The 113,982-nt window shown below is 72.5% G+C and carries 96 protein-coding genes and 2 pseudogenes (2 of these 98 running past the window's edge); 39 read left to right on the top strand and 59 right to left on the bottom strand.

The annotated features are described in order from the left end of the window. Positions 1-372 carry the 3' end of an NADP-specific glutamate dehydrogenase gene (gene gdhA / locus MID12_RS01845; protein ID WP_263164443.1) on the top strand. Its footprint begins 975 nt before the window's first position, so 372 of the gene's 1,347 nt are visible here — the last part of the coding sequence; the start codon falls outside the window, past its left edge; its stop codon occupies positions 370-372. Between the two features lie 91 nt (positions 373-463). Continuing rightward, positions 464-778, top strand: a complete 315-nt coding sequence (locus MID12_RS01840) for a hypothetical protein (RefSeq protein ID WP_263164441.1) — start codon at positions 464-466, stop codon at positions 776-778. Positions 779-925: 147 nt separating this feature from the next. Here MID12_RS01840 and MID12_RS01835 read toward each other — a convergent pair whose 3' ends face one another. The 4 genes from MID12_RS01835 to MID12_RS01820 all read right to left on the bottom strand — a co-directional run bounded on the left by MID12_RS01835 (position 926) and on the right by MID12_RS01820 (position 6,253). Next, on the bottom strand, positions 926-2,599 hold the full coding sequence (locus tag MID12_RS01835) for an FAD-dependent oxidoreductase (RefSeq protein ID WP_263164439.1): 1,674 nt from the start codon (positions 2,597-2,599) through the stop codon (positions 926-928). Positions 2,600-2,715: 116 nt separating this feature from the next. Continuing rightward, positions 2,716-3,675 carry an AurF N-oxygenase family protein gene (locus MID12_RS01830; RefSeq protein WP_040246293.1) on the bottom strand — a complete coding sequence of 320 codons (960 nt, stop codon included), beginning with the start codon at positions 3,673-3,675 and terminating at the stop codon, positions 2,716-2,718. 47 nt (positions 3,676-3,722) lie between these two features. Further along, a complete protein-coding gene (locus MID12_RS01825) occupies positions 3,723-5,252 on the bottom strand; it encodes a flavin-containing monooxygenase (RefSeq protein WP_040246290.1) in 1,530 nt (509 codons plus the stop codon). A gap of 308 nt (positions 5,253-5,560) precedes the next feature. Continuing rightward, on the bottom strand, positions 5,561-6,253 hold the full coding sequence (locus MID12_RS01820; RefSeq protein WP_040246288.1) for a TetR/AcrR family transcriptional regulator: 693 nt from the start codon (positions 6,251-6,253) through the stop codon (positions 5,561-5,563). A gap of 171 nt (positions 6,254-6,424) precedes the next feature. Between MID12_RS01820 and MID12_RS01815 the strand changes: the two genes are divergently transcribed. From MID12_RS01815 to MID12_RS01800, 4 genes are all read left to right on the top strand, one after another. After that, complete coding sequence (locus MID12_RS01815) at positions 6,425-7,777, top strand: ABC transporter substrate-binding protein (protein WP_263164435.1); 1,353 nt, start codon at positions 6,425-6,427, stop codon at positions 7,775-7,777. Further along, positions 7,774-8,718 carry a carbohydrate ABC transporter permease gene (locus MID12_RS01810; protein WP_263164434.1) on the top strand — a complete coding sequence of 315 codons (945 nt, stop codon included), beginning with the start codon at positions 7,774-7,776 and terminating at the stop codon, positions 8,716-8,718. The genes MID12_RS01815 and MID12_RS01810 overlap by 4 nt, the downstream gene beginning before the upstream one ends. Beyond that, positions 8,715-9,617: a carbohydrate ABC transporter permease gene (locus MID12_RS01805; RefSeq protein WP_263164432.1), complete on the top strand. Its 903-nt coding sequence runs from the start codon at positions 8,715-8,717 to the stop codon at positions 9,615-9,617. Before MID12_RS01810 ends, MID12_RS01805 begins: the two co-directional genes overlap by 4 nt. 110 nt (positions 9,618-9,727) lie before the next feature. Further along, the gene (locus MID12_RS01800; protein WP_040256026.1) at positions 9,728-10,708 is read left to right on the top strand and encodes a hydroxyacid dehydrogenase; all 981 of its coding nucleotides are present in this window, start codon (positions 9,728-9,730) and stop codon (positions 10,706-10,708) included. 61 nt (positions 10,709-10,769) lie between these two features. Here the strand turns inward: MID12_RS01800 and MID12_RS01795 are convergent, their stop codons facing one another. The 19 genes from MID12_RS01795 to MID12_RS01705 form a co-directional block, all read right to left on the bottom strand. Further along, complete coding sequence (locus tag MID12_RS01795) at positions 10,770-11,942, bottom strand: pyridoxal phosphate-dependent aminotransferase (protein ID WP_263164428.1); 1,173 nt, start codon at positions 11,940-11,942, stop codon at positions 10,770-10,772. Between the two features lie 69 nt (positions 11,943-12,011). Next, the gene (locus tag MID12_RS01790) at positions 12,012-13,811 is read right to left on the bottom strand and encodes an ABC transporter ATP-binding protein (protein ID WP_263164426.1); all 1,800 of its coding nucleotides are present in this window, start codon (positions 13,809-13,811) and stop codon (positions 12,012-12,014) included. Then, positions 13,808-15,730, bottom strand: a complete 1,923-nt coding sequence (locus MID12_RS01785) for an ABC transporter ATP-binding protein (RefSeq protein ID WP_263164424.1) — start codon at positions 15,728-15,730, stop codon at positions 13,808-13,810. Before MID12_RS01785 ends, MID12_RS01790 begins: the two co-directional genes overlap by 4 nt. 31 nt (positions 15,731-15,761) lie before the next feature. Beyond that, positions 15,762-16,163, bottom strand: coding sequence for a VOC family protein (locus MID12_RS01780; RefSeq protein WP_263164422.1), 402 nt, complete (start codon positions 16,161-16,163; stop codon positions 15,762-15,764). Then, the gene (locus MID12_RS01775) at positions 16,150-16,953 is read right to left on the bottom strand and encodes a phosphosulfolactate synthase (RefSeq protein ID WP_263164419.1); all 804 of its coding nucleotides are present in this window, start codon (positions 16,951-16,953) and stop codon (positions 16,150-16,152) included. Before MID12_RS01775 ends, MID12_RS01780 begins: the two co-directional genes overlap by 14 nt. A 26-nt stretch (positions 16,954-16,979) precedes the next feature. Beyond that, entirely contained in the window at positions 16,980-18,350 is a 1,371-nt protein-coding gene (locus MID12_RS01770; protein WP_263164417.1) for an AMP-binding protein, read from the bottom strand. A gap of 49 nt (positions 18,351-18,399) precedes the next feature. Beyond that, on the bottom strand, positions 18,400-19,431 hold the full coding sequence (locus tag MID12_RS01765) for a tetratricopeptide repeat protein (RefSeq protein ID WP_263164415.1): 1,032 nt from the start codon (positions 19,429-19,431) through the stop codon (positions 18,400-18,402). 31 nt (positions 19,432-19,462) lie between these two features. Then, on the bottom strand, positions 19,463-20,653 hold the full coding sequence (locus tag MID12_RS01760) for a DapH/DapD/GlmU-related protein (RefSeq protein WP_263164413.1): 1,191 nt from the start codon (positions 20,651-20,653) through the stop codon (positions 19,463-19,465). Between the two features lie 23 nt (positions 20,654-20,676). Next, a complete protein-coding gene (locus MID12_RS01755) occupies positions 20,677-21,861 on the bottom strand; it encodes a class I SAM-dependent methyltransferase (protein WP_263164410.1) in 1,185 nt (394 codons plus the stop codon). Further along, positions 21,858-22,592: a class I SAM-dependent methyltransferase gene (locus MID12_RS01750; RefSeq protein WP_263164408.1), complete on the bottom strand. Its 735-nt coding sequence runs from the start codon at positions 22,590-22,592 to the stop codon at positions 21,858-21,860. The genes MID12_RS01755 and MID12_RS01750 overlap by 4 nt, the downstream gene beginning before the upstream one ends. Then, positions 22,585-23,655 carry a phosphopantetheine-binding protein gene (locus MID12_RS01745; RefSeq protein ID WP_263164406.1) on the bottom strand — a complete coding sequence of 357 codons (1,071 nt, stop codon included), beginning with the start codon at positions 23,653-23,655 and terminating at the stop codon, positions 22,585-22,587. Before MID12_RS01745 ends, MID12_RS01750 begins: the two co-directional genes overlap by 8 nt. Then, the gene (locus tag MID12_RS01740) at positions 23,652-24,659 is read right to left on the bottom strand and encodes a hypothetical protein (RefSeq protein ID WP_263164405.1); all 1,008 of its coding nucleotides are present in this window, start codon (positions 24,657-24,659) and stop codon (positions 23,652-23,654) included. The genes MID12_RS01745 and MID12_RS01740 overlap by 4 nt, the downstream gene beginning before the upstream one ends. A 41-nt stretch (positions 24,660-24,700) precedes the next feature. Beyond that, positions 24,701-25,939, bottom strand: a complete 1,239-nt coding sequence (locus tag MID12_RS01735; protein WP_263164403.1) for a nucleotidyltransferase family protein — start codon at positions 25,937-25,939, stop codon at positions 24,701-24,703. After that, the gene (locus MID12_RS01730) at positions 25,936-26,766 is read right to left on the bottom strand and encodes a hypothetical protein (protein ID WP_145945102.1); all 831 of its coding nucleotides are present in this window, start codon (positions 26,764-26,766) and stop codon (positions 25,936-25,938) included. The genes MID12_RS01735 and MID12_RS01730 overlap by 4 nt, the downstream gene beginning before the upstream one ends. Continuing rightward, positions 26,763-28,181 (bottom strand): UDP binding domain-containing protein, encoded by a 1,419-nt coding sequence (locus MID12_RS01725; RefSeq protein WP_263164400.1) that lies wholly within the window; start codon positions 28,179-28,181, stop codon positions 26,763-26,765. Before MID12_RS01725 ends, MID12_RS01730 begins: the two co-directional genes overlap by 4 nt. A gap of 58 nt (positions 28,182-28,239) precedes the next feature. Beyond that, entirely contained in the window at positions 28,240-28,896 is a 657-nt protein-coding gene (locus MID12_RS01720) for a PIG-L deacetylase family protein (protein WP_040246273.1), read from the bottom strand. Continuing rightward, positions 28,893-30,323, bottom strand: a complete 1,431-nt coding sequence (locus MID12_RS01715; RefSeq protein ID WP_263164397.1) for a pentapeptide repeat-containing protein — start codon at positions 30,321-30,323, stop codon at positions 28,893-28,895. The genes MID12_RS01720 and MID12_RS01715 overlap by 4 nt, the downstream gene beginning before the upstream one ends. Next, positions 30,314-31,207 (bottom strand): sugar phosphate isomerase/epimerase family protein, encoded by an 894-nt coding sequence (locus MID12_RS01710; protein ID WP_263164395.1) that lies wholly within the window; start codon positions 31,205-31,207, stop codon positions 30,314-30,316. The genes MID12_RS01715 and MID12_RS01710 overlap by 10 nt, the downstream gene beginning before the upstream one ends. Continuing rightward, on the bottom strand, positions 31,204-32,778 hold the full coding sequence (locus MID12_RS01705) for a class I adenylate-forming enzyme family protein (RefSeq protein WP_263164393.1): 1,575 nt from the start codon (positions 32,776-32,778) through the stop codon (positions 31,204-31,206). Before MID12_RS01705 ends, MID12_RS01710 begins: the two co-directional genes overlap by 4 nt. A gap of 1,089 nt (positions 32,779-33,867) precedes the next feature. Between MID12_RS01705 and MID12_RS01700 the strand changes: the two genes are divergently transcribed. Then, positions 33,868-34,629 carry an aspartate/glutamate racemase family protein gene (locus MID12_RS01700; protein WP_063778600.1) on the top strand — a complete coding sequence of 254 codons (762 nt, stop codon included), beginning with the start codon at positions 33,868-33,870 and terminating at the stop codon, positions 34,627-34,629. Next, on the top strand, positions 34,629-35,807 hold the full coding sequence (locus MID12_RS01695) for an acyl-CoA dehydrogenase family protein (RefSeq protein WP_263164390.1): 1,179 nt from the start codon (positions 34,629-34,631) through the stop codon (positions 35,805-35,807). Before MID12_RS01700 ends, MID12_RS01695 begins: the two co-directional genes overlap by 1 nt. 11 nt (positions 35,808-35,818) lie before the next feature. On the opposite strand, the gene MID12_RS01690 is transcribed toward MID12_RS01695, so the two are convergent. The 5 genes from MID12_RS01690 to MID12_RS01670 all read right to left on the bottom strand — a co-directional run bounded on the left by MID12_RS01690 (position 35,819) and on the right by MID12_RS01670 (position 39,925). Continuing rightward, positions 35,819-36,118 (bottom strand): hypothetical protein, encoded by a 300-nt coding sequence (locus tag MID12_RS01690; RefSeq protein ID WP_263164388.1) that lies wholly within the window; start codon positions 36,116-36,118, stop codon positions 35,819-35,821. Positions 36,119-36,660: 542 nt separating this feature from the next. Next, the gene (locus MID12_RS01685) at positions 36,661-37,320 is read right to left on the bottom strand and encodes an HAD family hydrolase (protein ID WP_263164386.1); all 660 of its coding nucleotides are present in this window, start codon (positions 37,318-37,320) and stop codon (positions 36,661-36,663) included. A gap of 33 nt (positions 37,321-37,353) precedes the next feature. Then, positions 37,354-38,082 carry an amino acid ABC transporter ATP-binding protein gene (locus MID12_RS01680; RefSeq protein WP_263172800.1) on the bottom strand — a complete coding sequence of 243 codons (729 nt, stop codon included), beginning with the start codon at positions 38,080-38,082 and terminating at the stop codon, positions 37,354-37,356. A 50-nt stretch (positions 38,083-38,132) separates the two neighbouring features. Further along, positions 38,133-39,038 carry an amino acid ABC transporter permease gene (locus MID12_RS01675; RefSeq protein WP_040246267.1) on the bottom strand — a complete coding sequence of 302 codons (906 nt, stop codon included), beginning with the start codon at positions 39,036-39,038 and terminating at the stop codon, positions 38,133-38,135. Further along, the gene (locus tag MID12_RS01670; protein WP_263164384.1) at positions 39,035-39,925 is read right to left on the bottom strand and encodes an ABC transporter substrate-binding protein; all 891 of its coding nucleotides are present in this window, start codon (positions 39,923-39,925) and stop codon (positions 39,035-39,037) included. The genes MID12_RS01675 and MID12_RS01670 overlap by 4 nt, the downstream gene beginning before the upstream one ends. A gap of 272 nt (positions 39,926-40,197) precedes the next feature. On the opposite strand from MID12_RS01670, the gene MID12_RS01665 reads away from it, so the two are divergent. Then, on the top strand, positions 40,198-41,220 hold the full coding sequence (locus MID12_RS01665; protein ID WP_263164382.1) for an LLM class flavin-dependent oxidoreductase: 1,023 nt from the start codon (positions 40,198-40,200) through the stop codon (positions 41,218-41,220). A gap of 183 nt (positions 41,221-41,403) precedes the next feature. Here the strand turns inward: MID12_RS01665 and MID12_RS01660 are convergent, their stop codons facing one another. Continuing rightward, positions 41,404-41,871 carry a winged helix-turn-helix transcriptional regulator gene (locus MID12_RS01660; RefSeq protein WP_263164380.1) on the bottom strand — a complete coding sequence of 156 codons (468 nt, stop codon included), beginning with the start codon at positions 41,869-41,871 and terminating at the stop codon, positions 41,404-41,406. 92 nt (positions 41,872-41,963) lie between these two features. On the opposite strand from MID12_RS01660, the gene MID12_RS01655 reads away from it, so the two are divergent. The 5 genes from MID12_RS01655 to MID12_RS01635 all read left to right on the top strand — a co-directional run bounded on the left by MID12_RS01655 (position 41,964) and on the right by MID12_RS01635 (position 46,289). Beyond that, positions 41,964-42,458 carry a PaaI family thioesterase gene (locus MID12_RS01655; RefSeq protein WP_263164378.1) on the top strand — a complete coding sequence of 165 codons (495 nt, stop codon included), beginning with the start codon at positions 41,964-41,966 and terminating at the stop codon, positions 42,456-42,458. A gap of 149 nt (positions 42,459-42,607) precedes the next feature. Then, positions 42,608-43,876 carry an alpha/beta fold hydrolase gene (locus tag MID12_RS01650; RefSeq protein WP_040246260.1) on the top strand — a complete coding sequence of 423 codons (1,269 nt, stop codon included), beginning with the start codon at positions 42,608-42,610 and terminating at the stop codon, positions 43,874-43,876. A gap of 103 nt (positions 43,877-43,979) precedes the next feature. Further along, positions 43,980-44,612, top strand: coding sequence for an MBL fold metallo-hydrolase (locus MID12_RS01645; protein WP_040246258.1), 633 nt, complete (start codon positions 43,980-43,982; stop codon positions 44,610-44,612). Positions 44,613-44,664: 52 nt separating this feature from the next. Next, complete coding sequence (locus tag MID12_RS01640) at positions 44,665-45,444, top strand: exodeoxyribonuclease III (RefSeq protein ID WP_263164375.1); 780 nt, start codon at positions 44,665-44,667, stop codon at positions 45,442-45,444. Further along, positions 45,441-46,289 carry a pentapeptide repeat-containing protein gene (locus MID12_RS01635; protein ID WP_263164373.1) on the top strand — a complete coding sequence of 283 codons (849 nt, stop codon included), beginning with the start codon at positions 45,441-45,443 and terminating at the stop codon, positions 46,287-46,289. The genes MID12_RS01640 and MID12_RS01635 overlap by 4 nt, the downstream gene beginning before the upstream one ends. A 26-nt stretch (positions 46,290-46,315) precedes the next feature. Here the strand turns inward: MID12_RS01635 and MID12_RS01630 are convergent, their stop codons facing one another. Continuing rightward, complete coding sequence (locus MID12_RS01630) at positions 46,316-48,085, bottom strand: SGNH/GDSL hydrolase family protein (protein ID WP_263164371.1); 1,770 nt, start codon at positions 48,083-48,085, stop codon at positions 46,316-46,318. A 165-nt stretch (positions 48,086-48,250) separates the two neighbouring features. On the opposite strand from MID12_RS01630, the gene MID12_RS01625 reads away from it, so the two are divergent. Next, positions 48,251-48,691: a DUF6278 family protein gene (locus MID12_RS01625; protein WP_263164369.1), complete on the top strand. Its 441-nt coding sequence runs from the start codon at positions 48,251-48,253 to the stop codon at positions 48,689-48,691. Positions 48,692-49,408: 717 nt separating this feature from the next. On the opposite strand, the gene MID12_RS01620 is transcribed toward MID12_RS01625, so the two are convergent. Continuing rightward, complete coding sequence (locus tag MID12_RS01620; RefSeq protein WP_263164367.1) at positions 49,409-50,215, bottom strand: hypothetical protein; 807 nt, start codon at positions 50,213-50,215, stop codon at positions 49,409-49,411. A 102-nt stretch (positions 50,216-50,317) separates the two neighbouring features. Between MID12_RS01620 and ggt the strand changes: the two genes are divergently transcribed. From ggt to MID12_RS01605, 3 genes are all read left to right on the top strand, one after another. Continuing rightward, a complete protein-coding gene (ggt, locus tag MID12_RS01615) occupies positions 50,318-52,126 on the top strand; it encodes a gamma-glutamyltransferase (protein WP_263172797.1) in 1,809 nt (602 codons plus the stop codon). Between the two features lie 225 nt (positions 52,127-52,351). Beyond that, positions 52,352-53,878 (top strand): hypothetical protein, encoded by a 1,527-nt coding sequence (locus MID12_RS01610; RefSeq protein WP_263164365.1) that lies wholly within the window; start codon positions 52,352-52,354, stop codon positions 53,876-53,878. Positions 53,879-54,342: 464 nt separating this feature from the next. Further along, a complete protein-coding gene (locus MID12_RS01605) occupies positions 54,343-56,769 on the top strand; it encodes a glycoside hydrolase family 95 protein (protein WP_263164363.1) in 2,427 nt (808 codons plus the stop codon). A 46-nt stretch (positions 56,770-56,815) separates the two neighbouring features. Here MID12_RS01605 and MID12_RS01600 read toward each other — a convergent pair whose 3' ends face one another. Continuing rightward, positions 56,816-57,841 (bottom strand): hypothetical protein, encoded by a 1,026-nt coding sequence (locus tag MID12_RS01600; protein WP_263164360.1) that lies wholly within the window; start codon positions 57,839-57,841, stop codon positions 56,816-56,818. Beyond that, entirely contained in the window at positions 57,838-58,167 is a 330-nt protein-coding gene (locus MID12_RS01595; RefSeq protein ID WP_040246244.1) for a PadR family transcriptional regulator, read from the bottom strand. The genes MID12_RS01600 and MID12_RS01595 overlap by 4 nt, the downstream gene beginning before the upstream one ends. A gap of 151 nt (positions 58,168-58,318) precedes the next feature. Between MID12_RS01595 and MID12_RS01590 the strand changes: the two genes are divergently transcribed. From MID12_RS01590 to MID12_RS01575, 4 genes are all read left to right on the top strand, one after another. Next, the gene (locus MID12_RS01590; protein ID WP_263164358.1) at positions 58,319-59,041 is read left to right on the top strand and encodes a DUF4232 domain-containing protein; all 723 of its coding nucleotides are present in this window, start codon (positions 58,319-58,321) and stop codon (positions 59,039-59,041) included. A gap of 62 nt (positions 59,042-59,103) precedes the next feature. Next, the gene (locus MID12_RS01585; protein ID WP_186095411.1) at positions 59,104-59,919 is read left to right on the top strand and encodes a hypothetical protein; all 816 of its coding nucleotides are present in this window, start codon (positions 59,104-59,106) and stop codon (positions 59,917-59,919) included. Between the two features lie 187 nt (positions 59,920-60,106). After that, positions 60,107-60,934 (top strand): inositol monophosphatase family protein, encoded by an 828-nt coding sequence (locus MID12_RS01580; protein WP_040246242.1) that lies wholly within the window; start codon positions 60,107-60,109, stop codon positions 60,932-60,934. 102 nt (positions 60,935-61,036) lie between these two features. Then, positions 61,037-62,452, top strand: a complete 1,416-nt coding sequence (locus MID12_RS01575; protein WP_263172795.1) for a phytoene desaturase family protein — start codon at positions 61,037-61,039, stop codon at positions 62,450-62,452. Positions 62,453-62,518: 66 nt separating this feature from the next. On the opposite strand, the gene MID12_RS01570 is transcribed toward MID12_RS01575, so the two are convergent. From MID12_RS01570 to MID12_RS01545, 7 genes and pseudogenes are all read right to left on the bottom strand, one after another. Beyond that, a complete protein-coding gene (locus MID12_RS01570; RefSeq protein ID WP_263164355.1) occupies positions 62,519-63,523 on the bottom strand; it encodes a TauD/TfdA dioxygenase family protein in 1,005 nt (334 codons plus the stop codon). A 152-nt stretch (positions 63,524-63,675) separates the two neighbouring features. Continuing rightward, positions 63,676-63,777: a putative leader peptide gene (locus MID12_RS32230; RefSeq protein ID WP_317633357.1), complete on the bottom strand. Its 102-nt coding sequence runs from the start codon at positions 63,775-63,777 to the stop codon at positions 63,676-63,678. A gap of 467 nt (positions 63,778-64,244) precedes the next feature. Continuing rightward, a pseudogene (locus tag MID12_RS01565) lies at positions 64,245-65,666 on the bottom strand (alpha-amylase); the annotation flags it as partial. 100 nt (positions 65,667-65,766) lie between these two features. Then, the gene (locus MID12_RS01560; RefSeq protein ID WP_263164353.1) at positions 65,767-67,470 is read right to left on the bottom strand and encodes a glycoside hydrolase family 13 protein; all 1,704 of its coding nucleotides are present in this window, start codon (positions 67,468-67,470) and stop codon (positions 65,767-65,769) included. 50 nt (positions 67,471-67,520) lie between these two features. Beyond that, positions 67,521-68,429, bottom strand: a complete 909-nt coding sequence (locus MID12_RS01555; RefSeq protein WP_263164351.1) for a sugar ABC transporter permease — start codon at positions 68,427-68,429, stop codon at positions 67,521-67,523. Positions 68,430-68,441: 12 nt separating this feature from the next. Then, positions 68,442-69,431: a carbohydrate ABC transporter permease gene (locus MID12_RS01550; protein WP_040246237.1), complete on the bottom strand. Its 990-nt coding sequence runs from the start codon at positions 69,429-69,431 to the stop codon at positions 68,442-68,444. Positions 69,432-69,498: 67 nt separating this feature from the next. After that, on the bottom strand, positions 69,499-70,770 hold the full coding sequence (locus MID12_RS01545; RefSeq protein ID WP_263164348.1) for an extracellular solute-binding protein: 1,272 nt from the start codon (positions 70,768-70,770) through the stop codon (positions 69,499-69,501). A 420-nt stretch (positions 70,771-71,190) separates the two neighbouring features. Here MID12_RS01545 and MID12_RS01540 point away from each other — a divergent pair, with 420 nt between their 5' ends. Further along, entirely contained in the window at positions 71,191-72,258 is a 1,068-nt protein-coding gene (locus MID12_RS01540) for a LacI family DNA-binding transcriptional regulator (RefSeq protein ID WP_052482022.1), read from the top strand. Positions 72,259-72,261: 3 nt separating this feature from the next. Continuing rightward, positions 72,262-72,489, top strand: coding sequence for a GIY-YIG nuclease family protein (locus MID12_RS01535; RefSeq protein ID WP_263164345.1), 228 nt, complete (start codon positions 72,262-72,264; stop codon positions 72,487-72,489). 428 nt (positions 72,490-72,917) lie between these two features. On the opposite strand, the gene MID12_RS01530 is transcribed toward MID12_RS01535, so the two are convergent. After that, the gene (locus tag MID12_RS01530) at positions 72,918-73,493 is read right to left on the bottom strand and encodes a CGNR zinc finger domain-containing protein (protein WP_263164343.1); all 576 of its coding nucleotides are present in this window, start codon (positions 73,491-73,493) and stop codon (positions 72,918-72,920) included. Between the two features lie 104 nt (positions 73,494-73,597). Between MID12_RS01530 and MID12_RS01525 the strand changes: the two genes are divergently transcribed. Both MID12_RS01525 and MID12_RS01520 read left to right on the top strand, forming a co-directional pair. Then, positions 73,598-74,788, top strand: a complete 1,191-nt coding sequence (locus tag MID12_RS01525; RefSeq protein ID WP_263164341.1) for an epoxide hydrolase family protein — start codon at positions 73,598-73,600, stop codon at positions 74,786-74,788. Positions 74,789-74,853: 65 nt separating this feature from the next. Continuing rightward, positions 74,854-75,069, top strand: a pseudogene (locus MID12_RS01520) (TetR-like C-terminal domain-containing protein); the annotation flags it as partial. 344 nt (positions 75,070-75,413) lie between these two features. On the opposite strand, the gene MID12_RS01515 reads toward MID12_RS01520, so the two are convergent. The 5 genes from MID12_RS01515 to MID12_RS01495 all read right to left on the bottom strand — a co-directional run bounded on the left by MID12_RS01515 (position 75,414) and on the right by MID12_RS01495 (position 81,756). Beyond that, positions 75,414-76,445: a LacI family DNA-binding transcriptional regulator gene (locus MID12_RS01515; RefSeq protein WP_040246228.1), complete on the bottom strand. Its 1,032-nt coding sequence runs from the start codon at positions 76,443-76,445 to the stop codon at positions 75,414-75,416. Between the two features lie 239 nt (positions 76,446-76,684). Beyond that, positions 76,685-78,151, bottom strand: coding sequence for a GH1 family beta-glucosidase (locus MID12_RS01510; protein WP_040246227.1), 1,467 nt, complete (start codon positions 78,149-78,151; stop codon positions 76,685-76,687). Positions 78,152-78,257: 106 nt separating this feature from the next. Further along, a complete protein-coding gene (locus tag MID12_RS01505) occupies positions 78,258-79,178 on the bottom strand; it encodes a carbohydrate ABC transporter permease (RefSeq protein ID WP_263164337.1) in 921 nt (306 codons plus the stop codon). A gap of 16 nt (positions 79,179-79,194) precedes the next feature. Next, positions 79,195-80,193 carry a carbohydrate ABC transporter permease gene (locus MID12_RS01500; protein ID WP_263164335.1) on the bottom strand — a complete coding sequence of 333 codons (999 nt, stop codon included), beginning with the start codon at positions 80,191-80,193 and terminating at the stop codon, positions 79,195-79,197. Positions 80,194-80,430: 237 nt separating this feature from the next. Next, positions 80,431-81,756: an ABC transporter substrate-binding protein gene (locus MID12_RS01495; protein WP_263164334.1), complete on the bottom strand. Its 1,326-nt coding sequence runs from the start codon at positions 81,754-81,756 to the stop codon at positions 80,431-80,433. A gap of 551 nt (positions 81,757-82,307) precedes the next feature. On the opposite strand from MID12_RS01495, the gene MID12_RS01490 reads away from it, so the two are divergent. The 4 genes from MID12_RS01490 to MID12_RS01475 all read left to right on the top strand — a co-directional run bounded on the left by MID12_RS01490 (position 82,308) and on the right by MID12_RS01475 (position 86,875). Beyond that, positions 82,308-82,433 (top strand): hypothetical protein, encoded by a 126-nt coding sequence (locus MID12_RS01490; RefSeq protein WP_263164332.1) that lies wholly within the window; start codon positions 82,308-82,310, stop codon positions 82,431-82,433. A 242-nt stretch (positions 82,434-82,675) separates the two neighbouring features. After that, positions 82,676-84,739, top strand: a complete 2,064-nt coding sequence (locus tag MID12_RS01485; protein WP_040246222.1) for a phosphocholine-specific phospholipase C — start codon at positions 82,676-82,678, stop codon at positions 84,737-84,739. A 121-nt stretch (positions 84,740-84,860) separates the two neighbouring features. After that, on the top strand, positions 84,861-86,324 hold the full coding sequence (locus MID12_RS01480; RefSeq protein WP_263164330.1) for an AlkA N-terminal domain-containing protein: 1,464 nt from the start codon (positions 84,861-84,863) through the stop codon (positions 86,322-86,324). Between the two features lie 62 nt (positions 86,325-86,386). Then, the gene (locus tag MID12_RS01475) at positions 86,387-86,875 is read left to right on the top strand and encodes a methylated-DNA--[protein]-cysteine S-methyltransferase (RefSeq protein ID WP_263164329.1); all 489 of its coding nucleotides are present in this window, start codon (positions 86,387-86,389) and stop codon (positions 86,873-86,875) included. Between the two features lie 279 nt (positions 86,876-87,154). Here the strand turns inward: MID12_RS01475 and MID12_RS01470 are convergent, their stop codons facing one another. Together MID12_RS01470 and MID12_RS01465 are read right to left on the bottom strand one after the other, a co-directional pair. After that, entirely contained in the window at positions 87,155-87,877 is a 723-nt protein-coding gene (locus MID12_RS01470) for a dienelactone hydrolase family protein (RefSeq protein ID WP_040246217.1), read from the bottom strand. A 268-nt stretch (positions 87,878-88,145) separates the two neighbouring features. After that, complete coding sequence (locus MID12_RS01465; RefSeq protein WP_263164326.1) at positions 88,146-88,931, bottom strand: SIR2 family NAD-dependent protein deacylase; 786 nt, start codon at positions 88,929-88,931, stop codon at positions 88,146-88,148. Positions 88,932-89,113: 182 nt separating this feature from the next. Here MID12_RS01465 and MID12_RS01460 point away from each other — a divergent pair, with 182 nt between their 5' ends. Continuing rightward, positions 89,114-90,340: a glycerate kinase gene (locus tag MID12_RS01460; RefSeq protein WP_263164323.1), complete on the top strand. Its 1,227-nt coding sequence runs from the start codon at positions 89,114-89,116 to the stop codon at positions 90,338-90,340. Between the two features lie 182 nt (positions 90,341-90,522). Here the strand turns inward: MID12_RS01460 and pssA are convergent, their stop codons facing one another. The 9 genes from pssA to MID12_RS01415 form a co-directional block, all read right to left on the bottom strand. Beyond that, positions 90,523-91,341, bottom strand: coding sequence for a CDP-diacylglycerol--serine O-phosphatidyltransferase (gene pssA / locus MID12_RS01455; protein ID WP_040256007.1), 819 nt, complete (start codon positions 91,339-91,341; stop codon positions 90,523-90,525). A 31-nt stretch (positions 91,342-91,372) separates the two neighbouring features. Beyond that, on the bottom strand, positions 91,373-92,029 hold the full coding sequence (locus MID12_RS01450) for a phosphatidylserine decarboxylase (protein WP_040246215.1): 657 nt from the start codon (positions 92,027-92,029) through the stop codon (positions 91,373-91,375). Positions 92,030-92,198: 169 nt separating this feature from the next. Continuing rightward, positions 92,199-93,404 carry an acyl-CoA dehydrogenase family protein gene (locus tag MID12_RS01445; protein WP_040246214.1) on the bottom strand — a complete coding sequence of 402 codons (1,206 nt, stop codon included), beginning with the start codon at positions 93,402-93,404 and terminating at the stop codon, positions 92,199-92,201. Next, entirely contained in the window at positions 93,401-93,916 is a 516-nt protein-coding gene (locus tag MID12_RS01440) for a MaoC family dehydratase (RefSeq protein ID WP_040246211.1), read from the bottom strand. The genes MID12_RS01445 and MID12_RS01440 overlap by 4 nt, the downstream gene beginning before the upstream one ends. A gap of 4 nt (positions 93,917-93,920) precedes the next feature. Beyond that, positions 93,921-94,880: an HpcH/HpaI aldolase/citrate lyase family protein gene (locus tag MID12_RS01435; protein WP_040246210.1), complete on the bottom strand. Its 960-nt coding sequence runs from the start codon at positions 94,878-94,880 to the stop codon at positions 93,921-93,923. After that, a complete protein-coding gene (locus MID12_RS01430) occupies positions 94,877-96,898 on the bottom strand; it encodes a protein meaA (protein WP_263164317.1) in 2,022 nt (673 codons plus the stop codon). The genes MID12_RS01435 and MID12_RS01430 overlap by 4 nt, the downstream gene beginning before the upstream one ends. 12 nt (positions 96,899-96,910) lie before the next feature. Then, positions 96,911-98,248 (bottom strand): crotonyl-CoA carboxylase/reductase, encoded by a 1,338-nt coding sequence (gene ccrA, locus MID12_RS01425; RefSeq protein WP_263164315.1) that lies wholly within the window; start codon positions 98,246-98,248, stop codon positions 96,911-96,913. 598 nt (positions 98,249-98,846) lie between these two features. Continuing rightward, positions 98,847-99,659, bottom strand: coding sequence for a TetR family transcriptional regulator (locus MID12_RS01420; RefSeq protein WP_040246205.1), 813 nt, complete (start codon positions 99,657-99,659; stop codon positions 98,847-98,849). 136 nt (positions 99,660-99,795) lie between these two features. After that, the gene (locus MID12_RS01415; RefSeq protein WP_040246204.1) at positions 99,796-101,601 is read right to left on the bottom strand and encodes a 3-hydroxyacyl-CoA dehydrogenase family protein; all 1,806 of its coding nucleotides are present in this window, start codon (positions 101,599-101,601) and stop codon (positions 99,796-99,798) included. A 325-nt stretch (positions 101,602-101,926) separates the two neighbouring features. Here MID12_RS01415 and MID12_RS01410 point away from each other — a divergent pair, with 325 nt between their 5' ends. The 3 genes from MID12_RS01410 (at position 101,927) to MID12_RS01400 (ending at position 104,490) form a co-directional block, all read left to right on the top strand. Then, positions 101,927-102,496, top strand: coding sequence for a HEAT repeat domain-containing protein (locus MID12_RS01410; RefSeq protein WP_040246201.1), 570 nt, complete (start codon positions 101,927-101,929; stop codon positions 102,494-102,496). 186 nt (positions 102,497-102,682) lie between these two features. Beyond that, positions 102,683-103,684 carry an ATP-binding cassette domain-containing protein gene (locus MID12_RS01405; RefSeq protein WP_263164312.1) on the top strand — a complete coding sequence of 334 codons (1,002 nt, stop codon included), beginning with the start codon at positions 102,683-102,685 and terminating at the stop codon, positions 103,682-103,684. After that, on the top strand, positions 103,681-104,490 hold the full coding sequence (locus tag MID12_RS01400; RefSeq protein WP_263164309.1) for an ABC transporter permease: 810 nt from the start codon (positions 103,681-103,683) through the stop codon (positions 104,488-104,490). Before MID12_RS01405 ends, MID12_RS01400 begins: the two co-directional genes overlap by 4 nt. Before the next feature lie 105 nt (positions 104,491-104,595). Here the strand turns inward: MID12_RS01400 and MID12_RS01395 are convergent, their stop codons facing one another. Both MID12_RS01395 and MID12_RS01390 read right to left on the bottom strand, forming a co-directional pair. After that, on the bottom strand, positions 104,596-106,155 hold the full coding sequence (locus tag MID12_RS01395) for an alpha/beta hydrolase (protein WP_263164308.1): 1,560 nt from the start codon (positions 106,153-106,155) through the stop codon (positions 104,596-104,598). A gap of 154 nt (positions 106,156-106,309) precedes the next feature. Next, on the bottom strand, positions 106,310-107,350 hold the full coding sequence (locus MID12_RS01390) for an Rv2578c family radical SAM protein (protein ID WP_263164306.1): 1,041 nt from the start codon (positions 107,348-107,350) through the stop codon (positions 106,310-106,312). A gap of 135 nt (positions 107,351-107,485) precedes the next feature. Here MID12_RS01390 and MID12_RS01385 point away from each other — a divergent pair, with 135 nt between their 5' ends. From MID12_RS01385 to MID12_RS01365, 5 genes are all read left to right on the top strand, one after another. Further along, the gene (locus MID12_RS01385) at positions 107,486-107,929 is read left to right on the top strand and encodes an SRPBCC family protein (protein ID WP_040246195.1); all 444 of its coding nucleotides are present in this window, start codon (positions 107,486-107,488) and stop codon (positions 107,927-107,929) included. A 251-nt stretch (positions 107,930-108,180) separates the two neighbouring features. Beyond that, entirely contained in the window at positions 108,181-110,571 is a 2,391-nt protein-coding gene (locus tag MID12_RS01380) for an MFS transporter (RefSeq protein ID WP_317633415.1), read from the top strand. Between the two features lie 206 nt (positions 110,572-110,777). After that, positions 110,778-111,611 carry a M55 family metallopeptidase gene (locus tag MID12_RS01375; RefSeq protein WP_263164301.1) on the top strand — a complete coding sequence of 278 codons (834 nt, stop codon included), beginning with the start codon at positions 110,778-110,780 and terminating at the stop codon, positions 111,609-111,611. Further along, positions 111,604-112,941: a M20/M25/M40 family metallo-hydrolase gene (locus MID12_RS01370; RefSeq protein ID WP_040246191.1), complete on the top strand. Its 1,338-nt coding sequence runs from the start codon at positions 111,604-111,606 to the stop codon at positions 112,939-112,941. The genes MID12_RS01375 and MID12_RS01370 overlap by 8 nt, the downstream gene beginning before the upstream one ends. A gap of 13 nt (positions 112,942-112,954) precedes the next feature. After that, on the top strand, positions 112,955-113,982 hold the 5' portion of the coding sequence (locus MID12_RS01365) for a prolyl oligopeptidase family serine peptidase (protein WP_411576891.1). Its footprint extends 949 nt past the window's final position; 1,028 of the gene's 1,977 nt are visible here — the first part of the coding sequence; the start codon lies at positions 112,955-112,957; the stop codon falls past the right edge of the window.

Here is a 113,982-nt window from a genome sequence, read left to right as displayed (position 1 = left end):
CTGCGCCGCGAGGACGCGGTGGCCCTGGTGAAGAAGGGCGTCCGCGCCGTCGCCGAGGGCGCCAACATGCCCTGTACCGCCGAGGCGGTCGACGTCTTCCAGGAGGCCGGGATCCTCTTCGGCCCCGGCAAGGCCGCCAACGCGGGCGGCGTGGCCACCTCCGCGCTGGAGATGCAGCAGAACGCCTCCCGCGACAGCTGGACCTTCGAGGAGACCGAGTCCCGCCTCGCCAAGGTGATGCGCGGCGTCCACACCCAGTGCCGCGAAACCGCCGAGGCCTACGGCGGCAGCCCGGACGACTATGTACGCGGCGCCAATGTCGCGGGGTTCCTGAAGGTGGCCGAGGCCATGACGGCCCAGGGGGTCATCTAGGGATCAGGCGGGGGCCGGACGGGCAGGGGCGCGACGAGACGCCGCGGGGTATCGTCGCATCCCCCCACCCGACCGGCCGGTCCCCGAGACGATGACCCAGCACCAGGAACCCGAACGCACCCCCGACGGCCACTTCGTGGTCATCCGCGGCCGCCGCTGGCGGGCCACGGACCCCGCCGTGCCCGAAGACGCCGCGGCCCGGCTGCGCTCGCACCTGATGTCCGCGCGGTCCGCCGTCGGGGTGGCGAAGCGCCGCGGTGACGAGGCGGCGGAGCGCTCGGCCCGCGCTCGGGTGCACAGGGCGAAGGTCGCGCTGGGGGAGCGGGGCACCCCGCCGTGGTGGGAGCAGAACGACGCCGAACGCAGGCGCCGTTGGGAGGAGGGGCTGCGGCGCCTGGACATCTGAGGGGCGCCTGCGGGGTGGCGGGGACGGGGCGCATGGGGCCGGGATCCGCGACGGGTCACCCCTCGGACGTGATCCGCTTCCCGCTCTCCGCGTCGTCGGCGCTGCCGGGTCGGCTGTCGTGCCTCGGGGTGGCAGGGGCCCCTTCTCTCACCCCCGCGCCCTCCGCCCCTCCCGAAGAGGGAGCAGCGGCAGTCGGCGCCGCGGAGCGCGCTCCTCGGTGGTGCGTTGCCGGGCGGCGGTGAGCAGGGCCGTGGTGTCGGTGAGTTTGACGCGGGGGCGGTCCTCGCGGTGGCCGTTCTCGCGTTCGGTGCGGTCGATGGCCCGCCAGTCGGCCAGGCCGAGGGCGCCGGGGGTGGCGCGGACCGGTGCGCGGGGCCCGGGGGCCTCGGGCAGGCGCCCGGCGGTGAAGTCGTCGAGGAGGGCGGCCACGGTCTCCTGGGCGCAGGTCTTGTTGGTGCCGATGAACCCGCTGGGGCCGCGTTTGACCCACCCGGCCACGTACACCCCGGGGGCCACCCGGCCGTCCTGGTGCGGGACCGTGCCGCTCGCCTCGTCGAAGGGGAGACCCGGCACCGGCAGGCCCCGGTAGCCGACCGCCCGGAGGACGAGACCGGCGTCGAGGACCTCCCGCTCGCCGGTGGGGACCGCGCGTACCGTGCCGTCCTCCTCGGTGTGCAGCCGGGTGCGGGCGATCTCCAGGCCCGTCACCCGGTCCTCGCCGAGGACACGGGCGGGGGCGGTGAGGAAGCGCAGGACGATGCGGCGGCGGCCCGGTACGGGCCTGCGGGCGGCGAGTCCGGCCAGGACGCGGGCCTTGGGGGAGTCCCCCGCGAGCGCTTCGTCGGGCGCGCCCTCGACCAGGACGTCGACCCCGTCCAGGGCGGCCAGCGCGAGGAGTTCGGGCAGGGTGAAGGAGGCCTGCGCGGGTCCCCGGCGGCCGAGGACCACCACCTCGCGGATCCGGCTCGCGCGCAGGGCGGCGAGCGCCTCGTCGGAGATGTCGGTACGGGCCAGTTCCGCGGGGTCGGCGGTCAGCACCCGGGCCACGTCCAGGGCCACATTGCCGTTGCCGACCACCACCGCGCGCTCGCCGGTCAGCCGGTGCCCGGCCCCGGCGCGGTCGGGGTGGCCGTTGTACCAGGCCACGAAGTCGGTGGCGCAGACGCTGCCGGGCAGGTCCTCGCCGGGGATGCCGAGCCGCCGGTCACCGGAGGCGCCGACCGCGTAGACCACGGCGTGGTAGTCGCCGACCAGGTCCTCGTGGTCCAGGTCCCGGCCGACCTCCACGTTGAGCCGGTAGCCGAAGCCGGGCTGGCCCTCGATGGCCCGGAACAGCTCGGTGACCTTCTTGGTGTCCTGGTGGTCGGGTGCCACCCCGGCGCGCACCAGACCGTACGGGGTGGGCAGCCGGTCGAGGACGTCCACCGACACCCCCTGGTTCTTGAGGAGTTCGTCGGCCGTGTAGAGGCCGGCCGGTCCCGCGCCGACCACCGCCACCCGCAGCCCGGTGCGCGGGAGTTCGGCCTGCGGGGCGACCAGGGCCATCGGGGTGCGCCGCGGTTCCGGATCGTCGGTGTAGAAGGCGGCGTTGAGGTCGAGGAAGGGCTGCTCGGCCTCGGTCAGCGCGGTGTGCGGCTTCAGCGCGTCCACCGGGCAGGCGGTGGCGCAGGCGCCGCAGTCGACGCAGGAGCGCGGGTCGACGTACAGCATCTCCGCCTCGGCGAAACCGGGTTCGCCGGGCGCCGGGTGGATGCAGTTGACCGGGCAGGCCAGGACGCAGGAGGCGTCGGCGCAGCAGGACCGGGTGACGACGTAGGGCATGGGGGTTCCCGGTGGCTCGGGCGAAGACGGGCGGAATCAGGCAGACGCTTCGGATGCGTTCGGACGAAGCCGGGCTCGGCCGGGCTCGGAGGAGTCGCGGGACTCGGTCGAGGGGATCAGGCGGACAGCGCGGGGGGTTCGCCGCGGAAGCGGGAGGGGCGGCCGTCGATGCGCAGCGCCTTCCAGATCCGGCGGGAGACCGGGTTCATCAAGCCGCTGTCCTCGGCGAGCATCCGTACGTCGCTGAAGAGGTCGCGCAGCATCTTGCGGCCCTCGGGGCTCTTCCAGAAGATCTCCCGGATCACCCAGCGGGGCACGCCCATCTGGAGGGTGACCCGCTTGTCCGGGATGGCGATGACATCGCCGAGGGCGCGCATCACGAGCGGGAAGGCGAGGGAGAGCAAACCCTTGCGGAAGGCGCTGAGTTGAGGGGTCTTGGTGCGCAGGAACTCGTGCGCGAAGGAGATGTGGCGGGCCTCCTCGGCGACATGGATCTGCATGATCCGCTGGAGCAGCGGGTGCGCGGGGCCGCCGGAGCGCAGGATCGCCTTCTGGATGTGGTCGATGGGCTCCTCACCGGCGAGGACCCCGGTGAAGAAGACCTCGGGCCACAGCGAACCGGCCAGCGGCAGGAAGCGGCTGACCACCCGGAAGGCGGGGCGCCCGCCGGGGACGTCGCAGCCGGAGCGGTTGACGAACTCCTGGAACATCTGGGTGTGATGGGTCTCCTCGGTGCACTCGTGGGTGAGGTACCGGAACTCCGCCCGCCCGTTGGGCAGGTTGAAGAGGTAGTCCATCGCGCCCCGGATGAGCACGTTCTCGAACTGCATGCCGACCCTGGCGACATTGGCCATCCGGATCAGGCCGATCTCGGCCTGCCGCTCCACGGGCAGATCGCGGTACCAGGGGTGGCGCCCCAGCGGGTCGGCGTCCGGCAGGACCCAGCGGGGGTCCTTCTTGTCCACGGCCCAGTCCGGGTTGTCCCAGTCGATGTCGGTGAAGGCGTCGAAGTGGGTGTGCACCGAGCCCTCGGACAGGGTCCTCAGCACATCCTCGTACGTCTGCTGCCTGGTCATCGGCGGTCCTCGGCTTCCTTCGCGGGTGGGCGGGCGGCGGGCCGTGCTCAGGCCACGCGGGCGGTGCTGTCCGCCTCCGCGGACCTCGGCTCCTCGCCCGAGGGGGCGGCTCCCGGCCGGGCGCCGAAGCGCAGGGCGGGGTCGGCGATCGGGGAGCGGCTCAGGGCCCGCCGGTCGCGGTAGTAGTTGTTGAGGATCTTCCACGGGGCGCGGGTGCCCTGCCGCGGCATCACGGCGTCCCCGCGCTGGATGTAGCCGGAGTTGAGCGAGTCGCCCATCGCGGACTCCGCGGCCCGGTCGGACTCGGTCGCGACCGCGGTGACCTGGTCGTGGCCCTGCTCGCGCATGTACGTGAGCAGCCGGGCCACATAGTCGGCCGCCATGTCCGCCTTCAGCGTCCAGGAGGCGTTGGTGTAGCCGAGGATGATCGCCAGGTTCGGGATGCCGTCGAGCAGCACCCCCTTGTAGATCACGTGGTCGCGGGTGGCGATGGGCCGCCCGTCCACCTCCAGCGCGGCGCCGCCCGCGAGCTGCACCCGCAGACCGGTGGCGGTGACGATGACGTCCGCCTCGATCTCCTCGCCGGACTTCAGGCGGATGCCCTTCTCGGTGAAGGTCTCGATGTGGTCGGTGGCCACCGAGGCGCGGCCGCTGCGCAGCGTCTTGAACAGGTCGCCGCTCGGCACCACGCACAGCCGCTGGTCCCAGGGCTTGTACGAGGGCGTGAAGTGCCGCATGTCGATGCCCGGGCCCAACTGCGCCCGCACACCGGCGAGCAGCACCTTGCGCATCAGCCGGGGCGCCTTGCGGCAGGCCGCGTACAGGCCGCGCTGCAGGGCGATGTTGCGCCGCCGCCCGAGGTCGTAGACCAGCTTGGCCGGGACGCGCAGCTTGCGCAGCACCACCGAGACCGGGTCGTGGGTGGGCAGCGTCATGATGTACGTGGGCGAGCGCTGGAGCATGGTGACGTGCGCGGCCTCCTCCGCCATCGCGGGCACCAGCGTGATGGCGGTGGCGCCGCTGCCGATGACGACCACGCGCTTGCCCCGGTAGTTGAGGTCCTCGGGCCAGTGCTGCGGGTGCACCACGGTCCCGGTGAAGCGCTCCTCGCCGGGGAACTCGGGCCGAAACCCCTGGTCGTAGTCGTAGTAGCCGGTGGCGTTCACCAGGAAGCGGCAGGTGTGCAGCTCGCTCTCACCGGTGGCCTCGTCGTGGGCCTCCACCGTCCACAGCCCGTCCTCGCTCGACCAGGACGCCCGTACGGCCCGCCGCCCGAAGCGGATGTGCTCGACGACGCCGTGCTCCCCGGCCGTCTCCTGGACGTACTCCCGGATGCCGGGGCCGTCGGCGAGGATCTTGGTGCCGTGCCAGGCGCGGAAGCGGTAGCCGAAGGTGTACATGTCCGAGTCCGAGCGGACCCCCGGGTAGCGGAAGAGGTCCCAGGTGCCGCCGATGCGGTCCCGGCGCTCCAGGATCGTGTAGGACAACCCCGGGTCGGCCTCGGCCAGATGGCAGGCCGCGCTGATGCCGGACAGCCCCGCGCCGAGGATCATCACGTCGACGTGCTGCTGCTTCATGTACTGCTCCTCTGGTCCTTCGTGCGATGCGGCCGGTACGGCACGGGTGTCCCGGCGGTGCTCGCCGGGCGGGGCCCACCGGGCCCTGACCGCGGCCGGGCCCCCGGTGTACGGCACCGGGCGGTGCTCCGGGGCGGTCTTCTGGATCGGCGGTCGGCCGACAAGTTAGTGTTACCCGAGGTAGCACTAAAGTACCTGCGACATCCTGTTTCAGATATCGCCCGGCTGTGTGAGCTGGGTCACGCGAGCGTGGGGGAGCGTCCGGGCGCCGAGGTGCCCGGACGGGGAGGGTGGAGAGGGGTGGCGGCTCAGTCGCCCAGGAGCGCGGACACCCGCTGATCCGGGGGCAGTTGGACGCCGAGCGCCCGCAGATTGCCGTCCAGCACCGCCCAGACGGAGCGGGTGAGGAACTCGGCGAGCGGCGCCGAGGCGGCCGCGTCCGGCCTGCCCGCCAGCCAGTTGTCGACGGTGGCGTCCACGAAGCCGACGAGGCCGGAGGCGAGCGGCACGGCGAGCCCCGCGTCCTCCTTGCCGAGGGCGCGCAGCACCGCCTTGAAGACCGTGCCCGCGCGGTGCGCGATCACCGCCTTGGTGCCCTCGGTGTCGGGCGACCTGCCGCCGTGCTCCCCGGCCGAGAGGAAGGCGTACCGCTGCGGATGCGCGGCGATCCAGCCCAGGTAGGCGTCCACCGAGCGGCGGATCGCGCACAGGACGGTGCCGTCGGGCTCCAGCGTCGGACCCAGTTCGGCGAGCAGTGAGTCGAGGGCGCGCCTGCGGATGCGGCCGTCGAGGTCGGCGCGGTCCCGGAAGTGCCGGTACACGGCGGAGCGCGGTGCGCCGATCCGCTCCGCGATGCGCCGGACCCCGACCTCGGGCCCCTCCTCGTCGATGACCGCGAGGGCCGCGTCGAGGATCTCGCCCTGCCGCCGGACCCGGTGCGCCTCCCACCGGGTCGACCGCCCGTCGGCCCCGCTCCGCGGCGTCTCCTCGGGCTCCTCCACCGGGGCAGCATATCCGCGTACGGGATGGGGGAAGGGGCTTCGTCCGCGGCCTCGGACCTCCCGCGTGATGTTCCTTCGCGATCGTTGTTGATCGAAGTATTTCGTTTTGATTGACCGAAAGTCCGGCACGGGCTGAAGTGTGCGAACACCCCCCCGCCTGAAAGGACATCCATGGTGTTCGGTACCCCATCCGGCGCCGGTGGCCGCGGCAGATCCCCGGCGCTCCGGTCGAGGCGGTCGCTGCTGCGGGCCGTACCCGGACTCGGCGCCGCGGCCCTCGCGGGCGGAGCGCTCACCGGCTGCTCCCGGCGCTCCTCCGGCGCCACCCGGGTACGCCTGTGGTCCTGGCTGACCGGCATGGACCAGTACGTCGCCGCCTTCAACGCCGCCCAGCGCACCGTGCGCGTCGAGCTGAGCGTCATCGCCGCCGGGACCTCCGGCGGCTACGCGCAGCAGACCAACGCCCTCCGCGCGCACAACGCCCCGGACATCCTGCACACCGAGTACCAGGCGCTGCCGCAGATCGTGACCACCGGCGGACTGCGGGAGCTGACCGGGGACGTGGACGACCTCGCCGACGGCTTCCTCCCCGCCGCCTGGCAGGGGGTCCGTCCCGGCGGCCGGACCTGGGCCCTGCCGATGGACTTCTGCCCGATGGCCTTCTTCTACCGCAAGGACCTCTTCGACCGGGCCGGGATACGGGTGCCGCGCACCTGGGAGGAGTTCCGGCGGGCCGCCTCGGCCGTCCGGAAGGCCGATCCGAAGGCGCGGATCACCACCTTCGCCCTGAACGACGGCGCCTTCTTCGCCGGGATGGCCTGGCAGGCGGGCGACCCCTGGTGGCGGGTCGACTCCGGCGCCTGGCGGGTCGGCGTCGACGGCGCGGGCACCCTCCGGGTGGCCGGGTACTGGCAGGACATGATCGCCTCCGGCCGGGCCGCCCACAGCGCGACCGGGACCCAGAGCTGGATCTCCGCGATGCACCACGGCAGGCTCTGGGGAATGCTCGGGTCCACCTGGGGCGTCGGGATGATGAAGAAGTCCCTGCCCGCGGACAAGGGCCGCTGGGCCGTCGCCCCCCTGCCCACCTGGGGGGACGACCCGTCCACCGGCGCCTGGGGCGGTTCCGCGTTCGCCGTCTCCGCCGAGAGCGCGGTCCCGGAGGCGGCGCTGACCTTCCTGCGCTGGCTGAGCACCGACCCGGCGGTCCCCGGGATCGGCGCGAAGATCACCTTCCCCTCGCCCGCCCACCTGGCCAACCGGCGGGTGGCCCGGGAGGTCTACGGCGACGACTACTTCGCGGGTGAGCCGATCTTCGACGTCCTGGACACCTCCGCGACCCGGGTGCCCGCCTGGACGTGGGGGCCCACCTCGCTGAGCGTGTTCTCCGCCGTGGCCGACGCGCTGGGCCCGGTCTCCACCGGCGCGACCACCCTCCCGAGGGCGATGCACCGGGTGCAGTCCTCGACCGTCGCCACCATGCGCGAGCGCGGCCTGGCCGTCACGGACGGGAGCCGCACATGAGCCCCGCCGTCACCGCCGCGAAGCCGCCCGCGCCCGCCGCCCCGCCCGAGCCCGCACCGGCACCCGCGCCGCGCCACAGGACCGGCCGCCGTCTCGCCGCCGCCGCGCTGGCCGCGCCCTTCGCCGTGCTGCTGCTGTGCACCGTCCTGGTGCCGATCGGATACGCCTGCTACCTCAGCCTGTTCACCGACCGCCTCTCCGGACTCGGCTTCGACGGCTACCGCCGGGACTTCACCGGCTTCGGCAACTACGCGGACGTGCTCGGCGACCCCGCCGCCCGGGACAGCGTGCTCCACATCGGCGGCTACGCCCTGATCCACATCCCGGTGATGTTCGCCGCCGCCCTGCTCATCGCTCTGCTGCTCGACTCGGCCGTCGTGCGGCTGCGCGCCCTCTGGTCGCTCGCGGTCTTCCTGCCCTACGCGGTGCCCGGGGTGATCGCCGGGCTGATCTGGGGCTACCTCTACAGCCCGGGCATCGGACCGCTCGACGCCCTCCTGCCCTTCGACCCCCTGGGCGCCGCCGGTGTCCTGCCCTCGATCGTGAACATGGCCACCTGGCAGTGGACCGGCTACAACGTGATCATCTTCTACGCGGCCCTGCAGACGGTGCCCCGCGAGGTGCTGGAGGCCGCCCGCGCGGACGGCGCCGGAGCCCTCCGTACCGCGCTGTCCGTCAAGCTCCCCATGATCCGGCCGACGGTCTTCGTCGCCCTCGTCTTCACCACCATCGGCTCGCTCCAGCTGTTCACCGAACCCATGGTGCTTCGCACCTTCACCGGGACGGTCAGCAGCACCTGGACACCCAGCCTCTACCTCTACGAAGCGGCCTTCGTCAGCAACGACTACGGACGCGCCGCCGCCGCGTCCCTCCTGCTCGCCGCCGCCTCGGCCCTGCTCTCGGCGCTGGTGATGCGACTGTCCTCCCGGAGGTCACGATGAGCGCTTCCCGCACCCCGCCAGGGTCCGTCCCCCGGCACGAGGGCCGAGCGGCCGGTGCCCGCGGCTCCCGCTGGACCTCGCGCGGCGCCGTTTACGGCGTCCTCGTCCTCGCGGCGCTCTACAGCGTGCTGCCGCTGGTGTGGCTGGTGACCTCGGCCACCAAATCGGTCGGCGACTTCTCCTCCACCGGCGCCTTCTCGCTCGCCGACTTCCATCTCCGGGACAATCTGCGCGACGTGTTCACCGCCGAGGACGGCGTCTTCCTCCGGTGGATCGTCAACTCCCTGCTCTACGCGGGCGTCGGCGCGGTGCTCGGGGCGCTGATCTGCACGGCCTGCGGCTACGCGATCGCCAAGCTGGACTTCCCCGGACGGCGCGCCCTCTTCGCGGTGACCCTGACCGGTGTCCTCGTGCCGCCCACGGCGCTCGCCCTGCCGCTGTACCTGCTGGCCTCCCAGCTGCACCTGGTCAACACCTTCTGGGCGGTGTTCCTCCCGCTGCTGACCAATCCCTTCGGCGTCTATCTCGCGCGGACCTTCGCCGACGCCTCGGTGCCCGACGAGGTGCTGGAGGCGGCGCGCCTGGACGGAGCGGGTGAGCTGCGCATCTTCCTGACCATCGCCCTGCCGATGATGATGCCCGGCTTCGTCACCATCCTGCTCTTCCAGTTCGTCGCCATCTGGAACAACTTCTTCCTGCCGCTGGTGATGCTCACCGACCCCGACCTCTTCCCCATGACCCTCGGGATCTACCAGTGGAGCACCCGCGCCCTGCAGTTCCCCGACTACAACCCCCTTGTCATCACCGGATCCCTGCTCGCCGTCGTGCCGCTGATCACCGCCTTCGTGGTGCTCCAGCGCCAGTGGCGCAGCGGCCTGGCCACCGGGAGCCTGAAGTGACCGACCCCGCGCCGACCGAGGCTGCCCCGACCGAGGCCGTGCCGTCCGAGGCCGAGCCGACCGCCACCGCGCCGCCCGACGCCGTGCGCCGGCCGGAGACCCTCCTGCTGATGAACGCCCGTACGCAGCACACCCAGTTCGGGCCGAGGGAACGGGACCGGCTGCGCGCCGCGGCCGCGCTCGGGCACCCGCTCGCCGCCTCGGACCTGGCGGCCGACGGCGTCCGGGACCGCCTCGCCGAGGTGGAGGTGCTGCTCACCTCCTGGGGCTGCCCGGTCCTCGACGAGGAGGTGCTGCGCGCCGCCCCGCGGCTGCGGGCCGTCCTGCACGCCGCCGGTTCGGTCCGCCACCATGTCTCACCGGCCGTCTTCCGGCGCGGGCTCCTCGTCACCACGGCGGCCGACGCCAACGCCGACCCGGTGGCCCACTTCACGCTCGGTGCGGTCCTCTGGGCGTTCAAGAAGGTGCCCTTCCTCGCCATGGACGCCCGCCGCTTCCGCGAGGACCTCGGCTACCGCGAAGGACGCGGCGAACTGAGCGGCCGGGACCGTACGGTCGTGCTCGTCGGCTTCTCCCGGATCGGGCGCCGCGTCACCCAGCTGCTGCGCCGCCTGGACCTCGCCAGGGTCCTCGTGGTCGATCCGGTGGCGGACCCCGCCGAGATCACCGCCGCCGGTGCCGAGCCGGTGCGCCTTGCGGAGGCCCTGCCGCAGGCCGACGTACTCAGCCTGCACGCGCCGTCCCTGCCGGAGACCCACCACCTCATCGGCGCCGCGGAGTTGGCCGCGCTGCCCCCCGGAGCCGTCCTGGTCAACACGGCCCGGGGCGCGCTTGTCGACACCGCCGCGCTGGAGGACGCCTGCCGCGCGGGGCTGCACGCCATCCTCGACGTCACCGATCCGGAACCGCTCCCGGCCTCCAGCCCCCTCTACGAGCTGCCCAATGTCGTCCTCACCCCGCACATCGCCGGATCACTCGGCTCGGAGACCCGGACGATGGCCGCCGCCGCGCTGACCGAACTGGAGCGCTATGCCGCGGGCCTGCCCCCGCTGGCGCCGGTGACGCCGGGGGCCTTCGCGGTCCAGGCGTAGGCGGCCCCGTTCAAGCCCCGTGCGTACGTGGCGCACCAGCTCGACGCGGGTCGACGCGGGGTCAGCGGGACCAGTCGCGCAGGGTTTTCAGCCGGTCGGTGGCCTCGCGCAGCACGTCGTCCTGTTTGCAGAACGCGAAGCGCACCAGGCCCCGACCGGCGTCGGGATCGTCGTAGAAGACGGAGTGCGGCACCGCCACCACCCCGCACCGCTCCGGCAGCCGCAGGCAGAAGGTGATGCCGTCCTCCTCGCCCAGGGGCCCGATGTCCGCGGTGACGAAGTAGGTGCCCTGGGGCCGGTACACCGTGAGGCCCGCCTCCTCCAGCCCGGCCGACAGGATCTCCTTCTTGCGGCGCAGGTCCTCGCGCAGGGAGGAGAAGTGGGTGTCGGGCAGGCGCAGGGCCTCGGCCACCGCGTGCTGGAAGGGCCCCGAACTGACGAAGGTCAGATACTGCTTCGCCGTCCGGACGGCGCTCACCAGTGCGGCGCTGCCTGTCACCCAGCCGACCTTCCAGCCGGTGAAGGAGAAGGTCTTGCCCGCGGAGGAGATCGAGACGGTCCGCTCCCGCATCCCGGGGAAGGAGATCAGCGGATGGTGGGCGCCCTCGAACACGAGGTGTTCGTAGACCTCGTCGGTGACCACCAGCAGGTCGTGGGCGACCGCCAGTTCGGCGACAGCGCTCGCTTCGGCGCGGGTGAGGACCGTGCCGGTCGGGTTGTGGGGCGAGTTCAGGAGCAGCAGCCGGGTGCGGGGCGTGAGGGCGTCCCGGAGGGCGTCGAGATCGGGGCGGAAGTCCGGCGCCCGGAGCGGAAGGGGGACATGGCGGGCCCCGGCCATGGCGATACAGGCCGTGTAGGAGTCGTAGTAGGGCTCGAAGGCGATGACCTCGTCCCCTGGTTCCAGGAGGGCGAGCATCGAGGCGGCGACCGCCTCGGTGGCCCCCGCGGTGACCAGGACCTCGGTGTCCGGGTCGAAACGCGTTCCGTAGAAGCGTGCTTGGTGCTCGGCGACCGCCTCGCGCAGCTCCGGTACGCCGGGGCCGGGCGGGTACTGGTTGCCGCGGCCGTCGCGCAGCGCGCGGACGGCCGCCTCGCGGATCTCTTCCGGTCCGTCGGTGTCGGGGAAGCCCTGGCCCAGATTGATCGCTCCCGTGCGCTGTGCCAGGGCGGACATCTCGGCGAAGACCGTGGTGCCGAGTCCGTCGAGCCTGCGGTTGAGCAAGGGCCTTCTCATGGTGACTTCCCGCTTCGTCGATACGTGCCGTGGGCCCTGCCGCGCGGCGGGCAGGGCCGGGTTCCGGGGTCATCGGCCGCCCTTCTCGCGGTAACCGGCTTCCTGCATCCGGTACATCGAGGCATAGGTGCCGTTCTTCGCCATGAGGTCCGCGTGGCTGCCCTGTTCGACGATCCGTCCCCGGGAGAGGACGACGATCAGATCGGCCATGCGCACCGTGGAGAAGCGATGGGTGACCATCAGGGTCACGGTGCCGTGCCGGGCGCCGGTGACCCGGGCCAGATGGGCCTGGCGCCGGTGGAGTTCGTACTCGCTGCGGGCGTCGAGCGAGGCCGTCGGTTCGTCCAGGACGCACAGCAGCGGGGCCCGCCGCATGCCCGCCCGGCTCAGCGCGACGCGCTGCCACTGGCCGCCGGACAGCTCCACCCCGCCGAACTCGCTGCCCAACTGGGTCTCCAGGCCCGCGGGCAGCGCGGACACGAACTCCCGGGCCCCGCCCGCGGTGAGCGCCTCGGCGATCCGCTCCCGGTCGTCCAGGGCCGACAGCTCACCCGCTCCCACCGCCTCGCGGGCGAGGAAGGCGAAGCGGGCGTGGTCCTGGAAACCCGCGGTGATCTTCGCCCACCAGGCCGGTGCCGGTATCCGCCCGAGCGGTACCGCGTCCACCAGGATGCTTCCCCCGGTGGGTTCGTACAGCCCGCACAGCAGCTTGACCAGACTCGTCTTGCCCGCTCCGTGCTCCCCGACGACCGCCACCGTGGCACCCGCGGGAAGCACGAGGTCGATCTCGTGCAGCACCGGGGTCCGGCCGCCCGGATACCCGAAGGAGAGACCGCGCAGGACGATCCCCTCCCGCAGGGTGGTGGGGGGCGGGACGTGGGAGTCACCGCTGCTGGGGCGCCTGCCGCTGCCGACGCGTGTCAAGTGGCAGTAGGACTCCAGCAGATGGACGCCGTCGGCCGCCTGGCGCAGCGTGGCCATGGTCCCCTCCGCCTGGGTGCGGAGCGTCGTGGTCAGGGTGAGCAGGACGAGTACGTCGGCGGGCGCCAGGTCGCCCGCGCCGACCGACCGCACGAGGAGGAGCAGCGCGAGGGTGTTTCCCGCGGCGAAGACCGCCCAGCCGGTGACCGACAGCCCGGCCGCGCGCCACTGGGCCCTCTCCTGGCCGGTCAGCAGCGCGGTCCACGCCCCATGGGCCCTGGCCCGCAGGGTCTCGTGGGCGCCCGCGATCCGGATCTCCATACCGGGCGCCGGCTCGGTGAGCAGGTGGTGGAGGTGCTCGGCGAGCCGGGCGTCGGGCGCGGTCCTCTTCAGGGCACCGCGTACGTGGCGCTGCCCCCGGCGGGAGAGCCACAGCGCGGGCACCAGCCCGGCGGCGACGGCGAGCAGCGGCGGGGCGATGAACGCCATGATGACGAGGACCGCCGCCAGCCGGGTGAGCGCGGAGAGGACCTCCACCGTGAGCCAGGCGGAACGGGCGATGACGTCGCCTCCGCCTCTGACCAGGTCGACGTGGTCGGCGTACTCGGGCTGTTCGAGCCGGGCCAGGTCCTCCAGGCCCGCGACGAGCGCGAGGACACGGCTGTTCAGCTCCAGTCCGGTGGCCTCGGCGAGCAGGTAGACGAGGTTGGTGCGGGCGCTGACTCCGGCGGTGCTCAACGACCAGCACACGGCCGCCCCCAGCGCGCTGTAGAGCACCCCCGGATACTGATGGGCAAGTGCCTGGTGGACGAACGACCGCAGTGCCAGGGCGAATCCGGCGACGGCGGCGATGTCGAGGGCGGTGACGCCGAGATAGGCCAGGACCAGCGCGCGGCGGGTCCGCCAGCCTTCCCGGAACAGCTCCGCGAGGACGGACAGGCGGTTCACGGGTGCGCCTTGGGAGTCAGGCCGGGTACGAAGGGAAGATCCCCCTGCGGGCCCGCCTCGTGGTCGGTGAACCTCCGCGCCTGCAGGGTGAACATCTCGGCGTAGCGACCGCCGAGCGCCATCAGCTCCTCATGGGTGCCCGATTCCGCGACCCTGCCCGCGTCGAGCAGGACGATCCGGTCCGCACGGCGGACGGTGGCCAGGCGGTGGGAGATGAGCAGGACGCTCGCGTCCCGCGCCCGGTCGCCGATCCGGGAGAAGAGGTCCAGCTCGGCGCGGATGTCCAGGTGGGCGGTCGGCTCGTCGAGGATGAGCAGGCGCGCCCCGTGCGAGACGGCGTAGAGGGCCCGGGCGAGGGCGATGCGCTGCCACTGCCCGCCGGAGAGATCGATCCCGTGGGGGTAGCCGCGGGCCAGGGGAGTCCGCCAGCCCAGCGGAGCCGCGGCCACCAGGTCCTCGGTTCCGGCCTCCCGGGCGGCCCGGTCCAGGGCCTCGGCGCTCGGCCGGTGCCCGGGCGCGCCGAGTGTCACGTTCTCGGACAGCGGCAGCTCGTAGTGCACGAATTCCTGGAGGACCACGGACACCCGCGCGCGCCAGGCGCTCGGTGCGATCTCGGCCAGGGGGACGCCGTCCACGGTGATCCGTCCGGTCGTCGGTGCCAGCAGGCCGGTCAGGAGCTTGGTGAAGGTGCTCTTCCCCGCCCCGTTGACGCCCACCAGCGCCACGGTGGACCCGGGTTCGATCTCCAGGTCGAGTCCGTCGAGGACCCGGCGCGCGGAGCCGGGGTAGGCGAAGCCGACCGACTCGAACCGGATCCGGGGGGCGCCCGCGGCGGGTGCGCCCGACGCGAGCCCGCCCGAGGGGTACGGGTCCGCGTCGGCGAGGAGGGCCTCCAGACGGTCCACCGCCCGCAGCGCCGGCAGGCCCGCGAACTGCACGTCGTAGGAGTCGGCGTCCCAGCGGCTGACGCTCAGCACCGCCCAGAACATCCCCAGGTAGAGGGCGAATTCACCCGGCGGCAGACGGGCGCCCGCGGCGCCGAGGACGCCGAGGCCGAGCCCCGCGACGGGCGCGAGGACCAGTACCGCGCCGCCGAGCCGGCGCAGGAGCCGGAGCCGTACCTGCGCGACCCGGTCCGTACGGGCGGTCAGTACCTCGCGGAACCGGCCGATCGCCCAGGCGGACAGCCCGAAGACGCGGACCTCCTTCGCCGACCAGGAGGAGGCGGCCACTTCGGCCCAGTACTCCGCCCGCCGGGTGGCGGGCGCGAAGCCGCGGATCACCGCGTGCTGCTCCATCCAGTCCCGGCCGGTGGCGGCGCGTACCCCCATGGCCGCGCCCAGCGCCAGCAGCGCCAGGGGCCAGGAGAAGCAGGCGAGTACGAGGGCGGCGCACCAGGCGCCGACGGTGCGGGTGGTGATCACGACCTGTCCCACGGCGCTGGTGCCGAAGGTGTAGGAGACCCAGCCGGGCAGCCCTTTCAGGGGGGCCGCCTGGTCGAGTTCCTGCCGGACCTCCGGGTCGTCCAGGTGCCCGATCCCGCTGGGCGCGCCCATCATGTCCGCCAGCCGCAGGCGGTGCCATCGGTCGATGCGGCGTGCGGCGCTGAACTTGACCGCACCGGCCAGGATTTCGGCGGTCTGCGACGCCAGCAGGGTGAGGCACAGGGCAAGAGTGAGGCGGGTCAGCCCGCCGGTGTCCCGCGGGGAGGTCACCAGGTGCTGCACCAGCAGCCCGGTGAACAGGCCCACCGCGAGGGGTAAGAGGGCCCGTGCGAGGTTCACCGCCCAGACCGCGGCCGACAGGGGCCGGCCGGCCGAGCGCACCGAGGCGGCAAGTCGCCGCCGGAGACGCATCTCCGACCGCCAGGCCGCCGCGGACTCCCGCATCGGCCGCAGGCGAGCGGCCACAGCGTTCATCTGCGCATCCCTACTCTTCGTGGGGGGCGGATCAGTACATCATCCTCGGGTCCCGGTAGTGCTTGAACTCCAGGAGGTTGTCCGTGGGATCGCGCAGGACCAGGGTGGTGTGCTCCTCGACCGTGCCCTCGAAGCGCGGCTGCGCCGCCTGGAAGACCGGGACCTTCCGTATCTCCACGAGGCGCAGCAGGTTGTCGAAGTCGGAGCGCTCGCGGAAGGTGATCCCGAAGTGCCGCGGATACAGGCGGGGTTCGGCGACCGGGGTCTCGGGTGCGAGATGGCAGACGACCTGGTCGCCGAAGAAGTCCAGGGTGATGCGGTCGTCGTAGCGGCGTGCGACAGGGCAGCCCAGCTGCTTCCAGTAGAAGTGGGCGGCCTCGTCCAGATCGCGGGCGGGGATGGCCAGATGGAATGCGTCCCTACCGGTCCTCATGCGTGTCCTCCGATGCGTGCCTGGGGAGCGGGTCGTCGAGCAGCGTGTCCGCGCGCAGTCCGAGGCGGAGCGTCTCCACCGCGGCGAGATCGCGGGGTGCGATGTTGCCGAGGTTCGCCTCCGGGCCCACCCGGCGGACGAAGTAGGTCTGCAGGGCCTTGTTCGGCGCCTCGAACACCAGCTTCTCCGTGTCGAATCCGGCCCGCAGGATGTCCTCGATCAGGCCGATGCGGAGCTGCCCGTCGGGTCGGCAGATGCCGCTCGACCCGCTCTCGCGCGCTTCGAGGATCACGCGTGAGGCGCCCGCCGAGAGGTCGTCGCGGATGGCGTCGATCCACTGGCTGGGGGAGAGCAGCTCGGAGCGGGGCTGGTCCTTGAAGCCCACCTCGGAGATCACGGTGAACTCGGCGGCCAGCTTCTCGATGAACCCCGCCTTGCGGGACGCGGAGAGGTCGATGGTGCCGTTGGACACCTCGACGTAGGGGCACTCGTGGCTGCGGCAGAGCGCGACATAGCCCTCGACCCGGTCCTGGGCCACGAACTTCTCGAACAGGGTTCCGCCGAACATGTACGGGATGCCGAGGTCGTTCAAGACGGCGGTCTTGCGGCTCAGCCGCGGGGTCACCAGGGCGGTGCCCCAGCCGAACTTGACGAGGTCCACGAGATGGCCGAAGTCGGCCATCGTGTCCGCGAACAGCCGCGAGGGCAGGCCGTTGTCGATGACCATCGTCAACCCGCGGGTGCGCGGCCTGTCCTGGCGGGGCGGGAGCTGAAGCGTGTGCGGGAACATCGTTGCGTGACCTCCAGGAGAACGGCTCACCGGACACCTCCGTCTTGGGTGCCCAGCAGCCGCTTCTGCACCTTGCCCAGCCCGTTGCGCGGCAGGGAGGCGACCAGCCGGATCTCGGACGGCCGCTTGTAGTCCGTGAGCAGCCCGGCGAGATGGCGGCGCAGGGCGCGCACCTCGGTGCTGCCCGGCTCGGTGAGGACGACCCAGGCGGCGACGCGTTCGCCGAGCACCTCGTCGGGGATCCCGGTCACCGCGGCCTCGGCGACCGCGGGGTGGGCGAGCAGCGCCGCCTCGACCTCTCCGGCCCCGACCCGGAAGCCGGAGGTCTTGATCAGGTCGGTGCTGCGGCGGCCGAGCAGCCGCAGCGAACCGCTGTCGTCGAAGCGCCCCAGGTCCCCGGTGGCGAACCAGCCCTCGGCGTCGAAGGCCGGGGGGCCGTCGAGGTAGCCGCTGAAGAGCTGCGGCCCCCGGACGTGGATCTCCTGGAACCCGCTGTCCTGCACCTCGCGCAGAGCGATCTGCACACCGGGCAGCGGCGGTCCGACGGCCTCGGCGCTGCGCCGCGCCCCGAGCGGGGGCGAGGTGACCACCAGGGTCTCCGTCATGGCGTAGCGGTTGAGCACCTGGTGGCCGCTGAGCGCCTCGATCCGGGCAAAGGCCTCCGCGGACAGCGCGGCGGCGCCCGACACAAGGAGCCGGGCGTCCTTCAGCGCCCGCAGGTGTTCGTCGGAGCTGAGCGTCCACATCGTCGGTACGGCGAAGTAGATGCTTCCGCCCTGCTGGGGCCGCAGTCCGCCGGGGCTGTAGTGCAGGGGCGAGCCGATCCGCAGCGGGCCGAGGCCGCCGAAGACGAGTCCGTGCACATGGAAGAAGGGGAGGGAGTGCACGAGCACGTCCGAGGGGTTCCACTCCCAGGCCTCGCCGAGCATGTCGAGATTGGCGGCGACGGCCCGCCGGGACAGCACCACTCCCTTGGGCGGGCCGGTCGATCCGGAGGTGTAGAGGATGAGGGCAGGGCTGTCGTCGGTGCCGGGCGCCGCGGGCAGCGGACCGCGGGCGGCCAGGTCGACCTGGCCGAGCACCAGGTCCGCCTTGCTGTCGGACAGCAGGTGCTTCCTCTCCTCCTCGCCTGCGTCCGGGTTCACCGGCACGGCTGCCGCCCCGGCGGCGAGGACCCCGGCGACCGCCACCAGAGTGGACAGTTCGGGCCGGGCCTCGACGGCGACCCGTCGGGCGCCGGTGACCTTCGCGGCCACGGCGCCGACGGCTCCGGCGAGTTCGTCTCCTCGCAGCGACTGCGTCCCGCAGCGCAGCGCGGCCCGGCCCTCGTGGAGCGCCGGGAGAAGGCTGTCTCGGGCGGATGCTGTCGCCGCGGCCCTGTTCGGGTCGGACATCATGTGCGGACTTCCGATCTGTGGCGTGGGCGGAACACGGTGCGGGGGCCGGTCACTTCGGGCCGGGTCTGCTCAGCCGGTCTCCGTCCCGGCCGAGCGCGTAGGCGACCGCCTCCTCGGTGGCGAGCGCGTGCCCCCACGCCCAGTGCGTACGGAACGGCTCGGCACCGAGGGCGGTGCGCGCCTGTGCGATGTCGTCGGCGACCCGTTCCCGTACGGCGGGGGGCACTTCGGCCCCGAGGCGGTCGCGGATGCCGGTGGCGGCCGCGAAGAGCCTCACCGCGTCGTCGGGGCGGCCCGCTCCCGCGAGCGCCAGGGCGACACCCTCCAACGACTCGGACACGCCGGGGAGTTCGTCCATCTCCAGGAGGACGGGCAGGGCGTCGGCGTGACGCGCCATCGCCTCCCGGTACTCGCCCGAGCTCTGGGCGATCTCCCCGATCCCCTGCAGCGCCTCGGTCAGTCCGTGTCCGTAGCCGCTGGCACGCCAGATGGCCACGCACCGCAGGAACAGTCCCCGCGCCCGCTCCAGGTCGCCGAGTTCCTGACGGGCGATCGCCAGGGAGTGCGCGGCCGCCGCGACGGCGTCCTCGTCGCCGAGTTCCTCGAAGAGGGCCAGGCAGCGTTCGAGGGGCGCGCACGCGGGCGGGTAGTCCCGCTGCGCCACCAGCGCGGCGCCGATGCCGTGCAGGCACTCCGCCTCCACGAGGGGTTCCCCCGCGGCGGCTGCCAGGTCCCTGCCCTCGCTGTCCAGGCGGTGGGCCCGGGCGAAGTCCTCCCGGGTGAGCGCCAGCAGGGCCAGGTTGTGGAGCACCGACGCGCGTGTGGCCGCGTCCTCCGGCTGCTCCAGCGCGGGCAGGGCCGCGAGGAACAGGGCTTCCGGGAGGTCCGTCTCCCCCTCGTACAGCGCGTCGACCGCCACCTGGAGCAGCGGTTGCACACAGGCCTGGGGAACGCCGCCGCCCTCGGCGAGACGGGCGGCCTGCCGGGCGAGGTCGAGGAAGCTGTCCGTGCGGTCGGCGGCGTGGGCGGCCGCCGCCCTGCCGAGCACCGTGGCGAGGCCGTCCGGTGGCGTGGTGGTCATGGGGTCTCCCATCGGGTCGGGGAAAGGCGGTTCAGCCGCCCGGCACGGCTGATGCCAGACGGGCGAAGGCCGAGGGCGTCACCGCGGTGAAACAGGTGCTGTCCCCGCAGGGCATCGCGTGCCGGCGCAGTTGGTCGCGCAGGTCCTGGACGAGTGCGGAATCCCGGCCCCGCAGGCGGCCCGAGCGCAGTTCGAAGACGGTGAGCGGCGAGCCGTCCCCGGTGCGGATGTCCGGACGGTCCTCCACCGTCACGAGCGCCAGCGGTTCCTCGCGCGGCAGCGGCGGGGGTGCGCCGTGGGGCAGCAGGGCGGCCCGGAGTTCCTCGGAACCGTCGGCGAGGGCGACGCGCAGCTCCGCCGCGTCCGGGTCCCCCGCGTCCTCGGTGACGGCGCAGCCCTTCCACCTCAGCTCGCGCAGCCAGGTCCGCAGCACCTCGCGCACCGCCCGGTCGGCCGCCTCCCCGGTGACCGCCGTGCCGTCCAACTGCTTCTTGACCTTGGCGGGCACCCCTCCCACCAGGACGTCGCCCGGTACCGGACCGGTGACGACGGAGCCCGCCGCGACCATGGTGTTGTCGCCGATGGTGACTCCGGGCAGCAGGGTGACCTGGAAGCCGAGCCATACGTTCCGTCCGACGTGGACCGGTGCGTAGGCCGGTGCGACGCCGATCAGCGGGCCGTGGCCGAAGTGGTATCCGTGCGTCCACACGGCCAGGTAGGAACCGGTGCCGACGTTGTCGCCCAGCACGATGCCGTGGTTGGCGTTGAGGATCGTGTGCTGCCCGACGGTGACCCGGTCTCCGATCCGCACGGTGGCCGTGGACGTGGTCGTGCCGCCGTAGCCCACGCTCGTGCCGTCTCCCAGGTAGAGGAGGTTCCCGGCGGTGAAGTCGCGGCACAGGATGTCCACGCCCTTGGAGACCCGGGCTGCCCGCCCCGTCCACAGCCGCTCGGCGACCAGGGCGCGCACCCCCGCCGCGACCTCCGAGCCGGTGCCGAGCACGAGAGACGAGGCGCGCAGGTCCGTGCCGGCTCCGATCCGGACGCCGTCGGCGAGTTCCACCTCGTCACCGACGAGGACGGCGTCGTCGCCGATGTGCACGCCGCTGCCGATCCTCAACCGACCGGCCCGTACGCGGACGTTGCGACCGACCACGCAGTCGGCGGGCACGGTGTCCAGGCTCTGTTCGGTGAGGTCGGAAACCGGCAAGGGGGTGTTCACAGCGTCTCCTTCGGGAGGGGGCGTCACAGCCAGCGGGGCGGGAGGTCGAGCAGGAGCCGTTCGCGTACGAGTGCTTCGAGCCGGGGGGAGGAGTCCATGGCGACGTCCGCGCCGATGCCCTCGGGGCGGCGCAGGCCGCGCAGGTAGGGCCACGGCTGGACGTACTCGTCCTCGAACTTGCCGTTCGGCCACCGGGGGACCGCGCCGTGCAGCAGGGGGTTCGCCCGCAGGGGCGTGCCCGGTGCCGGCAGGACGAGGCGGGCGGACGGGCTCGGTGGCGTCCCGGGACCGCGGGCGAAGGCGAACGCGTCGGCCTCGCGCAGGGCTTCGCGGTCCGCGGGGCGGGGAGGCAGGCCGGTGAGCGCGGCGGTGGTCAGCGCGGCGTCGTCGTAGCAGGTCCCGGGGCCGAGGAGGCCCTGGTACTCCTCGGCGGTGAGCGGCAGTCCGGGGGAGTGGTTGGGCCGGTCCGCGTTGTGCGCGTGGCCCACCAGCAGCGTCCCCGCCGCGCACAGGCGCCGCATCTGTGCCAGGACATGGGACTTGCCGCGGAAGTAGTGGAAGGAGTCGTGGCTGAGGACCACGTCCGCGGAGTCCTCGGCGAGGGGGAAGGGGTCCTCGGTGTCGAAGCAGATGAGCCGGGCCCGGGGGCACACGTACTGCCGGGCCAGCCACAGCATGGAGAAGACCAGGTCGGCCCCGGTGGTGCCGTCTCCGTCCCGCTCCCGGCTCCAGGCCCGCAGGAAGTGGCCCGCTCCGCAGCCGATCTCGCTGAGGCGGGCGCCCGCCGGGGCGTGCGCCTCCAGCAGCGCGAGTCCGCTGAGGTAGGTGGGCAGGGACCAGCGGTGGAGCAGATAGGGGGCCATGCCGCCGTAGTCGAGGAGTTCCATCGCCCGGCGCGCGGTGCCGGGGCGGACCACCGCGGCCCGCACGGCGTCCGGCCGCACCGGGGGGATCGACGCGTCCTTGCGGTCGCCGAGGAGCGCGACAAGCGCGGTGACGGGGTCCTCGCGCAGCAGCGCGGACACGGCCGCCTCGCGCACGGCCTCCCTGCCGGTGCGCAGATAGGGGATGGTGTCGAGGCACGGCCACAGGCGGTCCCCGTCGGTGAGCAGACCGGGCCGGTACGGGAGCAGCGGCCGCCTGTTGACGGGGCTGCGCAGACCGCTCAGCCAGGGGGCCTCCACCTCCAGGACCACCGGGGCGTTCACGGGCGGATCTCCAGCAGCGCGAAGGGCAGGGCGACTCCGGAGGCGTTCATCAGCACGGTCCTTCCGTCCAGGACGGCGGGCCTGGTGGCCAGCGGATCGGTGACCCCCTCGCCGGGGCCGCCCGCCTCGTCCGGGGGCGTGTAGTCGTGGAAGGCGAACCGGTGGCCGGCCGCGCGCAGGCGTGCGGCGAAGGAGTGCCGCGCGTGGACGTTCCAGCCGCAGGTCCAGTCCGAGGGCGTCCCGCCGGAGACCCGCAGCCGCACCAGGGCGTCCACCGGACTCGGGTTGAAGGGGCCGAAGACCAGGGCGCGGCCGCCCTCGGCGACGAGCGCGAGGAGGTTCTCCAGCCAGGGGTCGAGCGTGTCGAAGTGGCTGTGCAGCGTCAGCATCGTCACCACGGAGAAGCGCTCGCGCGGCAAGGACCCGGCATCGGTGATGTCACCCACCGAGAACGAGGCCTCCGGTACCTGCCGCCGCGCGTGGGCGACGAGTTCGGGCAGCACGTCCAGGCCCGAGCAGCGTACGGCCGGTCTGCGCGTGCTCAGGTAGTGGAGGAAGGCGCCGTTGGCGCTGCCGACGTCCAGGAGCCCGTGCTCGGCGGAGTCCGCCGCCCGGAAGGCGTGTGCCTCCACGAACGGGAAGTAGGGGCGGTGGTGCAGGTTCGCGGGCCGCTCCAGGTAGCGCAGATCCAGTGGGCGGGCACCGTTGGCCGCGCCGGGCAGGTCACGCACGATCGCGGCTCCCGTCGGCCGGTTCGCCGAGCCAGTCCGCGACGGCGTGCGCCAGGGCCTCGTCGGCGATGATCTCGTCGTGCGAGGCGTCGACGGTCAGGACGAGAGGAGGCCGGCCGCACACGGCCGACCAGTCGGCCACCGTCTGCGCCAGGTCCGGGCGGCTCTTCGAGAGCACGAGCCGGTGCCGCACCGGGGAGGGGCCGGGCCGGTAGCGGCACAGCGCCCATTCGCCCTTCGCGCTGATCCGGCAGAGCTGGGTGAGCCAGTCCTCGTACGACTCCTCGGGCAGGGCGCCCACCGGGGAGCGCCGGGCGAGGGCCGCGCGCCACCTCTCGGGGTGCGCCTGCGGTGCCTCGGCCACCTCAGGGGCGATGCCGAGCCGCCGCGCGAGCACCTGGGCGTAGGAGGGGCTGCTCACGGCGGGGTGCAGCGCCGGCGGGTCCACCAGCAGGGCGGGGGCCGTCGGCAGGCCCGCGCGCAGGCGCAGCAGTACCGTCTCGTGGGCCGCGAACGCTCCGGAGGAGTAGCCCGCGATGTGGGTCACGCCCTCCGGGGCCAGCAGCGCGTGGTGGTGTGCCGCCCTGGCCGTGAACTCCTGCGGTACCAGCGGGGCGTAGGGGGACAGATCCCAGTCGGTGTCGCGGACGCCGAGGAAGTGCGCGTACGGGACCAGGGCCGCCAGCGCGTGCAGGAACATCACCTCGCCCCCGGCGGCGTGTATCCACGCCGAGCCGGGCGCCGTCCCGGCGGGAGGGGCCTGTGTCGCGGAGAGCCGCACCAGCGGCACGGACCGCGCCGCGCCGCCTCTGACCGCCCGGACGAAGTCCGCGAACACCGGGTTCTCCATGAGCAGGCTGAGCGGATACTGCTGTGCCAGGCTGCGGCGCAGTCGGCTCATGACCTGGGCGGCGGCCACGGAGGTGCCGCCCGCCTCGAAGAAGTCGGTGCCGCGGGTGAGGTGTTCCGTGAGCAGCAGGGGGTGCCAGGCGTCGAGAACGGCGAGTTCCCAGCTGTCCACGGGGTCGAGGGTCTGCCCGGTGGCGGCAGTCGTGGGGTTCACCGGCTCGCCTCCCGCTGCCGGAGGGATCCGCTGCCGGGTGCGCTCAGGACCGTGCCGTGCCCCGCGAGCCATCCGCGGCGGCCCGAGTCGGGGATGACGGACGTACCGTCCGTGCTGTCGTAGGGAATGTGAGCGGCACCCGCCAGCAACTGGTCCCACAGCGGCAGCGCCACCCCCGAACGGGCCACCGCGTCGCGGAACGGCCCCCAGGCCAGGCGCCGCCCGTCGAGAACCTGGGCCAGCGTGGTGAGGAGCTGGGCGCGGGCCCGTTCGGCGTCCTCCCCGCGAAGGGGCGCCGCCTGCTCCAGCCTCGCGATGATCCGGGTCAGGGCCCGTCGCCCGTCGAGGTCGGGGGCCTCGGCCGCGGGAGGGGGCGGCAGCGGCGCCGTCCGCGTTCCGGCGCCGAGCGCGGAGAAGAGCGCGCGCCGCTGTTCGGCGGGGAGCAGGATCGCCGTCTCCCGCAGGATGTCGGCGGGTTCGTCCGCCACGTGCACGAAGGTGAGCACCCTGTTGGGGGAGTGCAGCGCGCTGCGCAGCTCATCTCCCCTGCGTTCGGCGGGATGCCCGGAGCCCTTGACCGCGGAAAGCCGCACCGGTGCGGGGAGTTCGATCGCCTGTGCCCGCTCGCGGAAGGCGATCAGCAGGGAGGGGCCGCTGGAGAGCAGGGTGGTCATCAAGGCGGTGCGGTCCGGGGAGGCGCCGCCCCACTGGTGCTGCCACATCAGGGCCGCGGTCCGCCCGGTGAAGCCGACCTCCGCGGCGAAGACGGGTTCGAGGCCGAGCTGGGCGATGTAGGCGAGGCCCGCCGCGACCCGCTGCGCGAAGAGGGCGTCGGGACGGAAGACGGTGAGGGCGCTGCGCTGCAGTGTCCAGGCGGCGCGGTCACCGAGGGCCTCGGTGGCGCTCTGCCAGCCCTGCCCGGTGCAGGGCTCGTCCGCGTACACCGCGCGTTTGACGGGTTGACTGGTCAGTTGCCGCCACTCGGCGGCGGAGGGGGAGAGCACGGGGTCACCTGTGGTGCGCACAGCGGGCCTTTCGTACGGGGTCAGTCGCCCTGGCCGGAGACGGGGGAGGGGGCGTGCAGCCATGACGGGTCGAAGTGCGGTACGTACAGCAGCAGATAGGTGCCGACCGGGGTGGTGGCGTAGGTGCGCCCCGAGCCGGTCCGGTAGGTGACCTCGGTGCCCTCGGCGCAGCGGTCGTCGACGCGCACCCCCCAGACGGGGAGCCCGGCGGCCAGCACGGACCGCCCGGGGAGATGATCGAGCACCCAGCGCTCGCCGACGGAGCCGAGCGGTCCGGCCTTCCGCCGCTGCAAGGTCTGCAGGACGCCCGCCGCGACGGCGGGCGGCCGGGAGGCCAGGCTCGCCGCCCGGCGCAGCCGCTGTGCCGAGGCCCGCCACGGCCGCCCGGCGGCGGGCAGCAGCGAGTCGTCGACCAGGCCGTAGCCGCGCAGGCGGCGGGTGAGGGTGTGCCACTGCCGGCCCAGGCCGAGCGCGTCCACCTCCCGCGCCAGCGCCGGGACGCCCTCCTCGGCGATCTCCACGAGCAGCAGGGAGGCGTCCAGCAGGTCGCGTGCCCGCCAGTCCCGCTCGAAGCCCTCCTCCAGCAGGGCCAGCAGCTGCCGGGCCGGTCCGGTGCGGCGCACCCCGGGTGGATCGGAGACCGGCCGGACCCGCCAGGGGCGGCCCGTGGTCTCCATGGAGACCAGCTCGACCGCCTGATGGTCGAGGAGCAGTTCGTCGTGCGAGGGCCGCACCATGTTCAGGGCGACATCGACACCGCGCTCGGTGCCCTGGAAGGCCAGGGAGTCCGGCTGCCACCCCTGGTCCCGCAGGTGCCCCGCGGCCTCCCAGACCTGCCGCGGTGTGCGGGCCACCAGATCCACGTCGGTGGAATCGCGAAGCCAGCCCGGCGGGTAGAGGCGGCCGATCTCCGGCCCCTTCATCCGGCGCAGTTCCGGCACGGCGCGGGTCAAATCGCCCACCAGGTCCCCGTAGCGCTGCTCCTGCTCCCGCCAGAAGGAGACCTCGTAGGCGAGCCCGGGGGTGAGCGGATAGCCCTCGGTGAGCAGGGCGCTGGCGAGGACGATCCGCAGCTTGTGACGCGAGGCGTACCGGAAGACCGCCATCCAGCTCGGCTCGTGGGAGCGCTCCACGGCACGCAGGAGGTCCGCCAGGTACTCGCTGCTCAGCTCGCGGAAGTCCGCGCCGTCCTCGGCCGCGGTGACCTCCTCGGCCGCGGCGCCCTGCTCCTCGGCCACCAGGTCCTCGTCCGCCGTCATGACGAGGTCACCCACAGGGCGAAGAGCGGCGCCCAGCCGGCCCGCAGCAGACCGTCGTGGAGCCGGTCGGCCTTCCCCTCCTCGTCCTCGATCACATTGCCGCGCACCCCTGCGGTGCTCCCGGCGATTCGGTCGAACATGGCATGGGTCAGCGCGGCCGTCATCGCGCGCTCCTCGAACTCGGGAAGGACATGGACATCGATCAGGTCGTGGAAGAGAGCGCCGGTCACCTCGTCCGGGATGGGGTCGGTCCAGGTGATGTGGCCGATCTCGCGCCCCGCCGCCTCGGCCACCAGACCGTGCAGCGCCTGTGGGCCGGTGAACCGCACCGTCTCCTCCAGATAGGCGTCGACGGCCCGGGGGTCGCGCACCGCGCCGTGGTAGCCGTCGAGCATGGCCCGCCGCATCATCGACTTCACGAAGGGCACGCTCCGCGCCTCCGCGCGGACGAGCCGGATTCCCCGCGGAGGCGCGGTGCCCGGGGGTCCCTCGGTGCGCGCCACGTAGCGCACCAGCCTGCGGAACGGCTTCTCCGGGACGGCGCCCGCCTGTGCCTCCACGCGCAGCAGGACCCGGTCCGCCTCACCGGCCGCGAGCAGGTCCTCGGCCAACTCGCCTCCCATGACGGTGAATTCGTGCGCGGGGACGTAGAGGTCCTGGGAGTCGAGCACCGGGTCGTAGGACGGGAAGGCGACGAACTGCTCCGCGCCCCGGGCGTACGCCGCCCCGTTGTCCGCGTAGTGGCGGGCCCGCTCCGCGCTGAGCGGACCGGACCGGAGCAGTCCGTCCGCCTCGGCCACCGCACGGATCTCTCGGCTCCCGCTCATCCGGGCCGCCCGGGCAGCGGGGAGGGTGCCGCTGTGCCGGTCTCCGCGCCGAGCGCCCTCGGCCGCAGCCAGGCGGGATGGCCCGCCTGCCGGTACACGACGTGTTCGGGCCACACCCGGCCGGCGAGCACGCCCTGGTTGTCCAGGACCACGAGCTCGCCCTCCCGGGGCTCGGTGAGCAGGCCGAGATACGCCTCCTCGCGGAACTCCGCGTGGTCCGTCACGATCAGCACCGCCCGGGCCGCCCGGATCGCCTCCGGCAGACGGGAGACGGCGACCTCGGCGCCCAGGAGCCGGTTGATCTCCTCAGCGCTGTAGAGAGGGTCGAAGACCCCGAAGGGAACGCCCAGTTGGGCCAGGCGGGCACTGATACCGACCGTGGGGCTGAGGGTGGACACCTTGATGTCGCCCTTGTACGCGAGTCCCAGGATGACGACCGGTCCGCGCAGGGCGACGGCGTCGGCCACCACGGAGCGCATGCGCATGTCGGTCTCCACGGCCTGGGAGAGCAGCGTCAGCTCCTCGGCGTGCTCGGTCCCGGCGAGGAGATAGCGGCTGCCGAGGGGGACGCAGTAGCCGCCGGTGCCGAAGGAGGGATGGAAGGTGCCGATGTTCCACTTCGTACCGGCCAGGCGCAGCACCTCCACCATGTCCACATCGGGATAGGCGAGGGTCAGCTGGTTGCCGAGGGTGATCTCCAGGTGCCGGTAGGCGTTCTCCACGCACTTCACCAGCTCCCCCTCGATATGGCTCGGGGCGCGGTGCAGCGTGTCGCACATCAGCGAGAGGACCGCGTACGCGGCTTCCGCCGACCGGCCGCCCACTCCGGAGTAGACGCGGTCCAGGTCGCGCAGACCGTAGCCCTCGGCGATGAACCAGTCGCGGCGCGGGGCCAGGGCGAGCAGCAGATCACGGTCCGCGGAGAGGCCGTTGGCCCGCAGCAGGGGCAGCAGCAGCGTCTCGACGGTGCCCGGGGTGAGCGTGGACTCGACGATCACCAGCGGGGGATGGGCCTTCGGGCGCGCGGCGGTGGCCTCGACGATCGCCTCGAGGACGTCCACCAGATCCCGGGAGTGCGGGCGGGCGCCGCGTTCGGTGGGGACGGCGACGAAGTGCACGGCCACATCCGGCGAGAGCGCCTCCGCGCGGTCGTCGGTGAGCGTCGCCGCGGGCGTACCGACGGGGCTCTCGGTGTCGGCGGCACCCGCGGCGCGCAGCGCGGCCACGCGCTCGCTGCTGATGTCGTATCCGACGACGCGCACCTTCTCCGCCCTCAGGGCCTCGAAGGTGGAGAAGCCGATGTAGCCCATTCCCCACACCGACACGGCGCAGCGGCCGCTGAGGAGGTCCGAGCGGTATTCCTCCGGGCTCCGGCCGGTCTGCGGAACCTGTTGGTCTGTGGAGGCAGCAGTCATGGGGGTCTTCTCTTCCGTGTGGTGGCAACCGGAGTACGTGTGGTCGTCGCCGACGACGTCAGCCGAGGAGGGGGAAGGGGCGGTCCGTGCGGGCCCGCCGCACCAGGAGGGCCTCGGCGGCGGGTGCCCCGACCGCGAGCCCGTGGTGGCGGGCCAGCAGTTCGACCGCGTCCTCGTCCAGCCCTCGAAAGCCCTGGCCGGCGTAGCTGTAGCAGCGCAGTGCCCGCTTCTTTCGGTCCAGTTGGTCCACCACGGGTACGTACAGGTTCGGAGTGAACTCGCTGTGCCGTACGGTGCGGAACTCGTTGGGCCCGAACTGGACGAGCCCGGTGTCCGGCCAGCGCCGGGAGGAGGAGACCACCGCGTCGGCCAGGCGTACGTGGTCCCGGTGGGAGTCGCCCTCCCAGTGCGTCAGGACCGCGGCGGGCCGCGTCTTCTCGACCAGGGTGTCGACCAGCCCCACCAGCCGGTACTCGGGGACGTCCTCGACCTGGTCGTACTGGCCGTCCGCGAGCCAGTGGACCCGGTGTCCGAGGATCTCGGCGGCCCGCTCGGCCGCGGCTCTGCGCAGCGGACGCAGCGCGGGGTCGTGCTCGGACACCGTCGCGAAGGCCACGGTCACCTCCGAGCCCCGGTCGCAGAGTTGGGCGACCGTCCCTCCCACCGCCAGCTCCGCGTCGTCGGGGTGGGCGGCGACGACGAGTACGGGGTTCATGTGGACCCCTTGCGGCTGGTCGCCAGCGTCTCGGCGAAGGCGTGGAGGAAGACGCGCAGTTCCTCGGCGTTCGGGCCGCCGGAGTCGGTGACCGCCTTGTCCAGACCGGGACAGCGGTCGGCGAAGAGGGGCGCCTTGACCCCGGCCAGGGAGACGCCGTGTGCGACGACCTTGACCCAGGTGGACTCGTAGAGCGCGGCCCCGTCCAGGACGGCTCCGGTGAGGTCGGACTGGCTGAAGCGGCTGTAGGCGCAGTTGGCGCCCGCCAGTTGGGCCTCGCGCAGGTCGGCGGCGACGATCGCCTGGACGAGGGTGCTGTTGCGCAGGTCCGCGCCCCGCAGCCGCATCCCGCGCGGCGGGTCGCCGGTGATGCAGGCGCGGTAGAGGTTGGCGTTGCGCAGCCGCACATTGCTGAGGTCGGTGTCACGGGCCGTCAGGCACCGGCCGATGAGCGCGGTGAGATCGGCACCGGAGAGGTCGCTCTCGACGAGGTGCAGGTTCTCCGCGGTGGCCTCGCGGAGGTCGGCGCCGCGCAGCGAGGTCGTCGAGATCTTGCCGTCGGAGAGCGCGGCGCCGGCGAGGTCGGCGCCGTTGAGCGCGGAGCGGCGCATGCGCACGCCGGTGAAGTCGGCCTGGCGCAGTACGGCTCCTTCCACGGAGACGTCGCAGAGGTCCGCTCCCACGGCGGCCAGGCCCGCGGCCGACCAGCCCCGCCCGCGGACCGTGTCCACCCGCAGACCGGGCAGGCTCGCCTCCGCCAGTACCAGCTCGTCGGCGCAGGTGAGGCGTTGCAGCACCAGCCCTTGCCCGGTCGCCGCCCGCAGCGAGGTGCCGCGCAGGCTCGACTTCGTCACCGTCGTCTGGTCCAGACGGGCCCTGTCCAGGCTGGCGTGGTCGAGGAGGCACTCGTTGAGGGTGGCGCCCTGCAGATGGGCTCCGGGCAGGGAGGCCCGGCTCAGATCGCACTGGTAGAAGCCCGCGCCCGCCAGCTGGGAACCGCCCAGCTGGACGTCCCGCATGCTGCACCCGTGGAAGAGGGTGCCGGTGGCGTCACGCAGCCCCGTGAGGTCGGCCCCGTCCAGTTTGCAGGTCTGCACCGCGAGCGCGTGGACGTAGGCGGCGCGCAGACTGGCCCCGGCGAGGTCGGTGCGCTCCATGCCCGGGCACACCATGGTGACCTCGCTGAGGTCGGCGCCCTGGAGGACGGTGCCGTGCAGGACCGCCCGGTTGAGCGTGGCGCGCCGCAGATCCGCCCCGCTCAGGTCGAGACCGGCGAGGTCCGCCTCCACGAGGTCCAGTCCGCGTCCGGTGGTGTCGAGGAGGGACTGGGTCATCTCCGACAGCTTCTTGAGCGCGGCGGAGCGCGCCTTGGGGCTCTCCGCACGGGCTACGGCAAGACAACATTCGGTGTGCGCGGTCACTGCCACGGGTGACGCCCTCTCCTGTCGAGGTCCTGGTCGTGCGCGGATGCGGTGCCACTGCCGACGCGGGCGTCGTGATCTGCGAGGAGTCCGCGCAGCCAGGCACCGGTGCGTGCGGCCGTCTCCTCGTCCCACCTGGGGCCGTGTTCGAGCACCAGGACCGCAGGTGACGCCCGGGCCAGGAGCTCGGGGAGCACCGCCGGCAGATCGAGGTACCCGTCGTGGGGCCGCTGTTCGGGACGAGCCAGCTCGTGCCCGTGGACGGGGTACCGGTCGGCGGTGGTGTTGTACACGTGCATGCTGCGGATCGAACGGCCGAGGTGCCGGGCGAACCGCACGGGACCGTGGGGCGGGCCGAGGAGGTGGGCGTGCCCGAGGTCGAGGCAGAACCCCAGCTCCGGGCGGCCGTCGAGGGCGGCGCGGTACTGCTCGGGCGTGCGCAGCAGGGGATTCGGCGAGAGGTTCTCGATGAGTACGGGGACCCCGTGTGTCCTGGCGAGTCCGGCCAGACTGTCCAGGAACCCGTCGCGGGCGGCGGCGAAGCCTTCCGGACGGAACGGCGGGTAGGGGCTGGGGAAGTGGACGACGACGTGGACGGCGTCGAGCCGTGCCGCGCAGCGGACCGTCTCGGTCACGAGGCGGAGCGCTTCCTCGGCGTCGCCGGGCTCCGGACCGGTGGGCGCGAACCGTCGCAGCGGCTGCGGTCCGTCGTAGGGGACCGGGGTGTGCAGCGCGGGGCGGACACCTGTCCGGCGGCAGAAGTCCGTGATCGCGGGCAGGGAGCCGGCCGGATAGTTGTAGAACTCGACCACGTCCGGTTCGAAGTGGCTGAGCCGGTCCAGGGCGTCCGGGTCGGCGAGCGCGCTCGTCGAGACACCGAGCAGGGTCATGGGGTACCACCCGCCAGGCGCAGGGCCAGCTGCCGGGCAGCGAGGCGGTCCGCCTTGCCGGTCCGCCCCAGCGGGAGTTCGTCGACGGTGTGCACCTGGTCCGGCAGCTTGTACGGCTCCAGGCGCTCGCGGCCCCAGGCCCGCAGCTCCCCGCGGGGCGGCACCGGCCGGGATCCGCGGACGACCAGGAGATGGGTGCGCTCGCCGAGATCCGGATCGGGCACCCCCACGGCGAGGCACTCGGTGCACGCGGGGTGGCTCGCATAGCAGTTCTCGATCTCCAAGGGGGAGATCTTGATGCCGCCGCGGGAGATCAACTGCTTGGTGCGTCCGCCGAGTTCGACCAGTCCGTCACCGGGCCGGAGCCGGGCGAGGTCGCCGGTACGGAGCCAGCCGTCCGTGAAGGCCTCCCGGGTCTCCCGCGGGTCGCCCAGATAGCCGGTCATCACATACGGCGTACGGATCCACAGGTCCCCGGTCTCCCCGGCGGGACACTCCTTGCCCTCTTCGTCCGCGATACGGAAGGAGACCTGGGGGCTCGGGCTGCCGATGGTCCCCGCGCCCTTGTCGTAGGCCTCCGGGGTGAGGATGAAGTCGGAGGTCGAGGTCTCGCTCAGGCCGTACACGTCCGCGAGGCGGGTGTGCGGCAGAAGCTCCCTCAACCGCCTGCCGAGTCCGGCCGACAGAGGCTCCCCACCGGCGATGATCAGGCCGGGCGAGCCCTGTTCGGCCGGCAGCTCACGAGGTGACGGGGAAGCGTCGAGGGCACGGGCGAGCAGGCGGAGCATGCTGGGGACCATGGCGATGCGGTCCGTCCGCGAGGAGGCGAGCACCTCCCGTACCCGCTCCGCGTCGAACCGCGGGAGCAGGCGCAGGGAGCCGCCGTGGGCGAGGGTCAGCAGTGCGGTCCACTGGGCGAAGCTGAAGTTGAGCTGCAGCACCTGGGTGGTACGCGACCCGGGGGAGAAGGGCAGCACCTCCTGTATCGCGGCGAGTTTGCCGGCGAAGGCCGCGTGGGAGAGCACCACCCCCTTGGGCTGTCCCGTGGAGCCCGAGGTGAAGACCACGAGGGCCTGGTCGCCGTCGAGTTCCTCCGGCGGGGCGGCGTCCTGAAGCGCCGCGGGGGAGGCGCCGCCCTGGGCACGCAGCCACGCGGCGGTCGGGCGGGCGGAGTCCGTACGTGCCGGTTCCGTACCCGCCGGTGCGGGCAAGGGCGTGAACTCCTCCCAGGCCGGGGGGTGATGCGAGGGTGCTCCCAGAAGCAGCCGGGCGCCCGTTCGGCGAGCGGTGGTGAGGACAGCCGAGACCGGTGAACTGCGGTGCACGGGGACGACCGCTGCCCGGGCCTTCCAGGCCGCGAAGTGGCAGACAAGGTCCTCTGCCCGATTGCTCACCGCCACGAGGACAGGCCGCCCCGGCTCGTGGCCGGCTGCTGTCAGCTCTGCATGGAGACGATCGGCGTCCTGCGCCAGTTCACGAAAGGTGAGCCTGCGGGTGCCGTCGTCCAGAGCTTCCTGGGAACCGAAGCGTGCGCAGGCGTCGGCAAGCATGTGGTCGAGGCGTACGGGCATGGTCGATCCTCCCTCCGCATGGGGTGGGCCATGGGAGTTCTACACCGAATTCGAGGGGTTTCCAGGAGGACTGCCGAACAGGAGATCGCTGTGAATGTGAATTCCGCAGGGCTGGGCACGGGAAACGAGAGACTTTCAGCAGGATTCTGCGGAGGCGAGGTTACGCGGTACTCGTCGACGGGTGCAGAGAAGTGAAATCCGGATGTCGGCCCTCTTGTTATTCCGTCGCACCGGACGACGACGGAAAGCAATCTACCCGGACTCCCTGGATCTGATACCACCCGAAACTCCCGGGGAAATCGCCGCAAGCGTTTCGGTCGGTTTTGGTCCACTTTGAGGTGGCCGGAAATACGCTTCGGGCACCAGGCCGGCAAGGCGCGGGGCGACTGCCATGCCCCTCCTGCCGGGTGAGGGCGGTGACGCTTTGCGTTCGGATGAGCGCGGTCGCGTCGGGTCGGCCCGAGGCGCGATCTCTACAGGTCGTGCGCCTTCCGGGACCCTTCCCCGAAACGGAGGGGCCCTGTCGAGATGCTGACTCCATGTGACGATGAAACGCCAAAGGTGAAGAAGGCTCAACTGAGGCGAGGGGTGCTCGTGCTCGGCGGTGCTTCCCCGTGTTGCCTGGCGAGGCGGCCAATTCCAGTCGCCGTGAGCAGGCAACTGGAAGTAGTCGAGTCCGATTGTGTCCTCTCCGTGACATGACGATGGGTCACCTTCGGGGAGCTTCCGCGCGGCCGCCCCGCCCCGTCCTTCCTGCGGCGAGGGGTGTCCGCGCTGCCGCGGTACGACCTGCGCTGTGTCCGGGCCGATCGCGCCGAGTCGGCACTTCAGGCCGCGACGCACCTCCGGGACTCCGGATTCCGGAATGCGGCCGCGGGCCGTGCGCGACGCCGCCCGCGGCCGCTCCGGCGCTGTCCTCGCACGGCGCCGTGAATTGAACACAAGGGGTGATATCCGGTGGCGATCAATCGTTCTCCCCGCGCCTTGCCGACCGCTCCGGCTGCCCGTTTCGGAAGATGCCCTGCCCGTTTGGCGAGAGATTTTCGGGAATGCTTGCCGCCGACCGCGGCGCGGGTACAGTTTCCTGCCATGACCCGCTCGCGATCGGTCGATCCGGATCACTCGAACCACACGGACGAGGCGCGATGTATCGGCCTCATCGGAGGCATGAGCTGGCCCTCCACGCTGACCTACTACCGCGAGATCAATGAGAGAGTGGGCCGCATTCTGGGCGGCTCGCATTCCGCGCGCCTTGTCATCTGCTCGGACGACTACGCCGAGATCGAGCGCATGCAGCTGCACGATGAGTGGGAAGCCGCGGGAAGCCGCCTGGCCCACTCCGCGCGGAGGCTGGAGGCCGCGGGCGCCGATCTCGTCGGAATCGCCTGCAACACGATGCACCGTGTCGCGGCCGAAGTGCGCGAGGCCACCGACCTCCCCCTGGTCGACCTCGTCGAGTCCGCGGCGGATGCCGCCCTCGCCCGCAACGTCAAGAGCGCCGTGGTGCTCGGCACGCGCTTCACGGCGGCGATGCCCTCGTACGCGCAGGCGCTGCGGAGCCGCGGCATGACCTCGCAGCCCGTCCCCGCCGACGTCCAGCGCGCCCTCGATCGGATGATCTACGACGAACTCTGCCTGGGCAGCGTCACCGAGGAATCACGCCGGCTGCTGACGGAGATCATCTCCTCCGCGGTGGCCGCGGGTGCGGACGGCGTCCTGCTCGCCTGCACCGAACTCGGTCTCCTGGTATCGGCGTCCGACCTCGACGAGGCGGTCCTCATCGACACGGCCGAGGTCCATATCGACGCACTCGTCTCGGCCTCCCTGGGGCGGCGGAGCGTGGCCGGCTGATGGCTTCGCTAGCGCTGCCGAAGGAGTGTCCCGACTGCGCGGCGGACCTCCGTGGCGCCGACTCCGCGACACCCTCGCCCACCTGTGAAGGCCTCCTGCGCAGGATCGCCGAAGCCGCCGAGCGGACCGAGAAGAGGGGGCGGCCGAGCGGGGATCTGCTGCGCGACCTGGTCGCGCACGGCTGCCTGCGTCTGACCCTGGCGCGGAAGTACGGCGGCTCCGAGACCGCTCTCCCGGAACTCCTGCGCACGCTGCGCGAAATCGCCGTCGCCGACGCCTCCGTGGCGTGGAACGTCATGGTCTGGGCGCAGTCGCAGATCACTCTGGCGCGACTCCCGCTCCCCGCCTTCGAGAAGGTGGTCCGATCCGGTCCCGACGTCGTGGTCTCCGCCACGTCCGCGGGCGACGGCAGCGTCACCGATGCCGGTGACGGCCCGCGCCTGTCCGGTTCCTGGCGGTTCACCAGCGGAGTCCACCATGCCGAGTGGGTGCTCCTGCACTGCCGCACCGCCCTGGGTGATGCCGAGGAGGCGCACGGCGTCCTCGTGCGAAAGCCGATGCTCCGCGTGGACTCCTCCTGGGACGTCCTCGGTCTGCGCGGCACCGGCAGCGAAACGGTCCGTGCCCGGGAGATCCCCGTCGCACGAGAGGACCTCTACCCCCTCCAGGGGCACCTCTCCGCGGCGGCCACCCCCCACAGCCTGCTGCCCGTGCGACCGGCCTTCGCCCTCCATACGGCGGCGGTGGCCCTCGGCACCGCGCAGGCCGCCCTGGCCTGCCTCGCCCCGCCCCCGCAGCAGACCGGCAGGCAACAGGAGGACGGCCGCGCTCTCCTACGGGAGTGGCAACTCGGCGACAGGAGAGCACGCCTGGATGCCGCACTGGCCGGACTGGAACACCAAGGGCGCGGGGCGTGGTCCCTGGCCGCCTCGGGCGGCGCGCTGACCGCCGGTGACGCCGCGTCCGTGGCCGCCGCCGCGGTGCACGGTGTGGGGACCGCGGTGGAGATCGCCCTGTGGTGCTTCCAGAACGCGGGAAGCGCCGCGCTCTTCAACGGCACCCCTGTCCAGAGGCGTCTTCGGGACCTTCTGGCCATCGCCCAGCACGCCAACGTCCGCCCCTCCCAACTCGGTGACTTCGGCAGGCAGTTGATGGCACCTCAGGGGGGTGGGGGATGAACACCCTTTCCTCACGGGGCCAGCAGGCCGAGGACCGCGGTCGCCGTGGACCCGACGTCCCCCTCGTTCGCCACACGCAGGGCCGGGACCCCCCATGAGGCACCCACGCGGTCCGTGTGCGCGATCAGCAGTCGCTGCCGACGCGCGATCAGGTCGACACGCTCCGACCGCGCCTCCGGCGACAGGTCGAGCCAGCGGCGCGTCCGTCCGGACAGGGCGTCCGCACGGAGCCGGGCGTCTATGCGCGCGGCCGAGGCGGTGAGCAGGACGATTCCTCGCAGCAGGGAGACCCAGGGGCCCCCGCAGTCCACGGGCTCGACTCTTTCGAACGTAAGAAGATGTGCGTCGAGGAGAAGAGGACCGGGAGTGCTGGTGATGGCCTCGGTGAGCAGCGCGTGACTCGCGGAGATCCGCTTCTGCAAGGGGAGGGAATCCAGCGCCGAATAATCCCCGGGTGCCAAACCGAAGTGGTCCATGAGAGCGGCGGAGGCGGAGAAGTACCGGCAGTCGGGCGTGGATCTCAGCACTTCCGCGACAACCGTCGATTTGCCGACCCCATTGACTCCGGTGACCAGAACGCACGGCATGGTGTCCCTCGTCTCGCCATTGACCTCTTCAATTGGCCTGCCTAGGCTGAAGAAGTTCTACCAGCTCCGTAATTCCCCTCGGAAGGAGAACACATGCGGCACAAGCAGATCATCGTCCTCCCGTCCGCTCCGCGGACCTGTCGTTCGGGTTTGAAGCTGGGATCCCGCAGGCCCGCCCCGGGTTCCGCTGCCAAGCCGAAGCCTCCGTCCCAGTAGGACGGTCGCTGCCGCCGCCCGACTCACGTCAGGCGGCGGTTGCCTGCCGTTCAGCGCGCGCCCTCGTTGAACTCGGCGATGAGTCCGGGGAGTTGGGCAAGCGAGTCGATCTGCATCGTGGCGGGTGCGGAGTCCGCCTGCGTGCTGGACGGAATCAACCCCCACGGCCCGCGCCGGATCCACGCGGCCATCAGGCCCGCTCGCAGGGCGGGGTGGACGTCATTGCGCAACTGGTCGCCGACGTACAGGATCTCGTGCGGTTCGGCGGGCGCCGCTTCGACGAGGTGCTGGAAAAAGGCGGGATCCGGCTTGGAAATGCCCCGGTCGCCACTCGCGGTGACCAGATCCGCCGGCAGGCGCAGTTCGCGCAACGACGCGGCGACATCACGGCTCTGATTTCCGGCGATGCCGACCCAGAGACCGTTCTCGCGCAGGGCGGAGAGCGTAGGGCGGACATCGGAATACAGATCCTCCTCACCACAGCACTCGGTCATGCCTGCGGCATCCCGCTGTGCCCGCTCCTCGGCCAGGTCGAAACCGGGCCGGAATATCTGGAAGGTCTCGCGGAAGTCGCGCCCCTGTGCGACGACCGCGCCGAACACGGCTGAAAAGGTGTGCCGCGGTACTCCTAACCAGTCGGCCCAGGCGCCGTACTCCCGAGTCCTGTCGAGCAGGCATTCCCCGATATCGAAAACCACCGCGCGAATCATGGTCGCATTGTAGGGAGAGCGGCCTCGCCGCGGTCAGAGTCGGCCGGATTCCGTGAAGCGCCGCAGGAAGCGGCGAGTGCGCTCCTCGCGAGGGGCGTGGAAGAGCTGCTCGGCGGATCCGCGTTCCAGGACCACGCCCGCGTCCAGGAAGCACACCTGGTCGGCGATGTCGCGGGCGAAGGCCATCTCGTGCGTGGCCAGCACCATGGTCATGCCCTGCTCCTTGAGGTCCCGTACGACCTCCAGGACCTCCGCCACCAGTTCGGGATCGAGGGCCGCGGTGATCTCGTCCAGGAGCAGCAGCCGGGGCCGCACGGCCAACGCGCGCACGATGGCGGCCCGTTGCTGCTGTCCGCCGCTCAACCGGTCGGGGTAGGCGTCGGCCTTGGCGCCGAGGCCGAGCCGTTCCAGGAGTTCCCGCCCGCGTTGCTCGGCCTCCGCCCGGGGCACGCCGTGCACCCGGCGCGGGGCGAGGGTGATGTTCTCCAGCACGCTCATATGGGGGAAGAGGTTGTACGCCTGGAAGACCACGCCGATGCGGCGGCGCACCGCGTCCTGGTCCACGCGGGGATCGGTGATCTCCTCGCCGTCCAGCCAGATCGCCCCGTCGTCTATCTCCTCCAGGAGGTTGGCACAGCGCAGCAGGGTCGACTTGCCCGAGCCGGAGGCGCCGATGAGCGCGGTGACGGTGTGCGGGGCGACCTCCAGGTCCACCTCGCGCAGGACGAGGCTCGCGCCGAAGGTCTTCCGTACGGACCGCATGCGCAGTACGGGCGCCGGGTCCGCGGAGTCCGGGCCGCCGGGTCGGTCGCTCACAGCAGGCCTCCTTGTGCGCGGCGCCGGTCCGTCCGGGCGGTGACCCAGTCGGTGAGGCGGGTCATGGGAATGGTCAGCGCGATGAAGAGCAGCCCGGCCACCAGGTACGGGGTGTAGTTGAGGCTGCGGCCCACGATGATGTCGGCCGCCCGCACCGCGTCGACCGCGCCGCCGATCGAGACGAGCCCGGTGTCCTTCTGCAGGGACACCAGGTCGTTGAGGAGCGGCGGCACCTGGCGGCGGACCGCCTGGGGCAGGACGACGTGCCGCAGCGCCTGCCGGTTGGTCAGCCCCAGCGAGCGGGCCGCGGCCCGCTGCGAGGGGTGGACGGACTCGATGCCCGCCCGGAACACCTCGGCGACGTAGGCGGAGTAGGTGAGGGTGAGCGCGGTGCCGCCGAGCAGCACGGGGTCGACGCTCACGCCCTGGAGGCGCAGCGCGGGCACCCCCAGGACGACGATCATCAGGTTGATGATGAGCGGCAGCCCGCGGAAGAAGTCGGTGTAGGCGGCGGCCAGCGCGCGCAGCGGGAAGAAGACCGGCCCCGGCAGGGTCCGGGCGACGGCGATGAGCATCCCGAGGACCAGGACCGCGGCGCCGCAGACCAGCAGCAGCCGGACGTTGAGCCAGAGCCCGTCCAGTACCAGCGGCAGCGCCTCGCGCGCGTAGCCCGCGTCGAAGAAGGTCTCCCGGGTGCGGGACCAGCCCGGCGCGTTGACGACGACCAGGACGAGCGCCGCCGCCGTCACCAGCGAGGAGAGCGCGGCGACGGCCACGGCACGGCGGGACCGGGCGCGCTGGTACCGCTCCCGGGCGAGACGGCGCGCGGAGGGTACGTAGGGGTCCTCGCCGCCCGGCGCGAGCGGTTCGCCGCGGTCCGGCTCCTCCTTCGCCAGGGTCACGTGAGCACCGGTACGTCGGCGGCCTCGGTGAGCCACCGCTTCTCGATCTTCGCGAGCGTTCCGTCCTCGCGCAGGGCGTCCACCGCCTTCGAGACGCAGGAGGTCAGCGCGCTGCCCTTGTCGAGGACGAGGCCGAACTGCTCGGGCGCGGTGCCCCGTTCGGCGAACTGGCCGACGATCTCCGCGTCCTCCACCTCGGCCGCGGTGATGTAGAAGGCCGTCGGCAGGTCCACCACGATGGCGTCGACCTGGCCGTTGCGCAGCGCGGACTTGGCCTGGTCGTTCTTGGCGAAGGCGGCGGCGTCCCGCTGGGGCCGCACCACGTCGTCGATGACGTCCAGGCTCGTGGTGCCGACCTGGGCGCCGAGCTTCACCTTCCTCAGCGCGGCGACGGTTCTCGCCTTCGCTGCCGGTGAGCCCTTCAGGGCGACGACGGCCTGCCGTACGTCGTAGTAGCCCGCGGAGAAGTCCACGGCCCTCTTGCGCTCCTCGCTGACGGAGACCTGGTTGATGTCGAAGTCGAAGCTCTTGCGGCCCGGGGCGAAGGCCTTGTTGAAGGGCACCGTCTGCCACACCACCTCGGCCTTGCCGTAGCCGAGTCGCTTCGCCACGGCGTAGGCGGTGGCCGACTCGAAGCCCTTGCCGTTCGCGGGGTCGTCGTCCTGGAACCAGGGCTCGTACGCGGGCTTGTCCGTGGCGACGGTCAGCTTGCCCGCGGTCTGCGTCTTCAGGGCTCCCCGGGCGCAGCGCTCCGTGCCGCCGCCGGAGTCCGGGGCGGCCTCGCCGTCCGGCTGCGGGGCGCAGCCGGCCACCGCGGCGAGCAGGGCGAGGGCCGCGAGGCTCCGGGGCAGACGAGGACCGTGAGAGTTCCCGAGGACGAGATTCATGCCGGGTTACTTACCGTGCGAAGCCCTGCCTGTCGAGGCCGGAGGGGGCCGGTCCCGCATGCTGGGAACGGGTGTTGCGATCTTGTGAACGCTCACGGGGACGCGGCCCCGCAAAGCCCCCGCGGCGCTCGTCCGCGGCGTGCTCTTCCCGCAGGCCACCGCCCTGCCCGGGCGTTCCGGCCGTACGTTCGCGCGGACATCCCCCGATGGCTGTGCTCGCTACTCTGGGCGCGCGGGGCTGGGTGGCCCCTGCTGGGCGGAATCGGGTGGGTATGGGTGACAGGCCGCTGAAGAAGCTGGGGTTCCTCACGATCGGGCTGTTCGACGAGGACGATCCGGCCCGGGGCCACGAGACCACGCTGCGCACGCTGGAGTTGGGCGAGGAACTCGGCTACGACAGCGCGTGGGTGCGCCATCGGCACCTCCAGTACGGCATCGCCTCACCGGTGGCGGTCCTCGCCGCCGCCACCCAGCGCACCAGCCGGATCGCCCTGGGCACCGCGGTCACCCCGCTGGGCTGGGAGAACCCGCTGCGCCTCGCCGAGGACTTGTCGACCGTGGACCTCCTCTCCGGCGGCCGCCTCAACCCGGGTGTCAGCACCGGTGCCCCGACGCACTACGAGCGGGTCAGGGAGGCGCTCTACCCGGACACCGCGGACACGGAGGACTTCGGCTACGCGCGGGTGCGGCGGCTCCTGGACCACCTCGCCGGAAAGCCGGTCACCGCCTTCCGGGGCACGGAGGGCATCGAGGCCTTCTCCGACCGGGTGCAGCCGCATTCCCCCGGTCTGCGGGAGCGCATGTGGTACGGCGGCGGCAGTGCGCGCTCGGCCCGCTGGGCGGGGGAGAACGCGATGAACCTCCTCACCAGCAGCGTCGTCAAGGCCGAGGAGCAGGAGGGGCCCTGGGACTTCGCCGCCCTCCAACTCGCCCAGATCCGCGCCTTCCGGGCGGCCCATCCCGCCGGAGAGGCTGCCCGGGTCTCCCAGGGGCTCGTGGTGATCCCCACCGACTCCGCCGACGCCACGCAGCGCGCCAGGTACGAGGAGTACGCGGCGGCGCGGCTGCCCCGTACCGTCCGGCCGCAGGGCCCGGCCCGGCTGCTGTTCGCCCCGGACCTGGTGGGCCCCTCCGACTGGATCGCGGAGCGCCTGCGGGCGCACGCGGCCTTCCGCGAGGTGGACGAGGTGGCCTTCGCGCTCCCGTTCACCTTCGGCGAGGAGGACTACGAGCAGATCCTCACCGACATCGCCGGCCGTCTCGGCCCCGCGCTCGGTTGGAAGCCGAGCGGCTGACGTCCGGTACCGGCCGACCCGGCTCCAGCCCGGGCGCACACCAGTCCCATCGCCGTCTGGGCCCGCGCAACACCGGGCCCGCCTTCGCGCTGCCGGTCGAGGAAGCGGAAAGAGGGAGAGGGAATCGGGCGCGCTCACGCGAGAGACGCGAGGACGGCGCGTATCGGCACCGCGCCGGGAGTCTCACTCCCGGCGGCGCGCTCCGGGGCCCGGCCGGGCGGTGACCTGCTGGGGAGTCAAGGCCTCATGTTCCTCGGCGCATTCGACGACCACGCGGACCGGTGCTCCGCACTCCGTGTGGCGCATGTCCAGGACCGGACCCTCGGGATCCGGGGCGTACCTCTCGCCCCACTCGCGCAGGGCGACGAGCACGGGCCACAGGTCCCAGCCCTTGCGGGTCAGCCGGTACGCGTTGCGGGAGCGGCTGCCCGGCTCCCGGTAGGCGACGGTGGCCAGGATGCCGGCCGCGGTCAGCTTCCGGAGCCGGTCGCTCAGGACGGCCTCGGAGACGCCGATGTGGCGGCGGAAGTCGTCGAAGCGGCGTACACCGTTGGCGGCGTCACGCAGGATCAGCAGCGTCCACTTCTCCCCGACCAGATCCAGTGAGCGCTGGACGGGGCAGTTCTCCGTGCTGACGTCGAGCCACTCCATGTCCCCATACTAGGCGCTGACTTCAGCTTTGACAGCCAGCGGTGGAGCGGGCTAACTTCGCTCGACAGAGTCAGCCGGGAGGATGCCGAAACATGGGACGGTCACGCACCTACGAGTGGGAGGACCCCTCGATCACCGCCGCCGTCGTGGGGCGCGTCTCCGGCCTGGAGTTCCTGCGCGAGATCCAGGCGGGCCGCCTGCCCGGGCCGCCCGTCTCGGCGACCCTCGACTTCACCCTCGCCGAGGTGGACGAGGGCAGGGTGACGTTCACGATCATGCCGGGGGAGGAGCACTACAACCCGCTCGGCAGCGTGCACGGCGGCGTCTACGCCACCCTGCTCGACTCGGCGGCCGGATGCGCCGTCCACTCCACCCTCCCGCCGGGGATGGGGTACACCTCGCTCGACCTGACCGTGAAGTTCCTCAAGCGGATCACCGCGGACACCGGCCGGGTGCGGGCCGTCGGCACGGTGGTCAGCCGGGGCCGGCAGACCGCGCTGGCCGAGGCGAGGCTCCTCGACGCCGAGGACCGCCTGCTCGCCCACGCCACGAGCAGCTGCCTGCTCTTCCCGCTGCCCGCCGCGTAGCGACGCCCGCCTCATAGCGGCTGAGGGAGGGCGCGCCCCGGGAGGAGCCGCCGCCGACCCGGCGGGTCCGGCGGCGCCCGAGCGGGGCGGGGCCCGCCAGGTCCACCCCGGCGGCGTGACATCTCGTGACAGATGAGAGGGTCGGCCGCGTGAGTGAGACGACTACTGAGGCCCTGCAGTACCGCTTCGACGGGCCCGACGACGCTCCGGTCCTGATCCTGGGGCCGTCCCTCGGCACCACCTGGCACATGTGGGACCGGCAGATACCCGAACTGTCGCAGCAGTGGCGGGTGTTCCGCTTCGATCTGCCCGGGCACGGCGGCGCACCGGCGCATCCCGCCGAGTCGGTGGAGCAGCTCGCCGACCGGCTGCTCGCCACCCTCGACGAGCTGGGGGTGCACCGCTTCGGCTACGCGGGCTGCGCGCTGGGCGGCGCGATCGGCACCGACCTCGCGCTGCGCCACCCGGACCGGGTCGCCGCGCTCACCCTCATCGCCTCCTCCCCGCGCTTCGGCACCGCCGACGAGTTCCGCCAGCGCGGGGTGATCGTCCGCACCAACGGGCTCGACCCCATCGCCCGCACCTCGCCCGAGCGCTGGTTCACCCCGGGCTTCGCCGCCAACCAGCCCGCGATCACCGAGTGGGCCGTGCAGATGGTGCGCACCACCGACCCGGGCTGCTACATCGCCGCCTGCGAGGCGCTCGCCACCTTCGACGTACGGGGCAGCCTCGACCGGATCGGGGTGGAGACCCTGGTCCTGGTCGGCTCCGAGGACCAGGTCACCGGGCCCGCCGCGGCCCGCACCCTGGTCGCGGGCATCCCGGACGCCCGGCTCGCCGTGGTGCCCGGCGCCTCGCACCTGGCCCCCGTCGAGCAGCCGGCCGCCGTCACCGACCTGCTCGTACGCCACTTCTCCACCTCCTGGCAGGAGGCCCCCGGCACCCCGCCGGTGCCGGTCAAGCCGGTGCTCAGCCCGCCGCCCGCGCCGGTCGCCGAGATCGCCCCCTTCGAGGAGCCGGCGGCCGAGGCGGTGCCCGCCGACCAGTACGAGGCCGGGCTCAAGGTGCGCCGCGAGGTCCTCGGCGACGCCGAGGTCGACCGGGTCCTCGCCGAGGCGGAGGGCTTCGCGGAGGACTTCCAGCGGCTCGCCACCCGCTACGCCTGGGGCGAGGTGTACAGCCGCCCGGGCCTGGACCGCCGGGCCCGCAGCTGCGTCGCCCTTGCCGCGCTGGTCGCGGGCGGTCACTGGACGGAACTCGCCGGCCACACCAAGGCCGCCCTGCGCAGCGGGCTGACCCCCGACGAGATCAAGGAGGTCCTCCTGCAGACCGCGGTGTACTGCGGGATGCCCGCCGCCCACCAGGCCTTCCGCATCGTCCAGGAGGTCGTCCGGGAGGAGACCACTCCGCGCGAGTAGCCCCCGGCAGCGGGCGGCGCGGGCGGGCCGGGTGCCGGGCCGGTGGCCGAAACACCCGGCCCGGGCGCCCTGCCCGGGTGGGGGCGCGTAGCAGGATGGCGGCATGAAGCTCACCAAGAAGACGCACTCCTGCGTCCGGCTCCAGTCCCAGGCGGGCACCCTCGTCATCGATCCCGGCGGTTTCACCGAGGAGGACGCGGCACTCGGCGCCGAGGCGATCCTGGTCACCCACGAGCACCCGGACCACTTCGACGAGGGACGGCTGCGGGCCGCCATGGAGGCCGACCCCGGGACCCGGATCTGGACCCTGCGCGCGGTCGCCGACAAGATCGGCCCCGCCTTCCCCGGCCGGGTCCACACCGTGGGCCACGGCGACACCTTCACCGCGGCGGGCTTCGAGGTCCAGGTCCACGGCGAGCTGCACGCGGTGATCCACCCGGACATCCCGCGGATCACCAACGTCGGCTACCTCGTCGACGGCACGGTCTTCCACCCCGGCGACGCCCTGACCGTGCCGGACCAGCCGGTGGACACCCTGCTGCTCCCGGTGATGGCCCCCTGGAGCAAGCTCTCGGAGGTCGTCGACTACGTGCGCGAGGTCAGCCCGCGCCGCGCCTACGACGTGCACGACGCCCTCCTGACCGACCTGGCCCGGCCGATCTACGACCGGCAGATCGGCTCCCTCGCCGAGGCCGAGCACCTGCGCCTGGCGCCCGGCGGTGCCGCCGAGATCTGAGGCCGGCCGGCGGGCGGCCGGGTTGTCGGTGGGGCCGGGTAGGTTGGGGCCCATGCGCATCGCCACCTGGAACGTGAACTCGATCACCGCCCGCCTCCCCCGGCTGCTCGCCTGGCTGGAGAACAGCGGAACCGACGTGCTGTGCGTGCAGGAGACCAAGACCACCGCCGAGCAGTTCCCCACCGACCAGCTGCGCGAGCTGGGCTACGAGTCCGCGGTGCACGCCACCGGCCGGTGGAACGGCGTGGCGGTCGTCTCCCGCGTCGGCCTGACGGACGTGGCCCGGGGCCTCGACGGCGACCCGGGGTACGAGGAGGTGGCCGAGCCGCGCTCCCTCGCCGCCACCTGCGGCGGGGTCCGGGTCCGCTCGGTCTACGTCCCCAACGGCCGCGAGGTCGGCCACGCCCACTACGCCTACAAGCTGCGCTGGCTGGAGGCGCTGAAGCAGACCGTCGCCGCGGACGCCGCGGGCCCGCTGCCCTTCGCCGTCCTCGGGGACTACAACATCGCCCCGGCCGACGAGGACGTCTGGGACATCGCCGCCTTCGACGGCGCCACCCATGTCACCGAGGCCGAGCGCGCGGCCCTGACGGCCCTGCGCGAGACCGGCCTCAGCGATGTGGTGCCGCGCCCCCTCAAGTACGACCACCCCTTCACATACTGGGACTACCGCCAGCTCGGCTTCCCGAAGAACCGCGGCATGCGCATCGACCTGGTCTACGGCAACGCCCCCTTCGCCAAGGCCGTCTCCGACTCCTACGTGGACCGCGAGGAGCGCAAGGGCAAGGGCGCCTCGGACCACGCACCCGTCGTCGTGGACCTGAAGCTGTGAGCGCCCGGCAGGAGAGCCCCGCGGTCCCCGGGGCACAGGGCCGCCGGAGCCTCGGCCTGGTCTCCGACTGCGGCGACTGCTTCGGGCTCTGCTGCGTGGCGCTGCCCTTCGCCGCCTCCTCGGACTTCGCCGTGGACAAGGCGGCGGGCACCGCCTGCGCCCAGCTGCGCGAGGACTTCCGCTGCGGCATCCACGCCCGGCTGCGCGAGAGCGGCTTCCCGGGCTGCACCGTCTTCGACTGCTTCGGCGCCGGCCAGAAGGTCTCCCAGCACACCTTCGGCGGCCGCGACTGGCGGAGCCACCCGGACAGCGCGCGCACCATGTTCGAGGTCTTCCCGGTCATGCGCCGGCTGCACGAACTCCTCTGGTACGCCACCGAGGCGAGCGAACTGCCCGCGGCGGGCCCGGTGCGCGCCGAACTGCGCGAAGTCTGCGCCGAGTTGGACCGGCTCAGCCGCGCCGAGGCCGCCGAGCTGCTCGCCCTGGACGTCCCCGCGCTGCGCGAGCGGGTCAACACCTTCCTCCTGAGGGCGGGGGAGCTGCACCGCGCGGGGGCCCCGCGCAAGGGCCGCGACCACCGGGGCGCCGACCTCTTCGGCGCCCGGCTGCGCCGCGCCGACCTGCGCGGGGCGAGCCTGCGCGGCGCCTGCCTCATCGCGGCCGATCTGCGCGGCGCCGACCTCCGCTTCGCCGACCTGATCGGCGCCGATCTGCGGGACGCGGACCTCGCGGGCGCCGACCTCACCGACACGGTCTTCCTCACCCAGTCCCAGCTCGCGGCGGCCAGGGGCGACGGCCGCACCCGGCTCCCCCCGGCCCTGGGCCGCCCCGCGCACTGGAGCTGAACCCGCCAAGTCCCCGTGACCGGGCCTCAGTTGCGCAGCAGCCCCAGCTCCACCGAGTCGGCGAGCGCGGCGAGCCCGGCCTCCGAGGGGTGCAGATGGTCGCCGCTGTCGTAGGCGGGCGCCAGCCGGGCCGGGTTCGCCGGATCGCGGAGCACCGCGTCGAAGTCGAGCACCGCGTCGAAGCCCGCGCCGGTCCTCAACTGGGCGTTCACGGCGGCCCGTTCGGCCTCCACCTGGGCCGTGCACCTGCTCTCGCCCTGGCAGGGCGCAATGGTCGCCGCGAGAACCTTGAGACCGCGCGCCCGGGCCCGCGCGGCGATCTCCCGCAGCCCCGCGCTCACCTGGTCCGCCCGCGCGCCCCACCGCACGTCGTTGACGCCCATGAAGAGGATCACGGTACGGGCCGAGGTCTGGGCCAGCACATCCCGCTCCAGGCGGTTGAGGGCGCTGACGCCGCCGGTGTCGGTGCTGACGCCGTCGCCCGGGTAGCGGTCGGAGAGCACCCGGTTCGCGGAGATGCCCTGGTTGAGCACCCCGTACCGCGGCACCTCCCGCTGGCCGCGCAGCCGGTCCGCGAGCAGGTCCGGCCAGCGGCGGTTGGCGCCCGCCGTGGTGCGCTCCCCGTCCGTGATCGAGTCCCCGAGCACCACCACGGAACCCGGGCCGCCGCCGACGTCCACCCCGGCGAGCAGCGGCCAGTTGGTGAGCGTCCCGGTGTACGCCTCGCCGGTGCGCTCGGCGGTGTGGTCGCCGCCCTCGCTGAGGTAGGACTCCTGCACGGCGAGCTGGTGCAGCGGCGCCGAGGCCACCGTCCCCGGCAGATGGAAGCTGACCAGGAGATTGCTGTCGGCGGGCACCTCGAAGTCCAGCGGATCGCTGAGGGCCTGCGCCCCGGCGGCGATCCGGGTCCCGGTGGCCCCGCCGAAGCGCAGCGGCCGCGGGTCCGAGGCGGCGGTGGCCCCGGACTCCTGCACCGCCACGCTCGCCCCGCCGATGTCCACCGGAGCCGAGGCGAAGGTGTTGTCCAGGCGCACCCTGACCCGCGGCCCGCCCGCCGAGGTGTGCACCACCAGGCGCAGGCTGCGGTCCGCCCAGGGCCCGACCGCGGGCTGCCCGGAGGTGGCGGCGGCCCAACTCCCGCTCCAGCCGGGGGACTCGCTCTGCACCGAGGCCGCGAAGACGTGCAGATCGGGCCCGTTGTCCCGGGGCAGCTGCACCGAGGCGAGGGCACGCCGGCGCTCCAGCGGCACGGAGACGGCGTACAGCTTCGCCTGCTCGGTGAGCTGGCCGCCGGGGGAGTTCACATGGGGCAGCGCCACGGCCTTCGAGCCGAGCGGGCCGGTGCGCCAGTCCGGGGCGCCGAGCGTGAAGCTCTGCCGGGAGCCGTCGCGGTAGCGGAGGGTGCCGGTGCCCGTCGCGGGGCCGCCGGTCGCGGCGACGAGCAGGGCGAGCGAGGAGCCGCGGCCGGTCAGGCGTACCCGCTGGCCGTCGGCGACGAGGTTGTCGGGGCGCCCCGGCGCGTAGCGGGGGAGGGTGAAGGTGGCGCCACCGAGGGTCAGGGTGCGGCCCGGGGTCCAGCCCGCCGCGGCGAGATCACCGGCCGAAAGTGCGTTTCCCGCCCCGTCGAAGCCGGTGCCGGAGGGCTGCCCGTCCACGCCGACCGCGGTGTTGTCGTAGAGCCGCTCCAGCGGCTGCCCGGTGGCGGCGGACTCGGCGCGCGCGGTCCCCGGGGGCCAGGGCGGCAGGGCCAGAAAGCAGGCGAGTACGGCAGCCGTGGTCCACAGGCGAGGGCGCACGCGTGCTCCTTGCGGTAGCGGGAAGGGATCGAGGCGCCATGAACGTAGGAAGACGGCAGGAACGCGTCAATGAGCCACGCATGAACGGGGCGCGAACAGGCGCGTACGTCACCGGGCCGCGCGTGCCTGTGGTGCGGGGGTGCCGGGCAGTGTCACCCTGGCGGTATGAACATCCCCTTCTTGGACAACTGGCGCAAGCGGCAGGCGGAGCGCCGCGAAAGCGGTCTCGCGGGTGTGTTCGAGGATGATCCCGAAGGGGTCGGCGAGCTGCTCTCCGAGTGCGAGCTGCTGCGCTCGCAGGCCGCGGTCGCCGGTCTCACCCTCGACGACTCACCCGCCTCGCTCCAGGCCCTCGACCAGCTCCTCCCGCGCTGGCGCGAGGACCCGGAGCTGCTGCCCTGGCTCGGCAACGACGCCGGGCTCTATCTCGGCACCGTGATCACCCGCAGTGTGCCCGGCGCGCTCTGGCACGTGTGGCCCGGCGGCCATCCGGTGGTGCGCCTCGCCTCCGGCCGCGAGCTCCAGGTCGTCGAGGCGGGCCTGGACTGGGCGGTCAACGGCGCCCCCGAGCTGACCCAGATCTACGCCGAGGCCGCCGAGGCCTGAGCGGCGCGGGCCGGGCCGCGGGAGCCCGGAGGAGGCAGGGGCGCGGCGGCCGGGGACCCCGACGCATCGGGGGCCCGGAGAGCGGGGAGCCCGGGGATCCGGTGGTGCGAAGAGCCAGGATTCCTGAAGATACGGTTAATGGTGATCAGTGCGTGTCGTCCAATAAGTCCCATATTGCGGTGGATAGTTTGCGCGGACCGACACAGAAAGTGGGCAGGACTTGGCATGGTTGTCGATCTTCTGATCGAGCTGAGTGACGTCGAGGCACCTATCCGGCAACGGCCCGCCCGCCAGGTCCTCGGACCCGGGCACCTGGCCGGGCGGGCGAGGGCCCGCGGACCAGGGAGGAAAACGACCGGGTGCGGCAGGTGCCCGGTCCGCCAGTAGCTCGCAGGGCCGAGCCCGCCCGGCAGCAGCCGGAGATCACTCCTCGCGCAGCGGCACCGCCACGAACCAGTGTGCGGAGCCCGGCGGGAAGAAGGTCAGCTGCACCGCCACCGGTCGGGTTGTGCTCATTGCGGAGCGGGACAGCAACCGCCGGACGCCGCACGCGCACCGGACTGTCCGGCTCGCCGAGGCCGAGCGGCACCACGCCACCTGAGGATGGCGGGGGTGCCGCTCCCTTGGTTCCGGGGGGAGTCCACCGCGGGGGAGGGTGCCGCGCGGTGGCGACGGGCGGAGACCGCACGGTGTGCTCGTGGCTCTCCGGGGCCCGCCCTAGGCCTCGCTCTTCTCACCCTTCTCGCTCTTGTCGCTCTTCCCGTCCTTCTCACTCTTCCCGTCCTTCCCGTCCTTCGCGCTCTTGGCCGGGGCGGTGCGCGCCTTGCGGGTCACATCGGCGACCAGTTCGACCACATCGGGGCCGTACGCCTGGGAGTTGACCACCTTCAGGAGCAGCACGAAGGGGCGCCGCCCGTACCTGCGGTGCAGACGCTGATGGTGGCGGGCGAGATAGCGGGCCGCCGCCTGGTGGGTGATCGCGCGCTGGCCGCAGAAGAGGAAGGCCGGGCGCTCCTCGGGCCCCTCCCCGGCGGTGAGCCGGGCGAGCAGGACGTACTCGGTGACACCCTGCTCCATCGGGTAGGTCTCGCTGCCTATCCGGAACTCGCCGTGGCGGGGCCCCAGTTCGGGATCGGAGTGCACCCGCACGCCCGGCAGCAGCGACCGCAGATGCAGGGCCATCCGGCGGCTCGACTCCGGGCCGCCCACGCAGAACTCGGTGCGCTCCCCGAGGCTCTGCAGGGGCGCATCATGGCCGTGGACCTGCGCGTGCGCCCCGCACTCCTTGATGAGCGGGGAGAGTTCGAGCAGCGCGAAGACGTCATGGCGGGTGACCGTGAACTCCGCGGCGCCCGCCTCCCGGTCGACCACGAGCAGGCACTCCGCGCTGGGCGGCAGACCGAAGAAGGACTGCCTGCGGCGCAGGCCCCGGCGCCACAGCGAGGAGCGGACCAGCCAGCCGAGGGCGGCGCCGAGGACCGCCACCGCCAGGCCCAGCAGGATCAGGCGCAGTTCGTCTGTCATGGGCGCGCATGCTAGCGGCCGGGGGCACGAAGGTTCGAGAGGTCCTGGAAAGGGGTGAGGGCTCCGGCTACTCTGCGGGGACGCTTGCCACTGGAGGTACGGATGCGCCGCCCGCTCGCGCGGAAACTCTCTCTTCTCGCCGCTGCCGCCACCCTGGTGGGGATCGGCGCGACGGCGCCCCCCGCCGCCCCGGACACCGGCCGGGACCCGGCGAAGTCACCGGTCGCCGTCGGCCACGGCGGGGTGGTGGCCAGCGTCGACGCGGACGCCTCGGCCGCGGGCATCGAGGTGCTGCGCAAGGGCGGCAACGCGGTCGACGCCGCCGTGGCCACCGCCGCCGCCCTCGGTGTGACCGAGCCCTATTCGGCCGGGGTCGGCGGAGGCGGCTACTTCGTCTACTACGACGCCCGCACCCGCAGCGTGCACACCCTGGACGGCCGCGAGACCGCACCCTCCTCCGCCGACAAGGGCCTCTTCCTGGAGGACGGCAAGCCGATCCCCTTCGACGACGCGGTCACCAGCGGGCTCTCGGTGGGCACCCCGGGGACCCCGGCCACCTGGCGCAGCGCCCTCGACGCCTGGGGGAGCAGGCCGCTCGGCGCGGTGCTGCGCCCGGCGGAGCGGCTCGCCCGGCACGGCTTCACCGTGGACAAGACCTTCCGCCAGCAGACCGCCGACAACGCGGACCGCTTCAAGGACTTCCCGGCCAGCGCCGAGCTCTTCCTGCCCGGCGGCGCCCCGCCCGCCGTCGGCAGCACCCTGAAGAACCCCGACCTCGCCCGCACCTACCGCGAACTCGGCCGGCACGGCGTGGAGTCCCTGTACCGCGGACCGATCGGCAAGGACATCGTCCGTACGGTGAACAAGCCGCCGGTCGACCCGGACTCCGGCCGCACGGTACGGCCCGGGGCGCTGACCACCAAGGACCTCGCGGCCTACCGGACGAAGCGCCAGGCGCCCACCCGCACCTCCTACCGCGGGCTCGGCGTCTACTCCATCGCCCCGTCCTCCTCCGGCGGCACCACCGTCGGCGAGGCCCTGAACATCCTGGAGGGCAGCGACCTCTCGAAGCTGTCCGAGGAGCAGTATCTGCACCGCTACATCGAGGCGAGCCGGATCGGGTTCGCCGACCGCGGGCGCTGGGTCGGCGACCCGGCCTTCGAGGACGTCCCCGCCAAGGAGCTGCTCTCCCAGCGCTTCGCCGACAGCCGGGCCTGCCTGATCAAGGACGACAAGGCGCTGTCCAGCCCGCTCGCCCCCGGCGACCCCCGCCACCCGGCCGACTGCGGCACCGGGGACAAGGCCGCCCCCACCACCTACGAGGGTGAGAACACCACCCACCTCACCGCCGCCGACAAATGGGGCAACGTCGTCTCGTACACGCTGACCATCGAGCAGACCGGCGGCAGCGGCATCACCGTCCCGGGCCGCGGCTTCCTGCTCAACAACGAGCTCACCGACTTCTCCTTCGCCCCCGCGGACCCGGCCGTCCACGATCCCAACCTGCCGGGGCCCGGCAAGCGCCCGCGGTCCTCGATCTCACCGACCATCGTCCTCGACGCGCAGCACCGCCCGGTCCTCGCCCTCGGCACCCCCGGCGGCGCCACCATCATCACCACGGTGCTCCAGACGCTCACCAACTTCCTGGACCGCGGTATGCCCCTGGTCGACGCGATCGCCGCGCCCCGCGCCAGTCAGCGCAACCAGGCGGCCACCGAGCTCGAACCGGGCCTGTGGAACAGCCCGTTGAAGGACCGGCTCGGCGAACTCGGGCACGCCTTCACCCAGAACCCCGAGATCGGCGCGGCCACCGGGGTGCAGCGCCTCGGCGACGGACGCTGGCTCGCCGCCGCCGAGACCGAACGCCGGGGCGGCGGCTCCGCCATGGTGGTCCGGCCCGACGACCGCTAGTACGTCCCGACCGCGGGTGGTCCGGCCCGAGGGCCGGTAGCGGATGCGACCGGAGGGGGCCGGGGAGGCCGATGGCTTCCCCGGCCCCCTGCGCGTGAGGGCCCCTGTCCCGAGGTCATGCGGGCGCGGCGGGCAGGGCGTGAAAGCTCTGCGTAGCGAGCCCGTAACACGCGGGGTGTTTGCTGTCTCCTTGCACGGCTTCCGGTCTGACGGGGGGCAGCTTCGATGGCGGCGGAACAACTACCCGTACACATACGGGAGTTCGTGGACTACTGGGGCGCGCTGCTGGCGCGCCTCGATCCGCGTGCGGGGTGGTACGGCGTGTTCTGGCAGCGCGATCCCCAGGGCATGCGCGCCTGCGCCGAGGGCCGGGAGGTGCTGCCCTGGGACGTGGTGGAGGCCCTGCTCCAGGACCTCGCCGCACACGAGGGCGCCGAGGCGGCGGCAGCCGAAAGGCCCCGGGCGCGCGCCCTGCACGGCGCCTGCGCGGCCGCATATGACGCGCGTAGCGGCGGACGCGAGGCGCTGCTCGACAGGCTGGAGCTGATGCTCGGCGAGCAGCGCCGGGCCACCGGACGGCTCCAGGAACTGGCGTCCCGGCTCTCCGCCGCCGACTCCGCCACCCGGGCCCGCGAGATCGCGTACGAACTCTCCTGGGCCCGGGACGACCAGCACCGGGCGCGGGCGCGCTGCGCCGAACTCCGGTTCCGGCTGGGCGTGTTGGAGCAGAGGCAGTCGGTCCGGCGTGGGCTGGGTGCTGCCGCCGGGGCTGCTGGGGGCCGGTCCGGCGAGGGGCGCTCGGTGGCTGTGCCCGAGCCTCGTCCCGCGAAGGGGGATTCTGCGTCCGGGCCCCGTCCGGCGGAGGCGGGTTCTGTGCCCGGGCCCCGTCCGGCGGAGGCGGATTCCGTGCCCGGGCCTCGTCCGGCGGAGGCGGATTCCGTGGCCGAGCCCCGTCCGGGAGAGACGGCGGTGGTGCCCGAGCAGGCCACCGCCGGGACGCGGCAGCGGCGCCGGGCGCGCGGTGGGGCCAGGTTCGCCGGGGCGGTGGCGGAGAGCGAGCCCGCCTTGCCCGAGTTGGGGGCGGCGCTCCCGGCGGTGGGGGGTGCAACGCCAAGGGGCGCCCGTTTCGCGGGAGTTCGGGACGAGGGGCGGGCGGTGCCCGACGAGAGCGGCCCGCGCGGGGGCACCGGCCCGGAGGCGGACACCGCGGTGGACCGGGAGACCGCCGTGGACCGGGAGATCGCCGAGATGATCGCCGCCCTGCTCCGGCTGCGGACGGCGGGCCGGACCGGAGAGGCGCACATCCTGCTCGCCGAGGCCGCCCAGTGGCCCGCGTCCAGATTCCCGCGGATCGCCGCCCTGTTCGGCCGCTCGGGGCTGGCCGCGGACTGGGACACCCTGCTGTGGGAGGTGTCCTCGCTGCCCACCGAACGCCTGGTCGCGGTGGCGGACGCCCTCACCGCCGGGGGTCGCGCCCAGGACGCCGCGCATCTGCTGCGGCAGGGCGCGGGGCGCCCGCCCGCCGAGATCGGCGCCGCGGTGCTGCGGCTCGCGGAGAGCGGGCGGCACCGCGAAGTCCACGCGGTGCTGGACAGCTTCCTGCGTACGCGCAGCGCCCAGGAGGCCGCGGACCTCGCCCAACTCGCCCCCGCCCGACTGGTCCCGCTGCTGCGCGGCCAGGCGGCGGAGATCTCCCCGGTCTGCGCCGGGAACCTGGTGCACGCCCTGCGGGTGGCGGGCGTCGGGGGCTGAGGCGGGGGAGGGCCGGGAGGAGCGGGGAGGAGCGGGCTGAGGCGGGAGGGCGCGGATCGACCTTCCGGCTCTGGCGCCCGTACCGCGTCGATACCTCGGGTGTATTGGTCGGAACGTGAAGGTGAGACCTCCGAGGGTTTCTCTCGTACTGCTCGCCACATGAGGGGATTTGTGTCCTAACTCTTGCGTCTTGCCCCAACCCCGCTCTAGATTCTGCGCAGATTGATCGGATCTCTGGTGAGGCGAAGGGCGCGCCGTCAGCCGTCAGCCGTCAGCCGTCAGCCGTCAGGCACTCGGCGTTCGGAGTTCGACCCGGGCTTCGGCGCAGGCGGGCGGATGCCGAGCGGTGGCCCGTGCCTCCGGTCGCTCGCTTCCGAAGGGCGCGGGACCTTGCTGCACGGGGTCCCGTCCCCGAGATGTCGCCTCCGAGATCCCGTCCCCACCCCCCGGACGAAGGACCCGCCATGACACCCCCCGCATCCCCCTCTTCCGGTACCCCCGCGGAGGGTGCCCTGTCCCGGCGTGGAGTGCTGCGTGCCGGTGCCGTCGCCGGTGCCGCGTTCTCGCTCGCCGCGGTGCCCGAGTTCGCGCCGCCGGCCGCGGCGGTGACCCGGCCGGAGAGTGCGCCGCTGGTCCCGGCGGCCGAGGCGCTGACCCTCTGGTACCGCAGCCCCGGAGCCCCCGGCGCGCTGATGCGGGAGGGCCTGCCGGTCGGCAACGGACGCCTCGGGGCGCTGGGCAGCGGGCATCCGGCGCGGGAGGAGTTCACCGTCACGGACGCCGCGATGTGGACCGGCGGACCCAATGCCGCCCTGGACGACGAGGGCCAATTCCCGTACGGCGCGGAGGACTTCGGCAGCTTCGGGCAGCTCTGCCGGCTCCGGCTGGAGGTCGCGGGCCACACCCCGGAGGCCGTCACCGGCTACCGGCGCACCCTCGACCTCAGCAACGGCCTGGTGACCGCGGCCTACGGTTTCGAGGGCACCGACCATCGGCGGGAGGTGTACGCCAGCGCCCCCGACGACGTCCTCGTGGTGCGGCTCGGGCAGCGCGGCGGCGGTGTGCTGACCGGCGCGCTGGAGCTCGCGGGGACGCGCGGCGAGACGGTACGCGCCGACAGCGGGGCCGCGACGGTGTCCTTCGCCGCCGAGCTGCCCAACGCGCTGGCGTACGCGGCCCTCGTGAAGGCGGTGGTCCGCGGCGGAAAGGTCTCCGCGGCGGGCTCACGGATCACCTTCGCGGGCTGTACGGAGGTCCTGCTCATCGTCTCCGGCGGCACCAACTACACGGCGCGCCCCGAGACCGGGTACCTCGACCCGGAGCGCGAACCGCTGGCCCTGGCCGTCGCGAAGGCCGAGGCGGCGGCCAGGGCCGGGGGCGAGGCGCTGCTCGCCACCCATGTCGCCGACTACCAGCGGCTGCACCGGCGCACCGCGGTCAGCCTCGGCACCTCCAGCGCGGAGCAGCGGGCCCTGGACACCCCGGCCCGGCTCGCCGCGCGAGCCGCCGAGGGTTCCGCGCCCGATCCCGAACTGGAGGCCTCCTACCTGCAGTTCGGCCGGTATCTGATGATCTGCGGCTCGCGCGGCGGCGGGCTGCCGCTCAACCTCCAGGGGCTGTGGATCGACCGCGACGACCCGGCCTGGATGAGCGATTACCACACCGACATCAATGTGCAGATGAACTACTGGCTGCCCGACCGCCTCGGGCTGCCGGAGTGCTTCGAGACCCTCACCGACTACTGCCTGAGCCAGCTGCCGCACTGGGAGTCCGCGACCCGGGAGCTCTTCAACGACCCCCGCAACGGCTTCCGCAACACCTCCGGGAAGATCGCGGGCTGGACCGTCGCCATCTCCACCAATGTCTGGGGCGGCAACGGCTGGTGGTGGCATCCGCCCGGCAACGCCTGGCTGTGCAACTCGCTCTTCGAGCACTACCAGTACACCGGGGACACCGGCCGACTGCGCCGGATCTACCCGCTGCTCAAGGGCGCCTGCGAGTTCTGGGAGGCGCGGCTGATCACCACCACGGTCACCGATCCCGCCACCGGCGAGAGCCGCGAGGTGCTGATCGACGACCACGACTGGTCCGCCGAGCACGGCCCCACCGACGCCCGCGGCATCACCTACGCCCAGGAACTCGTCTGGCAGCTGTTCCGCAACTACCGCACGGCCGCCGCCGTCCTGCGCCGCGACGGCGACTACGCGCGGACCATCGGAGGGCTCCAGGACCGGCTGCACCTGCCGGGGGTCAGCCGTACCACGGGCTGGCTCCAGGAGTGGATGACCGACGAGAACCTCGGCGAGACCACGCACCGCCATCTCTCGCCGCTCGCCGGGCTCTTCCCCGGCGACCGGATCACCGTCGAGGACTCGCCGAAGGAGATCGTCGAGGGGGCGACCGCGCTGCTCACGGCGCGCGGCATGGACACCTACGGCTGGGCGAGCGCCTGGCGGGCCCTGTGCTGGGCCCGGCTGAAGAACGCCGACAGGGCCTACCGGCTGGTGCTCGCGGTCCTGAAGCCCTCGGTGGACCACGGCAACGGCAGCGCGCCCAACTTCTTCGACATGTACCGGCTCGGCGCCACCAGTTCGGTCTTCCAGATCGACGCCAACTTCGGCATCCCGGCCGCGATGGCCGAGATGCTGGTCCAGTCCCGGCCGGGCCGCGTGGAACTGCTGCCCGCCCTGCCCGGCGCCTGGTCCGCTTCGGGCAGCGCGCGGGGCCTGGGCGTACGCGGCGGCTTCACCGTGGACCTGCGCTGGCGCGCGGGCCGGGTCACCGAGGCCACGCTGCACGGCAGGCCGGGGGCGCGTACCACCGTGGTGATCGGCGGGCACCGGCGGCCGGTGCGGATCCCCGCGGGGGGCGCGGTGCGCGTGGAGGGGTGAGCGGGGTGCCGGGTCCGTTCTCGTACGGGGGCGGGCCCGGCGGCGGCTATCCGGTGCGCCGCTGAAGGCGGGGGCGGACCAGGGCCTCCCACAGGAAGAGCGCCAGGACCCCGAGCACCAGCCAGAACTGGTAGGCGCCGAACTCGCCACGGCGTACGTACTGCTCGTCGGCGAGGAGCACCAGGGCGGTGAGGCCGCCGAAGGCGAGGCGTCGGCGGCGCTCCTTGCGCCGGCCCCGGCCCGCCTTGCCCGCGAGGCGCGCCGCGTACACCGCGACGTCCCCGTAGGCCTGTTGGGCGCCGGTGCCGGAGGCGGCGAGATGCGAGCGGACCTCGGCGGTGTGGCCGCGGGCCTCCCGGAAGCCGAGCCCGTGGCGGCCGCGGAGCAGCCCGCCGAGGCGGCGGATCCAGCGCGCGTCGTCCGGTTCCTCGGCGGGCCCGCGGAACCAGTCGTCGGTGCCGGGGCCGGAGAAGGTGCGCACCGTGGCGGCGAGCAGCGCCGAGACGATCAGGACCACGGGGGTGGGCAGTTTGAACAGCGGGTCGTCGGAGAGGCCCGTCCCGGCCGCGATCGCCCCCGAGAGGAGCCCGGCCGCGGCGAGGCACCAGCCGCTCATCGCCCGGTGCCGCCCCGCGTTGTACAGCCCGGCGGCGACCCCGCAGGCGAGCACCGCGGCGGTCAGGAGCACCGCGAACAGCCCGGCGGCGGGGGAGATCCGGACCCGCATGCCTTCCTGCGCCCAGTGCACGCAGGTCAGCACGGCGGCGGTGAGGGCGGCGGCATAGCCGAGGGAGCGGAAGCGCTGGGCGGGGGTGAGCCCGGACAGGTCGACGGCGCCGGTGTGCTTCTCGCCGACGCGTTCGGCGGCGACGCTGTCCGCGTAGGCGCGCGGATCCCCGAGGAGTTCCTCGGCCGGTGCCCCCGACTCCTCGGTCAGCTCCCGGACTTCGGCGAGCGCCTGACCGGGCAGCGCCGCCGGGACCTCGTGGTGCAGGACGAGCCGCAGCTCGAAGGCGGCGGCCCAGCGGGCGTCCTCCTCGCGGGCCCAGTCGATGGTGTCCCTTGCGGTCATGGTGCCCCCGTGAGCGTGCCGACGGTCGTGATGAAGTCCTGCCAGTCGGACCTGTCCGCCGCGAGCCGCGCGCGTCCCCGGTCGGTGAGCGCGTAGTACTTGCGCCCCGGACCGCTCTCGCCCGGCGACCAGCGGACGGCCACGGCGCCCTCCTCGGCGAGCCGGGTCAGCGCCGGATACAGCGTCGCGGGCTTGACCCCGTCGAGCCCTGCCTCGGCGAGCCGGTTGATCAGCGCGTAGCCGTAGCTCTCGCCCTCGCTGTCCAGGATGCCGAGCAGGCAGAGCTGCAGGCAGGCGCGTATCCACGCGCCGTGTGATGGGCTCACGTCCCCCGCTTTCGGATCTCCCACTAGTACGAGATTTATACTACTGCGAGTCCTGGGCTTCAAGAGGTGCCGGGATGCGGGCAGTTGAGGCGGTTCGGGGCCGGACGGCCGCGAGGCCCCGCCGGGTCCGGGCGCGTGGCATGATCACGCCGTGAGAGCCTTCCGCGCCGCCCCGCGTCCTCCGGCGTTCCCCGGTGCCCTGATCCTGACCGCCGCGCTGTGCCTGCTCGCCACCGGCTGCGGTACGGAGCCCGGCGGCAGTGCCCGGGGTGCCGCGGCCACGGGCACCCCCGCGACCGCCCCTTCCGGCACCCCCGCGACCGCCCCCTCCGGCGCACCCGCCCCGATCCGCACCGAGCCGGTGGACATCCACCGCACCCCGTACGGCACGGACCCGAGCGCGCCCGCCGGGAGCCCCGGGCCCTGCCCCGCCTCCGGGCTGCGGATGGCGATGGGCCAGCCGGACGCGGCGATGGGGCTGCGCGTCGAACGGCTCACCGTCACCAACTGCGGACGCGCGGTGAAGACGCTCGCGGGCTACCCCCGGCTGCGGCTCCTCGGCGCCGATCGGGAACCCCTCGACGTACGGATCCTGCGCGGTACTTCGGCCATCGCGGGAGGCGTACGGGACGAGGCGCCGCGCTCCTTCACGCTCCGCCCCGGCGAGTCGCTGCACGCGAGCCTCGCCTGGCGCAACACCTACCAGGACACCTCGAAGCCGCCGGTGAACGCGGCCTACGTCGAGGCCGCCGCGGTGGCCGGGGCGCAGCCCGAGGTGGTGCGGCCGACCGCGCCGATCGACCTGGGCAGCACCGGCAGGCTCGGCCGCTCGGCCTGGTACCGGGCGCCCGGGGAGTCCGCGGCGCCGCGCTGAGGGCGCTGACCGGGGCACCCCGGGGAGTTCGCGCTCCGGTCGAGCCGATAGCCTCCATGCGCATGACCGACATTCGAACCCATGACCGGATCGTGGGTGAGCTCCAGCGGCCGCCGTCGCGCCCCCTCCTGCGTTTAGCCGCCTGCGTCACCGCGGCCCTGCTCCTCGCGGACCTCGGCACGCGCGCCTACAACCACTACGACCGGATACCGAGCCTGCGCAGGCTGGTGAACGTCGACCTGGAGACCAACCTGCCCGCCTGGTGGAACAGCACGCTGCTGCTCGCCGTGGCGGGGGTGGCGCTGATCGCCGCCATGCTCAGCGGGAGCGGCGCGCGCCCCGGGCGGCTGTCCTGGCTCGGGCTCGCGGCGGCCACCACGCTGCTCAGCATCGACGAGACGGTCTCCCTGCACGAGCGGCTCGGCGAGTTCGGCAAGTCGTGGAAGGAGTGGGCCGGGGTCTCGCTGCCGACCCACGCCTGGGTGGTGCCCGGGGCGCTCCTCGCGGCCGCGGGCACCGTGTGCGCGGTGCTCTGGGCGCGGAGGCTGCCGCGTGAGCTGCGGGTCGGCCTGCTGAGCGCCTTGGCGGTGTACCTGGGCGGGGCGCTGCTGACCGAGGCGTTCAACGGATGGGCGCACGAGAACGACTACAGCACCGTGCTCATGCTGGGGACGATCGTGGAGGAGGGCCTGGAGATGAGCGGCTGCCTCGTCGCCCTCGCCGTCCTCAGCCGGTACGTGGTCCTGGAGCGCGACCCGGAGTCCGGCCGCGCGGAGCTCCGGCTGCGAGACGGCCGGGCGGCCTCCTCCGCGGCGGCGCGCGTGCCCGGGCAGGACAGCCGCGGCGTGGAGTCGGACGCGGTGGGCAGCGCTTCGTAGCCGGAGATCCGCGGATGCGGCCGGGGGGACGGGCGCGCAGGCCGCGCGGACGGGCCGCGCGCGGGCGGCCGAGAGCCGGACGCGGCTGTCGGGGGGCTGCCGGGGCGGCGCGCTGATTTCACCCGCGCTCAACGGGGGCTTCACCGGGCCGGTACGGGATGTCAGACCCGCGTGGTGTCATGGGGGCATGATCGAAGACTTTCTCGCAACCGGCCTGTCCGCGGTGGAAGAGGCCGTCCGCAAGGCGGCGGCCGTGGAGGTCATGCCCAGGTTCCGGCAGCTCGCGGCCCACGAGATCGTCGAGAAGAACGGCCCGCACGATCTCGTCACCGTCGCCGACCGCCGCGCCGAGGAGCACCTGACCGCCGCGCTCACCCGGCTGCTGCCCGGCTCCGTCGTCGTCGGCGAGGAGGCCGTGCACGCCGACCCGGACACCTACCGGGCACTCCAGGGGGACGCCCCGGTCTGGATCGTCGACCCGGTGGACGGCACCCGGCAGTTCGTCCACGGCGACCCCGGCTTCTGCACCCTGGTCGCCCTGGCGCACCACGGCGTCCTGCACGCCTCCTGGACCTTCGCGCCCGCCCTCGACCAGCTCGCGGTCGCGGTACGCGGGCGGGGCGCCACCCTCGACGGCCGCCCCCTCGCCCCGGGCGCCCCCGCCGAGGACCGGATACTCGAGGTCGCGACCTCGCACCCCGACTACACCACCGAGGAGCAGAAGCAGGCCCTGCTCACCCTGCGGACCGAGGGCATACGGCCCCGGCCCTGCGGCTCGGCGGGGCTGGAGTACCTGGCGGTGGCGCGCGGCGAGCTGGACGCGACCGCCTTCTCCTGGGAGGCGGCCTGGGACCACGCCGCGGGCCTGCTCCTGGTGGAGGAGGCGGGCGGCGCCCACCTGACCCGCGAGGGCGTGCCCTTCCGGATCACCGGGGGCAACGCACTGCCCTTCACCGCGGCCCGGGACGAGGCCACCGCGCGGCGGATAGCCGGGCTGCTCGCGGCGGGTGCCTGAGCGGGTGCGACCGCGGCTCGGCCCGGCCACCGGGCCGCAGGGCACCCGGCATATCCTGAGGCGAGTGGTCGCCCGCTGACAAAGGAGTCCGAGGTGCCTTCGATGCTCGACGCGGTCGTGGTGGGCGCGGGCCCCAACGGGCTGACCGCCGCGGTCGAACTGGCCCGCCGGGGCATGGATGTCGCCCTCTTCGAGGCCCGGGACACCCTCGGCGGCGGGGCGCGCACCGAGGAACTCACCCTGCCCGGTTTCCTGCACGACCCCTGCTCGGCGGCCCATCCGCTCGGCGCGGGCTCACCCGTCTTCTCCACCATGCCGCTGGCGCGCTACGGCCTGGAGTGGCTGCACGCCCCGCTGCCGATGGCCCATCCGCTCCCGAACGGCTCCGCCGCGGTGCTCGCCCGCTCCGTCGCGGAGACCGGCGCCTCCCTCGGCGCGCACGACGCGGTCATCTATCGGCGCCTGGTGGCCCCCTTCGCGGGCAGATGGGAGACGCTGGCGCGCGACTTCATGCAGCTGCCGGGCACCGCGCTGCCCCGCGATCCGCTGACCCTCGCGCGCTTCGGCCTCGCGGGCGGGCCGCCCGCCACCTGGCTGCTGCGGCGCTTCCGCGACCAGCCCGCCAAGACCCTGCTCGCCGGTCTCGTCGCCCATATCAGGGCGCCGCTGACGGGTCCGGCCACCGGGGCGGTGGGCCTGGTGTTCGCGCTGGCCGCGCACGCGGTGGGCTGGCCGGTCGCGCGCGGCGGCTCGGGGCGCATCTCCGAGGCCCTCGCCGCCTATCTGAGGGACCTCGGCGGCAGCGTGCACACCGACTTCGAGGTCAAGCGCCTCGACGATCTGCCGCCCGCCCGCGCCTATGTCTTCGACACCTCGCCGACCGCCCTCGCCCGGATCGCGGGCCTCGGCCGCTACTACGCGGGCTACCGCTACGGCCCCGGCTCGTTCAAGATCGACTACGCCCTGGACGGCCCGGTGCCCTGGATCTCCGAGGACGCCCGCCGCGCGGGCACCGTCCACGTCGGCGCCGGCCCCCGGGAGATCAACGCCGCCCTGCGGGCCGTCTCCCGCGAGGACCGGCCGCCCACCGAGCCCTTCCTCATCACCGTGCAGCCCTCCCTCGCCGACCCCGGCCGCGCCCCCGAGGGCAAGCAGGTCTTCTGGGCGTACGGGCATGTCCCGGCCGGCTGGCGCGGCGACTTCACCGAGACCGTGGAACGCCAACTGGAGCGCTTCGCCCCGGGGTTCCGGGACCGGGTGCTCGCCCGGGCCACGGCGGGGCCGCCCGAGATGGCCGCGAAGAACGCCAACTACGTGGGCGGGGACATCGGTTGCGGCGCCTCGGACGGGCTGCAACTGCTGCTGCGCCCGAGGCTGACCCTCGCCCCGTACCGCACGCCCCGCCCCGCGGTCTTCCTCTGCTCCAGCGCGACGCCGCCCGGACCCGGGGTGCACGGCATGAGCGGGCACAACGCGGCCAAGGCGGTGTGGCGGCAGCTGCGCCGCCCCGCGCGCTGACGCCCCGCGGCGGACCCGGATCCGTACCGCCCTCCGCCGGGCGGCCGTCCGGCGGAGCGCCGTCCGTCAGGCGGCGTCCGCCGCGTCCGCCGCGCCGGACGCCCCCGAGGCCACCCCGAAGGCGGGCTCCGGCACCTCGCGCGGGGTGAGCAGCTGCGAGCTGCGGCCGTCCACGCCGACCGGTACCTCGCCGTCGATGGTGACGCGGCGCAGCGCGCGGTCGTGGTCGTCGGAGTCGTCGACGCCGTAGTGCTGGGTGGCCCGGTTGTCCCAGATGGCCACGTCCCCGGTCGCCCAGTGCCAGCGCACCGTGTTCTCCGGGCGTTCCACATGGGCCTGGAACAGCTCGACGAGGCGCCGCGAGTCCTGCCCGCTCAGCCCCTGGATCTTCTGCACGAAGTTGCCGAGCACCAGGGTGCGTTCACCGGTCTCCGGGTGCACCCGCACCACCGGGTGCTCGGTGGTGAACCGGGTGGAGAGGAAGACCTGCTGGAACTTCGCCAGCTGCTTCTCGCTCGCCCCGGGCCGGGCCCCGACGTAGTCGTACTCGTTGCTGTGCACGGCGCGCAGCGTCTCGGCCAGGGTGCGCAGCGGGGCGGGCAGGTGCTCGTAGGCGGTGGCGGTGTTGGCCCAGAGGGTGTCGCCGCCGTACGGGGGGATGGTCACCGCCCGCAGGATGGAGAAGGCGGGGTAGGCCGGTACGAAGGTGACGTCGGTGTGCCACTGGTTGGCCCGGCCGCCGAGGTCGGAGCCGGAGTCGATGCCGAGCGAGTAGCGCCCGTCCCGGGAGGGCACGGTGGGGTGCGCCACCGGGGTGCCGAGCAGCCGTGCGAAGGCCTCGTGCTCCGTCTCGTCCAGGTGGTGCTGGCCGCGGAAGAAGACCACCTTGTGGGCGAGGATCGCGGCCCGCACGGCGGCGAGGGTCTCGGCGGGGAGGTCGCCGCCGAGCCGTACCCCGCCGATCACCGCGCCGACCCGGCCGCCGATCTTCTCCACGGTCACGGCGGGGGAGGTCTCGGGGGCGGACGCGGCCGGGCGGGAGGGCGCGTGTGTGGCGGGGGCGGAGGTCATGGGAATCCCTTCGGAGTGCGGGAACCACCCGGCGGGCCTGCCGCGGACGGAAGCCGGAGAGCCGGCGGAATCACCGGGAGTGGGGGAGTGCGGAGGAGCGGGAGCGCCGGAGGGGCTCGCGGGGAAGGCTCCGGCGGACAGCCGGCCCGGGATCAGGCGCGGGCGGTCGCGGCGGAGCGGCCCGTACACGCCGCGGAGGCGAGGCGCTCCAGATCGACGTGGAGCCGCGCTACGAGGTGGGTCGTGACGGGCATGTGCCGGAGACTCGCAGGGCACCCTGCCGCCGTCAACAGCCGCCCGTCCGCCGCTCACCCCGCGCGGCAGCGGCTGCCCGCGCTCCCCGGGACCCCGGCCGCCGCCCCGCCGTCCCCGCGCTGACCTGCGTCAACAGCCTTGCCGCGCCCGTACGGTGAAGGCCTCGCCCCGGCCCCGAACTCCACGCGGACGGTCACCGGAGCTTTCATACGACTGCAATACACGCGGCATGCGCGACCGCCGTACCCGCGCCCCGCGTGGCCCCCTGCCCGCGCGCATCGCGACCCTCGTACCCGCGCCCCGAAGAGCCGTGGCAGGAGCCGGGGAACCACGAGGAAAGGCAGCACCCGGTGCCCCGAGCCGTCCGCGCACAGACGGCAGGGAGAACACCGGATGCTGCCTCGACGAGCCGCGCCCGTTCACCCGAGGGGCCGCGCCCCTCGGCGCGAGGAGCCGCGCCCCCTCAGCAGTCCTTCGCCCCGGTGTGCAGGGCGAGTGCCGTGTCCGGGGCGAGCGTGGCGGTGAACTGGCCGGAGCCGTCGACGCTCACCGTGCGCTTGCCCTGCACATCGCAGTACTCCCCGGCGGGCAGCCCGGTCTGGAAGGTGCGGTTCAGCTCGGTGGACTCGTGGTTGAGGGCCACGTACGCCTTGTCGCCCCGGCCGAAGGCGATCTGGTTGCCGCCGTTGTCCCACCAGTTGGTGACGTCCTGGCCGCGGGCGGTGTTGCGCCAGGCGACCATCGAGCTGATCTCGGGCCAGGCGTGCTGGCACTTCCAGCCGTCCTGGTAGCAGGCGTCCACCCGGCCGCCGTTCGGCGGCCCGGCGTCCTTCTCGCTCCACTCGTAGCCGGAGTGCACATCGGGGGAGGAGTAGGGCCAGGCCAGCATGAAGACGCCCGCGAGCGTATAGGCCGCGCCGTCCTTGTAGTTGAGGGTCTCGCCGTTGCGCTCGGTGTCGTGGTTGTCGACGAAGACGGCGGCCTGGGAGCCGGGCAGATAGCCCCACTCCTCGCCGAAGTTCTTCAGGTAGGCGAGCTTCTCGGAGGTGAAGACCCGCTTGAGGTCCCGGGCGTAGCGGAACTCCTGCACATCGCCGACGCCGGTGTACTCCCCGGGCTGCACGGCCTCCCCGCCACCGGCGATGAACTCCTGCTTCCAGTACACCCCCGGGTCGCTCAGCCGGGACTTGATGTCCGCCAGGTCCTCGGCCGGGATGTGCTTGGCCGCGTCGATCCGGAAGCCGTCCACGCCGAGCGAGAGCAGGTCGTTCAGGTATCCGGCGATGCCCGCCCTGACGTGCTCCTCACCGGTGTCCAGGTCGGCCAGGCCGACGAGTTCGCAGTGCTGGACGTTGAACCGGTCCTGGTAGTCGACGATCTCCGAGGTGCAGTCGTCGAAGTCGGCGGCGGCATAGATCCCCGGGTAGTCGTACTTGGTGTACGAGGAGCCGCCGGTCCCGGTGCCCGAACCGGCCGACATATGGTTGATCACGGCGTCCGCGACCACCTTGACCCCGGCGCTGTGGCAGGCCTCCACCATCTTCGAGAAGGCCGCCCGGTCCCCGAGCCGCCCCGCGATCTTGTAGCTGACCGGCTGGTACGAGGTCCACCACTGGCCGCCCTGGATGTGCTCGGCGGGCGGCGAGACCTGGACGTAGCCGTAGCCCGCGGGGCCGAGGCTGCGGCCGCACTCGGCGGCCACCGAGTCGTAGTCCCACTCGAAGAGGACGGCGGTCACGTCCTTCGCTCCGGGCGGGGCCGCCGCGGCCTGCCCGGGCGGGGTGAGCAGGGTGCCGCCGAGACCGGCGGCGGCCGCCACGGCCGCGGCGAGCGCGATCCGCGCGGGGCGGCGGGTCCTTCGGGTGTGTCCGGCGTATCTCCTTGGCATGGTTCCTCCTTGCACGTGGGGGTGCTGTCGAGGTGCGGGTGAGGTGGGGGAGTGCGGGCGGCCCGGGGTGCCGGGCCGCCCACCGTGCGGGGCCAGGGGCTCAGGCGGTCCACCACACGGTCGAGTCGGGCGGCAGCAGCACCTCGCCCTCGGTGCCGCGGGCGGGCTGCTCGGCCGTGCTGGCCAGGAGGAGCTGCCCCGGGGCCGGGAGGCGGACCGTGGCGCCGGTGGTGTTGGCGGTGCAGAAGAAGCGGGTGCCGTCCTCGGCGGTGCGCCGGAAGACGAGCACACCCTCGGGTGCGTCGAGCCAGGTCAGGGAGTCGCCCGCGCCGAGCGCCGGGTGTTCGCGGCGGGCGGCGAGCGCGGCGCGGTACAGCTCCAGGGTCGAACCGGGCACCCCCTGCTGCGCCTCCACGCTCAGCTCGCCCCAGCCCTCGGGCTGCGGGAGCCAGCTGCCGCCCTCGCCGAAGCCGTGCGCGGAGCCGCTACGCGTCCAGGGCAGCGGCACCCGGCAGCCGTCCCGGAAGCCGTCCTGCCCGTGCGCGCGGAAGTACGAGGGGTCCTGGCGCACCTCGTCCGGCAGGTCCACCACATCGGGCAGGCCCAGTTCCTCGCCCTGGTAGACGTAGGCGGAGCCGGGCAGCGCCAGCATCAGCAGGGTCGCCGCGCGGGCCCGCCGCAGACCGAGCTCCGGGTCGCCGGGGGTGCGCAGCTGGGTGCCGAGCCCGGGCGGGTTGGCGAAGCGGGTGGTGTGCCGGGTGACGTCGTGGTTGGAGAGCACCCAGGTGGCCGGGGCGCCGACCGGGCGCATCGCCTCCAGCGAGCGGTCGATGACCGCGCGGAGGTCGTCCGCGTCCCAGGAGGTGCTCAGATAGGGGAAGTTGAAGGCCTGGTGCAGCTCGTCGGGGCGTACGTAGGCGGCGGTGCGCTCGACCGTCGGGGTCCAGGCCTCGGCGACGAAGATGCGCTCGCCGGGGCCGCCGGAGCCCTCGGCCGCGTACTCGTCGAGCAGCCGGCGCCAGTCGCGGTAGATCTCGTGCACGCCCTCCTGGTCGAAGAAGGGGACCGCGCCGTTGTCCAGGAGCCGCAGCTCCTCGTGGTCGCCGAGGTCGGGCAGGCCCTCCTGCTTGACCAGGCCGTGCGCGACATCGATCCGGAAGCCGTCCACGCCCTTGTCCAGCCAGAAGCGCAGGATGGAGCGGAACTCGTCGGCGACCGCCGGGTGTTCCCAGTTGAAGTCGGGCTGCTCGGGGGCGAAGAGGTGCAGATACCACTCGCCGTCCGGGAGCCGGGTCCAGGCGGGGCCGCCGAAGAGGGAGGTCCAGTCGTTGGGCGGGAGTTCGCCGTCCTTCCCCTTGCCGGGGCGGAAGTGGTAGCGCCCCCTGAGCGGGGATCCGGGGCCCTCGGCGACGGCCCGCCGGAACCACTCGTGCCGGTCCGAGGAGTGGTTGGGCACCAGGTCGACGATGAGGCGCAGGCCCAGCGTATGGGCGTCCTCGATGAGGGCCTCGGCGTCCGCGAGGTCGCCGAACATCGGGTCGACGGTGCGGTAGTCGGCGACGTCGTATCCGGCGTCGGCCTGCGGGGAGGCGTAGAAGGGGCTCAACCAGACCGCGTCCACGCCGAGTTCGCGCAGATAGCCGAGCCGGGAGCGGACCCCCGCCAGGTCGCCCATGCCGTTCCCGTCGGCGTCGGCGAAGCTGCGCGGATAGACCTGGTAGATCACCGCGTCGCGCCACCACCCGGGGCGGGCGTCGGCGGTCAGCGTGGCGGTGCGGGTGCCGTCGGCGAGGTACTGGCTCATGGCGTCCTTGCTGCGTGAGGGGGAGGGACAGGGCGCGTGGGCGGGGGTGCTCAGCCCTTGGTGCCCCCGGCCGTCAGACCGGTGACCAGGTGCTTCTGCACCACGTAGAAGAAGGCGGAGACGGGCACCGCGATGAGTACCGCGGTGGCGGCCATGTAGTTCCACTGGGCGTCGTGTTCGCTGACGAAGCTGGAGAGGCCGACGGCGAAGGTGTACTTCTCGTCGTCGAGCAGGAAGGTGGAGGCGAAGGCGACCTCGCCCCAGGCGGTGATCAGGTTGTAGAAGGCGGCCACCGCGAGGCCGGGCTTGGCCAGCGGGATGATCAGCCGCAGGAAGGTGCCGAAGGGGGAGAGGCCGTCCACCCGGCCCGCCTCGTCGATCTCCACCGGGATGGTGTCGAAGTAGCCCTTGAGCAGCCAGGCGCTGTAGGGCACCGCGGTCGAGCAGTAGACCAGGATCAGCCCGCCGTAGCTGTCGATGAGCTGGAGCTCGGAGAGGATCTCGTACATCGGGACGATGAGGACGGCGATCGGGAACATCTGGGTGACGAGCAGCAGCCACATCAGCTTGCGGTAGCCGGGGAAGCGCATCCGGGAGACCGCGTAGCCGGTGGTGGCGGCGAGCAGCACCCCGATGACGGTGGTGCCCAGCGAGACGATCAGGGTGCTGCCGAGCCACTGGAAGAAGTTGGTCTCCTGGAGCACATGGGTGTAGTTGGACAGCGTCGCCTTGTCGAGGATCCGCGAGGGGTGCAGATAGTCGTCCTTGTCCGGCCCCAGCGAGAGGAAGACCAGCCAGACGATGGGGAAGAGGGCGATCAGGCTGGCCAGGCTGAGGACGGTGTGCGAGAGCAGCCGCGCCGTCCGGCTGCTCTCCCCGCGCCGCAGCACGCGCTCCGGAGCGGGGGCGGGCGCGGCGGGGCGGACCTCGGCGGGCGTCGGCTCGGTGGTGGTGGTCATCGGTGTCCTTCCTCAGGAGGCGAACTGCTCGCCGCGGGCGAGCCAGCGTCGGTAGAGGGAGGTGAAGACGATCAGCATCGACAGGAGCAGTACGCCGTACGCTGCCGACTGGGCGTAGTCACGGGGCTGTTGGCCGAAGCCGAGGTAGTAGGCCCAGGTCACCAGGATCTGCGCGTCGGGGGCGCCGGTGCCGAAGAGCAGGAAGATCACGGTGAACTGGTTGAAGGTCCAGATCACGCCGAGCAGCACGACCGTGGAGCTGACCGTGCGCAGTCCCGGCAGGGTGACGTAGCGGAAGCGCTGCCAGGCGTTGGCCCCGTCCATCTCGGCGGCCTCGTAGAGCGTCGCGTCGATGGACTGCAGGCCGCCGAGGAGCGAGACCATCATGAAGGGCACCCCGCACCAGGTGTTCACCATGATCGCGGCGAGGCGCTGGAAGAAGGGGTCCTCCAGCCAGGCCGGCTGGGGCAGGTGCAGCGAGCCGAGCGCGGTGTTGAGGAAGCCGCCGTCGGCGAGCATGATCCGCCAGGAGAAGACCGTGACGAAGGTGGGCACGGCCCAGGGCAGGATGAGCATCAGCCGGTAGGCGGTGCGGCCGCGCAGCTTCTGGTGCAGCAGCAGGGCGAGCCCGAGGCCGATCACGTAGTGCAGGGCGACGCAGCTGACCGTCCAGACGATGGTCCACACGAAGTGCGACCAGAAGCGGTCGCCGGAGGTCGGGCCCCAGAGGATGTCGGCGTAGTTGTCGAAGCCGACGAACTTGTAGGTGGCGTCGATGTGGTTGACGCCGATGGTGCGGGCCGAGTTGAGGCTGTCGGCATCGGTGAAGGTCAGATAGATGCCGCGGGCCAGCGGGTACCCGACGAGCACGCCGAGGACGATGACGACCGGGGCGATCATCGCGTACGCGTACCAGTGGCGGCGGTAGGAGCGGACCAGGCGCGCGCGGAGACCGGGGCGTGGTCCGCGCCCGGTGGCCGCGCGGTCGACGGCGACTGTCATCAGGCGACACCTTCTCGGGGATGTGCGGGGGCGGGTGGGTGGCCGCGGTCGCCCGCGGCCACCGGGCTCACTTCTTGAAGTCGGGCAGCAGACCGGCCATGGCCAGGTCCGCGTTCTTCAGGCCCTTGTCGAGGGAGACCCGTCCGCCGGCGATCTTCGGCAGTTCGGTGTCGAGCGGCGTCCACAGCGAGCTGTACTCGGGCAGTTCGGGCCGCGGCAGCGCGGTGCCGAGCACCTTCTGGAAGCCCGCGATGCCCGGGTCGGCCTTCACCTTCGCGGTGTAGGCGTCCTCGCGGGTCGGCAGCGTGGAGTTCTTCAGTGCGATGGTCTCCTGCGACTTCGCGGAGGTCATGAAGCCCACGAACTTCAGCGCGGCCTCCTGGTGCGCGGAGTCCGAGCCCGCGTACACCGAGAGGTTGTGGCCGCCGGTCGGGGCGCCCGCCTTGCCGGTGGAGCCCGCGGGCACCGGGGCGATGCCGAGGTTCCCCTTGTCCTTGAAGGCCTTGCCCTTGTAGAAGTTGGTGATCTCCCAGGGGCCCTGCAGGGTGGAGGCGGCCTTGCCGTTGACGAAGGCGTCCTGGATGTGGGCGTAGGCGTCCGCGGTGGTGTCCGCCTTGTGCAGGCCCTTGCCGGAGAAGAGGCCCTGCCAGGTCTTGATGCCCTTGACGGCCTCGGCGGAGGTGATGGTCCGCTTCTTCGCGGCGGCGTCGACGGTGTCGGTGCCCTCGCCGTAGAGGAAGGGCTGGGCGTAGTAGCCCTTGGTGGAGCCCCAGTAGCCGTCGGCGCCGGTCTTCGCCTTGATCTTCGCGGCGTCGGCGCGCAGTTCGGCCCAGGTGGCGGGCGGCTCGGTGATGCCGGCCTTCTTGAACAGGTCCTTGTTGTAGACGAAGGCGAGGGTGTCGGTGACCAGCGGGACGCCGTAGGTCTTGCCGTCGAACTGCGCCTGCTTGACGAGGTTCTGGCGGAAGGCCGACTTGTCGCTCAGGGCCTCGGTGCCGTCCAGCGGGAGCAGATAGCTCTTCTTGGCGAAGGCGGGGGTCCAGCCGACCTCGGCGCGCAGCACGTCCGGGGCGCCCTTGCTGCCCGCGGCGGTGTCGAACTTGTTCTGCGCCTTGTCGAAGGGGACGTTGACGTAGTCCACCTTGATGCCCGGGTTGGCCTTCTCGAAGTCCTTGACCAGGGCCTCGTAGGCGGGCTGTTCGTTGGTGGCGTTCGAGGTGTCCCACCAGGTGATCGTGAGGGGGCCGTCCGCCTTGCCGTCGTCGTCGCTGCTGCCGCAGGCCGTCGCCGCGAGCGCCAGGGACGCTGCCAGCGCGATGGCCGCTGTGCCACGCCGCATGAGATCTCCTTGAGGGTGAGGGGCCCAAGGACACCGCGCGGTCCCGTTGCGCCATGTCCGGGGGAAGCAGCACGACTTCCGGCTGCCGGGCGACGAGAACGTAACAGCGCGGAAAGCGAAGCGAAAGACCTTGCAGCAAAACAGTGCAAGGGCGGTGGCGTGATGTCCGGATGAGGGTGTATTGCCCCTGACTCTCGCCCTCTGTGCTGCACCGATGCCCGGCGGCTTCCTTGCGCAAGGAGTTGCAAGGTCTTGCCAGGAGTGGGTGTTGCGGGGATCATCACGACATCCGGTGGCGCCTCGGCCGCCGGTAGCCGAGGGAGCGCGATGCCGCAGGAGTCAGCAGGGGCCGGGTCAACTGCCCGTCCCGGAAGGCCGGTTGGTGAGCCTTCCGGCCCCCGCCCGGTAGGGTCCACCCCTGTGACCGCACGGCTCTCCGACATCGCCGCCCAGGCAGGGGTCAGCGAGGCGACCGTCAGTCGCGTCCTCAACGGCAAGCCGGGCGTCGCCGCCACCACCCGCCAGTCGGTGCTCGCCGCGCTCGACGTCCTCGGCTACGAGCGCCCGGTCCGGCTGCGGCAGCGCAGCGCGGGCCTGGTCGGGCTGATCACCCCTGAGCTGGAGAACCCGATCTTCCCGGCGCTGGCCCAGGTCATCGGCCAGGCGCTCACCCGCCAGGGCTACACCCCGGTGCTCGCCACCCAGACCCCCGGCGGCTCCACCGAGGACGAGCTGACCGACATGCTGGTGGACCGCGGGGTCAGCGGCATCATCTACGTCTCCGGACTGCACGCCGACACCACCGCCGACACCTCCCGCTACGAGCAACTGCGCGCCAGGGGCGTGCCGTTCGTCCTGGTCGACGGCTTCTCCTCGCGCGTGCAGGCGCCCTTCATCTCCCCGGACGACCGCGCCGCGATGGACCTCGCGGTCACCCATCTCGCCTCGCTGGGCCACACCAGGATCGGCCTCGCGCTCGGGCCCAAGCGCTTCGTGCCGGTCCAGCGCAAGATCGAGGGCTTCGTCCGCACCATGCACGAGCAACTCGGCCTGGACCGCGCGGAGGTGGCCGAGCACCTGGTGCAGCACTCGCTCTACACCCTGGAGGGCGGGCAGGCCGCCGCCACCGCGCTGCTCGGCCGCGAGTGCACCGCGATCGTCTGCGCCAGCGACATGATGGCGCTCGGCGCGATCCGGGCCGCCCGGCGGCAGGGCCTGCGGGTGCCGCAGGAGGTCTCCGTGGTCGGCTTCGACGACTCCCCGCTGATCGCCTTCACCGACCCGCCGCTGACCACCGTGCGCAAACCGGTGCCCGCGATGGGCCAGGCGGCGGTGCGCACCCTCCTGGAGGAGATCGAGGGCACCCCCGCCCCGCACAGCGAGTTCGTCTTCATGCCCGAGCTGGTGGTCCGGGGCTCCACCGCGAGCGCCCCGGGCGGCGCCAGGTCCGCGGCGGGCCCGGAGCAGCTGCCGGGGCCGCGGGGCTGAGGGGTGCCGGGTCGCGTCTTCCTCTTCAGCAGAGATGCCGTCGGCCTCGAAACTCGCCTCCACCAGCAGTTCGCCGACCGCCGCGTCAACCGCGTCAACAGCAGAAAGGAGTTCTTCTACGTCACTCCCACCGAGGTAGGAACTGCCCTGGAACGCTTCGCGGGCGAACACCTGGTGGAATGCACCGAAACTCCGCAAGCACCCGAGTGGCGGGCCGGCAAGACGGGCTGACCCATCTCGGTACGCCCGCTGACGGAGCGCGATGGGGATCGGACGTGCGACAGGGTTTCGGGTTTCTGCGGGGCTTTCCTGACGGCGCCGCGGATCGCGCCGCCTGGCCTGAGCCCGGTGACCCGGCCTTCCCCGTCCTGCCCTCGCTGCCGGACGCCCCCACTGGACCACGGCGGGAATCTACGACAGCACCAACCGAACGACAGACTCGCTGGTCCCCTGAGTAGTCCCGCCCTGAGCAATCCCGCCCTGAGTATTCCGTGAAAGCTCAGCATCCCTTTCAGAAGTGCGTCGTGGCTGTGCGCGCAGCCGGACGTGGCGGCGGAAACGAATCTCCCGTTCGGGGCCAAGTCCTCGTCGCGCTCCGACTCCAGAGGCTCGGGCATACGCGGGCGTGGCACGGCAGTTGGCCGTCCCGACGGCGGTCGTCACTCGGCCGAGACGGTGCTCCTGCGCTGGTTGGCCTGGAAGCGTGCCCTCTTCTGGCGGTTGCCGCAGGTGTTCATGTCGCACCAGCGGCGGGTGCGGCTTCGGCTGGTGTCGAAGAAGGCGGCTCGGCACGTCGGTGAGGCGCACAGGGCCAGCCGTCCATCCCGTTCACCCGCGATGATGCCGATCGCGTCGGCGGCGATCACGCCCAGGGCGTCCTCCAGGCCGGAGGCCGGACCCAGCCGCCAGTGGCGTTCTCCCTCGGGTGTCAGGACCGCCGAGGCCCCGCCCCGCCTGCTGCGGTCATTGAGGACTCGGACGGCGGATGCGGGCAGGGGCTCCCGGAGCGCGGCAGCGGTCGCGGCCGTGTGGATCGACTCCCGCAGTTTCCGGGCGAGGTCGAGCTGGTCAGGAGTGCAGGAGTCCACGTCGAGGCCGTACACCGCCAGCCAGTCCATGAGCCGTCGCGGCGTGGGGATGCGCTCCACGGCGTCGCCGTGACGCTCGGACAAGGTCCCCGTGAAGCTGGTCGCCAGCACGGATCCGAGGCGGAAGTCGGGGAACTCGGCACGCATGAAACCACCATAGCCGGTTGCGCGCAGGCGGGAGCGCGCGCTAGAACCGTCAATGCCGGTTCGCGAGTGAGTGCGGCCGGTACCGCGATGCCCAGGAGGTCCCCGTGTCCCACCCGACCGGTGACGTGTACGCGTTCACCGCCCGCGCCACCGAGGCCGAACTCGACGAGCTGCGCGCACGCCTGTCCGCGGCGCGGCTGCCGGAGACCGAGACGGTCCACGGCGCCGCACCCGGCCCGCGCCGGTGGAGCCAGGGCGTACCGCTCTGCGACCTCGTCGACGTCGTCCACTACTGGCGCACCGAGTACGACTGGCGGTGGTTCGAGGACCGCCTGAACGCGCTCGGCCAGTACCGCACCACCATCGACGGCCTGGGGATCCACTTCCTGCACCGCCGATCGGTACGCGCGGATGCCACCCCGCTGCTCCTGACCCATGGCTGGCCGGGCAGCATCGCCGAATTCATCGACGTGGTGGACGAATTGGCCGATCCGGAGGATGCCGAGGCGCCGGCGTTCCACATCGTGGCCCCGTCGCTGCCGGGCTTCGGCCACAGCGACAAGCCGACCACCACCGGGTGGGGGACCGGCAGGATCGCGACCGCCTGGGTGGAACTCATGCGCAGGCTCGGCTACGAGAGGTTCGCGGCCCACGGCGGCGACTGGGGCGGCGTGATCACGACCGTCCTCGGCGGCAGGTTCCCCGCGCATGTCCTCGGCATCCACACCACACTCGCGCAGGCACCCTCCGGCCTGACCACCGAAGGCCTGACGCCGACCGAACGCCGATGGGCCGAGGAGACCCGCGACTTCTGGCGTCACCGCGCGGCGTACGCGAAGCAGCAGGCGACCCGGCCGCAGACCATCGGCTACTCGCTCGTCGACTCACCGGTCGGACTCCTCGCCTGGATCCTCGACAAGTTCGCCGAATGGACGGACACCGACGACAGCCCCTTCGAGAGCATCTCCATCGACCGCATCCTCGACGACGTCACCCTGTACTGGCTGACCCGGACCGGCGCATCCGCGGCCCGGATCTACTACGAGAGCCACGGGGGCGTCGACGCCTTCGACCCCGGCCTCCGTGTCGACGTCCCGTCGGCCATCACCCTGTACCCCCGCGATATCGAGAAGTGCCCACGCCCCTGGGCGCGGCAGCGGTACCGGCGGATCGTCCGCTGGAGGACGGCGGAAGCCGGCGGCCATTTCCCGTCGCTGGAAGTTCCCGAGTACTTCGTCAAGGACCTGCGAGAAGGCATCACGGCAGTCCTGGCCGCCGACGGCCGGTGCCGGTGAACACGGGAACGAGCCCCTGGACCACGGTCCTGGCAAGCGTCCGTGGCGGGCGTGGCCGGCGTACGCGGGAGGACACCCCCGAGTCGCTGAAGGACGCCTTCGCCGCCCTCCTCGAATGCCTCACCGAGGTCGCCGGGGACGGCGTCCACCCGGGGATGTTCACCGAAGTGTTCTGGGCGGCCCTGCACGGCCTGGCGACCCTGACCCGAGCGGGCCGCCTGCGGCCTGAGGACGCCGGGCCGAGGGTGGAACTGCTGGTCGACCGGCTCGCCATGCACTGACACACCGTTTCGGGGGCGCGTGGCCGGGGCCTTCGGGCCCCTGCCGCCGCCTGCCGGCGGCCACGCTCCCGGTCACCCGCCCCCGCGCGGCGCAGCCGCAGATCGCCTGGCTCCGTACCCCGGACGGGATGCCCGCATCGGAGACCGTGACGCCTGCCGATCACGACCCGGTACGCGCCCTGCCCGGCGCTCGGTGCCGGTCCGGCCGCCGTCCCCACCGTCCCACTCCGGTGCGTGATGGCGAGGTCGGGGAAGGCCGGGCAGCGGAAGGAGGGCGATCCGGCGGTGTCGGTGGTGAGAGGTGCCGGTGGCAGCGCTCGGCGCGTGGTCGGGGCGAGCGGCTCTCACGAGGAGTCGCGGACCACCAGTTCCGTGGGGAGCACGATCTGGGCGCGGTCCGTGCTCCTGCCGGAGATCATGTCGAGCAGGACCCGGGTCATCGTGCGGCCCATCTCCTCTATCGGCTGGCGCACGCTGGTGAGTGCCGGGGTCATGTGACGGGCCACGACCGAGTCGTCGAAGCCGACGAGGGAGACGTCGTCCGGGACGCGGCGGCCCGCCTTGCCCAGGACCCGGCGGGCACCGGCGGCCATCACGTCGGAGGCGGCGAAGACCGCGTCCACGTCGGGGCGCCGGGCGAGCAGCTCGCGCATGGCCTGGGCGCCGCCCTCCTCGGAGAAGTCGGCGGGGGCGATCAGTCGCTCGTCGGGTTCCAGACCCGCGTCGCGGACGGCCCTGCGGTAGCCGTCCAGGCGGCTTCGGGCGGCGTGGACGTCGAGTCGGCCGGTGAGGGTGGCGATGGTGCGGCGGCCGCGCGTGACGAGGTGTTCCACCGCACCGCGGGCGCCCTCGAAGTTGTCCGAGTCGACCGAGGGGAGCGATTCGGCGGCGGATCTGCGGCCGTTCATCACGGCGGGCATGCCGAGCTGCTCCAGCAGGTCGGGGAGCGGGTCGTCGGCGTGCACGGAGACCAGCAGCACACCGTCCACGCGATGTGCGGCGAGGTACTGGGCGAGCCTGCGGCGCTCGCGGTCGCTGCCGACGAGGGTGAGCAGCAGCTGCATCTCCGTATCGGCGAGGGCGGCGCCGACCCCGCGCACGATGTCGGAGAAGTACGGTTCCGCGAAGAAGCGGCTCTCCGACTCGGGCACGACGAGCGCGAGGGCGTCGGTGCGGTTGGCGGCCAGCGCGCGGGCCGCGCGGTTGGGCACATAACCGAGCGCGGCGACGGCGGCCTCGACCGCCTCCTTGGTGCGGGCGCTGACGCGGGGCGATCCGTTGATCACCCGCGAGACCGTGCCCCGCCCGACCCCCGCCCGCGCCGCGACCTCTTCGAGCGTGGGCCGGCCCCCGCCGCGTACTCGCGCTGCCGTCATGACTGCCTCCGTTCGCGGTCAATTTCGCACAGTCGGATCACCAAACCAAGTCCTGGCGTTGGTTCCCTCGACACCCCGGCGGGACCGGTCGGCTGCACTCCCGTCCACCGTGAGGGGAGCGCTCCCCCGCTGCGTCCGCGGCCGAGCGGGACGCGCCGACCGGGGCGCAGGGCCGAGGCCCGGCAGACACACGCCGGGCCTCGGGGGAGGAGCGGTACGGGCAGGGCCGACTCGGACGATCAGATGCGGTCCTCCCGCGGGGGGAGGGCGTGGCGGCGGATCACGTCGGCGTACCAGTGGGCGCTGGCTTTCGGGATCCGGCGCTGGGAGGGGTAGTCCACGTACACCGCGCCGAAGCGCTTCGCATAGCCGTACGCCCACTCGAAGTTGTCCATCAGCGACCAGAGGAAGTAGCCGCGCACGTCCGCGCCGTCGGCCACCGCGCGCCGCACCGCGTCGAGGTGGCCGTGCAGGTACGCGATGCGCTCGGGGTCCTGGACCCGGCCCTCGGGCGAGACGTAGTCGTCGAAGGCGGCGCCGTTCTCGGTGACCATCAGCGGGGTGCCGGGGTTGTCGCGGGTGACGTCCATGAGCAGGCGGTGGAGCCCGTCGGGGTCGATCGACCAGTTCATGGCGGTGGTCGCCTTGCCCTCGGCGAGGTGGAAGGCGACGTGCTCGGAGCCGGGCCAGGGCGAGTGGTCGCTCGCGCCGTGGCCGTCGTCGCGGGTGTCGCCGCCACCCTCGGCGGGCGTGGAGACCAGGGTCGGCGTGTAGTAGTTGATGCCGAGGACGTCGACCGGGCGGGAGATCGCCGCCAGGTCGCCGTCCCGCACGAGCTGCGACCAGTCCACCAGGTGCGCGGTGTCCGCGAGCAGGTCCTGCGGGTAGGCGCCGTGCAGCATCGGGCCGGTGAAGACCCGGTTGCCGACCGCGTCGATGCGGCGGGCGGCGTCGGCGTCCTCGTCGCTCGATGTCAGCGCGCGGACCTGGTGGAGGTTGAGGGTGACCGAGGTCCGCGCGGCAGCGGGGAGTCGGCCGCGCAGAACCTCGATCGCCCTGCCGTGGGCGAGGTTGAGGTGGTGGGCCGCCCGCAGGGCGGAGGACGCCTCGGTGCGGCCGGGGGCGTGCACTCCGGAGCCGTAGCCGAGGAAGGCCGAGCACCACGGCTCGTTGAGGGTGGTCCAGGTGCCGACCCGGTCGCCGAGGGCGCCGGTCATGAGCGCGGTGTAGTCCGCGAAGCGCTCGGCGGTGGTGCGCTCCGGCCAGCCGCCCGCGTCCTCCAACTCCTGGGGCAGGTCCCAGTGGTAGAGGGTGGCGACAGGCGTGATGCCCGCCTCCAGCAGCTCGTCGACGAGCCGGCGGTAGAAGTCCAGGCCGCGCTCGACGGCGGGGCCGCGGCCGGTGGGCTGGACCCGGGACCAGGAGATGGAGAAGCGGTAGGCCTTCAGCCCCAGCTGCTTCATCAGGGCCACGTCGTCGCGGTAGCGGTGGTAGTGGTCGGCGGCGATGTCGCCGGTGTCGCCGTTGCGGACCTTGCCGGGGATGCGGCTGAAGGTGTCCCAGATGGAGGGCGTGCGTCCGTCCTCGGCGGCGGCGCCCTCGACCTGGTAGGCCGCGGTGGCCGCTCCCCACAGGAAGCCCGGCGGGAAGGTGCTGGCGGCCTCGGGCACCGGCTTCGGTGCGATGTCGGGTCGTACGGCAGTCATACGGGAGCTCTCCTGGGGGTGTGGCGGGCAGGGGCGGTGGCTGGGGTCGTACGGCCAGCGGGGCGGGGGCCGTACGGCTCCTGGACGGCGAAGTGGCGAGCGGGGGTCAGCCCTTGACGGCGCCGGACATGATGCCGCCGACGATCCGCTTGCCGAAGAGCACGAACACCACGAGCAGCGGCAGGGTGCTGATCAGCGCGCCGGCCATCACGATGCTCGTGTCGGGGGTGTACGAGGCGCTCAGCTGGCCGAGGGCCACCTGCAGGGTGGGGTTCTCCTGGTTCAGGGCGAGGTAGGGCCAGAAGAAGTCGTTCCATGCCTGGACGAAGGTGAGCATGCCGAGCACCATCATCGCGGGGCGGGCCACCGGCAGCACCACGCTCAGCACGATGCGGAAGTTGTGCGCGCCGTCGATCTTGGCGGCCTCGATCAGCTCGTACGGCAGCGCCTCGCTCAGGTACTGCCGCATGAAGAACACCCCGAAGGCGCTGACCAGGGTCGGGAAGATCACCGCTTCCAGGTCTCCGCCCCAGCCGAGGTCGGCCATCATCATGAACAGCGGGACGACGCTGAGCTGCGGCGGGATCGTCAGCGTCAGGATCACTCCGGTCATCAGAGCGCCGCGGCCGCGGAAGCGCATCTTGGCGAAGGCGTAGCCGGCCAGGGTGCAGAAGAAGAGCGTCGCCGCCGTGATGCAGCCGGCCACGATGACGCTGTTGACGATCGCCTTGCCCAGGTGGGCCTGGGTCCAGGCGGCGTCCAGGTTGTGCAGGAGGCGGTCGCCCGGCAGGAACGGCGGGGTGCCGGCCAGCACCTCGTCCTGGGTGTGGGACGCGGCCACGAGGGTCCAGTACAGCGGCAGCAGCGAGCCGATGCCGACGACGGCCAGCGCGAGGTAGGAGAACGGGCCGCCCTTCAGCTGCTGCCCGGCACCGGGTGTGAAGCGGCGGGTGCGCTTCGGCGCGCGGTGGGCGGAAGGCGCCGTGAGGAGGGGCTCCGGGACGCCGGTGGGGCTGGTGATGGTCATGGGATCTCGCTCCCGGTCAGACCGCGGATGGGCGTACGAAGCGGCCGATGAGCCAGTGGACCGCGGCGATGATCAGCAGGAGGGCGAGCATCGCCCAGGCCACTGCGGCGGCCGGACCGAGATGCCCGAGGTTCCAGCCGTAGTTGTAGAGGTAGACGCTGAGGGTCTCGTACTGATTCTCGTTGCCGCCGGTCGCGCCGAGGGTGCCGCCCTCGAGGAGCAGGGGCTCACCGAAGAGCTGCAGGGATCCGATGGTCGAGATGACGATCGTGAAGAGGATGGTGGGCCGCAGGGAGGGGATGGTCACCTTGCGGAACTGCTGCCAGCGCGAGGCGCCGTCGAGCGCGGCCGCCTCGTAGAGGTCGGACGGCACCGCCTGCATCGCGGCCAGGTAGATCAGGGCGTTGTAGCCGGTCCAGCGCCAGATCACGATGACCGCGATGGCGATCTTCGATGTCCAGTGGCCGTTGGCCCAGTTGGTGTCGCCGAGGCCGGCGAAGTGCAGCACCCAGTTCAGCAGGCCGCCGTCGGCCCGGAAGACCAGGGCGAAGACGAGGGCCGCGGAGGCCACCGAGGTGGCGTAGGGGGTGAGGACGACGGTGCGCCAGAAGGTGCTGGCGCGCAGCTTGTAGTTGAGCAGGTGGGCCAGGCCGAGCGCGACGAGCAGCTGCGGGACCACCGAGATGACGCCGATCAGGAAGGTGTTGGTGACGGCCGTCCAGAACTCGGAGTCGTGCAGGATCCTGTCGAAGTTCGCCCAGCCGACCCACTCCATCCGGTCCATGCCGGTCATCTCGACCCGGTGCAGGGCGATCCAGCCGGTGTAGAGCAGCGGGTAGAGCCCGAACGCCCCGAAGACGAGGAAGAACGGGGCGATGTAGGCGTACGGCGACGCCTTGTCGTCGAAGCGCCAGAGCCGGCTCCGCCAGGTCTGCCGGCGGGTGTCCGCCGGTCTGCGCTGGGAGCCGCGAGGTGGCGACGCGTAGGCGTCCCGGGTGGGAGACGAGGTGGCCACGAGCGGGAGTCCTTCCCTGGGGTGCTTGAGGTGCCGGGGTGCGGGGCGGAGGCCGAAGGCGTGCGCGGCGGGCTTCCCCGGGCGGGCGGAGCGGTCGGGCCGCCCCGTCCCCGTAGAGGTCCACCGGGAGGTACCGGCCGCCCCGCGGGCCGGGGTGCCGGTCCTGGTCGACGGCTCCCGGGGTCACGCAGGCGCGGGCGCGTCCGGCGGATCGGGCCGGACGCGCCCCGGCGCACGTCAGCCGATCACCTTGTCGATCGACTTGACGGCCGCCTCCCAGGCGTCGTCCGGCTCGGTGCCGCGCTGCTCCATGTTGTTGATCTGGGTGGAGATGGTGTCCTTGATCGCCGCGTCCTTCGGGCCGAGGATCGTCTCGGGGATGGACTCGGCCTCGTCGGCGTAGATCCGGCCGATCGGGGCGTCGTTGAAGTAGGGCAGGGTCGCGGTCTTCACGTCGGGCAGCTCGTAGGCGCCCTTGTTGGACGGGAAGGAACCGATCGCCTTGAAGACGGCGGCCTGCTGCTCGGGGGCGGTGAGCCACTTGACGAGCTTCGCGGCCTCGTCGACGTGCTTGCCGGTCTTCGGGACGCCGAGGAAGGACCCGCCCCAGTTGGCCGCGGTGGCGCCGGGGGCGGTGGTGATGTCCCACTTGCCCTTGTTCGCGGCACCGGCGTTCACGCTGATCTGACCGGCCATCCAGGCGGGGCAGACCACGGTGGCCATCGTGCTCTTGCGCAGCGCGGCGTTCCACGGGTCGCTGAACTGGGCGAGGCCCTGGGTCAGCTTCTTGCCCGCCGCCTCGGCCGCGAGGTTCCAGCCCTGCCGGACGCTGGGGCTGTCCTGGTAGACCGCCTTGCCGTTCTCGTCGTAGTACTGCTTCGCGTGGGAGCTGACGACGGCGTTGTACATGGCGCTGGCGGAGTCCATGAAGTAGGTGCCCGCGGGGGCCTTCTTCCTGAACTCCTCGCCGAGTTCGAGGTAGTCCTCCCAGCCGCCGGAGATCCTGGCGGCGACCTCCTTGCGGTCGGTGGGCAGACCGGCCTTCTTGAACAGCTCGGTGTTGTAGCAGAGCGACATCGGGCCGATGTCGGTACCCGCGCCGATCACCTTTCCGTCGGCCGTGGTGGCCTGCTTCTCCTTCCACGACACGAACTCGTCGGCGTCGACGACCTCGCTCAGGTCGGCGAACTGGTCCGCCTTGGTGTCGACGAGCTCCTTGATGCGGCCGACCTCCAGACCCTGGACGTCGGCGAGGCCGCTGCCCGAGTTCAACTGCTGGAGCAGCTTGGGGTAGTAGACCTTCTCATCGGCGGTGGTGTCCTCCTTCACCGTGATGTTCGGGTGCAGTTCGTGGTACTTGGCGAAGAGACCGGCTTCCTTGTAGCCGAACTGGCCGAAGTCGGCGACGGTCAGCGTGATCTTCCCGTTCGCGTCGGAGGACTCGTCCACGTCCGAGTCGTCGCTGCTGCAACCGCTCAGCAGCAGCGCTGAGGCGGTCAGGCCCGTGGTGGCCAGGACCGCGACTCTGCGACTCCGGCCGGCGGCGGTGCGGGTGATACGCATTCCACTACTCCTTGTTCCAGGGCGGGACTGGCTCACTGCGTGGCATACGCGCTGGTGAATGCGGGTGCCGAAGGGGTTCGGGGGAGGGCGCGAGCAGCGCCGTCCATGCGGCGATCCCGATGTGGGAGCGCTCCCATGCGTCGATGTCGGAAGAGTCCTGCCTGCGGGGAGGGGTGTCAAGAGTTGAAGACGCTTCCGTTGCGTGAGCGTGTCCCGCACGTCACGGGACCGTGTCCGCCCGCGGGCTTGCCAGGGTGGTCGGCCGCGTTGCGGCGCGCGGCGCGGTTTTGAATTCCCGCAGGTGGCAGGCGAGTTGAGGTGTGATCCTGGTCGGACCTCCACGAAGAACCGGCCGTGGAGCCGGTTTTCCGGCAGGGCCCGGAGCCGGTCCTCGAAGTCCTGGGGTCCCGCCGGGAAGTGAAGGGGGTGCGCCGTGGAGGGGGCGGGGGAGCGGAGTCGCGCGTTCTCCGCCCGAAGCCGAAGCCGAAGCCGAAGCCGAAGCCGAAGCCGAAGCCGAAGCCGAAGCCGAAGCCGTCGGGCCGGTGGTCGCCGTGTGCGGCAACGGCGGGGGCGGGTCCCCGCTCGGCTCGTACCCCGAGGAGGTCCGGTTCGTACTCTTCGGCCAGGCCGCCTACGAGGCCTTCGCGTCCGCGCGCGACGACTGGGCGGAGGGCTGAGCGGAACCGGAGCGGCGCCGGGTGTCCATAGCCCCCCGACTCGGCGAAGACCGGAGGAATCGACCGCGACATGTGCGTGAACGTGCTGAAAATCCAGTCACATCGAGCACTTCCGATCGCCTGACGGCTCGGGCAGAATCGGGCCCCGGTGCTCCGTACGCCCGTCGGCCAGGCGCGTGCGGTCCGACCCGACGCACCGGCAGTGCCGACCACCTGCGCGAGACCCTGGGAGAACGATCCGGATGACGGCTATCAACCGACGGCGCTTCATGCAGCTCGCGGGCGGCACCGCCGCCATGTCCGCGCTGAGCGGCAGCATCGCGAAGGCGGCCGCGATCCCCGCGAACCGCCGCACCGGCTCCCTGGAGGACGTCGAGCACATCGTGGTCCTGATGCAGGAGAACCGCTCCTTCGACCACTACTACGGCGCCCTGCGCGGCGTCCGCGGCTTCGGCGACCCGCGCCCGGTGAAGCTGCCGAACAACAAACCCGTCTGGTACCAGGCCCAGAACGGCAAGGAGGTCCCGCCCTTCCGGCCCGAGGAGGACGACCTCGGCATGAAGTTCATCGAGGGCCTCAACCACGACTGGAACGGCGGCCACTCGGCCTTCAACAACGGCAACTACGACAACTGGCTCCCCGCCAAGGGCACCGGCACCATGGCCCACCTCACCCGCGAGGACATCCCCTTCCACTACGCCCTCGCGGACGCCTTCACCATCTGCGACGCCTACCACTGCTCGCTGATGGGCGCCACCGACCCCAACCGCTACTACATGTGGTCCGGTTACGTCGGCAACGACGGCACCGGCGGCGGCCCGGTCATCGACAACGCCGAGAAGGGCTACGGCTGGACCACCTACCCCGAGCGCCTGGAGGAGGCCGGGGTCTCCTGGAAGGTCTACCAGGACATCGGCGACGGACTCGACGCCGAGGGCAAATGGGGCTGGATCGACGACGCCTACCGCGGCACCTACGGCGACAACTCGCTGCTCTACTTCAACAGCTACCGCAACGCCCAGCCCGGCGACCCGCTCTACGACAAGGCCCGCACCGGCACCGACGCCAAGGCGGGGGACGGCTACTTCGACCAGCTCAAGGCCGACGTCCTCGCGGGCGAACTCCCCCAGGTCTCCTGGATCGTCGCCCCCGAGGCCTTCTCCGAACACCCCAACTGGCCCGCCAACTACGGCGCCTGGTACGTGGCCCAGGTCCTGGAGGCGCTCACCGCCGACCCCGAGGTGTGGAGCAGGACCGCGCTGCTGCTCACCTTCGACGAGAACGACGGCTACTTCGACCACGTGGTGCCGCCCTACGCCCCCGCCTCCGCGAACGACGGCCTGTCCACCGTGGACGTCGAGGGCGAGCACTACAAGCCCGGCACCGGGGACAGCAACATGGCCGGACCCTACGGACTCGGCCAGCGGGTGCCCATGCTCGTCCTCTCGCCCTGGAGCACCGGCGGCTACGTCTGCTCCCAGACCTTCGACCACACCTCGATCATCCAGTTCATCGAGCGCCGCTTCGGGGTCGCCGAACCCCAGATCTCCCCCTGGCGCCGCGCGGTCTGCGGCGATCTCACCGCCGCCTTCGACTTCTCCCGCAAGGACCCCGAGGTGCCCGAACTGCCGGACACCGACGCCTATCTGCCGCCCGACCACGAGCGCCACGACTCCTGGATCCCGCCCGTCCCCGCCGACGGCGCGCTGCCCGCCCAGGAGTCCGGGAACCGCCCGGCCCGCGCCCTGCCCTACGACCTCGCGGTGGACGCCGGCCCCGCCGAGGACCCGAAGCGGCTGCGCCTGTCCTTCGCCAGCCACGGCGGCGCCGGCGCCCACTTCCACGTCACCTCCGACATCCGCAGCGACGCCCCCTGGGTGTACACGGTCGGCGCCGGGGACACCCTCGACGACACCTGGGCCACCGACGCGGGACAGGAGCAGGCGTACGACCTGACCGTGCACGGACCCGCGGGCTTCTACCGGCGCTTCAGCGGCCACCTCGCCCAGCCGGGCCCCGAGGTCACCGCCCGCCACGAGAAGTCCACCGGCCGCACCCGCCTGACCATCCGCAACACCGGCAAGGCGGCCGTCGCCGTCACCATCACCGACGCCTACCACGGCAGCCGCTCGGTGAAGCGCAGCCTGAAGGCCGGGGCGAGCGTCGAGCACCTCACCCGGGACGCCGGCCACGGCTGGTACGACGTCTCCGTGACCACCGACCACGACAAGGGCTATCTGCGGCGCTACGCGGGCCATGTCGAGACCGGCCGCCCGAGCAGCAGCGACCCGGCACTCGGAGTCTGACCGTCCGGAACCGCCGGGTGCACGCCTTCGTGCACCCGGCGCCCGCCGGACCGCTGGCAGTGCGGCATCGATGTCGGATTCCCGCCAGCGCCGGACACCCTCGGTGCCCGATCCTTGACCCATGCACACCGACACCGAGCGCTGTCTGCGCGCCGTCCGCTCCAAGGACGCGCGCTTCGACGGGTGGTTCTTCACCGCGGTCCTCACCACCGGGATCTACTGCCGCCCCAGCTGCCCCGTGGTGCCGCCCAAGCCGGAGAACATGCGCTTCCACCCGAGCGCCGCGGCCTGCCAGCAGGCCGGCTTCCGCGCCTGCAAGCGCTGCCGCCCCGACACCAGCCCCGGCTCCCCGGAGTGGAACCAGCGCGCCGACCTGGTCGCCCGCGCGATGCGGCTGATCGCCGACGGGGTGGTCGACCGCGAGGGAGTGCCCGGGCTCGCCGACCGCCTCGGCTACAGCGCCCGCCAGGTGGAGCGCCAGCTGCGCGCCGAACTCGGCGCCGGGCCCCTGGCATTGGCCCGCTCCCAGCGCGCCCAGACCGCGCGGCTGCTCATCGAGACGACCACGCTGCCGATGGCCGAGGTCGCCTTCGCCGCCGGGTTCGCCTCCATCCGCACCTTCAACGACACCGTCCGCGAGGTCTTCGCGCTCTCCCCGAGCGCCCTGCGCGCCCGCGCCCCGCGCTCCACGGCCACCCCCGGCGCGATCAGCCTCCGGCTGCCCTTCCGGGCCCCGCTCACCCCGGACAACCTCTTCGGCCACCTGGCCGCCACCGCCGTACCCGGCGTCGAGGAGTGGCGCGCGGGCGCCTACCGCCGCACCCTGCGACTGCCCTACGGCCACGGAATCGCCGCCCTCAGCCCCGCCCCGGACCACATCGCCTGCCGCCTGACCCTCACCGACCAGCGCGATCTGACCGTGGCCATCAGCCGCTGCCGCCGCCTGCTCGACCTCGACGCGGACCCGGTGGCCGTCGACGGGCAACTGCGCGCCGACCCCGCGCTCGCCCCGCTGGTGGACAAGGCCCCGGGGCGCCGGGTGCCGCGCACCGTCGACGAGGCGGAGTTCGCGGTCCGCGCGGTGCTCGGCCAGCAGGTCTCCACCGCCGCCGCCCGCACCCACGCGGCCCGCCTGGTGACGGCGTACGGCGAGCCCGTGGAGGACACCGAGGGCGGGCTCAGCCACCTCTTCCCCGATCCCGAGGCCCTCGCCGCCCTGGACCCGGAGGCGCTGGCCCTCCCGCGCAGCCGCCGCCGCACCCTGACCACCCTGGTCGCCGCCCTCGCCTCGGGAAGCCTGCGGCTCGGCGCCGAGTCCGACTGGGACGAGGCCCGCGCCCGCCTCGGGGAACTGCCCGGCTTCGGGCCCTGGACCGTGGAGGTCATCGCGATGCGCGCCCTCGGCGACCCCGACGCCTTCCTCCCCGGCGACCTCGGCATCCGCCGCGCGGCCCGCGAGCTGGGGCTGCCCTCGACCCCGGCCGCGCTCACCGCCCGCGCCGCGGTCTGGCGGCCCTGGCGCGCCTACGCGGTCCAGTACCTCTGGGCCACCGACGACCACCCGATCAACGAACTCCCCGCCTGAGCCGCCGCCCGTACGCGAGACTCGTCCCCGGCAGCAGGAAACCCGAAAGGCAGAAACCTCCCATGAAGCAGCACATGGTCACCGAAGGGCTGGGCCCCTACGGCCCGCTCACCCTGGTGGCCACCGACGGCCGCCTCAGCGGCCTGTACATGACCGACCACCGGCACCGGCCGCCCTTCGAGGAGTTCGGCCACGAGGACCCGGAGCCCTTCACCGAGGTCCGCGCCCAGCTGGCGGCCTACTTCGCCGGTGAGCTCAAGGAGTTCGACCTCCCGCTCGCCGCGACGGGCACCGCGTTCCAGCAGCGGGTCTGGCGCGCCCTCCTCGACATCCCCTACGGCGAGACCCGCAGCTACGGCGAACTCGCCACCGCCCTCGGCAATCCGAAGGCCTCCCGCGCGGTGGGCCTCGCCAACGGCCGCAATCCGGTGAGCATCATCGTCCCCTGCCACCGCGTCATCGGCGCCGACGGCAGCCTGACCGGCTACGGCGGCGGCATCGAACGCAAGCGCGGGCTGCTCGACTTCGAGCGGGGCGCGGCGCTTTTCTGAGGACGGCTCGGCGCTCTTCCGGGGACGCCGCGGGCCCTGGCTGTCCTCGGAACGGCCGCGCCTCGACCGGGCGGTACCGGCCATCGGCGGTACCGCCGATGGCCGGTACCGCCCGGTCGAGGCGGGTGTGCAGGAGGCGGCCGCCGCCGTCGAGGAGAGCCGGGGCCCGTCCTCGACGGCGGCGGCCGAGCGGTGGCCGAGTGGTGACCGTGCGGTGGCCGAGCGGCGCCCGGGCCGACGCCGCTCAGCGTCGGCCGCGGGACCCGAGGCCCGGCCCGGCTACTTCAGGTGCCGGTCGTAGAAGCGGCCCCCGTCCTCCACTTCGAACCACGGGGTGCCGACGTGCCCGCCCATATTGGCGTGCAGCGTCTTCTCCTCGCTGCCGAAGGCGTCGAACAGGTCGAGGGCCCGCTGCCGGGGATTCCCCTCGTCGTCCCACTGCAGCAGCAACAGCAGCGGGACGGTGACCTGCCGGGCCTCCTCGCGCTGGGCGCGGGGCACATAGCCCCCGGCGAAGAAACCGGCGGCCCGGATGCGCGGGTCGACCACCGCGAGGCGGATGCCGAGGGCGGTCCACCCCGAGTACCCGACCGGGCCGTCGACTTCGGGCAGCGCCAGGAGGGCGTCCAGGGTGGTCCGCCACTCCGGGACCGCCCTGTCGACCATCGAGCCGACGAGGGACTCGAAGATCTCGTCGACCGGTTCGCCGGCCCCCATCGCCCGGCGGAGATCGGCGCGGGCCTGCTCGTCGGCGGCGGAACGGGGCCGGTCACCGCACCCGGCGGCGTCGATGGTGGCCACCGCGTAACCGGCCGCCGCGGTGTGCCGGGCCCGGGCGCGCAGCCGGGGCTGCGCCATGGGCAGGCCGTTGTTGTGGGCCATCAGGACCAGCGGGGTCGGTGCGGCGGACTGCGGCGTCCACAGGGTGCCGGGGATCTCGCCGAGGGTGAAGTCGCGGGCGAGGACGCCGTCTTCGTGGCGCTCTTGGGAGGTGAAGTGCATGGTCGTGCCTTTCGGGAGGGCTCAGGAACGGCGCTCCCGGACGACCTGTCGCCCAGCCGTGACCCCGGAGGAGAGCACCCATGTCGATACGTTCACGGGTACCACCTCCTCGTTCTCTCGCACGGCCTCCGGCAGGTTAGCAGCGGCCGCCGCGGTCCGTTCAACGGTTTTTCCGCGGTGCCGTACGGGCCGGACTCCACCGGGCCGCGCACCGACGCGATCCCGCTTCTGCGGCCCAACTCCCGCCCCCCGCCGCCCAGTTCGGCGCTCATCCCGCCAGTCCGGCGAGCAGCCTCGGCAGCGCCGTGCCGATAAGCTCGCGGACCACCTCGTCGGCCAGTTCGTCGTACGGGGTGGCCTCGGCGTTGACGATGACCAGCCGCGCCCCGTGGTCGGCGGCGACGCCCGCGAGACCGGCCGCGGGCTGCACCTGGAGGCTGCTGCCGACCGCGAGGAAGACCTCGCAGGCCTTCGCGACCGCCACCGCCTCGGCGAGCACCGCGCTGTCCAGGCTCTGGCCGAACATCACGGTCGCCGTCTTGAGGATGCCGCCGCAGACCAGGCAGCGCGGATCCTCCTCGCCCGCCTCGACCCGGTCGAGCGCCTCCCGCAGCCCGGAACGCGCCCCGCACTGCGTGCACACGATCGACCGTGCGCTGCCGTGCAGTTCGAGCACCTTGCGGCCGGGCATCCCGGCGAGCTGGTGCAGCCCGTCGACGTTCTGCGTGATGACCCGCACCGGCGTGCCCGCCCGCTCAAGCCGGGCCACCGCCTCGTGCGCAGCGTTGGGCCGCGCGTCCAGGGTCCGGTTGGCCCGCCGCAGCTGCCAGGAACGGCGCCTGATCTCCGGGTCGTTCATGTAGTACGCGTAGGTGACCAGCTTCTCCGCCTCCGGATCCCGCCGCCACAGCCCCTGCGGGCCGCGGTAGTCGGGGATGCCCGAGTCGGTGGAGATACCGGCCCCGCTGAGGATCGCCACCAGCGGCCCGCGCCCCTCGCCGGGGGCTGCCGCACCGGTGGACGAGGCCTGGGTCTGCGCGCCGTCGGAAGCCATGACGCGAGGGTACGCAGGAGGCCGCGGCCCGGGCGAGCGGATAGTGCGCGGGGGAGGGGGACGGGGGACGGGGAGTCCCGGGGAGGTGCTGGGGAGCAGGATGGTGGCCGCAGGCGGTAGAAAGCGCTTTCTCACTCTTGCTAGGGTCCGGATACCGGCCCCCGGCGAACCCCGCCCGGCCGATGATCAAGACATCCCGAGGCGAGGAGCACACGGTGGGCGAGAGCGGGACGGGCGCGGCGGCCACGGACGGGCCGCGTGGCGCCCGGGTGCTCCTCGCCCCCGACAAGTTCAAGGGCACCCTCTCCGCCGCCGAGGTCGCCCGGCACGTACGGGCCGGGCTGCTCTCCGTGCTGCCCTCGCTGCCGGTGGAGTCGCTGCCGGTCGCGGACGGGGGAGACGGCACGGTCGCCGCCGCCCTCGCCGCCGGGTTCCAGCCTCGCGAGGCCCGGGTCACCGGACCACTGGGCGAGCCGGTCAGCGCCACCTGGGCGCTGCGCGAGGGCGTCGCCGTACTGGAGATGGCCGAGGCCTCCGGTCTCGGGCTGCTGCCGCCGGGGCACTTCGCGCCGCTCACGGCCACCACCCGCGGCACCGGCGAACTGATCGCCGCCGCCCTGGACTCCGGCGCCCGGTCCCTCGTCCTCGGCGTGGGCGGCAGCGCCACCACCGACGCCGGTACGGGCATGCTCAACGCCCTCGGGGCCCGCTTCACCGATGCCGGGGGCCGCCCTCTGCCGCCCGGCGGCGGCGCCCTGGCCCGGCTCGCCGCGGTGGACCTCGGCGGGCTCGACCCCCGCCTCGCCCAAGCGGAGATCGTGCTCGCGAGCGACGTCGACAACCCGCTGACCGGCCCGCGCGGCGCCGCCCTCGTCTACGGCCCGCAGAAGGGCGCGAACCCCGAGGAGGCCGCCCTCCTGGACGCCGCCCTCGGCCACTGCGCCGAGGTCCTCGGCCGCGCCCTCGGGCCCGGTGCCGCCCGGCTCGCCGAGGCGCCCGGAGCGGGAGCGGCGGGCGGACTCGGCTACGGAGCCCTTGCGGGCCTCGGCGCCGTCTTCCGCCCCGGCATCGAGGTCCTCCTGGAGGTGCTCGGCTTCGGGGCGGCGCTGGCCCGCTGCTCGCTGGTGGTGACCGGTGAGGGCTCCCTCGACGCGCAGACACTGCACGGCAAGGCCCCGGCCGGGGTGGCGGCTGCGGCCCGCGCCGCGGGGCGGGAGACGGTCGTCGTCTGCGGCAGGCTGGCCCTCGGCCCCGAACAGCTCGCCGGGGCCGGTATCGCCCGCGCCTACGCCCTCGCCGAGGTGGAACCGGACCTGGACCGCTGCCTGGCCGCCCCCGGCCCCCTCCTCGAACAACTCGGCGCACGGATCGCCCGGGACTTCCTGACCGGCACCCGCACCTCCGCGTAGCAGCCCGGCCCGTAATCCGCGTAGCAGCCCGGACCCGTACCTCCGCCTCGCGCGGTGGGGAGCGGCCGGAGACGCCGCGCGGCCGGAGGAGCAGCCGAACCACGCTGCGGCAGGAACACGCCTGAGGCCCGGACCGGAAGATCCGGTCCGGGCCTCAGCCCTGTCGTGCCCTACCGCGCGCCCTACGGGAGTTGGGTCGCCCGTGCCTCGCGGCGGTTGTCGCGGAAGTTGTGCACCCGGCGGGCCGTCGCGAAGATCGGGATCACCGCGCCGAGCACCACCTGGAGCGCGCAGCCCGTCTGGAGCAGGAGCTGACCGCCGGGGGCGTCGAAGGCCCAGGCGGAGAGCATGCCCATGGCAGTCGCGATCCAGGCCAGCATCGCCACGGCGAGCGGGCCGCGCGGCTTCGGGTACTCGACCCGGCTCACCATCAGCCAGGCGGTGCCGATGATCGCCAGCAGGGTGGCCGCGAAGGGCAGCTCCAGGAGGACGATCGAGACCACCGTGAGCGCGCCGAAGGGGCTCGGCATGCCCTGGAAGGTGCCGTCCTTCACGGTCACACAGGAGAACCTGGCAAGCCGCAGCACCACCGCCAGGAGCACCACGATCGCGCCGAGGGCGGCGACCCGCTGCGAGGCGTCCTCGGCGACCATGCCGTACACCAGGACGAAGTACGCGGGGGCCAGGCCGAAGCTGATCAGGTCCGAGAGGTTGTCCAGCTCGGCGCCCATCGGGGAGCTGCGCAGCTTGCGCGCCACCAGTCCGTCGAAGAGGTCGAAGACCGCGGCGCAGAGCATCAGGATCACCGCGGTGGCCGCCGAGTGGCGGGCCATGCCCGACTCGGTGCTGCCGGTCAGGTGCGGGATGAGGATGCCGGTGGTGGTGAAGTACACCGCCATGAAGCCGCAGGTGGCGTTGCCCAGGGTGAGGGCGTCCGCTATCGAGAGACGGAGTGAGAGCGGCATCTCCTCCCCGTCGTCCTCCTGGTCCGCCTCGGGCACCCAGTCGGTGTGCGAAGCGGTCTCCGGATCATCAATCACGGTCAATTCGAGTCACCCCAGCTGTCGTCTTCTGACCCACCTCGACCGCGATGTCGACTCCCTCGGGGAGGTACAGGTCGACGCGCGAGCCGAAGCGGATCAGGCCGATCCGCTCGCCCTGCTCGACCTTGGTCCCCTCGGGGAGGTACGGCACGATGCGGCGCGCCACGGCACCCGCGATCTGGATCATCTCGATGTCGCCGAGTTCGGTGTCGAAGTGCCAGACAACGCGCTCGTTGTTCTCGCTCTCCTTGTTGAACGCCGGTACGAAGCCGCCCGGTACGTGCTCCACGGAGGTCACCGTGCCCGCCAGCGGCGCCCGGTTCACATGGACGTTCAGCGGGCTCATGAAGATCGCGACGCGAGTGCGCCCGTCCTTCCACGGCATGATGCTCTGCACCACGCCGTCGGCGGGGGAGATCACGCGCCCCTGGGAGATCTCGCGCTCCGGGTCGCGGAAGAACCACAGCATGCCCGCCGCGAGCGCGGTGGCGGGCACGGCGAGGGCGGCGGCAGCCTTGGAGCGGCGGGCGCGGGCCAGGCCGAGGGCCGCGGTGGCCACGGTCGGCAGGAGCCACGGCGAAGCTCCGCGCGCGAGGGAGACGCCGGCGAGGCTGTCGCGAGGTGCAGAGGTAGGGCTGTGGGGCATGGATGACCTTCGTAGCGGATGATGCCGCGCGGTGACGGGGGACGGCGGCTTTCCGGCGATCGTATCGGTTGCGGGCCGCAACTGGGCAAGCCAGGAAGCCGAGTCGGCGCCCGCAGAGGGTGACGGGGTGTGATCCTCAGGTGGAGGAAAACACCCCGTACCCGAACATCTAGCCCTGCAGTCGATACTCTTCGAGCAGCCGACGACCAATGATCATTTTTTGGATCTCGGCGGTACCTTCACCGATCAGCAGCATCGGGGCCTCCCGGTAGAGACGCTCGATCTCGTACTCCTTCGAGAAGCCGTAGCCGCCGTGGATCCGGAAGGCGTCTTCGACGACCTCTTTGCAGTACTCGGAGGCGAGGTACTTCGCCATCCCTGCTTCGAGGTCGTTTCGCTCCCCGGAGTCCTTTTTGCGTGCAGCATTGACCATCATCGCATGGGCCGCTTCGACCTTGGTAGCCATCTCGGCCAGTTTGAACTGAATGGCCTGGTGCTGCGCGATGGCCTTTCCGAAGGTCTGGCGCTGCTGGGCGTAGGAAACACCCAGTTCGAAGGCACGCTGTGCCACTCCGCAGCCACGGGCCGCGACGTTCACCCGGCCCACCTCGACTCCGTCCATCATGTGGTAGAAACCACGGCCGGTCTCGCCGCCCAGCACGCGATTGGCCGGAATCCGCAGGTTGTCCATGATGAGCTCGGTCGTGTCGACGCCCTTGTAGCCCATCTTGTCGATCTTGCCGGGAATGGTGAGGCCCGGGCGGACCTCGCCGAAGCCCGGCTCCTTCTCGACGAGGAAGGTGGTCATCGACTTGTGCGGCGCGGTGCCCTCGGGGTGTCCTTCGTCACTGCGGGTCAGTACGGCGACCAGAGTCGAGGTGCCGCCGTTCGTCAGCCACATCTTCTGGCCGTTGAGGACGTACTCCTCGCCGTCCCGCACCGCCTTCGAGGAGATCGCCGAGACATCGGAGCCGAGCGCGGGCTCGGACATCGAGAAGGCGCCCCGGACCTCGCCCGCCGCCATCCGCGGCAGGAAGGTGTCCTTCTGCTCCTGGGTGCCGTGCTGCTTGAGCATGTACGCCACGATGAAGTGGGTGTTGATGATGCCCGAGACGGACATCCAGCCGCGGGCGATCTCCTCCACGCACAGCGCGTAGGTGAGCAGGGACTCGCCGAGGCCCCCGTACTCCTCCGGGATCATCAGCCCGAACAGGCCCAGCTCCTTCAGGCCTTCCACGATCTGCTGCGGGTACTCGTCCCGGTGCTCCAGCTCGGTCGCGACCGGGATGATCTCCTTGTCCACGAAGTCCCGGACCGTCTTCAGGATCTCCTGCTGGACGTCGTTGAGACCGTGGGTCTGCGCGAGTCGGCTCATGACTGCTTCTTCTCCTGGAGTTCCGGGCGGCCGGGCTGCTCTCCGCCGCGCTCCTTGATGTACGTCTCGGTCGGGACCATCACCTTGCGGCGGAAGACGCAGACGAGCGTGCCGTCCTGCTTGTAGCCCTTGGTCTCGACGTAGACGATGCCGCGGTCGTTCTTGGACTTCGAGGGCGTCTTGTCCAGGACCGTGGTCTCGCCGTAGATCGTGTCGCCGTGGAAGGTCGGCGCGACATGGCGCAGCGACTCGATCTCCAGGTTGGCGATGGCCTTGCCGGAGACGTCCGGCACGGACATGCCGAGCAGCAGCGAGTAGATGTAGTTGCCCACGACGACGTTCTTCCCGAAGTCGGTCGTCTTCTCCGCGTAGTTGCTGTCCAGGTGGAGCGGGTGGTGGTTCATCGTCAGCAGGCAGAAGAGGTGGTCGTCGTACTCGGTGACCGTCTTCCCGGGCCAGTGCTTGTAGACGTCGCCGACGGTGAACTCTTCGTAGGTGCGGCCGAACTGCATCTCTCTACGCCTCCGGGGCCTCGAACGTGGACGTGCGCTGCATGCCGGCCGCCCGGCCCTTGCCGGAGATCACGAGCGCCATCTTGCGGCTGGCCTCGTCGATCATCTCGTCGCCGAGCATGGCGGAGCCCTTCTTCCCGCCCGCCTCGGAGGTGTAGTAGTCGTAGGCGTCGAGGATCAGCTCGGCGTGGTCGAAGTCCTCCTGCGAGGGGGAGTAGATCTCGTTGGCCGCCTCGACCTGGCCCGGGTGCAGCACCCACTTGCCGTCGAAGCCGAGCGCGGCGCTGCGGCCGGCGACCTCGCGGTAGCCGTCCACGTTCTTGATCTGCAGGTACGGGCCGTCGATCGCCTGCAGGTCGTGGGTGCGCGCGGCCATCAGGATGCGCATCAGGATGTAGTGGTAGGCGTCGGCGGGGTAGCCGGGCGGCTGCTCGCCGACCACCAGGGACTTCATGTTGATGGAGGCCATGAAGTCCGCCGGGCCGAAGATGATGGTCTCCACCCGCGGCGAGGCGGCGGCGATCGCGTCGACGTTCACCAGGCCCTTGGCGTTCTCGATCTGCGCCTCGATGCCGATCTTGCCGACCTCGAAGCCCATGGTCTTCTCGATCTGGGTGAGCAGCAGGTCCAGGGCGACGATCTGCTGGGCGTCCTGCACCTTCGGCAGCATGATGCAGTCGAGGTTGGGCCCGGCGCCCTCGACGACGGTGACCACGTCGCGGTAGGTCCAGTGCGTGGTCCAGTCGTTGACGCGTACCACCCGCGTCTTGCCGGTCCAGTCGCCCTCGTTGAGGAACTTGACGATGGTGTGGCGCGCGTCCGGCTTCGCCAGCGGGGCGCAGGCGTCCTCCAGGTCCAGGAAGACCTGGTCGGCCGGGAGGCCCTGGGCCTTCTCCAGGAAGCGGGGGTTCGAGCCGGGCACCGCCAGACACGAGCGGCGCGGGCGGAGGCGGTTCACTGTCATGCGGGGACCTCAGTGCTTTCAAAGGAGTCGAGCTTGTTGGCCTTGCGGATCTCGTCGACGATGCGGCCGATGATCTCCGTGATGCCGAAGTCCTTCGGGGTGAAGACCGCGGCGACGCCCGCCGAGATGAGGGTCTCGGCGTCCGACTGGGGGATGATCCCACCGGCGATGACAGGAATGTCTGTGGCCCCTGTCTCACGCAGTCTGGTCAGCACGTCGGGGACGAGCTCGGCGTGCGAGCCGGAGAGGATCGACAGGCCCACGGCGTGCACGTCCTCGGCCAGGGCCGCGTTGACGATCTGCTCGGGCGTCAGCCGGATGCCCTGGTAGACCACCTCGAAGCCGGCGTCCCGCGCACGCACCGCGATCTGCTCGGCCCCGTTGGAGTGCCCGTCCAGGCCCGGCTTGCCCACCAGGAAGCGCAGCTTGCCGACGCCCATCTCCCGGGCCGTGCGGTCCACCTTCTCGCGGACCACCGCCAGCGGGCTGCCCTCCTCCGCGGCGACCGCGACCGGCGCGCTGGAGACACCCGTGGGCGCCCGGAACTCGCCGAAGACATCCCGCAGGGCCCAGGCCCACTCCCCGGTCGTCACCCCGGCCCTGGCGCACTCCAGGGTCGGTGCCATCAGGTTGTCGGTGCCCGCCGCCGCGCGCTTGAGGGCCTCCAGCGCGTCCTGGGCCCGGGCCTCGTCCCGCTCGGTGCGCCAGGTGTGCAGCTTGGCGACGACCCGGGCCTCGTTCTGCGGGTCGACGGTCATGATCGCGGTGCCGAGGTCCGCGGTGAGCGGGTTCGGCTCGGTGGACTCGTAGCAGTTGACGCCGACGATCTTCTCCTCGCCGGCCTCGATACGGGCCCGCCGCTCCGCGTGCGAGGACACCAGCTGCGATTTGAGGTAACCGGACTCGACGGCCGCCATGGCGCCGCCCATCTCCTCGATCCGGTCCATCTCCGTCAGGCACTCCTCGACGAGTGCGTCGACCTTGGACTCGATGACATGCGAGCCCGCGAAGATGTCCTCGTACTCCAAGAGGTCGCTCTCGTGGGCGAGGACCTGCTGGATGCGCAGCGACCACTGCTGGTCCCAGGGCCTGGGCAGACCCAGGGCCTCGTTCCAGGCGGGCAGCTGCACCGCGCGGGCGCGGGCGTCCTTGGAGAGGGTGACGGCCAGCATCTCCAGGACGATGCGCTGGACGTTGTTCTCCGGCTGCGCCTCGGTCAGGCCGAGGGAGTTGACCTGCACGCCGTAGCGGAAGCGGCGCTGCTTGTCGTTCTCGATGCCGTACCGCTCCCGGGTGACCTTCTCCCAGAGGCGGCCGAAGGCCCGCATCTTGCACATCTCCTCGATGAAGCGGACACCCGCGTTCACGAAGAAGGAGATGCGGGCCACCACGTCACCGAACTTCTCCGGCGGCACCTGGCCGGAGTCGCGTACGGCGTCGAGGACCGCGATGGCCGTCGACATCGCGTACGCGATCTCCTGCACCGGCGTGGCCCCGGCTTCCTGCAGGTGGTAGCTGCAGATGTTGATCGGGTTCCACTTGGGGATGTGGGCCACCGTGTACGTGATCATGTCGGTGGTCAGACGCAGCGAGGGCACCGGCGGGAAGACATGCGTCCCGCGCGAGAGGTACTCCTTGACGATGTCGTTCTGCGTCGTCCCCTGGAGCTTGGTGATGTCCGCACCCTGCTCTTCGGCGACCACCTGGTAGAGCGCGAGAAGCCACATCGCGGTGGCGTTGATCGTCATCGAGGTGTTCATCTGGTCCAGGGGGATGTCCTGGAACAGCCGCCGCATGTCACCGAGATGCGAGACCGGCACGCCGACCCGGCCGACCTCGCCGCGGGCGAGGATGTGGTCCGGGTCGTAGCCCGTCTGGGTCGGCAGGTCGAAGGCCACCGACAGACCCGTCTGGCCCTTGGCGAGGTTGCGCCGGTACAGCTCGTTGGACGCCTCGGCGGTCGAATGACCGGCGTACGTCCGCATGAGCCAGGGGCGGTCCTTCTTGCGCTCTGTCATGGGTTTCGGACCTCAGACGTTCCGGAAGCGGTTGATGGCGTCCAGGTGCTTGGCGCGCAGTTCGTGGTCGCGGACGCCGAGTCCTTCTTCGGGGGCGAGGGCGAGGACGCCGACCTTGCCCTGGTGGAGGTTCTTGTGGACGTCGTAGGCGGCCTGGCCGGTCTCCTCGAGGGAGTAGACCTTGGAGAGGGTGGGGTGGATCTTGCCCTTGGCGATGAGGCGGTTGGCCTCCCAGGCTTCGCGGTAGTTGGCGAAGTGGGAGCCGATGATGCTCTTGAGGCTCATCCACAGGTAGCGGTTGTCGTATTCGTGGGTGTAGCCGCTGGTGGAGGCGCAGGTGACGATGGTGCCGCCCTTGCGGGTGACGAAGACGGAGGCGCCGAAGGTTTCGCGGCCGGGGTGTTCGAAGACGATGTCGACGTCCTCGCCGCCGGTGAGTTCGCGGATGCGCTTGCCGAAGCGCTTCCATTCGCGGGGGTCCTGGGTGGTGTCGTCCTTCCAGAACTTGTAGCCCTCGGCCTTGCGGTCGATGATGGCCTCGGCGCCCATCTTGCGGCAGATCTCGGCCTTGTCCTCGCTGGAGACGACGCAGATGGGGTTGGCGCCGCCGGCCAGGGCGAACTGGGTGGCGTAGGAGCCCAGGCCGCCGCTGGCGCCCCAGATGAGGACGTTGTCGCCCTGCTTCATGCCGGCGCCGTTGCGGGAGACGAGCTGGCGGTAGGCGGTGGAGTTGACCAGGCCGGGTGCGGCGGCCTCCTCCCAGCTGAGGTGGTCGGGCTTGGGCATCAGCTGGTTGGACTTGACCAGCGCGATCTCCGCCAGCCCGCCGAAGTTCGTCTCGAAGCCCCAGATCCGCTGCTCAGGGTCGAGCATGGTGTCGTTGTGCCCGTCGGAGGACTCCAACTCCACGGACAGGCAGTGCGCCACGACCTCGTCGCCCGCGTGCCAGGCGTTCACTCCCGGACCCGTACGCAGCACCACACCGGCGAGGTCGGAGCCGATCACGTGGTACGGCAGGTCATGGCGCTTGGTCAGCTCCGAGAGGCGGCCGTACCGCTCCAGGAACCCGAAGGTCGACACCGGCTCGAAGATCGAGGTCCACACCGAGTTGTAGTTGACCGAGGAGGCCATCACGGCCACCAGGGCCTCGCCCGGGCCCAGCTCGGGCAGCGGGACCTCGTCGAGGTGCAGGGACTTGCGCGGGTCCTTCTCGCTCGAGTCCAGGCCCGAGAACATCTCCTGCTCGTCCTTGTGCACGGTCACCGCGCGGTAGGACTCGGGCAGCGGCAGAGCGGCGAAATCGGCGGCCTTGGCGTCCTGCGATTGGATCGCGTCCAGGATGTCCTTCACGGTGTTGCCTCCAGGGGTCCCCCCGGGCCGAGCCGGGGAGAGAAGCGCGTCTTGGGGGTTTGAGGGAAATCCCCGGGATGTACGGGGCGGTACTGCTGTGGAGGTGTGCCGTCGGTTCGGCGGGTGGTGCCGGCAGCGCCTGGTGGGCGCGTGATGTCGAGTTGCCTGTGACGCAGGCGCCCGGGCGCGCAGGCCTGAGGGGGCTTGCGGGGACAGCCGGCGTACGAAGGTGCGCTGCACGCCGGCCGCCCGGACACTCTCAACGTATGGCACCGCGTGCCAGGTGACAAGACACTGCGTGCCAGCAATTTCTCTCAGGCGTCATCTGGATGTAACAAGTGAGCGATCATCGATCGAAAAGCGCCGGATTCCGTGCGAAGCGGACGCTTGCCTCGATGATCGCGGATGTGCCGGTGCGCGGCGAGCCGGGGCCACCGGGGCCGCCCCGGGCGCCGAAGCGGAAGCGCCGCAGACGCGCAGGCGCGGGCGCCCGGAATGCCGAACGCGGCCCCCGGAACGCCGAAGCGGCCGCTGCCGGCTTCGGGTGCCGGGAGCGGCCACTTCGGGGTGGGAGTGCGGGAGGGCGCCGCCGCAGGGGTCAGGTGCGTTCGCGCAGCGCCTTCTCGATGGTGCGCATGACCTCGTCCAGCGGGGCGTCGGTACGGGCCACCGCCACCAGGACGTCCCCGGCCGGGTTGACCGAGGCGGGCGGCGGTGCCTCCTCCTCGGCGGTGCGACCGGCGCCTATGCCCATGCCGAAGGTGCGGCGCACGATCGCGAAGGCGTGGTCGAGCTGCGCCTCCACATCGCCCTGGCCGTCGGCGCGCAGCCAGCGGCGCAGTACGTGGTTGTGGGCGGTGACCACCGCGGAGGCCGCCACCTCGGCGAGCAGCGGGTCGTCGTTGCCGTCGCGGTGGTCCTGCTCGTCGAAGTGGCCGAGCAGATAGCGGGTGAACAGGCGCTCGTAGCGGGCCACCGAGGCGATCTCGGCCTCGCGCAGCGTCGGCACCTCGCGGGTGAGCTTGTAGCGGGCGACGGACAGCTCGGGCCGCGCCGCGTACATCCGCATGACCTCCTTGATCCCGCGGCACACGGTGTCGAGCGGATGCTCGTGCGCCGGGGCGGCGTTGAGCACCGACTCCGCCCGGATCAGGGTGTCGTCGTGGTCGGGGAAGATCGCCTCTTCCTTGGAGCGGAAGTGCCGGAAGAAGGTCCGCCGGGCGACCCCGGCCGCGGCGGCGATCTCGTCGACCGTCGTCGCCTCGTACCCCTTGGTGGCGAACAGCTCCATCGCCGCGGCGGCGAGCTCCCGGCGCATCTTGAGTTTCTGCGCCGCGGCCCGGCCGAGGGCGGAACGCTCCGGAGCCTCGGGGGAACTCGTCGTACGCGGGGACTTGGCGGACTGCGGCATGCCACGAACGTACTGCATGTGGGGGGTCTCACGCGCATGCCCCGGGCCCCCGCCGCCCCGGGTGGGCGGCGGGTTCCCCGCGGGTCCGAGGAGTCCGCCCCAGTCTGTCGCTTCCGTACGCTCTTCCCGGCCCGCCTCAGCGCCGGGCATATTCGCGGAAGCCGCGGCCGGTCTTGCGGCCGAGGCAGCCCGCCGCCACCAGGTGCTCCAGGAGGGGCGCCGGGGCGAGGCCGGGGTCGCGGAACTCGGCGTGCAGCACCCGCTCGATGGCGAGCGAGACGTCCAGGCCGACCACGTCGAGGAGTTCGAAGGGGCCCATCGGGTAGCCGCCGCCGAGCTTCATCGCGGTGTCGATGTCGTCCAGGCTGGCGTAGTGCTCCTCCAGCATCTTCACCGCGTTGTTCAGGTACGGGAAGAGCAGCGCGTTCACGATGAAGCCGGCCCGGTCGCCGCAGTCCACCGGGTGCTTGCGGATCCGCGCGCAGACCTCGCGGACCGTGGTGTGCACCTCGTCCTGGGTGAGGACGGTGCGCACCACCTCGACCAGCTTCATGGCGGGGGCCGGGTTGAAGAAGTGCATGCCGATGACGTCCTGCGGGCGCGAGGTGGCGCGGGCGCAGGCGACCACCGGCAGCGAGGAGGTGGTGGTGGCGAGCACCGCGCCCGGCTTGCAGATCTTGTCCAGCTGGGAGAAGAGCTGCTGCTTGATCTCCAGGTCCTCGGCGATGGCCTCCACCGCGAGGTCGACCTCGGCGAAGGAGTCGTAGGAACCGGACGGCGTGATCCTGGCCAGCGTCTCGGCGGCCTTCTCCGCGCTGAGCCTGCCCTTGTCGACAGAGCGCTGGAGCGACTTGCCGATACGGGCCTTGGCCTTCTCCGCCTTCTCCTCGCTGCGGGCCGCGAGCACCACGGTGAAGCCGGACTTGGCGAAGACCTCGGCGATGCCGGAGGCCATGGTGCCCGAACCGGCCACGCCCACCGACTCCACGGTGCGGCCGCGCGCGCCCTGGGCGTCCTGCCCCGGGGTGAGGGCGTCCGCGACGACGGCGGCGGAGCCCGCGGCCTCGTAGGTGTAGAAGCCGCGCCCGGACTTGCGGCCGGTCAGGCCCGCCTCGCTGAGCTGCTTGAGGATCGGGGCGGGGGCGTGCAGCCGGTCGTGCGAGGCCTGGTACATGGCCTCGAGGACGGTGCGCGCGGTGTCGACGCCGATGAGGTCGAGCAGTTCGAGCGGCCCCATCGGCAGTCCGCAGCCGAGTTTCATCGCGGCGTCGATGTCCTCGCGGGAGGCGTAGTTGGCCTCGTACATCGCGGCCGCCTGGTTGAGGTAGCCGAAGAGCAGTCCGTCGGCGATGAAGCCGGGGCGGTCGCCCGCGGTCACCGGGTCCTTGCCGAGCGCGGCCACCAGGGAGGTCACCGCGGCGGCGGGCGCGGGCCCGGTCAGCACCGTGGAGACCACCTCGACCAGCTTCATGGCGGGCGCCGGGTTGAAGAAGTGCAGCCCGAGCACGCGCTCGGGGTGCTCGGTGTCGGCGGCGAGACGGGTCACGGACAGGGCGTTGGTGCCGGTGGCCAGGACCGTGTCCGGCCGCACGATGCGGTCCAGGGCGCGGAAGATCTGCTGCTTGATCTCGTACGACTCCGGGGCCACCTCGATGACCAGGTCGGCCTCGGCGGCGGCCTGGAGGTCGGTGAAGGTGCGGAAGCGGGCGAGGACGTCGCCGCGCTCCTGCTCGCTCAGGCGCTCGCGCTCCACGGCCCGGGCGGTCGAGGCCTCAAGGGCGGCCACGGCCTTGGTGGCGGCGGCCTGGCTGACGTCGATGCCGATGACCTCGCGGCCTGCGCGGGCCAGCACCTCGGCGATGCCGGAGCCCATGGTGCCGAGGCCGACGACGGCGACGGTCTTGAGGGAGAGCGGGGGGAGGTCGGACAGAGGAGAGGCCATCGCGGGACTCCAGACAATGAGTGACGACTGAGAGGGTTCGCGGCGCGCAAAAGGGGGCCGCGCAGGGCAATCGCTGCCTCGCCGGCCGCGCCCGAAGGCGCCCGGCAAGGAGAGTCGACCGGCCCTGTCCCGGGGCCGCGTCGTAGAGGTACCGAAGTACCGAACCGACAGGCACTCGCGGTGGCTGCGTCACCAGGCCACCTGAGCGAGCGGGGAGGTTGTCCCGCTCGAATGAGCTTAACTCGTGGGTAACGAGCGCGCCAGGGCGCAACTCATTCCTGTGTGTGACCTGTATCGCGGACCGCGAAACCCCTAAAGTCGAGTCGTGGACAAGGAGTTACGGGCCCTCACGGAGCGTCTGCGCGTCGAGGCGCGCGGTTCCGGAGGCTACGAGGAACTGCTCGGCACCGCCGACCACGAGGCGCTCGCGGCGGTGCTCACCGTGCCCGGGCAGCCCCTGTGGGCGCGCGAGCTCGCCGCCTTCCGGCTGGGCAGCGCCGGGGACAACCGCGCCTTCGAGGCCCTGGTGCTGCTGCTCAACCACCGGGATCCGGAGCGCTGCGCCACCGCCGCCGAGGCGCTGGCCCGGCTCGGGGACCCGCGCACCGCCCGCGCCGCCGCGGCGCTCGCGACCAACTCCCTGCGCACCGCCTACGCCCTCCACCCGGTACGGCTGCTGACCGCGCTGCGCGCCCCCGAGTCGGTGCCCGCCCTGATCAGCACCCTGGAGCGGCTGCTCACTCCGCACGAGATCCACTGGCGGGTCGCCCTCGCCTGCGTGGAGGGCCTCGGCGCGCTGGGCGACCCACGGGCCCGCCCGGTCCTGACCGCCGCGACCGGCCACCCCCGGCTGGCCGCCGCCTCCGCCGCGGCACTGGCACGATTGGGGAGTTGAGCGGTGCCGGGGCCTTCCGTCATCGGGCGTACGAGAGCGTCCATGGCGGGAGCCTAGGCGGGCGTCCGGGCCCGCCGCCCCCGGGGTGCGAGCCGCTGCGGGAGCGCATTGTCAGTGGTGTGCGTCACAGTTGGGGGAGGAGCGGGCGCCGTGCCGGACGTCCGTGCCCGACCGAGGGGTCCCACCATGACGTATGCCATCCAGGCCGAAGGGCTGACCAAGAGGTTCAAGGAGACACAGGCGCTCGCGGGCGTCGACCTGGCGGCGCGCACGGGCTCGGTGCTCGGCCTCCTCGGGCCGAACGGCGCGGGCAAGACGACCGCGGTCCGGGTCTTCGCCACCCTGATCCGGCCGGACGGCGGCCGGGCCTTCGTCGCGGGGCACGACGTGGTGCGCGATCCCGGCCGGGTGCGCGCCGCGATCGGGCTCACCGGGCAGTACGCCGCGGTCGACGAGAACCTCACCGGCACCGAGAACCTGCTGATGATCGGGCGCCTGCTCGGCATGCCCCGCCGCGAGGCGAAGGCCCGCGCCGCCGAACTCCTGGAACGCTTCCAGCTCAGTGACGCCGCCGGACGGGCCGCCAAGACCTTCTCCGGCGGGATGCGCCGCCGCCTCGACCTCGCCGCCAGCCTGGTCGGCCGCCCGCAGATCCTCTTCCTCGACGAGCCGACCACCGGCCTCGACCCGCACAGCCGCGGCGAGGTCTGGGACATGCTCCGCGGCCTGGTCGCCGAGGGCGTCACCGCGCTGCTGACCACCCAGTACCTGGAGGAGGCCGACAAGCTGGCCCACGACGTGGTGGTCATCGACAAGGGCCGCGTCATCGCGGAGGGCACCCCCGACGAGCTGAAGTCGGCGATCGGCGGCCAGGTCCTGCAACTGCGGCCGGTGCACGCGGCGGACCTGCCCGCGGTGCACGCCATGGTCGCCGAGACCGCGGGGGAGGACACCCAGTCCGAGGGCGAGCTGATCACCGTGCCGGTGAAGGACCCGGCCGTGATGCCCGCCATCGTGCGCCGCCTCGACAGCGCCGGGATCGCGGTGAGCGAGCTGGCGCTGCGCCGCTCCTCCCTCGACGAGGTCTTCCTCGCCCTGACGGGCCACCGGGCCGAGGAGCCGAAGGAGGCGGAGGAGGGCGACTCGCCCGAGGACGCCGGCTTCGAGCGGGTGGGGAGCACCTCATGACCGCGGGATCAATCACCGCGCCCCTCGCCAAGAGCGGCCGGGTGCGCGCCGGGGCGGGGATCCGGCAGACGGCCACCATGGCCTGGCGGAGCCTGGTGAACGTCAAGCACAACCCGCTCGAACTGGTCGACTACAGCATCACGCCGATCATGTTCGTCTTCCTCTTCACCTATGTCTTCGGCGGGCAGATGGCGGGCAGCCCCAAGGAGTACCTGCAGTACGCGCTGCCGGGGATCATCGTGCAGAACACCCTGTTCATGAGCATGTACACCGCGATGTCGCTCAACAGCGACCTCACCAAGGGCGTCTTCGACCGGCTCCGCAGCCTGCCGATCGCCCGGGCCGCCCCGCTCCTCGGCCGCATCACCGCCGACCTCGCCAAGCAGCTGTGGGCGATGCTCCTCATGCTCGGCCTCGGCGCCCTCCTCGGCTTCCGCCTCACCGGCGGCTTCGCCGGATTCGTGGGCGCGGCGCTGCTGCTGATGGTCTTCGCCGGGGCGGTGGCCTGGAGCGCGGTCCTGATCGGCATGCTGGCCGGGGACCCGGAGAAGGTGCAGGTCTTCGCCTTCGTGGTGATCTTCCCGCTCACCTTCACCAGCAGCGCCTTCGTCCGGGTCGAGACGATGCCGGGCTGGTTGCAGGCCTGGGTCGACATCAACCCGGTCACCCATCTCTCGGACGCCTTCCGCGGGTTGCTCGTCGGCGGCGGGGTCGCCGAGCCGGTGCTGTGGTCCCTGGTCTGGGCGGCGGCGATCGCGGCGGTCTTCATCCCGCTGTCCATGCGGGCCTACCGGGCGCGTACGTGAGGAGGCGGCGGTCGTCCGCGGTGGTCGTCCGTCCTGAAGAGCCCCGCGGGGCCGCACCGCCCGGCAGGCGGTACGACCCCGCGGTCTCGGGAGGCCCGGTGGATCTCAGGGACGGGAGCCGAGCAGCCCGTGCAGCGCGATCCCGCGGGTGGCCGCCTTCTTCGTCTGCTGCGGCTCGGGGTCCGGCTGCCGGGCGCAGACCGCGTCCGCCGGGCCCTCGCCCCGCGGCACCTTGCCGGACTCCAGGTATCGGCTCAGGTACCCGTCCAGGCAGTCGCTGCCGCTCAGCGTGATGCCGTGGTTGCCGCCGCCGTCCTCGACCACGAAGCTGGAGCGCTTCAGCGAGCGGTGCAGGGTGGCGCCGCCCTCGTACGGGGTCGCGGCGTCGTCGGTGGCCTGGAAGAGCAGCACCGGTGGCAGCTTGTCGTTGGACACGTCGGGGCGGGTCAGCGACTTGGTCGGCCAGAAGGCGCAGGGGGCGTTGTACCAGGCGTTGTTCCAGGTGGAGAAGGGGGCCTTGCGGTGCACCGCCCAGTTGTCCTCGCGCCAGGTGTTCCACTCGCGCGGCCAGTGCGCGTCCCGGCACTGCACCGCGGCGTAGACGCTGTAGCCGTTGTCGCCCGCCGCGTCCACGGCGCCCAGCTCCTGGTAGGCCTTGACCAGCGGCTTGGTCTCGCCCTTCTTCGTATAGGCGGTGAAGGCCTCGGCGAGCTGCGGCCAGTAGCCGTTGTAGTAGCCGCCGGGCAGGAAGGTGTCCTCCAGCTCCCCGGCGCCGACCTTGCCGCCCGCGGGCTTGCGGGTCACCTCCTGGCGCATGCGCTCCCAGCGGGCGCCGATCTTCTCGGGGTCCCTGCCGAGCCGGTAGGTGGCGTCATGGCGCGCCATCCAGGCGAGGAAGGCCTCGTGGCGGGTGTTGAAGGCGAGGTCCTGGTCGAGGTTGTCGCGGTACCAGACGCCGGTCGGGTCCACGATCGAGTCGAGGGCCATCCGGCGCACCCGGTCCGGGTGGAGCTTGGCGTAGACCGCCCCGAGGTAGGTCCCGTAGGAGTAGCCGAAGTAGTTGATCTTCGAAGCGCCCAGGGCCCGGCGGATGTCGTCCATGTCGCGTGCGGCGCTGAGCGTGTCGATGTACGGCAGCACGTCCGCGTACTTCTTGCCGCAGGCCTCGGCGAAGCCGCGCGCCCGGTCCAGGTTGGCGTACTCCGCCTCGGCGCTGTCCGGGATGCTCGGCGGGCGTACCGGGTCGAAGTGGCCGGGGGAGCAGTCGAGGGCGGGGGAGCTCTTGCCGACCCCGCGCGGATCGAAGCCGATGACGTCGTACTGGGCGGCGACCTTCTTCGGCAGCCCGGACGCCACGAAACCGGCGAGGTTCAGCCCGCTGCCGCCCGGCCCGCCCGGGTTCACCAGGAGCGGTCCCTGCGAGGTGGCGGCCGTGTGCGGGACGCGGGAGAGGGCGAGGGTGATCTGCCGTCCCTGGGGGCGGCTGTGGTCGAGCGGGACCTTGAGCGAGGAGCACTGGAGCGTGGGGTACGTCTTGGTGCCGCACTTCTTCCAGCTGAGCCCCGCGGGCGCCGCCGGTTCCGCGCTCGCGGCGTGCGGTACGGCCGAGAGCATCCCGGCGACTACCGCGGCGGCACCGCACAGCGCGGCTGCGCGCTTGTTCATATGGCCTCCCGAGGTGGGGGGTTCGGGGCCGCGGTCACGACCCCCGCCCGCATCGTCGCGGAAAGGGCGGCCTGAAGAGCGTCTTATGTCATGAAATGAAGAGAGTTGAACCGGATGGCGGAACACCGGACGCGCCGCCGGTCCGCCGCCCGCCTCAGAGCAGGGTGAGCTGGGTGGCCTCGGCGTGGGGCGGCTCCGCCTGCGGCGGCACCACCGGCAGTCGGCGCGTGGTGCCCGGGCGGCTCGGGCCGATCCCGAACTCCTCGGCCAGTTCGTGCACCTGACGGGTGATCCGGCGCTGGTACCACTTGGGGGCGTAGGCGCCCTCCGCGTACAGCCGCTCGTAGCGCCGCACCAGATGCGGGTGGTGGTGGGCGAGCCAGCTCATGTACCACTCGCGCGCGCCGGGCCGCAGATGCAGCACCAGCGGGGTCACCGAGGTGGCGCCGGAGGCGGCGATCGCCCGTACCGTCGCGCGCAACTGGTCGGGGTGGTCGCCGAGGAAGGGGATCACCGGCGCCATCAGGACCCCGCAGCCGATGCCGTGCTCGGTGAGGGTGCGGACGACGCCGAGGCGCCGTTCGGGCGCGGGGGTGCCCGGCTCCACGGTGCGCCACAGCTCCCGGTCGGTGAAGCCCACCGAGACCGAGATGCCGACCTCGCACACCCGCGCCGCCTGCCGCAGCAGGTCGAGGTCGCGCAGGATCAGGGTCCCCTTGGTGAGGATGGAGAAGGGGTTCGCATGGTCGCCGAGCGCGGAGATGATGCCCGGCATCAGGTGGTAGCGGCCCTCGGCGCGCTGGTAGCAGTCGACATTGGTGCCCATCGCGATGTGCTCGCCCTGCCAGCGCGGGGAGGCGAGCTGACGGCGCAGCAGCTCGGGGGCGTTGACCTTGACCACGATCTGGCTGTCGAAGTCCAGCCCGGTGTCCAGGTCGAGATAGCTGTGCGTCTTGCGGGCGAAGCAGTACACGCAGGCGTGCGAGCAGCCGCGGTAGGGGTTCACCGTCCACTCGAAGGGCATCCGGGACGCCCCGGGCACCCGGTTGACGATCGAGCGCGCCCGTACCTCGTGGAAGGTGATCCCGCGGAACTCCGGGGTGTCGAAGGTGCGGGTGGTCACCGCGTCCGCGCCGAACAGGGCGGCGTCGCGTGCCCGGCCCGTTCCGTCCGCTGCCAGGTTCTCCCAGCGCATGTGGCCTCCTCGGTAGCTCTGCCGAGAGAATAGAACAAACGTTCCCATGATCGTGCGACCCCGGTTTGGGGCTCGTGTCGTCCCAGTGGTTGGCTTGCCGCGACTTCCGAGCAACTCACCCCTGGAGGAACAGCAATGGCGCAGGTCGAGGCCACCACGCAGCGCACTCTTTCGGCAGAGCCCGACGACGTCTTCCGCGCCCTCGCGGACTACTCCGGCACCCGCGAGTCGCTCCTTCCCGAGCAGTACAGCGAGTACGAGGTCCGCGAGGGCGGCACCGGCGAGGGCACCCTCGTCCACTGGCGGCTCCAGGCCACCAGCAAGCGGGTGCGCGACTGCCTGCTCGACGTCACCGAGCCCGCCGGGGGCGAACTCGTCGAGAAGGACCGCAACTCCTCGATGGTCACCACCTGGCGCGTCACCCCCGCGGGCGAGGGCCGCTCCCGGGTCGTCGTCAGCTCGGTGTGGAACGGCACCGGCGGGATCGGCGGCTTCTTCGAGCGGACCTTCGCGCCCAAGGGCCTCAACCGGATCCACGACGAGATCCTGGCCAAGCTCGCGGTGGCCGCCGAGAAGTGAGCCCCGGGGTGCCGCGGGCGGCAACTCGCCCGCGGCGCCCGGCTCTTCGGAGCTTCCCGGCAGGCCCCGGCCCCTCACCGGTTCGGGTGGTTCTCCCGCCCGGCGCTCTGCCGCCCCGCAAGCCCCCCACCGGCACCGATGCGCTCCGGCGCACGGAGCGGTGCAACTCGTCGCGCTTGCTTGCAGTTGTCGCGTAATGCGAGAAATGGGCGGCCAGGCGCGACGAGGGGAGCAGCTACGTGGGCCAGACCATGCTGGTGGAGAGTGCCGAGGGGGAGGCGCCGCCGTCCGCGCGGGCGCCGCGGGAGCCGGCCGCACCGCCGCCGGGGACCCCCGCCCACGGCCTCGGGCCCCGCCAGGTCCGGCTGGTCTTCCTCGGCCTGATGCTGGCGCTGCTGCTCGCGGCCCTCGACCAGATGATCGTGGCCACCGCCCTGCCCAAGATCGTCGGCGAACTGCACGGCCTGGACAAGATGTCCTGGGCCATCACCTCGTACCTGCTCACCTCGACCATCGGCCTGCCGGTCTACGGGAAACTCGGCGACCTCTTCGGGCGCAAGCGGGTCTTCCAGTTCGCCATCGCGGTCTTCGTCATCGGCTCCGCGCTCGCCGGGTGGTCGCGCACGATGGACCAGCTGATCGCCTTCCGCGCGCTCCAGGGCGTCGGCGCGGGCGGGCTGATGATCGGCGTGCAGGCGATCATCGCGGACATCGTCCCGCCCCGCGAACGCGGCCGCTTCATGGGCCTGATCGGGGCGGCCTTCGGCGTCGCCTCGGTCGCCGGACCGCTGCTCGGCGGCTTCTTCACCGACCACGCGAGCTGGCGGTGGTGCTTCTACATCAACGTCCCCTTCGGCGTGGTGACCTTCGCCGTCGTCAGCGTCGTCCTCAAACTGCCGCGGCCCCGGGTGAAGCCGCGCCTCGACGTCCTCGGCATCCTCCTGATCGCGGCGCTCTCCAGCTGCCTGGTCCTGCTGACCAGCTGGGGCGGCACCGAGTACGACTGGGACTCCCGCGTCATCCTCGGCCTCGGCGCCGGGGCCCTCGTCTCGGTCCTGCTCTTCCTGCTGGCCGAGCGCTTCGCCGCCGAACCGCTCATCCCGCTGCGGCTGTTCAGGGACCCGGTGTTCTGCCTGACCGGCCTGATCGGCATGGTCGTCGGCGTCGCGCTCTTCGGCGCCGCCAGCTATCTGCCCACCTTCCTGCAGATGGTGGACGGGGTGAGCGCCACCGAATCGGGACTGCTGATGCTGCCGATGATGGCGGGCATCGTCGTCGCCTCCATCGTCTCCGGGCAGCTCATCAGCCGTACCGGGCGCTACAAGGTCTATCCGCTGCTCGGCTCGCTGCTGTCGGTCATCGGGATGTGGCTGCTCTCCGGGCTCGGCTCCGGGACCTCCCGACTCGCCTACAGCGTCTGGATGGCGGTGCTCGGCGCGGGCATCGGCCTGGTCATGCCGGTGCTCGTGCTCGCGGTGCAGAACTCCGTACGGCCCCTCGACCTGGGCACGGCCACCAGCGCCAACAACTACTTCCGCCAGATCGGCGGCAGCGTGGGCGCCGCCATCTTCGGCACCCTCTTCGCCGACCGGCTGGCCGACAGCCTGGCCGAGCGGCTGCCCGCACAGGCGGACCTGCCCGACCCCGAGTCGATCACCCCGGGTCTGGTGCACTCGCTGCCCGCCCCGGTGCGGGACGCCTATATCGAGGCCTACGCGGACGCCATGCCGCGGATCTTCCTCTACCTGGTGCCGGTGCTCGCCCTCGGCCTCCTCATCGCCTTCTTCCTCAAGGAGAAACCGCTGGTGTCCCACCACAGCCCGGCCGCCGACGCCACCGCCGCCGACTCCGCCGGGGTCCCCCCGGCCCGCACCTCGCCGCTCGCCGGCTCCCCGGTCTGCGGCAGCCTGCGGCACAACGACGGCACCGCGGTCCCGCACGCGGCGCTCACCCTCATCGACGTCACGGGGCGTCAGATCGGACGCGGCGCCAGCGCCGAGGACGGGCGGTACGCGCTGTCCACGCCGGGCGCGGGCACCTATGTGCTGATCGCCGCGGCGGGCGGGCACCAGCCGCAGGCCGTCTCGGTCACCGTGGGGGAGCGGCCCGTCGAACTCGACCTGGTGCTCGGCGGCGCCGGACGGCTCGCGGGCACCGTGCTCACCGCGGACGGCGCCCGGGTACGGGACGCCACCGTGACCCTGACCAACGCGCACGGCGAGGTGGTGGCCAGCACCCGCACCGCGGCGGAGGGCGGCTACGCGCTCGGCGAGCTGGTGGCCGGTGAGTACACCCTCGCGGCCAGCGCCCCCGCCTTCCGCCCGGCCGCGCTCCCGGTGACCGTGCAGGCCGCCCGCGAGACCCGCCAGGACATCGAGCTGGCGGGCGGCGCCGTGCTGCGCGGCACGGTGCGCGGCACCGGCGGCAGGCCCGTGGAGGACGCCCGGGTCACCCTGCTCGACGCCGCGGGCAATGTCGTCGACACCCTCACCACGGGAGCCGACGGGGTGTTCCGCTTCACCGACCTCTCCTCGGGCGAGTACACCGTGATCGCCGCCGGGTATCCGCCGGTCGCCACCGTCCTCCGGATGGCCGGAGGCGGCCGTACGGAGCGGGATGTGCAACTGGGGCACGAGGACTGACACGGCCTGGCGCCCGGCCGCCGGGGCGGCGCCGGGGGTGGCGGCGTCCTGGCTGGTCACGGCGGTCGGCGGGGACGCGGACCGGTCCGGCGGGACGGCCCCGCGGGGTCGGCGGCGGGCCCTTCAGGGCGCCCCTATTGGTCTGGACCACTGAGAGTTATCCACAGGCCTGGCCGTCACTTTGCCGACCGCGTACGGTTCGAGCCATGAAGATCCTGATCAGTGCCGACATGGAGGGCGCGACGGGCGTGACCTGGCCCGCCGACGTCCTTCCCGGTACGCCGCAGTGGGAGCGCTGCCGCGCCATGTTCACCTCGGACGTGAACGCGGCGGTGCTCGGCTTCTTCGACGGCGGCGCGGACGAAGTGCTCATCAACGAGGCGCACTGGACCATGCGCAATCTGCTCCTCGAACAGCTCGACGAGCGCGCCCAGATGCTCACCGGCAGACACAAGTCCCTGTCCATGGTCGAGGGTGTCCAGCACGAGGACGTGGACGGCATCGCCTTCGTCGGCTATCACACCGGCGCCGGCATGGAGGGCGTGCTCGCCCACACCTATCTCGCCAACTCGATCACCGGGGTCTGGGTCGACGGAGTGCGCGCCAGCGAGGGCCTGCTCAACTCCCACGTGGTCGCCGAGTACGGCGTCCCGGTCGTCCTCTTCACCGGCGACGACCTCGCCTGCGAGGACGCCCTCGGGTACGCCCCGGGCGCGCTCAAGGTCGCGGTCAAGGACCATGTCTCCCGGTACGCCGCGGTCTGCCGGACCCCCACCCGCACCGCCGTCGACATCCGCGCCGCCGCGAAGGAGGCCGCCGCCCTCGCGGTGCGCCACGAGCCGGTGCGCGGCGGACCGTTCACGGTGGAGCTGGAGTTCGACGCCGAGCACCTGTCGATGGCGGCCACCGTGGTCCCCGGCGTCGTGCGGTCGGGGGAGCGCAAGGTCGCCTACACCAGCGACACCATGTACGAGGGCATTCGCACCTTCAAGGCGGTGACCACGGTCGTCTCGGCCGCGGTGGAGGAACAGTATGGCTGAGCAGTCCGACGCGACGGCACTGGACGAAGTGGTCCGCTTCACCAGCGACCTCATCCGCATCGACACCACCAACCGCGGCGGCGGCGACTGCCGGGAGCGGCCCGCCGCCGAGTACGCGGCCGCCCGCCTCGCCGAGGCCGGTCTGGAACCGGTGCTCCTGGAGCGCACCCCCGGCCGGACCAATGTCGTGGCCCGAATCGAGGGCAGCGACCCCTCGGCCGAGGCGCTGCTCGTCCACGGCCACCTCGACGTGGTGCCCGCGGAGGCCGCGGACTGGACGGTGCACCCCTTCTCCGGGGAGATCCGGGACGGTGTGGTCTGGGGCCGGGGCGCCGTCGACATGAAGAACATGGACGCGATGATCCTGGCGGCCGTACGCCAGTGGGCCCGCACCGGCGAGCGCCCGCGCCGCGACCTGGTGATCGCCTTCACCGCCGACGAGGAGGCCAGCGCCGAGGACGGCTCCGGCTTCCTGGCCGACCAGCACCCCGAGCTCTTCGAGGGCTGCACCGAGGGCGTCAGCGAATCGGGCGCCTTCACCTTCCACGACGGACTCGGCAACCAGCTCTACCCGATCGGCGCGGGGGAGCGCGGCACCGGCTGGCTGAAGCTGACCGCCCGCGGCCGCGCCGGACACGGCTCCAAGGTCAACCACGAGAACGCGCTGATGCGGCTCTCCGAGGCAGTGGTGCGCATCGGCGGACACCGCTGGCCGCTGCGGCTCACCCCGACCGTGAAGGCCGCGCTCAGCGAACTGGCCGCGGTGTACGGCATCGAGGGCGCCGATCCCGCGGCGATGGACGCGGCCTCCTTCGACGCCGACGCCCTGGTCGACCGGCTGGGATCGGCCCGCTCCCTGGTGGAGCCGGTGCTGCGCAACAGCACCAACCCGACCATGCTCGACGCCGGTTACAAGGTCAATGTGATCCCGGGGGAGGCGACCGCCTTCATCGACGGGCGCTTCCTGGCCGGCGCCGAGGAGGAGTTCCGCAGCACCCTGGACGAGCTGACCGGCCCGTACGTGGACTGGGAGTTCCACCACCACGAGGTCGCGCTCCAGGCGCCGGTGGACTCGCCGACGTTCAAGCAGATGCGCGCGGCGGTCGAGGCCTTCGCCCCCGAGGGGCGCGTCGTGCCGTACTGCATGTCGGGGGGCACCGACGCCAAGCAGTTCTCGCGGCTCGGCATCACCGGCTACGGCTTCGCCCCGCTGAAGCTGCCCGAGCAGTTCGACTACCAGGCCCTGTTCCACGGCGTCGACGAACGGGTACCGGTGGAGGCACTGCACTTCGGCGTCCGCGTGCTCGACCGCTTCCTGCGGACGGCCTGACATGGGGGAGAAGATGACAAGCCTGCCGTACGGATCCTGGCCCTCGCCGATCGACGCGGCGCTGGCCGCCGCGCACGACGGGCACGCGGAGTACCTCGGCGCCGTCGGCACCGAGACCTGGTGGACCGAACCCCGCCCCGCCGAGGCCGGCCGCCGCGCCCTGGTGCGCCAACGCGAGGACGGCGTCCAGGAGTCGGTGCTGCCCGCCCCGTGGAACGTCCGCAGCCGCGTCATCGAGTACGGCGGCACACCCTGGACGGCCCTCGCCCGCGAGGAAGGCCCCCTTGTGGTCTTCGTCCACTTCCCCGACCAGCGCCTCTACGCCTACGAACCCGAGGTGCCCGGCAGCCAACCGCGCCCGCTCACCCCGCTCTCCCCGGTGGGCGGCGGACTGCGCTGGGTGGAGCCGAGCCTGCGCCCCGAGCGCGGCGAAGTCTGGTGCGTACTGGAGGAGTTCACCGGCGAGGGCCCGAGCGAGCTGCGCCGGGTGCTCGCCGCGGTGCCCCTGGACGGCACCGCCGCCGAGGACCGCGGCGCGGTGCGCGAACTCAGCGACGACACCCACCGCTTCGTCACCGGACCCCGGCTCTCCCCGGACGGCCGCCATGCCGCCTGGCTGGCCTGGGACCACCCCCGGATGCCCTGGGACGGCACCGAGATCAAGCTCGCCGAGGTGCACGCCGACGGCAGTTTCGGCGCACCGGTCTCCTTCGCGGGCGGGCCCGAGGAGTCCATCGCCCAGGTCGAGTGGCTCGCCGACGGGCAGGTGCTCTTCGCCAGCGACCGCACCGGCTGGTGGAACCTCTACCGCGCCCCGCTCGAAGGGCCGGTCCAGGCGCTGTGCCCCCGCGAGGAGGAGTTCGGCGGCGCCCTCTGGAAGATCGGGCACCGCTGGTTCGCCCCCCTGGACAACGGCCTGATCGCCGTCGTGCACGGCCGCGGCAGCACCGCCCTCGGCGTCCTCGACCCGGAGAGCGGCGAGTTGGTGGACGCCGCCGGTCCCTGGAGCGAGTGGGCGCCCACCCTCGCCGTGCACGGCAG

The sequence above is a fragment of the Streptomyces sp. SCSIO ZS0520 genome, from assembly GCF_025643355.1.
Taxonomy (GTDB): domain Bacteria; phylum Actinomycetota; class Actinomycetes; order Streptomycetales; family Streptomycetaceae; genus Streptomyces; species Streptomyces physcomitrii.
This window is presented reverse-complemented; position numbering and strand designations above follow the sequence as displayed.

What these genes read in the sequence shown, in the direction of transcription:
- MID12_RS01840 (WP_263164441.1), top strand. Translation starts at nt 464, where the DNA reads ATGACCCAGCACCAGGAACCCGAACGCACCCCCGACGGCCACTTCGTG.
- MID12_RS01835 (WP_263164439.1), bottom strand. Translation starts at nt 2,599, where the DNA reads ATGCCCTACGTCGTCACCCGGTCCTGCTGCGCCGACGCCTCCTGCGTC.
- MID12_RS01830 (WP_040246293.1), bottom strand. Translation starts at nt 3,675, where the DNA reads ATGACCAGGCAGCAGACGTACGAGGATGTGCTGAGGACCCTGTCCGAG.
- MID12_RS01825 (WP_040246290.1), bottom strand. Translation starts at nt 5,252, where the DNA reads ATGAAGCAGCAGCACGTCGACGTGATGATCCTCGGCGCGGGGCTGTCC.
- MID12_RS01815 (WP_263164435.1), top strand. Translation starts at nt 6,425, where the DNA reads ATGGTGTTCGGTACCCCATCCGGCGCCGGTGGCCGCGGCAGATCCCCG.
- MID12_RS01810 (WP_263164434.1), top strand. Translation starts at nt 7,774, where the DNA reads ATGAGCCCCGCCGTCACCGCCGCGAAGCCGCCCGCGCCCGCCGCCCCG.
- MID12_RS01805 (WP_263164432.1), top strand. Translation starts at nt 8,715, where the DNA reads ATGAGCGCTTCCCGCACCCCGCCAGGGTCCGTCCCCCGGCACGAGGGC.
- MID12_RS01800 (WP_040256026.1), top strand. Translation starts at nt 9,728, where the DNA reads ATGAACGCCCGTACGCAGCACACCCAGTTCGGGCCGAGGGAACGGGAC.
- MID12_RS01795 (WP_263164428.1), bottom strand. Translation starts at nt 11,942, where the DNA reads ATGAGAAGGCCCTTGCTCAACCGCAGGCTCGACGGACTCGGCACCACG.
- MID12_RS01785 (WP_263164424.1), bottom strand. Translation starts at nt 15,730, where the DNA reads ATGAACGCTGTGGCCGCTCGCCTGCGGCCGATGCGGGAGTCCGCGGCG.
- MID12_RS01780 (WP_263164422.1), bottom strand. Translation starts at nt 16,163, where the DNA reads ATGAGGACCGGTAGGGACGCATTCCATCTGGCCATCCCCGCCCGCGAT.
- MID12_RS01775 (WP_263164419.1), bottom strand. Translation starts at nt 16,953, where the DNA reads ATGTTCCCGCACACGCTTCAGCTCCCGCCCCGCCAGGACAGGCCGCGC.
- MID12_RS01770 (WP_263164417.1), bottom strand. Translation starts at nt 18,350, where the DNA reads ATGATGTCCGACCCGAACAGGGCCGCGGCGACAGCATCCGCCCGAGAC.
- MID12_RS01765 (WP_263164415.1), bottom strand. Translation starts at nt 19,431, where the DNA reads ATGACCACCACGCCACCGGACGGCCTCGCCACGGTGCTCGGCAGGGCG.
- MID12_RS01735 (WP_263164403.1), bottom strand. Translation starts at nt 25,939, where the DNA reads ATGACGGCGGACGAGGACCTGGTGGCCGAGGAGCAGGGCGCCGCGGCC.
- MID12_RS01730 (WP_145945102.1), bottom strand. Translation starts at nt 26,766, where the DNA reads ATGAGCGGGAGCCGAGAGATCCGTGCGGTGGCCGAGGCGGACGGACTG.
- MID12_RS01725 (WP_263164400.1), bottom strand. Translation starts at nt 28,181, where the DNA reads ATGACTGCTGCCTCCACAGACCAACAGGTTCCGCAGACCGGCCGGAGC.
- MID12_RS01720 (WP_040246273.1), bottom strand. Translation starts at nt 28,896, where the DNA reads ATGAACCCCGTACTCGTCGTCGCCGCCCACCCCGACGACGCGGAGCTG.
- MID12_RS01710 (WP_263164395.1), bottom strand. Translation starts at nt 31,207, where the DNA reads ATGACCCTGCTCGGTGTCTCGACGAGCGCGCTCGCCGACCCGGACGCC.
- MID12_RS01705 (WP_263164393.1), bottom strand. Translation starts at nt 32,778, where the DNA reads ATGCCCGTACGCCTCGACCACATGCTTGCCGACGCCTGCGCACGCTTC.
- MID12_RS01700 (WP_063778600.1), top strand. Translation starts at nt 33,868, where the DNA reads ATGACCCGCTCGCGATCGGTCGATCCGGATCACTCGAACCACACGGAC.
- MID12_RS01695 (WP_263164390.1), top strand. Translation starts at nt 34,629, where the DNA reads ATGGCTTCGCTAGCGCTGCCGAAGGAGTGTCCCGACTGCGCGGCGGAC.
- MID12_RS01685 (WP_263164386.1), bottom strand. Translation starts at nt 37,320, where the DNA reads ATGATTCGCGCGGTGGTTTTCGATATCGGGGAATGCCTGCTCGACAGG.
- MID12_RS01680 (WP_263172800.1), bottom strand. Translation starts at nt 38,082, where the DNA reads ATGCGGTCCGTACGGAAGACCTTCGGCGCGAGCCTCGTCCTGCGCGAG.
- MID12_RS01670 (WP_263164384.1), bottom strand. Translation starts at nt 39,925, where the DNA reads ATGAATCTCGTCCTCGGGAACTCTCACGGTCCTCGTCTGCCCCGGAGC.
- MID12_RS01665 (WP_263164382.1), top strand. Translation starts at nt 40,198, where the DNA reads ATGGGTGACAGGCCGCTGAAGAAGCTGGGGTTCCTCACGATCGGGCTG.
- MID12_RS01660 (WP_263164380.1), bottom strand. Translation starts at nt 41,871, where the DNA reads ATGGAGTGGCTCGACGTCAGCACGGAGAACTGCCCCGTCCAGCGCTCA.
- MID12_RS01655 (WP_263164378.1), top strand. Translation starts at nt 41,964, where the DNA reads ATGGGACGGTCACGCACCTACGAGTGGGAGGACCCCTCGATCACCGCC.
- MID12_RS01645 (WP_040246258.1), top strand. Translation starts at nt 43,980, where the DNA reads ATGAAGCTCACCAAGAAGACGCACTCCTGCGTCCGGCTCCAGTCCCAG.
- MID12_RS01640 (WP_263164375.1), top strand. Translation starts at nt 44,665, where the DNA reads ATGCGCATCGCCACCTGGAACGTGAACTCGATCACCGCCCGCCTCCCC.
- MID12_RS01625 (WP_263164369.1), top strand. Translation starts at nt 48,251, where the DNA reads ATGAACATCCCCTTCTTGGACAACTGGCGCAAGCGGCAGGCGGAGCGC.
- MID12_RS01620 (WP_263164367.1), bottom strand. Translation starts at nt 50,215, where the DNA reads ATGACAGACGAACTGCGCCTGATCCTGCTGGGCCTGGCGGTGGCGGTC.
- ggt (WP_263172797.1), top strand. Translation starts at nt 50,318, where the DNA reads ATGCGCCGCCCGCTCGCGCGGAAACTCTCTCTTCTCGCCGCTGCCGCC.
- MID12_RS01610 (WP_263164365.1), top strand. Translation starts at nt 52,352, where the DNA reads ATGGCGGCGGAACAACTACCCGTACACATACGGGAGTTCGTGGACTAC.
- MID12_RS01605 (WP_263164363.1), top strand. Translation starts at nt 54,343, where the DNA reads ATGACACCCCCCGCATCCCCCTCTTCCGGTACCCCCGCGGAGGGTGCC.
- MID12_RS01600 (WP_263164360.1), bottom strand. Translation starts at nt 57,841, where the DNA reads ATGACCGCAAGGGACACCATCGACTGGGCCCGCGAGGAGGACGCCCGC.
- MID12_RS01585 (WP_186095411.1), top strand. Translation starts at nt 59,104, where the DNA reads ATGACCGACATTCGAACCCATGACCGGATCGTGGGTGAGCTCCAGCGG.
- MID12_RS01580 (WP_040246242.1), top strand. Translation starts at nt 60,107, where the DNA reads ATGATCGAAGACTTTCTCGCAACCGGCCTGTCCGCGGTGGAAGAGGCC.
- MID12_RS01575 (WP_263172795.1), top strand. Translation starts at nt 61,037, where the DNA reads ATGCTCGACGCGGTCGTGGTGGGCGCGGGCCCCAACGGGCTGACCGCC.
- MID12_RS01570 (WP_263164355.1), bottom strand. Translation starts at nt 63,523, where the DNA reads ATGACCTCCGCCCCCGCCACACACGCGCCCTCCCGCCCGGCCGCGTCC.
- MID12_RS32230 (WP_317633357.1), bottom strand. Translation starts at nt 63,777, where the DNA reads ATGCCCGTCACGACCCACCTCGTAGCGCGGCTCCACGTCGATCTGGAG.
- MID12_RS01560 (WP_263164353.1), bottom strand. Translation starts at nt 67,470, where the DNA reads ATGAGCCAGTACCTCGCCGACGGCACCCGCACCGCCACGCTGACCGCC.
- MID12_RS01555 (WP_263164351.1), bottom strand. Translation starts at nt 68,429, where the DNA reads ATGACCACCACCACCGAGCCGACGCCCGCCGAGGTCCGCCCCGCCGCG.
- MID12_RS01550 (WP_040246237.1), bottom strand. Translation starts at nt 69,431, where the DNA reads ATGACAGTCGCCGTCGACCGCGCGGCCACCGGGCGCGGACCACGCCCC.
- MID12_RS01545 (WP_263164348.1), bottom strand. Translation starts at nt 70,770, where the DNA reads ATGCGGCGTGGCACAGCGGCCATCGCGCTGGCAGCGTCCCTGGCGCTC.
- MID12_RS01530 (WP_263164343.1), bottom strand. Translation starts at nt 73,493, where the DNA reads ATGCGTGCCGAGTTCCCCGACTTCCGCCTCGGATCCGTGCTGGCGACC.
- MID12_RS01515 (WP_040246228.1), bottom strand. Translation starts at nt 76,445, where the DNA reads ATGACGGCAGCGCGAGTACGCGGCGGGGGCCGGCCCACGCTCGAAGAG.
- MID12_RS01510 (WP_040246227.1), bottom strand. Translation starts at nt 78,151, where the DNA reads ATGACTGCCGTACGACCCGACATCGCACCGAAGCCGGTGCCCGAGGCC.
- MID12_RS01505 (WP_263164337.1), bottom strand. Translation starts at nt 79,178, where the DNA reads ATGACCATCACCAGCCCCACCGGCGTCCCGGAGCCCCTCCTCACGGCG.
- MID12_RS01495 (WP_263164334.1), bottom strand. Translation starts at nt 81,756, where the DNA reads ATGCGTATCACCCGCACCGCCGCCGGCCGGAGTCGCAGAGTCGCGGTC.
- MID12_RS01485 (WP_040246222.1), top strand. Translation starts at nt 82,676, where the DNA reads ATGACGGCTATCAACCGACGGCGCTTCATGCAGCTCGCGGGCGGCACC.
- MID12_RS01480 (WP_263164330.1), top strand. Translation starts at nt 84,861, where the DNA reads ATGCACACCGACACCGAGCGCTGTCTGCGCGCCGTCCGCTCCAAGGAC.
- MID12_RS01475 (WP_263164329.1), top strand. Translation starts at nt 86,387, where the DNA reads ATGAAGCAGCACATGGTCACCGAAGGGCTGGGCCCCTACGGCCCGCTC.
- MID12_RS01470 (WP_040246217.1), bottom strand. Translation starts at nt 87,877, where the DNA reads ATGCACTTCACCTCCCAAGAGCGCCACGAAGACGGCGTCCTCGCCCGC.
- MID12_RS01465 (WP_263164326.1), bottom strand. Translation starts at nt 88,931, where the DNA reads ATGGCTTCCGACGGCGCGCAGACCCAGGCCTCGTCCACCGGTGCGGCA.
- MID12_RS01460 (WP_263164323.1), top strand. Translation starts at nt 89,114, where the DNA reads ATGATCAAGACATCCCGAGGCGAGGAGCACACGGTGGGCGAGAGCGGG.
- MID12_RS01450 (WP_040246215.1), bottom strand. Translation starts at nt 92,029, where the DNA reads ATGCCCCACAGCCCTACCTCTGCACCTCGCGACAGCCTCGCCGGCGTC.
- MID12_RS01445 (WP_040246214.1), bottom strand. Translation starts at nt 93,404, where the DNA reads ATGAGCCGACTCGCGCAGACCCACGGTCTCAACGACGTCCAGCAGGAG.
- MID12_RS01440 (WP_040246211.1), bottom strand. Translation starts at nt 93,916, where the DNA reads ATGCAGTTCGGCCGCACCTACGAAGAGTTCACCGTCGGCGACGTCTAC.
- MID12_RS01435 (WP_040246210.1), bottom strand. Translation starts at nt 94,880, where the DNA reads ATGACAGTGAACCGCCTCCGCCCGCGCCGCTCGTGTCTGGCGGTGCCC.
- MID12_RS01430 (WP_263164317.1), bottom strand. Translation starts at nt 96,898, where the DNA reads ATGACAGAGCGCAAGAAGGACCGCCCCTGGCTCATGCGGACGTACGCC.
- MID12_RS01420 (WP_040246205.1), bottom strand. Translation starts at nt 99,659, where the DNA reads ATGCCGCAGTCCGCCAAGTCCCCGCGTACGACGAGTTCCCCCGAGGCT.
- MID12_RS01415 (WP_040246204.1), bottom strand. Translation starts at nt 101,601, where the DNA reads ATGGCCTCTCCTCTGTCCGACCTCCCCCCGCTCTCCCTCAAGACCGTC.
- MID12_RS01405 (WP_263164312.1), top strand. Translation starts at nt 102,683, where the DNA reads ATGACGTATGCCATCCAGGCCGAAGGGCTGACCAAGAGGTTCAAGGAG.
- MID12_RS01400 (WP_263164309.1), top strand. Translation starts at nt 103,681, where the DNA reads ATGACCGCGGGATCAATCACCGCGCCCCTCGCCAAGAGCGGCCGGGTG.
- MID12_RS01395 (WP_263164308.1), bottom strand. Translation starts at nt 106,155, where the DNA reads ATGAACAAGCGCGCAGCCGCGCTGTGCGGTGCCGCCGCGGTAGTCGCC.
- MID12_RS01390 (WP_263164306.1), bottom strand. Translation starts at nt 107,350, where the DNA reads ATGCGCTGGGAGAACCTGGCAGCGGACGGAACGGGCCGGGCACGCGAC.
- MID12_RS01385 (WP_040246195.1), top strand. Translation starts at nt 107,486, where the DNA reads ATGGCGCAGGTCGAGGCCACCACGCAGCGCACTCTTTCGGCAGAGCCC.
- MID12_RS01380 (WP_317633415.1), top strand. Translation starts at nt 108,181, where the DNA reads ATGCTGGTGGAGAGTGCCGAGGGGGAGGCGCCGCCGTCCGCGCGGGCG.
- MID12_RS01375 (WP_263164301.1), top strand. Translation starts at nt 110,778, where the DNA reads ATGAAGATCCTGATCAGTGCCGACATGGAGGGCGCGACGGGCGTGACC.
- MID12_RS01370 (WP_040246191.1), top strand. Translation starts at nt 111,604, where the DNA reads ATGGCTGAGCAGTCCGACGCGACGGCACTGGACGAAGTGGTCCGCTTC.